Origin of the sequence: Gordonia sp. CPCC 205515 (genome assembly GCF_048537925.1) — a bacterium.
Classification (GTDB): Bacteria; Actinomycetota; Actinomycetes; order Mycobacteriales; family Mycobacteriaceae; genus Gordonia.
The window spans coordinates 1-115,343 of record NZ_JBCLVJ010000007.1 but is presented as its reverse complement, the minus strand read 5'-3'; the positions used below and the strand labels follow the sequence as shown (position 1 = coordinate 115,343).

At 66.5% G+C, this 115,343-nt stretch carries 96 protein-coding genes and 1 riboswitch (1 of these 97 running past the window's edge); of the genes, 55 read left to right on the top strand and 41 right to left on the bottom strand.

The genetic code is table 11. The annotated features are described in order from the left end of the window. On the bottom strand, nt 1–101 hold the 5' end (the start) of the coding sequence (locus tag AAFP30_RS09620; RefSeq protein ID WP_419229677.1) for a SelT/SelW/SelH family protein. The gene continues 190 nt to the left of window position 1, outside the view; 101 of the gene's 291 nt are visible here — the first part of the coding sequence; the start codon lies at nt 99–101; its stop codon lies off the left edge, out of view. 35 nt (nt 102–136) lie between these two features. Between AAFP30_RS09620 and AAFP30_RS09615 the strand changes: the two genes are divergently transcribed. Together AAFP30_RS09615 and AAFP30_RS09610 are read left to right on the top strand one after the other, a co-directional pair. Then, a complete protein-coding gene (locus AAFP30_RS09615) occupies nt 137–1,042 on the top strand; it encodes a phosphoribosylaminoimidazolesuccinocarboxamide synthase (protein ID WP_419229676.1) in 906 nt (301 codons plus the stop codon). Next, nucleotides 1,039–3,195 carry a S9 family peptidase gene (locus AAFP30_RS09610; protein WP_419229675.1) on the top strand — a complete coding sequence of 719 codons (2,157 nt, stop codon included), beginning with the start codon at nt 1,039–1,041 and terminating at the stop codon, nt 3,193–3,195. Before AAFP30_RS09615 ends, AAFP30_RS09610 begins: the two co-directional genes overlap by 4 nt. A 233-nt stretch (nt 3,196–3,428) precedes the next feature. Here AAFP30_RS09610 and AAFP30_RS09605 read toward each other — a convergent pair whose 3' ends face one another. The 3 genes from AAFP30_RS09605 to AAFP30_RS09595 all read right to left on the bottom strand — a co-directional run bounded on the left by AAFP30_RS09605 (nt 3,429) and on the right by AAFP30_RS09595 (nt 7,354). Then, nucleotides 3,429–4,970 carry a DHA2 family efflux MFS transporter permease subunit gene (locus AAFP30_RS09605; RefSeq protein WP_419229674.1) on the bottom strand — a complete coding sequence of 514 codons (1,542 nt, stop codon included), beginning with the start codon at nt 4,968–4,970 and terminating at the stop codon, nt 3,429–3,431. 23 nt (nt 4,971–4,993) lie between these two features. Next, nucleotides 4,994–5,527 carry a MarR family winged helix-turn-helix transcriptional regulator gene (locus AAFP30_RS09600; protein WP_419229673.1) on the bottom strand — a complete coding sequence of 178 codons (534 nt, stop codon included), beginning with the start codon at nt 5,525–5,527 and terminating at the stop codon, nt 4,994–4,996. 114 nt (nt 5,528–5,641) lie between these two features. Continuing rightward, nucleotides 5,642–7,354: a flavin-containing monooxygenase gene (locus AAFP30_RS09595; protein ID WP_419229672.1), complete on the bottom strand. Its 1,713-nt coding sequence runs from the start codon at nt 7,352–7,354 to the stop codon at nt 5,642–5,644. 118 nt (nt 7,355–7,472) lie between these two features. Between AAFP30_RS09595 and AAFP30_RS09590 the strand changes: the two genes are divergently transcribed. From AAFP30_RS09590 to AAFP30_RS09575, 4 genes are read left to right on the top strand one after another with little or no spacing between them, the layout of a single operon-like run. Further along, nucleotides 7,473–10,031 carry an AMP-binding protein gene (locus AAFP30_RS09590; protein ID WP_419229671.1) on the top strand — a complete coding sequence of 853 codons (2,559 nt, stop codon included), beginning with the start codon at nt 7,473–7,475 and terminating at the stop codon, nt 10,029–10,031. Further along, complete coding sequence (locus tag AAFP30_RS09585; RefSeq protein ID WP_419229670.1) at nt 10,028–10,987, top strand: glycosyltransferase; 960 nt, start codon at nt 10,028–10,030, stop codon at nt 10,985–10,987. Before AAFP30_RS09590 ends, AAFP30_RS09585 begins: the two co-directional genes overlap by 4 nt. Continuing rightward, nucleotides 10,974–11,903: a glycosyltransferase family 2 protein gene (locus AAFP30_RS09580; protein ID WP_419229669.1), complete on the top strand. Its 930-nt coding sequence runs from the start codon at nt 10,974–10,976 to the stop codon at nt 11,901–11,903. The genes AAFP30_RS09585 and AAFP30_RS09580 overlap by 14 nt, the downstream gene beginning before the upstream one ends. Next, nucleotides 11,900–12,799: a glycosyltransferase family 2 protein gene (locus AAFP30_RS09575; protein WP_419229668.1), complete on the top strand. Its 900-nt coding sequence runs from the start codon at nt 11,900–11,902 to the stop codon at nt 12,797–12,799. Before AAFP30_RS09580 ends, AAFP30_RS09575 begins: the two co-directional genes overlap by 4 nt. Nucleotides 12,800–12,829: 30 nt before the next feature. Here AAFP30_RS09575 and AAFP30_RS09570 read toward each other — a convergent pair whose 3' ends face one another. From AAFP30_RS09570 to AAFP30_RS09560, 3 genes are read right to left on the bottom strand one after another with little or no spacing between them, the layout of a single operon-like run. Further along, the gene (locus tag AAFP30_RS09570) at nt 12,830–13,690 is read right to left on the bottom strand and encodes an ABC transporter permease (protein WP_419229667.1); all 861 of its coding nucleotides are present in this window, start codon (nt 13,688–13,690) and stop codon (nt 12,830–12,832) included. Further along, the gene (locus AAFP30_RS09565; protein ID WP_419229666.1) at nt 13,687–14,535 is read right to left on the bottom strand and encodes an ABC transporter permease; all 849 of its coding nucleotides are present in this window, start codon (nt 14,533–14,535) and stop codon (nt 13,687–13,689) included. The genes AAFP30_RS09570 and AAFP30_RS09565 overlap by 4 nt, the downstream gene beginning before the upstream one ends. Then, nucleotides 14,532–15,527, bottom strand: coding sequence for an ATP-binding cassette domain-containing protein (locus AAFP30_RS09560; protein ID WP_419229665.1), 996 nt, complete (start codon nt 15,525–15,527; stop codon nt 14,532–14,534). The genes AAFP30_RS09565 and AAFP30_RS09560 overlap by 4 nt, the downstream gene beginning before the upstream one ends. 312 nt (nt 15,528–15,839) lie before the next feature. Here AAFP30_RS09560 and AAFP30_RS09555 point away from each other — a divergent pair, with 312 nt between their 5' ends. After that, the gene (locus tag AAFP30_RS09555; protein ID WP_419229664.1) at nt 15,840–30,134 is read left to right on the top strand and encodes an amino acid adenylation domain-containing protein; all 14,295 of its coding nucleotides are present in this window, start codon (nt 15,840–15,842) and stop codon (nt 30,132–30,134) included. Next, nucleotides 30,131–30,994: a glycosyltransferase family 2 protein gene (locus AAFP30_RS09550; protein ID WP_419229663.1), complete on the top strand. Its 864-nt coding sequence runs from the start codon at nt 30,131–30,133 to the stop codon at nt 30,992–30,994. The genes AAFP30_RS09555 and AAFP30_RS09550 overlap by 4 nt, the downstream gene beginning before the upstream one ends. Here AAFP30_RS09550 and AAFP30_RS09545 read toward each other — a convergent pair. Continuing rightward, nucleotides 30,985–32,538 (bottom strand): hypothetical protein, encoded by a 1,554-nt coding sequence (locus tag AAFP30_RS09545; RefSeq protein ID WP_419229662.1) that lies wholly within the window; start codon nt 32,536–32,538, stop codon nt 30,985–30,987. The genes AAFP30_RS09550 and AAFP30_RS09545 overlap by 10 nt on opposite strands. A gap of 143 nt (nt 32,539–32,681) precedes the next feature. Between AAFP30_RS09545 and AAFP30_RS09540 the strand changes: the two genes are divergently transcribed. The 5 genes from AAFP30_RS09540 (at nt 32,682) to AAFP30_RS09520 (ending at nt 36,232) form a co-directional block, all read left to right on the top strand. After that, the gene (locus AAFP30_RS09540) at nt 32,682–33,164 is read left to right on the top strand and encodes a glutathione peroxidase (RefSeq protein WP_419229661.1); all 483 of its coding nucleotides are present in this window, start codon (nt 32,682–32,684) and stop codon (nt 33,162–33,164) included. Between the two features lie 185 nt (nt 33,165–33,349). Then, the gene (gene purS, locus AAFP30_RS09535) at nt 33,350–33,589 is read left to right on the top strand and encodes a phosphoribosylformylglycinamidine synthase subunit PurS (protein WP_419229660.1); all 240 of its coding nucleotides are present in this window, start codon (nt 33,350–33,352) and stop codon (nt 33,587–33,589) included. A 10-nt stretch (nt 33,590–33,599) separates the two neighbouring features. After that, a complete protein-coding gene (gene purQ, locus AAFP30_RS09530) occupies nt 33,600–34,280 on the top strand; it encodes a phosphoribosylformylglycinamidine synthase subunit PurQ (RefSeq protein WP_419229659.1) in 681 nt (226 codons plus the stop codon). A 16-nt stretch (nt 34,281–34,296) separates the two neighbouring features. Continuing rightward, nucleotides 34,297–34,965 (top strand): hypothetical protein, encoded by a 669-nt coding sequence (locus AAFP30_RS09525; protein WP_419229658.1) that lies wholly within the window; start codon nt 34,297–34,299, stop codon nt 34,963–34,965. Between the two features lies 1 nt (nt 34,966). Continuing rightward, the gene (locus AAFP30_RS09520) at nt 34,967–36,232 is read left to right on the top strand and encodes a M18 family aminopeptidase (RefSeq protein WP_419229657.1); all 1,266 of its coding nucleotides are present in this window, start codon (nt 34,967–34,969) and stop codon (nt 36,230–36,232) included. 18 nt (nt 36,233–36,250) lie between these two features. On the opposite strand, the gene AAFP30_RS09515 is transcribed toward AAFP30_RS09520, so the two are convergent. Both AAFP30_RS09515 and AAFP30_RS09510 read right to left on the bottom strand, forming a co-directional pair. Then, nucleotides 36,251–37,561, bottom strand: a complete 1,311-nt coding sequence (locus AAFP30_RS09515) for a hypothetical protein (protein ID WP_419229656.1) — start codon at nt 37,559–37,561, stop codon at nt 36,251–36,253. 13 nt (nt 37,562–37,574) lie between these two features. Further along, complete coding sequence (locus tag AAFP30_RS09510) at nt 37,575–38,546, bottom strand: AraC family transcriptional regulator (RefSeq protein ID WP_419229655.1); 972 nt, start codon at nt 38,544–38,546, stop codon at nt 37,575–37,577. 92 nt (nt 38,547–38,638) lie between these two features. Between AAFP30_RS09510 and AAFP30_RS09505 the strand changes: the two genes are divergently transcribed. Together AAFP30_RS09505 and AAFP30_RS09500 are read left to right on the top strand one after the other, a co-directional pair. Beyond that, entirely contained in the window at nt 38,639–39,490 is an 852-nt protein-coding gene (locus AAFP30_RS09505) for an NmrA family transcriptional regulator (RefSeq protein WP_419229654.1), read from the top strand. Beyond that, on the top strand, nt 39,487–39,966 hold the full coding sequence (locus AAFP30_RS09500; RefSeq protein WP_419229653.1) for a DUF1772 domain-containing protein: 480 nt from the start codon (nt 39,487–39,489) through the stop codon (nt 39,964–39,966). The genes AAFP30_RS09505 and AAFP30_RS09500 overlap by 4 nt, the downstream gene beginning before the upstream one ends. Before the next feature lie 8 nt (nt 39,967–39,974). Here AAFP30_RS09500 and AAFP30_RS09495 read toward each other — a convergent pair whose 3' ends face one another. Further along, on the bottom strand, nt 39,975–40,838 hold the full coding sequence (locus AAFP30_RS09495; RefSeq protein ID WP_419229652.1) for an SDR family oxidoreductase: 864 nt from the start codon (nt 40,836–40,838) through the stop codon (nt 39,975–39,977). 110 nt (nt 40,839–40,948) lie between these two features. Between AAFP30_RS09495 and AAFP30_RS09490 the strand changes: the two genes are divergently transcribed. Beyond that, nucleotides 40,949–41,368: a winged helix-turn-helix transcriptional regulator gene (locus AAFP30_RS09490; RefSeq protein WP_419229651.1), complete on the top strand. Its 420-nt coding sequence runs from the start codon at nt 40,949–40,951 to the stop codon at nt 41,366–41,368. Between the two features lies 1 nt (nt 41,369). On the opposite strand, the gene AAFP30_RS09485 is transcribed toward AAFP30_RS09490, so the two are convergent. From AAFP30_RS09485 to AAFP30_RS09475, 3 genes are all read right to left on the bottom strand, one after another. Beyond that, complete coding sequence (locus AAFP30_RS09485; protein WP_419229650.1) at nt 41,370–42,707, bottom strand: VOC family protein; 1,338 nt, start codon at nt 42,705–42,707, stop codon at nt 41,370–41,372. After that, entirely contained in the window at nt 42,704–43,243 is a 540-nt protein-coding gene (locus tag AAFP30_RS09480) for an RNA polymerase sigma factor (protein WP_419229649.1), read from the bottom strand. Before AAFP30_RS09480 ends, AAFP30_RS09485 begins: the two co-directional genes overlap by 4 nt. A 62-nt stretch (nt 43,244–43,305) precedes the next feature. Next, nucleotides 43,306–44,184: an alpha/beta fold hydrolase gene (locus tag AAFP30_RS09475; protein WP_419229648.1), complete on the bottom strand. Its 879-nt coding sequence runs from the start codon at nt 44,182–44,184 to the stop codon at nt 43,306–43,308. Between the two features lie 115 nt (nt 44,185–44,299). After that, nucleotides 44,300–44,432, top strand: a riboswitch (cobalamin riboswitch). A 41-nt stretch (nt 44,433–44,473) separates the two neighbouring features. Between AAFP30_RS09475 and AAFP30_RS09470 the strand changes: the two genes are divergently transcribed. The 6 genes from AAFP30_RS09470 to AAFP30_RS09445 all read left to right on the top strand — a co-directional run bounded on the left by AAFP30_RS09470 (nt 44,474) and on the right by AAFP30_RS09445 (nt 52,259). Next, nucleotides 44,474–45,526: an ABC transporter substrate-binding protein gene (locus AAFP30_RS09470; RefSeq protein ID WP_419229647.1), complete on the top strand. Its 1,053-nt coding sequence runs from the start codon at nt 44,474–44,476 to the stop codon at nt 45,524–45,526. A gap of 41 nt (nt 45,527–45,567) precedes the next feature. Then, nucleotides 45,568–46,596, top strand: a complete 1,029-nt coding sequence (locus AAFP30_RS09465) for a FecCD family ABC transporter permease (protein WP_419229646.1) — start codon at nt 45,568–45,570, stop codon at nt 46,594–46,596. A 28-nt stretch (nt 46,597–46,624) separates the two neighbouring features. Further along, on the top strand, nt 46,625–47,437 hold the full coding sequence (locus AAFP30_RS09460; RefSeq protein ID WP_419229645.1) for an ABC transporter ATP-binding protein: 813 nt from the start codon (nt 46,625–46,627) through the stop codon (nt 47,435–47,437). A gap of 280 nt (nt 47,438–47,717) precedes the next feature. Next, entirely contained in the window at nt 47,718–50,258 is a 2,541-nt protein-coding gene (locus AAFP30_RS09455) for an ATP-dependent Clp protease ATP-binding subunit (protein WP_419229644.1), read from the top strand. 175 nt (nt 50,259–50,433) lie between these two features. Then, nucleotides 50,434–51,276, top strand: a complete 843-nt coding sequence (locus tag AAFP30_RS09450) for an enoyl-CoA hydratase-related protein (RefSeq protein ID WP_419229643.1) — start codon at nt 50,434–50,436, stop codon at nt 51,274–51,276. Between the two features lie 80 nt (nt 51,277–51,356). Beyond that, the gene (locus AAFP30_RS09445; RefSeq protein ID WP_419229642.1) at nt 51,357–52,259 is read left to right on the top strand and encodes an SGNH/GDSL hydrolase family protein; all 903 of its coding nucleotides are present in this window, start codon (nt 51,357–51,359) and stop codon (nt 52,257–52,259) included. Here the strand turns inward: AAFP30_RS09445 and AAFP30_RS09440 are convergent. From AAFP30_RS09440 to AAFP30_RS09430, 3 genes are read right to left on the bottom strand one after another with little or no spacing between them, the layout of a single operon-like run. After that, on the bottom strand, nt 52,242–52,739 hold the full coding sequence (locus AAFP30_RS09440; RefSeq protein WP_419229641.1) for a TspO/MBR family protein: 498 nt from the start codon (nt 52,737–52,739) through the stop codon (nt 52,242–52,244). The genes AAFP30_RS09445 and AAFP30_RS09440 overlap by 18 nt on opposite strands. Before the next feature lie 20 nt (nt 52,740–52,759). Next, nucleotides 52,760–53,545, bottom strand: coding sequence for an alpha/beta fold hydrolase (locus AAFP30_RS09435; protein ID WP_419229640.1), 786 nt, complete (start codon nt 53,543–53,545; stop codon nt 52,760–52,762). Nucleotides 53,546–53,567: 22 nt separating this feature from the next. Next, entirely contained in the window at nt 53,568–54,488 is a 921-nt protein-coding gene (locus tag AAFP30_RS09430; RefSeq protein WP_419229639.1) for a LysR substrate-binding domain-containing protein, read from the bottom strand. 109 nt (nt 54,489–54,597) lie between these two features. Here AAFP30_RS09430 and AAFP30_RS09425 point away from each other — a divergent pair, with 109 nt between their 5' ends. The 3 genes from AAFP30_RS09425 to AAFP30_RS09415 are packed head-to-tail and all read left to right on the top strand — an operon-like array spanning nt 54,598 to nt 57,292. Further along, complete coding sequence (locus tag AAFP30_RS09425; protein ID WP_419229638.1) at nt 54,598–55,134, top strand: phosphonopyruvate decarboxylase; 537 nt, start codon at nt 54,598–54,600, stop codon at nt 55,132–55,134. Between the two features lies 1 nt (nt 55,135). Further along, a complete protein-coding gene (locus tag AAFP30_RS09420) occupies nt 55,136–55,765 on the top strand; it encodes a thiamine pyrophosphate-dependent enzyme (RefSeq protein WP_419229637.1) in 630 nt (209 codons plus the stop codon). A 15-nt stretch (nt 55,766–55,780) separates the two neighbouring features. Continuing rightward, on the top strand, nt 55,781–57,292 hold the full coding sequence (locus AAFP30_RS09415) for an aldehyde dehydrogenase (RefSeq protein WP_419229636.1): 1,512 nt from the start codon (nt 55,781–55,783) through the stop codon (nt 57,290–57,292). Here AAFP30_RS09415 and AAFP30_RS09410 read toward each other — a convergent pair. Beyond that, nucleotides 57,285–58,613: an acyltransferase gene (locus tag AAFP30_RS09410; RefSeq protein ID WP_419229635.1), complete on the bottom strand. Its 1,329-nt coding sequence runs from the start codon at nt 58,611–58,613 to the stop codon at nt 57,285–57,287. The two genes, AAFP30_RS09415 and AAFP30_RS09410, sit on opposite strands and share 8 nt — an antisense overlap. A 273-nt stretch (nt 58,614–58,886) precedes the next feature. On the opposite strand from AAFP30_RS09410, the gene AAFP30_RS09405 reads away from it, so the two are divergent. Then, on the top strand, nt 58,887–59,753 hold the full coding sequence (locus AAFP30_RS09405) for an alpha/beta hydrolase (protein WP_419229633.1): 867 nt from the start codon (nt 58,887–58,889) through the stop codon (nt 59,751–59,753). Between the two features lie 9 nt (nt 59,754–59,762). On the opposite strand, the gene AAFP30_RS09400 is transcribed toward AAFP30_RS09405, so the two are convergent. Beyond that, on the bottom strand, nt 59,763–61,061 hold the full coding sequence (locus AAFP30_RS09400; RefSeq protein ID WP_419229632.1) for an MFS transporter: 1,299 nt from the start codon (nt 61,059–61,061) through the stop codon (nt 59,763–59,765). A gap of 243 nt (nt 61,062–61,304) precedes the next feature. Between AAFP30_RS09400 and AAFP30_RS09395 the strand changes: the two genes are divergently transcribed. Genes AAFP30_RS09395 through AAFP30_RS09385 form a run of 3 tightly spaced genes read left to right on the top strand, consistent with a single transcriptional unit; the run spans nt 61,305 to nt 65,060 of the window. Continuing rightward, nucleotides 61,305–62,672, top strand: coding sequence for an MFS transporter (locus AAFP30_RS09395; RefSeq protein ID WP_419229631.1), 1,368 nt, complete (start codon nt 61,305–61,307; stop codon nt 62,670–62,672). A gap of 58 nt (nt 62,673–62,730) precedes the next feature. After that, nucleotides 62,731–63,432: a response regulator transcription factor gene (locus AAFP30_RS09390; RefSeq protein ID WP_419229630.1), complete on the top strand. Its 702-nt coding sequence runs from the start codon at nt 62,731–62,733 to the stop codon at nt 63,430–63,432. After that, nucleotides 63,429–65,060 carry an ATP-binding protein gene (locus tag AAFP30_RS09385; protein ID WP_419229629.1) on the top strand — a complete coding sequence of 544 codons (1,632 nt, stop codon included), beginning with the start codon at nt 63,429–63,431 and terminating at the stop codon, nt 65,058–65,060. The genes AAFP30_RS09390 and AAFP30_RS09385 overlap by 4 nt, the downstream gene beginning before the upstream one ends. A 49-nt stretch (nt 65,061–65,109) precedes the next feature. Here the strand turns inward: AAFP30_RS09385 and AAFP30_RS09380 are convergent, their stop codons facing one another. Continuing rightward, nucleotides 65,110–67,065 (bottom strand): acetoacetate--CoA ligase, encoded by a 1,956-nt coding sequence (locus AAFP30_RS09380; RefSeq protein ID WP_419229628.1) that lies wholly within the window; start codon nt 67,063–67,065, stop codon nt 65,110–65,112. Nucleotides 67,066–67,229: 164 nt separating this feature from the next. Between AAFP30_RS09380 and AAFP30_RS09375 the strand changes: the two genes are divergently transcribed. Then, nucleotides 67,230–68,219 (top strand): LLM class flavin-dependent oxidoreductase, encoded by a 990-nt coding sequence (locus AAFP30_RS09375; RefSeq protein ID WP_419229627.1) that lies wholly within the window; start codon nt 67,230–67,232, stop codon nt 68,217–68,219. Here AAFP30_RS09375 and AAFP30_RS09370 read toward each other — a convergent pair. After that, nucleotides 68,206–68,802, bottom strand: a complete 597-nt coding sequence (locus AAFP30_RS09370; protein WP_419229626.1) for a TIGR03086 family metal-binding protein — start codon at nt 68,800–68,802, stop codon at nt 68,206–68,208. The two genes, AAFP30_RS09375 and AAFP30_RS09370, sit on opposite strands and share 14 nt — an antisense overlap. 93 nt (nt 68,803–68,895) lie before the next feature. On the opposite strand from AAFP30_RS09370, the gene AAFP30_RS09365 reads away from it, so the two are divergent. Next, nucleotides 68,896–69,840, top strand: a complete 945-nt coding sequence (locus AAFP30_RS09365) for a helix-turn-helix transcriptional regulator (RefSeq protein WP_419229625.1) — start codon at nt 68,896–68,898, stop codon at nt 69,838–69,840. 83 nt (nt 69,841–69,923) lie between these two features. Here AAFP30_RS09365 and AAFP30_RS09360 read toward each other — a convergent pair whose 3' ends face one another. Both AAFP30_RS09360 and AAFP30_RS09355 read right to left on the bottom strand, forming a co-directional pair. After that, on the bottom strand, nt 69,924–71,462 hold the full coding sequence (locus AAFP30_RS09360; RefSeq protein ID WP_419229624.1) for an amino acid permease: 1,539 nt from the start codon (nt 71,460–71,462) through the stop codon (nt 69,924–69,926). Nucleotides 71,463–71,722: 260 nt separating this feature from the next. Continuing rightward, on the bottom strand, nt 71,723–72,157 hold the full coding sequence (locus tag AAFP30_RS09355; RefSeq protein WP_419229623.1) for an Lrp/AsnC family transcriptional regulator: 435 nt from the start codon (nt 72,155–72,157) through the stop codon (nt 71,723–71,725). Between the two features lie 110 nt (nt 72,158–72,267). Here AAFP30_RS09355 and AAFP30_RS09350 point away from each other — a divergent pair, with 110 nt between their 5' ends. Then, nucleotides 72,268–73,329, top strand: a complete 1,062-nt coding sequence (locus AAFP30_RS09350) for a Glu/Leu/Phe/Val dehydrogenase dimerization domain-containing protein (protein ID WP_419229622.1) — start codon at nt 72,268–72,270, stop codon at nt 73,327–73,329. Between the two features lie 223 nt (nt 73,330–73,552). On the opposite strand, the gene AAFP30_RS09345 is transcribed toward AAFP30_RS09350, so the two are convergent. Then, nucleotides 73,553–74,800, bottom strand: coding sequence for an HNH endonuclease (locus AAFP30_RS09345; protein WP_419229621.1), 1,248 nt, complete (start codon nt 74,798–74,800; stop codon nt 73,553–73,555). Between the two features lie 397 nt (nt 74,801–75,197). On the opposite strand from AAFP30_RS09345, the gene AAFP30_RS09340 reads away from it, so the two are divergent. Then, a complete protein-coding gene (locus tag AAFP30_RS09340) occupies nt 75,198–75,410 on the top strand; it encodes a hypothetical protein (protein WP_419229620.1) in 213 nt (70 codons plus the stop codon). A 102-nt stretch (nt 75,411–75,512) separates the two neighbouring features. Here the strand turns inward: AAFP30_RS09340 and AAFP30_RS09335 are convergent, their stop codons facing one another. Together AAFP30_RS09335 and AAFP30_RS09330 are read right to left on the bottom strand one after the other, a co-directional pair. Then, on the bottom strand, nt 75,513–76,802 hold the full coding sequence (locus tag AAFP30_RS09335; RefSeq protein WP_419229619.1) for a threonine/serine exporter family protein: 1,290 nt from the start codon (nt 76,800–76,802) through the stop codon (nt 75,513–75,515). A 15-nt stretch (nt 76,803–76,817) separates the two neighbouring features. Further along, nucleotides 76,818–78,053, bottom strand: a complete 1,236-nt coding sequence (locus tag AAFP30_RS09330; RefSeq protein WP_419229618.1) for an NAD(P)/FAD-dependent oxidoreductase — start codon at nt 78,051–78,053, stop codon at nt 76,818–76,820. A 58-nt stretch (nt 78,054–78,111) separates the two neighbouring features. Between AAFP30_RS09330 and AAFP30_RS09325 the strand changes: the two genes are divergently transcribed. From AAFP30_RS09325 to AAFP30_RS09315, 3 genes are all read left to right on the top strand, one after another. Then, on the top strand, nt 78,112–78,540 hold the full coding sequence (locus AAFP30_RS09325; protein WP_419229617.1) for an HIT family protein: 429 nt from the start codon (nt 78,112–78,114) through the stop codon (nt 78,538–78,540). 183 nt (nt 78,541–78,723) lie between these two features. Beyond that, nucleotides 78,724–79,110: a DUF5313 domain-containing protein gene (locus tag AAFP30_RS09320; protein ID WP_419229616.1), complete on the top strand. Its 387-nt coding sequence runs from the start codon at nt 78,724–78,726 to the stop codon at nt 79,108–79,110. A 126-nt stretch (nt 79,111–79,236) separates the two neighbouring features. Next, a complete protein-coding gene (locus AAFP30_RS09315) occupies nt 79,237–80,712 on the top strand; it encodes an aldehyde dehydrogenase family protein (RefSeq protein WP_419229615.1) in 1,476 nt (491 codons plus the stop codon). A gap of 36 nt (nt 80,713–80,748) precedes the next feature. Here the strand turns inward: AAFP30_RS09315 and AAFP30_RS09310 are convergent, their stop codons facing one another. Continuing rightward, on the bottom strand, nt 80,749–81,825 hold the full coding sequence (locus AAFP30_RS09310; protein ID WP_419229614.1) for an NADH:flavin oxidoreductase: 1,077 nt from the start codon (nt 81,823–81,825) through the stop codon (nt 80,749–80,751). A 65-nt stretch (nt 81,826–81,890) separates the two neighbouring features. On the opposite strand from AAFP30_RS09310, the gene AAFP30_RS09305 reads away from it, so the two are divergent. From AAFP30_RS09305 to AAFP30_RS09295, 3 genes are all read left to right on the top strand, one after another. Next, nucleotides 81,891–82,358, top strand: a complete 468-nt coding sequence (locus tag AAFP30_RS09305) for a MaoC/PaaZ C-terminal domain-containing protein (RefSeq protein ID WP_419229613.1) — start codon at nt 81,891–81,893, stop codon at nt 82,356–82,358. A gap of 179 nt (nt 82,359–82,537) precedes the next feature. Further along, nucleotides 82,538–83,638 carry an enoyl-CoA hydratase/isomerase family protein gene (locus tag AAFP30_RS09300; RefSeq protein ID WP_419229612.1) on the top strand — a complete coding sequence of 367 codons (1,101 nt, stop codon included), beginning with the start codon at nt 82,538–82,540 and terminating at the stop codon, nt 83,636–83,638. Beyond that, entirely contained in the window at nt 83,631–84,407 is a 777-nt protein-coding gene (locus AAFP30_RS09295) for an enoyl-CoA hydratase (RefSeq protein WP_419229611.1), read from the top strand. The genes AAFP30_RS09300 and AAFP30_RS09295 overlap by 8 nt, the downstream gene beginning before the upstream one ends. Nucleotides 84,408–84,413: 6 nt before the next feature. Here the strand turns inward: AAFP30_RS09295 and AAFP30_RS09290 are convergent, their stop codons facing one another. From AAFP30_RS09290 to AAFP30_RS09275, 4 genes are all read right to left on the bottom strand, one after another. Next, nucleotides 84,414–85,343 carry a vWA domain-containing protein gene (locus tag AAFP30_RS09290; protein WP_419229610.1) on the bottom strand — a complete coding sequence of 310 codons (930 nt, stop codon included), beginning with the start codon at nt 85,341–85,343 and terminating at the stop codon, nt 84,414–84,416. 66 nt (nt 85,344–85,409) lie between these two features. Next, nucleotides 85,410–86,369, bottom strand: coding sequence for an AAA family ATPase (locus AAFP30_RS09285; protein ID WP_419229609.1), 960 nt, complete (start codon nt 86,367–86,369; stop codon nt 85,410–85,412). Beyond that, nucleotides 86,366–87,223 carry a mycofactocin-coupled SDR family oxidoreductase gene (locus AAFP30_RS09280; protein ID WP_419229608.1) on the bottom strand — a complete coding sequence of 286 codons (858 nt, stop codon included), beginning with the start codon at nt 87,221–87,223 and terminating at the stop codon, nt 86,366–86,368. Before AAFP30_RS09280 ends, AAFP30_RS09285 begins: the two co-directional genes overlap by 4 nt. 42 nt (nt 87,224–87,265) lie before the next feature. Beyond that, complete coding sequence (locus AAFP30_RS09275; RefSeq protein WP_419229607.1) at nt 87,266–88,093, bottom strand: mycofactocin-coupled SDR family oxidoreductase; 828 nt, start codon at nt 88,091–88,093, stop codon at nt 87,266–87,268. Nucleotides 88,094–88,220: 127 nt separating this feature from the next. Between AAFP30_RS09275 and AAFP30_RS09270 the strand changes: the two genes are divergently transcribed. Continuing rightward, the gene (locus AAFP30_RS09270) at nt 88,221–88,856 is read left to right on the top strand and encodes a TetR family transcriptional regulator (protein WP_419229606.1); all 636 of its coding nucleotides are present in this window, start codon (nt 88,221–88,223) and stop codon (nt 88,854–88,856) included. Here the strand turns inward: AAFP30_RS09270 and AAFP30_RS09265 are convergent. Continuing rightward, complete coding sequence (locus AAFP30_RS09265; protein ID WP_419229605.1) at nt 88,845–89,492, bottom strand: LysM peptidoglycan-binding domain-containing protein; 648 nt, start codon at nt 89,490–89,492, stop codon at nt 88,845–88,847. The two genes, AAFP30_RS09270 and AAFP30_RS09265, sit on opposite strands and share 12 nt — an antisense overlap. Before the next feature lie 213 nt (nt 89,493–89,705). Between AAFP30_RS09265 and AAFP30_RS09260 the strand changes: the two genes are divergently transcribed. Beyond that, nucleotides 89,706–90,764, top strand: coding sequence for an alpha/beta hydrolase (locus AAFP30_RS09260; protein ID WP_419230145.1), 1,059 nt, complete (start codon nt 89,706–89,708; stop codon nt 90,762–90,764). A gap of 14 nt (nt 90,765–90,778) precedes the next feature. Here AAFP30_RS09260 and kstR read toward each other — a convergent pair whose 3' ends face one another. After that, on the bottom strand, nt 90,779–91,432 hold the full coding sequence (kstR, locus tag AAFP30_RS09255; protein WP_419229604.1) for a cholesterol catabolism transcriptional regulator KstR: 654 nt from the start codon (nt 91,430–91,432) through the stop codon (nt 90,779–90,781). Between the two features lie 156 nt (nt 91,433–91,588). Between kstR and AAFP30_RS09250 the strand changes: the two genes are divergently transcribed. From AAFP30_RS09250 to AAFP30_RS09215, 8 genes are all read left to right on the top strand, one after another. Beyond that, nucleotides 91,589–92,404, top strand: a complete 816-nt coding sequence (locus AAFP30_RS09250; RefSeq protein ID WP_419229603.1) for a methyltransferase domain-containing protein — start codon at nt 91,589–91,591, stop codon at nt 92,402–92,404. Between the two features lie 110 nt (nt 92,405–92,514). After that, the gene (locus tag AAFP30_RS09245; RefSeq protein ID WP_419229602.1) at nt 92,515–94,773 is read left to right on the top strand and encodes an acyl-CoA dehydrogenase family protein; all 2,259 of its coding nucleotides are present in this window, start codon (nt 92,515–92,517) and stop codon (nt 94,771–94,773) included. A gap of 79 nt (nt 94,774–94,852) precedes the next feature. After that, nucleotides 94,853–95,947 carry an acyl-CoA dehydrogenase family protein gene (locus AAFP30_RS09240; protein WP_419230144.1) on the top strand — a complete coding sequence of 365 codons (1,095 nt, stop codon included), beginning with the start codon at nt 94,853–94,855 and terminating at the stop codon, nt 95,945–95,947. Nucleotides 95,948–95,954: 7 nt separating this feature from the next. Further along, on the top strand, nt 95,955–97,118 hold the full coding sequence (locus AAFP30_RS09235; RefSeq protein ID WP_419229601.1) for an acyl-CoA dehydrogenase family protein: 1,164 nt from the start codon (nt 95,955–95,957) through the stop codon (nt 97,116–97,118). 34 nt (nt 97,119–97,152) lie between these two features. Continuing rightward, the gene (locus tag AAFP30_RS09230) at nt 97,153–98,199 is read left to right on the top strand and encodes a bifunctional MaoC family dehydratase N-terminal/OB-fold nucleic acid binding domain-containing protein (protein WP_419229600.1); all 1,047 of its coding nucleotides are present in this window, start codon (nt 97,153–97,155) and stop codon (nt 98,197–98,199) included. Next, a complete protein-coding gene (locus AAFP30_RS09225) occupies nt 98,196–98,615 on the top strand; it encodes a MaoC family dehydratase (RefSeq protein WP_419229599.1) in 420 nt (139 codons plus the stop codon). Before AAFP30_RS09230 ends, AAFP30_RS09225 begins: the two co-directional genes overlap by 4 nt. After that, nucleotides 98,615–99,790: a lipid-transfer protein gene (locus AAFP30_RS09220; protein WP_419229598.1), complete on the top strand. Its 1,176-nt coding sequence runs from the start codon at nt 98,615–98,617 to the stop codon at nt 99,788–99,790. The genes AAFP30_RS09225 and AAFP30_RS09220 overlap by 1 nt, the downstream gene beginning before the upstream one ends. Before the next feature lie 22 nt (nt 99,791–99,812). Next, nucleotides 99,813–101,453, top strand: a complete 1,641-nt coding sequence (locus AAFP30_RS09215; RefSeq protein WP_419229597.1) for an AMP-binding protein — start codon at nt 99,813–99,815, stop codon at nt 101,451–101,453. Between the two features lie 173 nt (nt 101,454–101,626). Here AAFP30_RS09215 and AAFP30_RS09210 read toward each other — a convergent pair whose 3' ends face one another. Continuing rightward, on the bottom strand, nt 101,627–102,895 hold the full coding sequence (locus AAFP30_RS09210; protein ID WP_419229596.1) for an SLC13 family permease: 1,269 nt from the start codon (nt 102,893–102,895) through the stop codon (nt 101,627–101,629). Further along, nucleotides 102,895–104,598 (bottom strand): MFS transporter, encoded by a 1,704-nt coding sequence (locus AAFP30_RS09205; RefSeq protein ID WP_419229595.1) that lies wholly within the window; start codon nt 104,596–104,598, stop codon nt 102,895–102,897. The genes AAFP30_RS09210 and AAFP30_RS09205 overlap by 1 nt, the downstream gene beginning before the upstream one ends. Nucleotides 104,599–104,767: 169 nt before the next feature. On the opposite strand from AAFP30_RS09205, the gene AAFP30_RS09200 reads away from it, so the two are divergent. Next, nucleotides 104,768–104,908, top strand: coding sequence for a hypothetical protein (locus AAFP30_RS09200; protein ID WP_419229594.1), 141 nt, complete (start codon nt 104,768–104,770; stop codon nt 104,906–104,908). A 39-nt stretch (nt 104,909–104,947) separates the two neighbouring features. On the opposite strand, the gene AAFP30_RS09195 is transcribed toward AAFP30_RS09200, so the two are convergent. Beyond that, nucleotides 104,948–105,382 (bottom strand): DUF6918 family protein, encoded by a 435-nt coding sequence (locus AAFP30_RS09195; protein ID WP_419229593.1) that lies wholly within the window; start codon nt 105,380–105,382, stop codon nt 104,948–104,950. 138 nt (nt 105,383–105,520) lie between these two features. Further along, entirely contained in the window at nt 105,521–106,306 is a 786-nt protein-coding gene (locus tag AAFP30_RS09190) for an SDR family oxidoreductase (protein ID WP_419229592.1), read from the bottom strand. Between the two features lie 104 nt (nt 106,307–106,410). On the opposite strand from AAFP30_RS09190, the gene AAFP30_RS09185 reads away from it, so the two are divergent. Together AAFP30_RS09185 and AAFP30_RS09180 are read left to right on the top strand one after the other, a co-directional pair. Beyond that, nucleotides 106,411–106,977: a TetR/AcrR family transcriptional regulator gene (locus AAFP30_RS09185; RefSeq protein ID WP_419229591.1), complete on the top strand. Its 567-nt coding sequence runs from the start codon at nt 106,411–106,413 to the stop codon at nt 106,975–106,977. Nucleotides 106,978–107,074: 97 nt separating this feature from the next. Then, nucleotides 107,075–107,395 (top strand): CopG family transcriptional regulator, encoded by a 321-nt coding sequence (locus AAFP30_RS09180; RefSeq protein ID WP_419229590.1) that lies wholly within the window; start codon nt 107,075–107,077, stop codon nt 107,393–107,395. Between the two features lie 9 nt (nt 107,396–107,404). On the opposite strand, the gene AAFP30_RS09175 is transcribed toward AAFP30_RS09180, so the two are convergent. Genes AAFP30_RS09175 through kstD form a run of 3 tightly spaced genes read right to left on the bottom strand, consistent with a single transcriptional unit; the run spans nt 107,405 to nt 110,173 of the window. Next, complete coding sequence (locus tag AAFP30_RS09175; protein ID WP_419229589.1) at nt 107,405–107,557, bottom strand: DUF1059 domain-containing protein; 153 nt, start codon at nt 107,555–107,557, stop codon at nt 107,405–107,407. A gap of 5 nt (nt 107,558–107,562) precedes the next feature. Then, the gene (locus tag AAFP30_RS09170; RefSeq protein WP_419229588.1) at nt 107,563–108,429 is read right to left on the bottom strand and encodes a MaoC/PaaZ C-terminal domain-containing protein; all 867 of its coding nucleotides are present in this window, start codon (nt 108,427–108,429) and stop codon (nt 107,563–107,565) included. Nucleotides 108,430–108,433: 4 nt separating this feature from the next. After that, the gene (gene kstD / locus AAFP30_RS09165; protein ID WP_419229587.1) at nt 108,434–110,173 is read right to left on the bottom strand and encodes a 3-oxosteroid 1-dehydrogenase; all 1,740 of its coding nucleotides are present in this window, start codon (nt 110,171–110,173) and stop codon (nt 108,434–108,436) included. Nucleotides 110,174–110,524: 351 nt separating this feature from the next. Between kstD and AAFP30_RS09160 the strand changes: the two genes are divergently transcribed. From AAFP30_RS09160 to AAFP30_RS09150, 3 genes are all read left to right on the top strand, one after another. Next, on the top strand, nt 110,525–111,325 hold the full coding sequence (locus tag AAFP30_RS09160) for a mycofactocin-coupled SDR family oxidoreductase (RefSeq protein ID WP_419229586.1): 801 nt from the start codon (nt 110,525–110,527) through the stop codon (nt 111,323–111,325). Continuing rightward, complete coding sequence (locus AAFP30_RS09155) at nt 111,325–112,152, top strand: mycofactocin-coupled SDR family oxidoreductase (protein WP_419229585.1); 828 nt, start codon at nt 111,325–111,327, stop codon at nt 112,150–112,152. Before AAFP30_RS09160 ends, AAFP30_RS09155 begins: the two co-directional genes overlap by 1 nt. A gap of 211 nt (nt 112,153–112,363) precedes the next feature. Then, nucleotides 112,364–113,866 (top strand): MFS transporter, encoded by a 1,503-nt coding sequence (locus tag AAFP30_RS09150; RefSeq protein ID WP_419229584.1) that lies wholly within the window; start codon nt 112,364–112,366, stop codon nt 113,864–113,866. Between the two features lie 62 nt (nt 113,867–113,928). Here the strand turns inward: AAFP30_RS09150 and AAFP30_RS09145 are convergent. Continuing rightward, a partial coding sequence (locus tag AAFP30_RS09145; protein ID WP_419229583.1) for an FAD-dependent oxidoreductase occupies nt 113,929–115,343 on the bottom strand: 1,415 nt, incomplete at its 5' end.

Here is a 115,343-nt window from a genome sequence, read left to right as displayed (position 1 = left end):
TCGGTACCGAAGGTGTTGAGCAGCTCACCGGCCATCCAGGACGCCCGCAGCAGCCAGTTACATTGCGTGCAATAGGTGATGCTGATCTGCGGCCCGGTCATGCGATGCAGCCTGTCATATGTCTAGGCTCGATGCCATGCGTCCCGAACTGGCCACGTATCGGCATCTGACCTCCGGCAAGGTGCGCGAGATCTACGAAATCGACGACGACACCCTGCTGATGGTCGCGTCCGATCGCATCTCCGCGTACGACCACATCCTCACTCCGGAGATCCCCGACAAGGGGCGCATCCTCACGGCGATGAGCTTCTTCTGGTTCGACGTGCTCGGCGTGCCCAACCATCTCGCCGGCGGCCCGACCGACCACCGCATTCCTGCCGACTGTGTGGGACGCTCGATGGTCGTGCGACGCCTGCCGATGGTGCAGGTGGAATGCGTCGCCCGGGGGTACCTCACCGGCTCCGGCCTGATCGACTACCGCAAGACCGGTGCGGTGTGTGGCGTCGAGTTGCCCACCGGCCTCGATGAGGCGAGCAAACTCCCGCAGCCGATCTTCACCCCCGCGACCAAGGCGGAACTCGGTGATCATGACGAGAACATCAGCTTCGATGCCGTCGTCGACCTCGCCGGCGCCGATCTTGCGGAGAACCTGCGCTCGACCACCCTCGACATCTATGGGCGCGGCGCGCAGCTCGCCGCCGATCGCGGAATCATTCTGGCCGACACCAAGTTCGAGTTCGGTCTCGGTGAGGACGGCGAACTCGTGCTGGCCGACGAAGTACTCACCCCCGATTCGTCGCGCTACTGGGAATCGGCGACCTACCGCCCCGGGGAGGTGCAACCCAGCTTCGACAAGCAGATCGTCCGAAACTGGTTGACCGGCCCCGATTCCGGCTGGGACCGTGCCGTCGACAATCCACCCCCGTCGTTGCCCGACACCGTGGTTCAACGAACACGGCAACGTTATATCGAGGCTTACGAATGGATTTCGCAGTTGTCCTTCGCTGATTGGCCCACCGACGAGCAGGAGACCCACCAGTGAGTGACGACACCACGACCACTTCTGCGGTACCCGCAGCACCAGTCGCCAAGAAGGTCCCGACCGACCGAACGCATCATGGTGACACCTTCGTCGACGATTATGAATGGTTGCGGGACAAGGACGATCCCGAGGTCATCGCCTACCTCGAAGGTCAGAACGCCTTCACCGAAGCGCACACCGCGCAACTCGACGGGCTGCGCAAACAGATCTTCACCGAGATCAAGAACCGCACACAGGAAACCGACATGTCGGTGCCGAGTCGACGTGGGCAGTACTGGTATTACGCGCGCACCGTCGAGGGCAAGCAGTACGCCATCCGGTGCCGCTGCCCGATCCGCGCCGACGACGACTGGACTCCGCCTGAGGTGACCGACGACGCACTGCCCGGCGAGGAGATCCTCCTCGACGCCAACGCCGAAGCCGAAGGACACGACTTCTTCAGCCTCGGTGCCCTCACCGTCAGCGACAGCGGTGAGTGGCTGGCCTACAGCACCGACGTCGTCGGCAATGAGCGATACACGTTGCGGTTCAAGAACCTTCGCACCGGCGAGTTGCTGACCGAGGAGATCGCCGACACCGCGGGTGGGGCGGTGTGGTCGGCCGACGCGAAACACGTCTTCTACCAAACCGTCGACGAGGCGTGGCGCCCGGATACCGTGTGGCGCCACGACATCGGCGCCGGAACCGACGACATCAAGGTCTTCCACGAACCCGACGAACGGTACTGGGTGGGGATGGGTTCCACTCGCAGCGACAAATACCTGATGATCGGCGTCGGCTCGAAGATCACCTCCGAGTGCTACGTCCTGGCCGCCGACAACCCGACCGGCGAGTTCCGCAGCATCGCACCGCGGGTCGAAGGCGTCGAGTACAACGTCGAGCACGTGGTGATCGGCGGCGACGACTATTTCGTCATCGTGCACAACGACATTCGGGACGGAGCGAAGGCCGAGAACTTCGCCATCGACATCGCCCCCGTCGACGACCCCACCGCCCGTCGTGAACTCGTCGGTCACGACACCGCACGACGCATCGAGGATCTCGACGCGTTCCGTGACTATCTGGTGCTGTCCTATCGGCGCGATGCGCTCCCCAAGATCGCCATCGCCGACCTCCGCCAGATCGACGGAATGCCCACGCCCGCAGAGTTTCACGAGGTCACCTTCGACCAGGAGCTGTACTCGGCGGGGCTCGGCGGCAACCCTGAGTGGGTCACCCCGCGCCTGCGGATCGGGTACACCAGCTTTATCGAACCCACCGAGATCCTCGAACTCGACGTCGCAACCGGCGAGCGGGTTCTGCTCAAACGCCAACCGGTGCTCGGAGGCTACGACCCGGACGACTATGTGCAGACCCGCGAATGGGCGGTCGCCGGCGACGGCACCCGGATTCCGCTGTCCATCGTGCGCCGTAAGGGCGTCGACGACAGCAGGCCCGCCGCACTGCTGCTCTACGGATACGGCTCCTATGAGGCGAGCATCGATCCGTCGTTCTCGGTGTCGCGGTTGTCGATGCTCGACCGGGGAGTCGTGTTCGTGCTCGCCCACATCCGCGGCGGCGGGGAGATGGGCCGCTACTGGTACGAGAACGGCAAGACCCTCACCAAGAAGAACACCTTCACCGACTTCGTCGACGCCGCACGCTATCTCGTCGATGCCGGATGGACGACGCCGCAGCAGATGGTCGCCGAGGGCGGCTCGGCCGGTGGGCTGCTGATGGGTGCGGTGGCCAATCTGGCCCCGGAACTCTTCAACGGCATCCTCGCGTCGGTGCCGTTCGTCGACGCCCTCACCTCGATCCTCGATCCGTCGTTGCCGCTCACCGTCATCGAATGGGACGAGTGGGGTAACCCGCTGCACGACCCCGAGGTATACGCCTACATGAGGTCCTACTCGCCGTACGAGAACGTCGACGCCAAACCGTACCCACCGATCCTGGCCCAGACGTCCCTCAACGACACCCGAGTGCTGTTCACCGAGGCTGCCAAATGGGTTGCGCGACTCCAAGAGAAGAGCACCTCGGACCACCCGATCCTGCTCAAGACCGAGATGTCCGCCGGTCACGGCGGCGTCAGCGGCCGCTACAAGCAGTGGGAAGAGATAGCCTTCGAGTTGGCCTGGATCCTGCAGCAAACAGGCGCGTACGGGTCGTAACGTCCCCCACGTCGTAACGCACCCCACGTCGTAACGCACCCCCAAAACGTCACCAGCACTCACGTCGAGAGCAACTGAAAAACCGCCGACAGCAACCGGTTTAACGCCGACAGCAACCGGACATTTGGATGTCCGGTTGCTGTCGACGATTTTTCAATTGCTCTCGACGTTCGTGCTGGGCGCGTAAGTGCGAACGTTACGTTCGTGCTGGGCGCGTGAGAGGGGAACTTGCGTCAGTGCATGATGATCGGTGCTCGATCCATGTCTTCCTCGACCAGCGGCGAGGCGATCTTTTTGCGCGGCAGGAAGAGTGCCGGGATGAAGGTCACCGCGACCAGGATGGCGGCCACCACGAAGGTGTGACCGAAAGCCTCGGCGGCGTGTTCGAATGCGCTTGCCGGAACCGGCATGCCACCCAGTTTGGCGGGATCGGTGTTGGACACGATCGCCAGGCCGGCGTCGGGGGAGGACTTCAGGTTCGAAGCCAGGATGACCGCGATGATGGCGGTACCGATCGAGGATGCGGTCTGCTGGACCACGTTCATCATGGTCGAACCGTCCGGCACCTGCTTGTTGTTCAGCGTCGCGAGGGCGGCGGACATGATCGGCATCATCGTCATACCCATGCCGAGACCCTGGACGAACAGCGCACCGCAGAGCAGCCAGTACGAGGTGTCCGCACCGAGGAAGACGAAGGTGCCCATGCCCAGGAAGATCAGGATGATGCCGCCCAGCACGAACTTGCCGGGACCGATCTTGTCGGTCATTTTGCCGGCGATCGGCATGGTCAGCATCGCGCCGATACCCTGCGGCGCCAACAGCAGACCGGCCGAGAGGGTGGTCTCGCCGCGCACGCCGATGAAGTACTGCGGGTAGAGCAGCGACGCACCGAAGAACGCGATCATGAACAGCGTCATCGCGATCACCGCGATCGACAGCGTGCGGTTACGGAACAGCCGCAGGTCGAGCAGCGGGTTCTTGGCGCGCAGAGCGTGCCAGATGAAGGTGCCGATCAGCACGGCGCCGACGATGGCCGGGATGAGAACCTTGGCGGAGACGAACGTACCCGCCTCGGCGCTCGACGAGATGCCGTACAAGAACAGCGCCAGACCCGGTGAGAGCAACAACAATCCGATGATGTCGAACGATGGCCGGGTGGTTTCCTCGTCGTCGCGCAGCGCGAACCACGAGTAGATGATCGCGACGATGCCGATCGGCACGTTGATCAGGAACACCCAGTGCCACGACGCCTTTTCGATGAGCAGACCGCCGAGGATGGGGCCGCCGATGGGGCCGAGCAGCATCGGGATGCCGAGCACCGCCATGACCGAACCGACGCGCTCGGGACCGGCCGCCTTGGTCAGGATCATCATGCCGATGGGCATGAGCATGCCGCCGCCGAGACCCTGGATCACCCGGAACGCCACCAGTGAACCGATGTTCCAGGCCAGCGCGCACAGTGCCGAACCCAGGACGAACAGCACCAGGGAGGTCAGGTACACCTTCTTGGTGCCGAAACGTGCTGCGGCCCAGGAGGACAGCGGGATCACCGCGGCCAGCGCCAGGGTATAGCCGGTCATCGTCCACGCGGCGCCTGCCGCGTCGGTGCCGAACTCCTGCTGGAAGGTGTTCTGCGCCACCGAGACAACGGTGACGTCGAGGATCGACATGATGGCGCCGAGCACGACGACGCCGGCGACGATCAGCACATGCCGATCGAGTTTGGTGTCTGGTGGCCCCGCGTGAGCATGGGCCGGCGTTGACGAGGAGGTCATATCCGACTTTCTTGGTTGGAGAGTTATACGGCAGTGGTGGTTTCGGGGTGGCCGAGGCCGGCGAAATAGTCGACCGCGCTGTCGACGATGGGATCGAGCGCCGCACACAGCCGGGCGCGGACGTCTTCGGGGAGACCGCCGACGAAAGCGTGGATCAGGTCCTGCTTGACGGTGAGATGCGAGTCGACGATCGTCTGACCGTCCGCGGTCAGCGTGACCCGCTTGACCCGACGATCCGCGGTGTCCTCGCGCCGATCGACCAGTCCGGCACCGACGAGTTTGTCGACGGTGCGTCCGGCCGCGGCCAAGGACAGGTGGATCTGTTCGGCGATCTCATTCACCGACAGAGACTCGGAGCTCGACTCGTGGGCGGCGAGCGTGAACAGCACCCGCAATTGGGTGAAGGTCAGATCGGTGTTCGCCAGCGACTCCATCGTGTGCGGCTTGCCGAGGCAGGCGAGGCGATCCAGGAAGTCGATCAGTGTCGTGCAGGTTGCCTCGACCGACCCGGCGTCCACACCGGACGACGGCAGGGTTGATGGCTCGAGAACTGACACGCAGATAAAGCTAACGCATACGCAACTATTACGACGACGCAAGTAATGGTGAGATCGGACATACCGTTCCGTGGGTCGTGATCGTGGTCACCACCCACGGATGTCGAGCGAGCACTACATCATGTGCTTCGGATGCACCTTCGACGGCATCAACTGCAGCAACGCCATGTCGAACACCATGCGCTTGAGATTGACGACCGGCTCGGAATAGAGGTCCTCGAGTGCGGCCTCGCCGCGACTGTGCGGTCCGACGATGCGGTAACCGGCCTGGTTGAACGTGCCGAACCACAACTGGATGAACAGCTTGGGGTTGAGCAGCATCCTGCGCATCGGTACGAGGCAGCCGATCTCTTTGGCGAGCGAGTCGAGGTAGACGACCTGCGACGGGATGGATTCGGTGTGCCGCGGACTCAGCGCGGTCCAGTATTCCTCCCACTCCTTCTCCTGCGCGATCCGTTCGTCGACGTCTGCGGGAAGCCGCAACGTGCCGCTGCACAGCTGGGCGAAATAGCGGGCCTGCATTTCGGCACAGATCGGGATTCCGCCGGAGAACGGGCGGACGAAGCCGATGAAGGCGGCGGTGCCGTCATGTTCGGCCGGCAGGAAGTGTTTGTACAGATTGCGAACGTTGCCGTCCTTGACCCGCAGGTCGCCGACCGACAGCTCCGACTTCGAGAAGCCGGTGCAGAGGACGACGGTGTCGAACTCCGCGGACGTGGCGTCGGAGAAGAAGACCTTCTTGCCGTCGGTGCGTTCGATCCCCGCGTCGTTGAGCTGGACCTGTCCGGAGACCAGGCTCGGGATGAAGGTGACGTTCTTCGAGAAGATGGCCCGCTGGGTCCAGCTGCCGTCGGGATGTGATCGACGGTTCCACGTCCGCAGCATGTCCCAGTTCTCCGGCGAGTCAGCGGTTCCGATGTCCATCTTGAACGGATATACCGGCTCGCCCATCGGATTGGGATCCGGGAGTGGGGCCGCGCGCCCGGTGCGCCTGGCGAGCTCGCCGCGGAATCCCGAGGTGATCGACTTGCCGAAGCCGAGCGCCACCGACGTGGTCAGGAACGCCGCCTTGGAAATCGGGTTCTGGCCCCAGAAGGTCTGCAGCGGAAAGGGTTTGTCGGTGGCCCGGCGGAGCATCTCGTGGTGATGTGCGCGCACGGTGCCCCGGTCGGTGGTTTGGTTGCCGTTGAAGATGCGCGGCAGCAACCAGCTGTACGACCGGATCGACAGCGTGCACGCTTCGGCGACATCACCGATCTCACGGACGATGTCGGCGCCGGATTCGGCAAGTCCGACCACCAGGACCCGCTTGCCGCGGAACCGCTCATTGTTGCGGTAGTGGGCCGAGTGCACGATCTCGCCGGAGAAGTCCGCGAGTTCCGGGATGTCCATATTGGGGGTCTTGAACGGGCCGGAGCAGATGGCGACGGCCCCGAACTCCTCGGTCGTCTCGATGCCGTCGCGACGGACCGTCACCGTCCAGGTTCGTCCGCGGCGTCGAACATCGGTGACTTCGCTGCCGAAGCGGATGTGGTCGCGCAACCGAAAGCGTTCGGCATACTCCCGCAGGTAGCCGTAGTACTGCTGGCGAGAGACGAACATTCGGCCGCCGGTGAACGGATGGTCTGAGTAGGCCATCAGCTTCATCGAGATGGTCAGCATCAGGTTGTCGAATGCCTTCATCTCGGTGTCGTCGCCGTCGTGTCGCAACCAGATGCCGCCGACGTCGGGGTTCTTGTCGAAGCAGACGACCTCGTGGCCCTCGTCGCGCAACTGCTTGATGGTGGTGAGCCCACATGGACCGGCCCCGACGACGCACACCCGCATGACAACCATCCTTCGATTTCGACGCGGGGACGGGTGCCATCACCGGCCCGCGTAATTAGGTGAGGCTAACATGGCCGCAACATCTGCGGAGAGATAGCCAGTGTAGGCTACCCTAACGATGTCCAGTCTCTTCTCGCCCAGTCCTGCTCACACTCCTCCGCCGACCGCGCAGACGGCGGTGGCGCGCTGGCGTGCGGTGGCCGACATGCGGTCGGATGCGATCGCGGTGCGGACGCCCGAGGAGTCGATCACCTTCGGGCAGGCCGGCGAGCGCGTGGACGCGTGGTCGCGCGCGCTGGCTGCGACGATCACCGAACCGGGACGGCCGATCGCGGTCGACGTCGAATCCGACGTGGCGTCGGTGGTGTCGATCCTCGCCGTGCTCGGCTCGGGCCACCCGGTCATCCTGCTCGACCCCCTGCTGCCCGACGACCGGCGTGACCACATCCTCGGACTGTCCGGCGCTCATCGGCTCGACCCGGCGGCGATCGCAGCGCTGACGCCGTCGGACACTCCGGTGCCCGACCCGGACCCCGGCGACCCGGCGGTCATCATCTTCACCTCCGGCTCCACCGGCAAGCCCAAAGGTGTTGTGCACGCCCAACGAACCTGGGTGAACCAGGCGCTCGACGGCAACCTCTTCATGGGTCTCGGCCCCACCGACCGGGCCGCAGTGCTGTTGCCACTCAGCTTCGGCGCCGGCTTCGACTGTCTGGTCATGACTCTGCTCAACGGTGCAACCCTCACCCTGTGGGACGTGCGGCGCCGCACCACCACCGGGCTGCGGGAATGGCTGACCGGTGAACAGATCACCACCGCGCACTGCACGCCGTCGCTGGTGCGATCCTGGCTGCCCGAACTGGATTCGGCCGACGCCATACCCACCCTTCGGCTTCTCTCGACCTGCGGTGAACCGGTCCACAGCGCGGACGTCGCGCTGATTCGGTCGACGCTGATGCCGACCGGCGTCTTCTGTAGCTGGTCGGGCTCCTCGGAAATGGGCGACCTCGCGTTCAACGTGTTCGGCCCGGACCGTCCGCTCCCCGCCGGGGCGATCCCGGTCGGGACACCCGCCTCGGACAAACACGTCCGTATCCTCGACGACGACGGAACCGACCTCCCGGTCGGCGTCGCCGGCGAGATCGTCGTCGAATCGGCACATCTCGCGCTCGGGTATCACGGCGACCCGGAACAGACCGCACGCAAGTTCACCCCGCTCGCCGACGGACGGACGCGACTGCACACCGGAGACCTCGGCCGCTTCGATGAGGAGGGGCAACTCCACCTATTGGGACGGCGTGACGACGCGATCAAGGTACGTGGCTATCTCGTGGAACCCATCGAGGTGGAGGCCGCGCTCCGCGCGCAGCGCTGGACCGTCGACGCCGTGGTCACCGCTGATCGAGCCGCGGGCCAGCTGACCGCTCACGTCGCGGTGGACCCCGACAAATGGGCGCCGTCGGCCGCCGAGGTGCGCACCGCACTTGCCAAAACCCTTGCACCATGGATGATTCCGCGCGACGTGATCATCATGACCGAGTTACCACGCAACGAGCGTGGCAAGGTCGACCGGGCGGCGCTCCCGCCGCCGCCTCCGCGTCGCTCAGATCCGGTACGCGGCTCCACCGAGGTGGCCCTGATGCACATCTGGTGCGAGCTGCTCGGCCTCGAAACGATCGGCCGCACCGAGGATTTCATCTCCCTGGGCGGCGACTCGCTGGCCGCGGCACGCATGCTGGCCGCGATCAGCGAGCGCTGGCTGGTCGACATCTCCACGGCGGACTTCGCGCAGACACCCACCATCGGCGCGCTCGCCACGCAGGTGGACCGCGGTCATCGGCGCCGCGCGCGACACGTCGACGGCGATGCGCCATCCGAATTGCGTTCCGGCACTGGCAATCCACTGTTCATCGCGGCCGGTGCGGGTGGTCCCGCCGCGAGCCTGCTACCCCTTGCCCGCGCGCTCGACGGCGACTTCCCCGTCTACGGTCTGCAGGCGCACGGACTCGAGGGGCGGGGTCGAGCCGATCGCTCCATCCACGCCGCAGCACGCCGAGCGGTGAAACAGATCCGCGCGCTCGCGCCCGCCGGGCCGTATCGCCTGTGCGGCTACTCCTTCGGTGCCTTCGTGATGCTCGAGGCCGCATCGATCCTGCGGCGCCAGGGCGCCGACTGCGAGGCCGTGGTGCTGATCGACGCGCTCTTCGAGCCCGAACTGAGGCAGCGGGTGATGGTGGATCATTCGTCGCATCCGGACCTGCGCAGTGAACGGGCCGCCCTACCCCAACGAGGTAGCGAGGTGGTCGAAGTGCTACCGCCGCAACGACGTCTGCTGGTGTGGTGGAACCAGACCGCCATGCGCTTCCTGGTGGCCACCGCGGGGCTCTTCCGGTTGCCGACCACCCTGCAATGGACCGTGTTCTGGGATCTGGGTCGACAGCTGCTGCGCAACCATCGGCCGACCCCGTATGCCGGTGCTGCACGGATGATCCTGGCTGCGGAGAACCCCGACGACGCCGAGGTCTGGTCTCGACTGGTGGACGGCAGACTCGACGTCGTCCGTGTCCCCGGCGATCACCACTCGATGATGCGGGCACCGCTCGTCGCGGCCACCGCGGCCGAGATCGGCGTGGCCCTCGCCGGTCACGACGACTACCGCACAGGCGTGGACGCATGACCTCCGTGGTGGCCGTCATCGCCTCGTACGAGCCGGGCGACGAAATCGTCGACGTCGTGAAAAGGGTTTCCGAACAGGTCGATTCGGTGATCATCGTCGACGACGGATCATCGTCGCTGCTCGATGGCGCCACCGGCCCGGTGCGTCAAGCGCTGGACAACTGCGCAGCAATCGGGGCGACGATTCTCGAGAACCCGACCAACCTCGGTATCGCCCACGCACTGAACTGCGGCGTTCGGCTCGCCCTCGAGCGCGGGGCCGACGCGGTGCTGACGCTGGATCAGGACACCCATGTCGGCGACGACTTCATCGCGCGTACCCTCGACCACCTCGCGTTGGCATCGTCGCTCGGATTGACCCGAATCATGCTCTCGCCGAGCGTGATCAACGGTGAAGTCGCGCAATTCTGGTACGCCGAAAAGGGTTTGACGCTGGCGTATGAACCCATCCAGTCCGGGCTGGTCGTGACCCGCGAGGTCTTCGATACGGTGGGACTCTTCGACGAGGATCTGTTCATCGACTGCGTGGACACCGAGTTCTACCTACGTGTGCGGGCCGCCGGCGGGCACGCCCTGGTCGTGCCGGGCGCGCAGATCCGGCACAGCTTCGGTCGTCCGGCACGCTGGACGCCACCCGGCCTGCTGAAGCGGCTGTTCAGTGGAACCGGCGGTGCGGGTGTCGAATTCACCGAGGACGCGCCATTCCGCCACTACTACATCGCTCGCAACCGGCTGGCGCTCTACCTGCGGTACGCGCGGAGCGAGCCACTGTGGTGCGCGTCGTCGATCTACAAGGACACCACGACCCGGGGCCGCGCGATGATCATCGGGTCGCGCCGTCGGTCGCGCATCTATCTGACGAGTGCGGGAATCGGGGCGGCACTCCGCGGTGAGATGGGGCGCATTCCCGACCGCACACTGCGGCGGGCAGGGGCGTGGTCGCGTGCCGACCGGTGAGACCGGGGCCAAGCGGTACACCGACGTCGAACGTGGCGTGCCGGACCTGGTCTCGGTGGTGATCCCGGTGCACAACGGGGTGGCGCTCATCGACGATCAGCTCGAAGCGCTTGCAGTGCAATCCTATCCACGTCCGTTCGAGGTGATCATCGCGGACAACGGATCGACCGACGGCCTGTGCGAGCACCTCGACGGCCATCGGCTCGCCGACCGACTGCACCTGCGGTGGATCGACGCATCCGCCCGACTCGGCAGCGCATACGCCCGTAACGCGGGCGTGGCAGCGGCGAACGGTGACTTCATCGCCTTCTGCGACGGCGACGACCGCGTCTACCCGGACTGGCTCGCGGAGTTGACGGCGGCCGCGGTCCGCAGTTCGGCGGTGGGCGGAGCACTCGAGACCCACACCCTGAACTCGGCTGCCGTGCAGAGTTGGCGGCACATGGAGCCGCCCGAGAAACCCTATGAGATACACGGTTTCCTGCAGGTCTCGCCGAGCTGCAACCTCGGTATCTGGACGGATGTGTTTCACGACGTGGGCGGTTTCGACGTCACCTACGATCGCGGCGGCGAGGATTCGGACCTGACCATGCGTGTCCAGCTGGCAGGCGGCGTCCTCGGCTACGCCCCGAAGGCACTCGTCGCATATCGGTTGCGCGACACCCTGTCCGGTATCTGGGCGCAGTCGGTGATGTGCGGGGAAGGCGATGCCCGGCTCTACTCCGATTACCGGCGCTACGGCATGCCGCAGCGTCCGCGAGGCGTGCTGGTCGCCGTGACCCTGTATCTCATCTTCCGTAATCCGTTGTTGCCGAAGAGATTGACACGTGTGCCCACGGGGCTGTGGCTGTTCCAGGCCGGCAACCTCTTGGGGCGGTTCACCGGAAGTGTCCGACACCGATGCTTCTACCTGTGAACGCCGCCGAACGGAGAGTGCCCGACCTGGTCTCGGTGGTGATCCCGGTCCGCAACTGTCTGGGCACCCTCGACAACCAGCTCGAAGCGCTTGCCGCACAGACCTATCCGCGTCCATTCGAAGTCATCATCGCCGACAACGGGTCGACCGACGGCCTGCGAGAGCACCTCGACGGGCATCCACTCACCGACCGGTTACGCCTGCGATGCGTCGACGCCTCGGCTCGCGTCGGTGCCTCGCATGCGCGCAACACCGGGATCGCCGCCGCGCGAGGCGACTTCATCGCGCTCTGCGACGGCGACGATCGCGTCTATCCCGACTGGCTGACGGCGATGACCGCTGCGGCGCAACGGTGCGCACTGGTCAGCGGCGCGGTCGAGACGCATTCACTGAACTCCGTGGAGGTGCAGGCGTGGCGTCCGATGCAGCCCGCCGAGACGCCCTATGAGTTCCCGGGTTTCCTGCCCTTTGCGATCAGCTGCAACGCCGGATTCTGGCGCGACGTGTTCGACCGGGTCGGTGGCTACGACGAGGAGTACGACCGGGGAGCTGAAGACGTGGACTTCTCCTTCCGGGTGCAGCTCGCCGGCGGCGTCCATGCTCACGTCCCGGAAAGTCTTGTCGCCTACCGGCTTCGTGACACCCGACGCGGCGTCTGGGACCAGGCACTGGTGTACGGCACCGGCGATGCCCGGATCTACTCCGACTACCGCCAATACGGGATGTCGCGTATGCCGTGGTATCTCGCCGTCGATCAGGCGCTCTATCTGCTGCTGCGCAATCCGATGGTGCCGGTGAAGTGGACCGGTATCCCGGCCGGCGAGTGGCTCTTCCGAATGGGCAACATCATCGGACGCGCGAAAGGCAGTCTGCGCTATCGCTGTTTCTACCTATGACACGGTCGCGCCGGCCAACTCTTCCGGGTATCAGCGTTCCATCGCGGCGAGCCGATAACCGCGCAGCGTAGGGCGCGTGAAGGCCACGAGGAGTGCCGCCGACCATCCGGCCGTGAGTAGCAACGGCACCAGCAGCGGACCCGCGTCGGCGATCGCGCGGATCGCGTCGACGGCACAGCTGAGCGGCTGATAGCGCACGATGGGCTGCAGCCACGCCGGATAGGCGTCGGCCGGGACGAAACCGGTGTTGAAGAACATCGCGAGATTCGTTCCGATGGCCACCCATTCGACGATGTGCGAATCGCGGCTACGTAACGCCAATGCCGTCACCATCATCGAGAACGACAATCCGAACATGAGGGTGACCCCGAGGATTGCGAGATAGCCGACGATGCCGGTGTGGATACGGAATCCGATCACCGTACCCATCAGCAGCACGGCGGTGACCGTCGCGCCGATGCGAATCGCCTCGGCCGTCAGTCGTCCCGTCATCGCCGTCGCGCGGTGGGCGGGCAGCGTCCACATCTTGCTCAGCAAGCCGCTCGTTCGTTCCCGGCGCAACCCCACGCCACTGATCGACGCACCCGACATCGCCCCGACCAACGCCAGCATCGGCACCATGCCGAACACGCTCGACGACCCGGAATGGGCACTCACCGAGCGATCGAGCACGAGCCAGAACAGCAGCAACATCAGGGCGGGGAACAACAGTGACTGCAGCAACGTCGCCGGATCCTTGACCCAACGGGTCACGATCCGTTCGGCCTGCAGTGCCGTGCCCCGCAGCAGCGCGTAGCCGCCGGTCTCGGGGGTGAACGCATCGCGGTCCGGGAAGTGGAGGTGGCCGTCGGCCGGCGTCGCCACCGACGACGACGCGTGCTCGGATGTCATGGATACAACCGCCGATGGGTCTGGGTGTGATGCGCGAACGCGATGAACAGCACCGTCAGGGCACCGAGCCAGATCAGCGCGGGCAGTGCCGTCTGCATGGTTGGATTCCCGGCGGCCAGTTCACGCATCGTGCCGGCGAAATGTGAGATCGGCTGATTACGGGCGAACGGTTGCGCCCACTCGGGAAACCCGGACTCGGGGACGAACCCGGTCGAGAGCAAACCCAACACCAGCTGGGGGAGGACGAGCAGCTGTGAGGTGGCTTCCACACCCTTGGTGATCAGGCCCAGCGAGTCCGCGCCCATCGACAGCACGAAGCTCACCGCCAACGCGAAACCCAGGAATCCGAGAGTGTCGAGCAGGCCTCCGCCGAAGGAGAATCCGAGGAGTGTGCCGACGATGAGGGCGGCGACCAGCGAGATCACCGACCGGATCATCGACGCACTCATCCGGGCGAACAACGGGACGAGCGGACGGACCGGCATGGACGCCAGCCGTCGACTCATCCCGCGCAGCTTGTCGAGGGTGGCTCGCTGGGCGGCGGCGATCGCGGTGAAGGCCATCGACTGCAGCACGATGATCGGCATGAGGAACTGCGCGTAGTCGATGCCCTGGTCGGCCATGACCAGCCGCAGCGGGAGGTAGAAACCGAGCGCGAAGACGATCGGCATGACGATGGCGATGACGAACTCGTTCTGCCGGTGCGCCGAACGCGCCGCCCGGCCGGTCATGATCAGCCACTGACGCAGGAACGTCGCACCGTGCGCGCCGACGGACGGGTCGGCGAGGTCGGGCCAGTCGATGGATTGCCCGGATCGCTCGGCGGGTTCTACCGACGCGGTCACGGCGCGCTGTTCGTCGTCGCGGGGTCGCCGGTCAGGGTCATGAACACGTCGTCGAGGGACGGACTCCGCAAGCCGACATCGGTGAGTGCGATCCCGGCGTCCTGCGCGATGGCGATCACCGCCGCCATCGTGTCCACGCCGTCGAGTGCCTGCAGGGTCACCACCGAATCCAGGCCGACCGCCACCCGATGGTCGGGACCCATTCCCTCGCGCAGCCGAGAGCACAGGGCGGTGGCCTGCGCGGGGTCGGCGAGGGTCGCCGCACAATACGTGCCGCCCACCCGCTGCTTGAGTTCCTCGGCGCTGCCCTCCGCGACGATCCGGCCCCGATCCAGCACGATGATGTTGTCGCTGAGCCGGTCGGCCTCTTCCAGATATTGGGTGGTCAGCAGCGTGGTGATGCCGTCGGCCTTGAGGGACTCCACCAGATTCCAGACGGCTTGCCTGCTGCGCGGATCCAGGCCGGTGGTGGGTTCGTCGAGGAACACGATCGAAGGTGCCACCACCAGGCCGCAGGCGATGTCCAAGCGCCGACGCATTCCGCCGGAATAGGCGTACACCGGTCGATTACCCGCGTGGGTGAGATCGAAACGCTCGAGCAGCTGCTCGGCCCGGCGAACCGCGGATTTGCGGCGCAGGCCCTGCATGCGGCCGAAGAAGATGAGGTTGTCGCGGCCGCAGAGGGTCTCGTCGAGTGCGGCATACTGCCCGGTCATCGAGATGGCGGAGCGTACCGCGGCGCCGTCGGTCACCACGTCGTGGCCGGCGACCTCGGCGGTGCCGCCGTCGGGTGGGAGCAGGGTGCAGAGGATGTCGATCAGGGTCGTCTTCCCGGCGCCGTTCGGGCCGAGGATGCCCAGCACGGTACCGCTCGGGACGGAGAACGAGACACCGCCGAGCGCGTGCACATCGTCGAAGGTCTTGGTGACGTCCCGGACGCGGACTGCGAGGTCGACGCGGTTGACCGACGACACGAGGGTGTCAGTGTTCATCGGTGTCATCGGCTCTCCGTCGTGCTGATCTGGTGCGGTCTCGTCCTGCGAGGACCCTACTCACCTGTACCCCATCGGGGCTCCGGGAACCAGGTTAGCCTGTGCTAACTTAGCGTAGCCAATCCAACTCCTTGGAGCGGCGTGCTCACTGTAGTCGACAGCCTCCGCACTGAGCGAGTCGCAGCGACCCGGCTGCGCTCGGATCGGCGGTGTCGATACTCGCGAGCGCACACGGTTCGGTCGTCGGGGTCCGAAGGCGGGCGACACGTTCGCTTCGGTGCTTCCACGACCAGTGAGAAGAGTTGAAGCACTGTGACGGTCAACGAAGTTGGTATCGCGCGAGGCAGCGCGGCGACGGATGAAGTCGAGGTCGACGATCTCGTCGTACCGCTGTCGGCCGCCCAACGCAGCATCTGGTTTGCCCAGCAACTCACCCCGGACACGCCGTTCTCCATCGCGCAGTACGTGGACCTTCATGGTGACCTCGACATCGAACTGTTGACCGACGTCGGCCGACAGACCGCGCGGGAGTTCGGTACCGCGATGGTGCGCCTCATCCCGGGAACCGACCCCTCGGCTGCCCCGGCGCAGTTCTTCGACGACTCGCTGCGCGACGAGATGATGTACCTCGACTTCCGCAGCTACCCCGACCCGGAAGCCGCGGCCCGGCAATGGATGGACGAGGAGTTCCGGCGGCCGCTGGACATGTTCGCCGACCGACTCATGGAGTCGGCCACGCTACGCATCGCCGATCAGCGCTACTTCGCCTATACCCGCGCACATCACATCCTTCTCGACGGTTACGGCGCGGCGGCGTTCGCCGAACGAATCGTCGAGGTCTACAACGCTCGCGCCGCCGGCGAGACCGTGCCGACATGCCGCGCCGGAACCCTGGGCGACATGCACGCCGACGACGCGGCCTACCGCGCCTCGACACGGTTCGAACGGGACCGCGCGCACTGGGCGGAACGTCTGCGAAGCCTGCCCGAACCGGTCCGTCTCGCCGATCCGGTCCGCGACGAGGGCGTGTACACGCAGACCGTGGGAGCCGAACTCGACCCGCAACTCGCCGCGGACATCGACGCGTTCTGCACACAGCACCGCGTGCTGGTGGCCCCGCTCATCAGTGCGGCCGCGGCGCTCTACGTCGCCCGCATGAGCGGCGTCGACGACGTGGTGCTGAGCCTGCCCGTGTCCGCACGCACCAACGCGCTGCTGCGCCGCTCCGGCGGCATGGTGTCCAACGTGGTGCCGATCCGCGGCCGCATCACCCCGGATACGACCACCTCCGACCTGATCGGTCAGCTGACCACGGAACTGAGCGGTGCCCTGCGCCACCAGCGCTATCGCTTCGAGGACATGCGCGGCCTCGTCGAGAACTCCGGCGAACTCATGGGTGCCGGGCGGGGCTTCTTCGGCCCGGCGATCAACGTGATGATGTTCCGCGACGAGGTCCGGTTCGGCGACTGCATCGGGCACAACTACATCCTGAGCACGGGCCCGACCGAGGACCTGGCGTTCACCATCTACACCGGCACCGGCACCCTGCGTATCGATCTCGAGGGCAACGCGGCGGCCTATTCCGTGAACGAACTCCGTGCGCATCACCGTCGATTCCGGACCGTCCTGGGCGCCCTGGTGCGATCCGGGTCGGACGCGAGAGTCGCCGAACTCGACGTGCTGGAGGACGCTGACCGCGCGCGCTTCGTGCCGGCCCGCGGCGAGGCGGCCGCCGCCGCCGAACCGCTTCCGGATCTATTGGCCCGGGTGGCCTGCGCACATGCGAGCGCCACCGCACTGGTCGCCGGCGACGACGACCTGCGCTACGACGAACTCTGGCATCGGGTCAATCGCATCGCGCGCGTCCTGATCGCCCACGGCGTGGGTCCCGGCGTCGCGGTGGCGACACTGCTGCCGCGCGGCGCAGCGTCGGTGCTCACCGAGTTGGCCGTGCTCCTGGCCGGCGGCGCGTTCGTCCCGATCGACCCCGCCCTGCCCGACGAACGCATCGCCTATCTGCTCGACGACAGTGCCGTGCGCTTCGGTGTCACCGGACCGGGCGGTCGGCACCGTCTGGACGCGGCAGCGGCCGCAGACTCCGATCGCTGGTTGCTCATCGACGATCCCGCGGTGCTCGCCGACTACCGCGCTGCGTCGCCCGAGCCTGTCGGTGACCGTGACCGCATCCGGCCGCTGCGAGTCGACGACCCCGCCTATGTGATCTACACCTCGGGATCCACGGGCACCCCGAAGGGTGTCGTGATCTCTCACCGCGGATTGACATCGTTTGTGGCCGAACAGAATCGGCGCTACGGAGTCGGTCCGGGCGCGCGCACTCTGCATTTCGCCTCGCCGAGTTTCGATGCGGCGGTGCTCGAACTGCTGCTGGCGTTCGCGTCCGGCGCAGCGCTCGTCGTGGTGCCCCCGGATGTCTACGGTGGCGCGGAGCTGGCACGGATTCTCCGCTCGGAGAGGATCACTCACGCATTCCTGACGCCCGCCGCGCTGGCGTCGGTGCCGCTCGCCGAACTCGACGACCTCGGCACGGTCATCGTCGGTGGGGAGGCATGCCCGACCGAACTCGTCGCCCGGTGGGGCGTCGGTCGACGGATGTTCAACGCCTACGGCCCGACCGAGGCCACGGTGATGGCGACGCTCGCGGGACCGTTGCGGCCGGACGACGAGGTCCCGATCGGCACACCCATCACCGGCAGCACCGCCATCGTGCTGGACCACCGACTGCAGCCGGTTCCGGCCGGCGCGACCGGCGAACTCTACATCGGCGGCGCCGGCGTGGGCATCGGCTACCACCGGCGGCCGGCGCTGACCGCGACCCGGTTCATCCCGGATCCCTTCGGCGCCTCCGGAACCCGCCTGTATCGCACTGGAGATCTGGTGCGGTGGAACGATTCCGGCGCTCTGATGTATCGGGGGCGCGTCGACCGGCAGGTCAAGATCCGGGGCTTCCGGATCGAACTGGGCGAAATCGACTCGATCATGGCGGCGGTACCCGGCGTCGACTTCGCGATCACCGAGCCGCAGACGACCTCGGTCGGGCAGCGAATCCTGGTCGGCTACTTCACCGGCACCGCCGATGCCGATGCGGTGCGCACCCGGTTGCGTGCCGAACTCCCGGCGCACATGGTCCCCGGCGCGATCCGGCACCTCGACACGGTGCCGATGACCACGTCGGGGAAGCTGGACCGCGCCGCGTTGCCGGTGCCCGAGATGCTGGCCGCCGCGGCCTATGTCGAACCGTTGGCCGGCCCGGAGTCCACGGTGGCCCAGGCATTTTCCGATGCCACCGGAGTCGACCGCGTGGGACGCGACGATGACTTCTTCGCGCTCGGCGGCAACTCGCTGATGGCGACGCAATTGGTGGCCGCCCTCAATCAAGAACTCGGCGTGGATATTCCGGTGCGGTGGGTGTTCGAATCGCCGACGGTCCGGACGCTCGCCTGTCGACTCGGCGAGGCGCGGGACGGAAACCTGCCGGAATTGCGCCACGTCGGTGACGACATGCTGCCCGTCGGGGGCGTGCCGGTGTCCCCGCAGCAGAAGCGGATGTGGATCATCAACCAGTTCGACGCGTCGTCGGCGATGTTTAACATCCCGTTGGCACTGCGGATTGGGGGAGAACGGGCGGTGCCGGCCCTAGCGGCGCCTGTCGCGGATGTGATCGACCGACACGAGACCCTCCGGACCGTCTATCCCGACGGTCCGGAGGGGCCGACGCAGCAGGTGCTGCCCGCCGATGCGGTGGATCTGTCCGGTGTCGCCGAGCCGGAGACGATCGATCTCGAGAATCTCCGATCGCACGTGATATCCCTCGCCACAACAGGTTTTGACGTCGCGAGTGCAGTGCCACTGGTCGTCCGGTCCTACCGGCTCGCCACCGACGACCACATCGTCGTATGCGTGGCGCACCACATCGCGGCGGACGGGTCGTCGACGCTGCCGCTGGCGCGCGACCTCGCCGTCGCCTACCACGCCCGACGCCGCGACAGCACCCCGAACTGGCCGCCGCTGCCGGTCACCTACCGCGACTACACGCTCTGGCATCACCAGGTGATGGGCAGCGAGAGCGACGCGCAGTCGGTGTCGTCGGTGCAGTTGGCGTACTGGCGGCACCGGCTGCAAGGACTTCCCGAACTCCTGCCGTTGCCCACCGATCGACCCCGGCCGGCGCAGGCCCGGCATCGCGGCGGCGAGCTGCGCACCACGCTGGATACCGATCAGGTCGCGCGTCTGCGCGGGCTGGCCGCCGCGTCGGGTACCACGCCGTTCATGGTGGCGCACAGCGTGTTGGCGCTGACGCTGGCCCGCCTCGCCGGCACCGGCGACATCGTCGTCGGTACCCCGGTCGCCGGTCGCGGACACCGTGATCTCGCCGACCTCGTCGGCATGTTCGTGGGTACCGTGGTCCTGCGTACCGACGTGCGCCTTGATCAACCGTTCAGCGATCTCCTCGCGTCGGTGCGCACCACCGATCTCGAGGCGTTCGAGAACGCGGACATCCCCTTCGACCGCCTCGTCGATCTGATGCGGCCGCGCCGATCAACCGCCTACCATCCGCTGTTCCAGGTCGGTTTCTCCTACCAGAACCTCCCGCAGACCGACTTCACCCTCGACGGCGCGGACATCGAGATCCTCGAGCCGCCACTGGGTGTCGCCAAATCAGATCTGCACCTGACCCTGGTCGAGTCGGGTTCGGCGACCGCCGGCGACGGCGCGACGATGCGGGTGCAGTGGGACTACGATCGCGACCTGTTCGACCACGACACCATCGAACGCTGGCACCGGATCTGGCTCCGACTGCTGTCGCTGGTCTCGGCGACCGACGACACACCGGTCGGCGACCTGCCGGTCGGGTCGGCCACCAGTGCGCTCGTCGGTCCGGTGAGCTGCCGGTCCGACGCCACCCTGACCGAACTGCTCGCGGCGTCCTACCGGCGGCACGCCGAGGAGATCGCCGTCGCGGTCGACGACCCTGTCACGGGTCTGACCGGTCCCGGGTTGACCTACGCCGACCTCGCCGATCGGGTACATCGGTTGGCGCGCACCCTCATTGCGTCCGGCGTCGGGCCCGAGGTGCGGGTGGCGATCGCCATCGAGCGGTCCGCGCATCTGCTCGAGGCGATTCTCGCGGTGCTGCACGCCGGTGGCGCCTACGTGCCCATCGACCCCGGCGCCCCCGCCGAGCGCAACCAGCGAGTGTTGTCCTCGTGTTCGCCCGCGGTGGTGCTCGTCGCCGGCAATCCGGCAGCGGTCAATCAGGCAGCGGTCACCCAGGCAGCGGTGACCGGCGCTGAGGCTGTCGGCGCCCGGGTGATCGATGTGACCACCCTGGACACCACCTCGGTCGTCGAACCGATCACCGACCCGCAGCGCAGCAGCCCGCTGCGCCCGCACCACACCGCCTACGTCATCTACACCTCCGGTTCCACCGGAGCACCGAAAGGTGTTGCGGTGTCGCACCGCGCCATCGCTGCCCAATTCGGTTGGAAGTCGACGACATTCCCGGTCGGACCGGGGGACACCCTGCTGCTCAAGACGCCGGTGACGTTCGACCTGTCGGTGTGGGAACTGTTCTGGCCGTTGCTCAATGGTGCCCGGCTGGTGCTCGCCACCCCCGACGGGCATCTCGACCCGCGGTACCTGGCCGACCTGCTGCCCCGTGCCAAGGCGACCGCCGCGCACTTCGTGCCCTCCCTGCTCGATGCCCATCTCGACGCCGTCGAGGACAGCGGGCTGCCGCCGCACCCGTTGACGCGCGTCCTGTGCATCGGCGAGGCACTCACCCCGACCACCGCGGAACGCGCAGCAAAGATGTTGGGCGCGCAGGTGTTCAACCTGTACGGACCCACCGAGGCGGCGGTCGGCATCACCGCGCACGAGTGGACCGCCGACGCACCGCCCACCGCGACCGTGCCGATCGGCGTGCCGGCCGACGACTCCGCGACGGTCATCCTGGACGCACGGTTGCATCAGGTTCCCGCCGGAGTCGTGGGCGAGCTCTATCTGCAGGGCATTCAATTGGCCACGGCGTACGAGGCACGTGCCGATCTGACCGCCGACCGCTTCATCGCTGACCCGGCCGGGGGCGGTGGACGCCTGTACCGGACCGGGGATCTCGCCCGCATCGATTCCCACGGAACGCTGGAATATCTGGGACGCAATGACTTCCAGGTGAAGATCCGCGGGCAACGGATCGAACTCGGCGAGATCGAGGCGGCCGTCACCCGGGATCCGAGGATCGCCGCGGCAGCCGTTGCCGCACACGGTGAAACCCTCACTCTCTACCTGGTGCCGATGAAATCGCAGGCCGCCGTGCTCGACACCGACGCGGTGAACCGCGATCTCCGCGATCGCATACCCGGATACATGGTGCCCACGTCCGTGGTCGTACTCGACGAACTCCCGCGCGGCATCCACGGCAAGATCGATCGCGGGGCGCTCCCGGAACCGCCACGCGCGCACCGCACGTACGTTGCCCCGCAGACGCCGACCGAGAAAGCTCTGGTCGCACTGCTCGACGATCTGATCGGTCACCACAACGGTCTGCAGTCTGCGGACGGGCCGATCGGTCTGACCGACGACTTCTTCGACCTCGGTGGGAATTCGCTACTGGCCGCACGACTCTCGGCCCGGATCGCCGACACGCTGGGCGTCGCGGTACCGGTGCGCATCGTGTTCGACGCGCCCGTCGTCGGCGAACTCGCCCGACGCGTCGACGAGGCCGCGGCCACCGACCGACCACCACTGGTCGCCGGTGCACGGCCCGACCTCCTCCCGTTGTCCCGCCCGCAACGCCGCATGTGGCTGCTCGACCAGATCACCCCGGGCACCGGACTCTACAATCTGCCCTTCGTCCTGCGGGTCGAAGGGAAACTGGATGCGGGACAACTCACCTCGGCCGTGCGCGATGTCCTTGCACGGCACGAGGTACTCCGCACCACCTACGCCGCCGTCGACGGTCTGCCCCGACAGATCATCCACTCCACCGACGACGCCATGGCCACCGCCGACGTCAACCTGACCGCCCTCGACGGCGCCGAGGCGGTGGCCGAGGGCGACCTGCCGAGCCTCGTCGCCGACGTGGCGAACCGCGGGTTCGACCTCTCGGCGCAGATCCCGCTGCGGCTCAGAATCTTCCGGGTGGCCGACGATGTGCACGTGGTGGTCGTCGTGGTGCATCACATCGCGGCCGACGGCTGGTCCATCCGTGTACTGATCGCCGATCTCTTCGCGGCCTACAGCGGTATGTCGGTGTCGGACGCTTCGTCGCTGCAGTATGCCGACTTCGCGATCTGGCAGACCGCGCTGCTCGGTGGGGACGGGGTGCCGCGGCATCCGAGCCTCACCCGGCAGTCCGAGTACTGGCGGGAGACACTGACGGAACTGCCCGGACCGCTCGCCCTCCCGGTGGACCGCACGCGGTCCGCGCACCCGACACTGCACGGCAATACCCTCGAATTCGGTATCGAACCAGACCTTTTCGCGGTCATCGATGCGGTCGCCCGCGCCCGTCGCGCATCGGTCTTCCATGTGGTCCACGCGGCGCTCGCTGTCGTGTTGTCGCGACTGTCCGGCTCCTCCGACATCGTCGTCGGCACACCGGTGTCGGGTCGACCGAGCGGACAGCTCGACGCGGTCGTCGGCATGTTCGTCGAGACCGTCGTGCTGCGCACAAAGATCGACGACGACCGGAGCGTCGGCGAGTTCATCGATGCGGTGCGGGAGATCGACCTTGCCGCCCAGGCCAACTCGGAGATCCCGTTCGACGAGATCGCCGACGAGTTCGAGCCCGACCCCGGTGCCGGGCACCACCCGGTCTTCCAGGTGATGCTCGCCTTCGGTGACCCGACTCCCGCACCCGCGCGCGTCGGTGACCTGACTGCCACGCCGATGGCCCTCGACATCCCGATGGCCCGCTTCGACCTGCACGTCACCGTGGACGCACCGACCGACGCCGACACTCTGGACGCGCCGGTGCGGGTGCGCTGGACCTACGCCACGGACCTGTTCGACCAGGCGACGGTCGCCGGATTCGGTGACATGCTGCTGCACGTCTTGCACGCATTCGTCGACGCGCCGGCATCATCCGTCGGCGACGTGGATGTGATCACGCAGGAAACCGCCCGCGTCGTCGAGGGATGGAGTACCGGGACACCGGAGCCGGCCGGGCACGGTGCCGAGACGCTACCGGCTCTCCTCGCTGCCGGGGCAGCAGGTCAGGTCGTGGTGGACGCCTCGGGCGAGCTGGACGCGACCGAGTTCTGGAGCCGGGTCGCGCGCACCGCGCGCATCCTGATCGCTGCCGGCGTGGGTCCCGAACGCAGTGTGGCCGTGGCCGTCCCCCGATCCACCGACATGCTGGTGGCCATCCATGCCGTGATCGCGGCGGGCGGCGCGTACGTGCCGATCGACCCCACCCAACCACCGACGCGGACCGCCACGATGCTGGCCGCCACCGACCCCGTCGTCGTCTTGGGCGACGCCGATTTCGCGGCCACCATCCCGCCGGTCTTCGCCGCGCGGATGATCGATCCCCGCGACCGGCACCTCGACCAGAGCGGCGCCGCGATCTCCGACGCCGACCGGTGTGGTGCGCTGTTGCCGTCGCACGCGGCGTACGTCATCTTCACCTCCGGATCCACCGGTGTGCCCAAGGCGGTCACCGTATCCCACGAGGCGGTCGTCAACCGGCTGCGATGGATGCAGTCCCGCCGGCCCATCGGTCCCGGCGACACCGTGCTGCACAAGACGCCGATCACCTTCGACGTGTCCGTACCGGAATTGTTCGGGCCAATGGCATTCGGAGCGCGACTGGTCCTCGCCTCGCCCGACGCGCACCGTGACCCGACGGCTCTGGCCAACCTGATCGTGCAGCACCACATCTCGGTGGTCCACTTCGTGCCGGCCATGCTCGACGCGTTCCTGACGACCGTCGACGACGACACAGATCTGAGTTCGTTGCGGGTGGTCTTCACCAGCGGCGAGGCGCTCGGCGCGACCGCAGCCCGAGAGCTGTTGGCCCGCACCGATGCCGTACTCGACAACCTGTACGGACCCACCGAAGCGGCCGTGGAGGTGACGGCCGCCGAGGTCGGTGCCGAGGACCTCGAAGGTCGCCCGATTCCGATCGGGCGGCCGACCGCGGGTAACCGGACCTTCGTCCTCGACCGACGCCTGCGGCCCGTCCCGCCCGGCGTCACCGGCGAACTCTATCTCGGTGGGGTGCAACTGGCGCGTGGCTACCACGGCCGGACCGACCTCACCGCCGCCCGATTCGTCGCATCCCCGTGGGGTGGGGGTGAACGGCTCTATCGCACCGGTGATCTGGTGCGGTGGCGCGGCACAGAAACCAGTCCGGTGCTGGAGTACCTGGGACGCATCGACTTTCAGGTCAAGATCCGTGGTCAGCGGGTCGAACTCGGCGAGATCGAGGCCAGCCTGCTGACCCATCCGGCGGTGGCAGCCGCGGTCGTGGTGGTGCACGAGGACCCGCACGCGGGTGCGCATCTGGTCGCCCACGTGGTGCCGGCGGATCCGGCCGCAACACCGAGTTCGGCGCGGCTGCGTGCTCACGTGGGCGAGCGGCTGCCCAATCACATGGTGCCGACCCACGTGATGGTGCTCGACGCGTTGCCGGTCACCAGCAGCGGCAAGGTCGATCACCGCGCGTTGCCCGCACCGACCTTTGACCTCGCCGCCTACCTCGCGCCGACGTCCATCACCGAGGTGCAGGTCACCGACGTTCTCGCCGAGGTGCTACATCGCCCCCGAATGGGGTTGGCCGACAACTTCTTCGATGCCGGCGGCAACTCCCTGTCGGCAGCACAGGCGGTGGCGCGCATCCGTTCCCGGACCGGGCGTGAGCTCTCGGTCCGCGACCTGTTCGACGCGCCGACCGCTGCCGAGCTCGTTGGTCGTCTCCGTGACTCGTCGGCGGTGCGCGGTCCGATCCTCGGCGAACTGCCACGACCGGAACGGATTCCGCTGTCACCCGCGCAACAGCGGATGTGGTTCCTCAACCGTTTTGACTCCAGCGCACTCACCGAGAACATCCCGGTCATCGTCCGGCTCACCGGCTCCCTCGACGTCGAGGCCTTCGCGTCGGCGCTCGAGCATCTCGTCGTGCGGCACGAGGCGTTGCGCACCGTGTATCCCGACTCGGCCGACGGTCCGCACCAGATCGTGCTGCCCGCCGCCGAGTTCCCGGTGCGTCCCGAGATCACCCCGGTGTCGCGCGACCGTGTGTCCGAGGCAGTACGGACCATCACCCACGCACCCTTCGACGTCACGGCCGAACCGCCGATCCGGGCTTCGCTGCTCCGCGTGACCGACTCGCCGGAGGACCGCCGTGAGTATGTGTTTGCGCTTGTTCTGCACCACATCTGCGCCGACGGACTCTCGATCGTGACGCTCGGTGCGGAACTGGCGGCCGCCTACTCGGCGCTGACCGCCGGCGATCACCTCGATACGACACCGCCGCCGGTGCAGTACGCGGACTTCGCGATCTGGCAGCGAGCGCTGCTCGACGGACCGGACTCGACATCGTCTGCGGAACTGGATGACTGGCGTGCACGCCTGACCGACGCACCACGAGTGATCGACCTCCCCACCGACCATCCGCGACCGGCGCGGCCCAGCGGACAGGGAGCGCGTGTCGACTTCCGAATCACCCCGGAACTACAGGAACGCATGGCGGCGTTCGCCGCGCGGCGTGGCGCCACACCATTCATGGTGGCCCACACCGCCCTTGCCGTGCTGCTCGGACGCCTCGGCACCAACACCGACGTGGTGATCGGCACCCCGGTCGCCGGACGCGGCGAACAGCACCTCGACGGTGTGGTTGGCATGTTCGTCAACATGCTGGCCCTGCGCACCGCGATCGATCCAGGAGCGACCGGGGATGAGGCACTGGCCGTGGCCAGGGCCGCCGCCATGCACGGCTTCGCCCACTCGACGGTTCCGTTCGACCGCGTCGTCGAGGCACTCGACCTGCCACGCTCGGTGGCGCATCACCCGGTATTCCAGGTGGCGTTGTCTTTTCAGAATCTGGGACGCATGGAGATGTCCCTGCCTGGCCTCGACATCAAGGTGGTCGACGACGAGCAACGCAGCGCCGAATTCGATCTGCACCTGACGCTGTCGGACACGTGGACTCCGGACGGTTCGCCCGACGGACTCGCCGGCCATCTGGTCTATGCCACCGATCTTTTCGAGGACGCGACCGCCGACGAGTTCGTCGCCCGCTACGTACGTATCCTGACCGCACTGATCGACGAGCCGACCCGCGCGGTCGGGGATCTCCCATTGCTCGCCGCCGACGAATACGCTCGGCTCACCGAGACCGGGACCCCACCCGCACAGCGGTCCCCCGGACTCGCGGTCGGCTTTGCCGCACAGGCAGATCGGACACCCGATGCCGACGCGGTCGTATGCGGCGACCAGGTGCTGAGCTACCGACAGTTCGCCGACCACGTCCGCGCCGTGGCAACGCTCCTGGCTGGTCGCGGGGTCACCCCCGAGGACCGGGTGGCGATCACCGCGCCCCGCGGGCTGACCCAACTGACTGCGATGTACGCGGTCGCCACCATCGGCGCCGCCTACGTGCCGGTGGATCCGAGTGCGCCACACCGCGCAACGATGATCCTGGACGCGGCCGAGCCGGTGCTGGTGCTCGGCGAGGGAGCGGCGCCGGGAGGCGCGGCACTCGCGCATCGACAGTACTTGGATCTGGCAGCGGTGGACCTCGACGAGGCCGTTCGAAATGCCGCCCCCGCAGCGGAATTCGCCGGACCACATCCCGACAATCCGGCCTACGTGCTCTTCACGTCGGGCTCCACCGGAGTTCCCAAGGGCGTCAGCATCTCGCATGCGGCGGTCGGGGAGCAGCTGCGATGGATGCAGGAACGCTACCCGATGGGACCCGCGGACTCGGTCCTGGTCAAGACCTCCGCCGGATTCGACCTCTCGGTGTGGGAATACTGGTGGGCGTTGTCGGTCGGTGCGCGAATCATCCTCGCCGACAACGGCGTCGAACGAGACGGCAGCGAGATGTCGCGGGTGCTGGCGCGCCACCGGATCACCGCGCTGCCCACGGTGCCGTCCGCATTGTCGATGCTGCTCGACGTCGGCGGCCTGCCGGAGTCGATGCGCACCATCCTGTGCATCGGCGAGGAACTGCCGCCCGAGTTGGTGAAACGGTTGCGGGACAGCGGCTCCGATGCGGCATTGCACAACCTGTACGGACCGACGGAGGCCGCGGTCAGCGCCACCGGTCACGAGGTCACCACCGTCGACGACGGCCGCGTACCGATCGGCGGTCCCCAACCGTCGGTGACCACGCGCGTGCTCGACGCCCGGTTGCAGCCGGTCCCGGCGGGCGTGGCCGGCGAACTGTATCTCGGTGGCGTGCAACTCGCCCGGGGCTATCACGCGGATCCGCGCCGTACCGCGGCGGCGTTCGTCGCCGATCCGATGGACGGATCGCGCATGTATCGCACCGGAGACCTGGTGCGATACAACCGAGATGGCAACCTGGTGTACCTGGGCCGGACCGACCATCAACTCAAGGTGCGCGGCTTCAGGATCGAGCCCGGTGAGATCGAGGCCGCGTTACGACGGTGCCCCGACGTCACCGATGCCGTGGTCACCGCGATCCCCGGACCCGACGGCGAGAGCCGCCTGGTCGGGTTCATCACCGGGGACGAGGCATCCGCCGACACCACCGCGCGTGCGATGAGCGAGATGCTGCCCGCCTACCTGCGACCGGAACTGCACGTACTCGAGGCGTTGCCCTACAACGACAATGGCAAGGTCGACCGCGCCCGGCTCCCGCGACCGGCGCCCATCAAGCGGGCCTACCACGCACCCGAGACCGACCTGGAACGGCGGATCGTCTCCGTCATCGCCGATGTCACCGGGGCGCCCCGGGTCGGGATGGCCGACGGATTCTTCGCCATCGGCGGCAACTCGCTGTCGGCGACACGGGTCACGGCACGACTGGAAGCCGAACTTCAGCAACGGATTCCGGTCCGGCTGCTGTTCGAGAGCATCGACATCGGCGACTTCGCCCGCCGCGTCGCGGATGCGACGGATACCGACACCGTCGGTCCGGCGTTGACGCGGGGTGCCGACGACGCGGCCGACCACGATCCCCTGCTCCCGCTGCCGGCGGCCGCTGCGCTCGCGCCCGCCCAGCGGCGGATCTGGGAGGCGGTTCGCACCCGCCGCGGACGCGACTGGAATGTGCCCACCGCGGTGCGATTCACCGGCGACCTCGACGTCGAGGTCGTGGCGCTGTCGATCCTCGACGTACTCGACCGGCACGAGGCCCTCCGCACGTGTCATCGACTCGGCGACGCCGGACCCGAATTGGTGGTGCTGCCGACCGATGCGCTCACCGAGACGGTGCATCGCGGGCTCGAACCGATCATCGTCGACGAATCGGATGTCGCGCACACCGCTGCGACGCTGGCCTGGGCCCCGCTCGACATCGAGCACTGGGCACCGATCAGAATCCATCTGTTGCAGGTGGATCCGGTCACCCACGTGCTGCTCCTGGTGAGTCATCACCTGAGCGTCGATGGCGCGTCGATGGCGATCCTGGCCCGGGACATGGTGATGGCGTTCGCCGCTCGGAGTGCCGGCGTCGTCCCGGAACTGCCGGTGCCGGAGGTGCGGTATCGCGACTACGCGATGTGGCGCACCGACATCCTGGGGGCCGCGCACTCGCGGACCGAGGAACACCGCCGGCAGTTGGACTACTGGACGCAGCGCTTCGGGCCCGCCCCGGATGCAACGAAATCCGACACTCCGCCGGTGACCGCCGGTTCGCGGCCACGGATCGACAATCCACGCCCACCGGCCTGGGATTCACGCGGTGGTGCAGTCGAATTCGAGATCGACGAAGATCTACATGCGGCGGTGGACGCGGTGGCGCGTGCCGCGTCGGTGGGGGTGTTCGCCGTGCTACAGGCGGCATTCTCGGTGCTGTTGGCCGACCGCGCCGGCGATCCGGACGTCCGGGTGGCGACCGCCAACGCGAACCGAACGCATCCGGCACTCGACGGCGTCATCGGCAACTTCGCCGAGGACCTGCCGATGCGGTTGAATGTTACCGACACCCGTGCCTTCGCCGATCTCGTCCGCGACGTGGCCGACCAGTTGATCGGGGGGCTTGCCCATCCTGACATCTCGGGTCCGGAACTGAGCGCCGCGCTCGGGCTGGTCGCCGATCCCGCAGGCCCCGTGGGGCATCCGATCTTCGGTGCCACTCTGATCCTGCAGCAGACCACACCGGGAGCCACCACCCCCGCGGCACTCGATCTCGGCGGTGTCACGATCAGCAGCGAACCGCTCGCCGCGACCGTGGCCAAGCACGAACTCGAGTTCAGTCTTCTCGAGATGCGGCACCAGGTGGACGGAAACGGTGAACGCCCCGGCGGTATCCGGGGCACGCTGCTCTATCCGACGGCGCTGTTCTCGCGTGCGACGGCCGAGGACATCGCGCGCGGACTGGTGACCGTGCTGCGTGCAGTGGCTACCGCTGACGGCGCGTCGCGCACCGTCGCCGAACTCCGGAGGCAGCTGTGACCGCATCGGTCGTGATCGCCTATCACCGCGGCCTGCCGGGGCTGGAAACCCAGCTCGATGCCCTGGCGCGGCAGGACTATCCGGGCGAGTTCGAGGTGATCGTCAGCGACAACGAAGGCAGCGAGGTGCTGCGTCGGTTCGTGGATTCCCACCCGGCGCGGCACCGGCTGGGGCTGCGATGGGTGGATTCCTCCGGGGTGGCCGGCACCTCACATGCGCGTAATGTCGGAACCCGCAGTGCAGTGCACGATTTCATCGTGTACTGCGATCAGGACGACGCGGTCCATCCCGGCTGGCTCTCCGCCATGGTCGCCGCCGGCGCAGACTACGATCTGGTCGGCGGGCCGCTGGAGGCCGAGTCACTCAACGATCCGGTGGTCGCCGCCTGGCGTCCGTTGACCGACCCGGCCGAGGCCGTGGTGCTCGCCCGATTCCTGCCCATCACGTTCGGCTGCAACCTCGGTGTGCGCCGCGCGGTGTTCGATGCCGTGGATGGCTGGGATGAGACCTATCCGACCGCGGGCAGCGACGTCGAATTCTGTTGGCGGGTACAGACTGCGGGATACACCTTCGGCCACGTCCCGGAGGCGATGGTCGCCTACCGATACCGGACGGGTTTGCGCGAGAGCTTCGACCAGGTCGTCGACTACGCCGTCGCCGAGGCGCGGGTGGCCAAACAGTATGGTGCACCCGGCCGGCAGTGGTGGTGGTTACCGATCCACGCAGCAGTCGTCGTCGGGCTCTGCCCCGTCTGGCCTTGGGCATGGTCTCGACGGCAACGCGGTAAATGGGTGTGGCTCACCGGTAATCTCATCGGCCGGCTGCGGGGGAGCGTCCGATACCGGGTCGTCTACCTCTGAGGTGTCACCCGGGTCGGGCGGGAAGATGTTGTGCTGTCGGACTTGTCGACACTGACGGGCGCCTTCTTGCCTTGCGCACCTACCCCGGATCCGGTCGTGTCGTCCTCGCGTAGGCACATGCTGCGCAGCACGTGGTGGTAGGTGACCAGACCGAAGGTCAGCGGTAATCCGAGTAGTGCCGACGCGATACCGACCGGACTGAACTTCGTCTCGATGCCCGCAGCCGAGAGGATCTGACCTTGGGCCAACCCGCCGATGGTGCTGAACAGATACTGCGACAGGTGGTAGGCGTAGTAGGCGGCGGTCAACGATTTGGTCACCGTCAGATCGGCCAGTGGCACTGTTGCGGCGAGGTTATCGCCCTGGGTGATGTTGTGTGACAGGCCGATCGCGATGTTCAGCGGTGCGCCACCGAGGTAGTAGGGGATCTGACCGCCGATCAACGCCGCCCAGCTCTCCGCGGAGGTGAGATCCGACGGGTCGGCGGGAATCAGATTGAGCGGGATGGCAACCGACCGCATGCCGGCCAGCAGCCGCCCTGTTTCGGCCCGAATGCGGGACTTGGTCGCGGCGTCGTTGACGGTGCTCTGCGCATAGTCGGACGTCCGTTGCACGATGCGCTGCAACGACAATGACCCGACCGGCGTACAGGACTTGCCGTCCGCCAAGGCGAGTTGCCCGGCGATGTCGGCGATGATCGGCGCGATGGGGATGTGCAGTGCCGCGTTGGCGTCGGCTTTCCCCGCCTGATCGCGCTGTGCGTCGGAAACCTGTGCGACGCACCGGTTGAGCAGCGCGCCGGCGGTCTGACTGTAGAGCTGTTGCAGACCGAGATTCGACAGCAACAGGAAGATCTGCAGGATGCTGTTGTAGGTCACGTACCCGGACAGCGAGGACAACGTGGTGTCGTCAAAGGGGCTGCCCAGGGCCGGCGTCATGCCGAGTCCGACCTGTAGCGGCGCCAGCACGCCCGCGAAAATGTAGAGCCACGCGGTCTCGACCGCCTGCACGAGGGTGAGATTCCCGACCGGGATCGCCTCGTCCTGCTTGCCGTCGCGGATCTTGAGGAGTTGCACGACCAGCCACTGCGAGATCGGTGTCCGATACTTCACGGCCGGGTCGTCGGCGTCGGCCCCCAACGCGAAGGGGCTGTCGCTGACGGCGAGCGTGGAGACGTTCAGTCGGCTCATATCTCGATGCGCCGCGGCCCGCTGCTGCTCGGCGGCGGGGCGCAGCGAGGCAGGGATCGACGGCAGAAGCGACTCGAAGATCGAGTCGTAGACCACCGTCAGAGTGACGAATTCGCCGCTGACACAAGTGATCTGTTTGCCACGGTTCTCGTCGAGCGGGCGCAGCAGCGGTCGCTTCGACTTGGCGATCCGGTCCTGCCGTTCGGTATAGCTCTCGGGCCCGGATTTCTTCGAGGAGGTGGTGCTCGTGGCCGGCCGGTCGGGCGCGGCCGTGGCCGCGGGGGTGCCGATCGTGGCGAAACCGACGATGCACAGGGTGATCACGGTCAGCGTGCGCAGCGACCGCGGGGCCATTCGACGTGACGTATGGGGTTGTCCGGGTCGCACCAGTGATGCCTGCACTCTCGATCGATTCGTCCGGACGAAAGGTAGCATAGCCTTACTTAACTTCCGGGCGCGGTGTCGCGATGGTCGAATCACCACTAACGTCGTGTGGCATGAGCAACGTCAAGGACATCCCCGTCAACGCACTCGACGGCAGCGCACTCAACCTCGCCGACTTCACCGGCCCACTGCTGGTGGTCAACGTCGCCAGCAAATGCGGGCTCACCCCGCAGTACACGGGTCTCGAAGAACTCGCGAAGACCTACGGCGACCGCGGCCTCACCGTCGTCGGCATGCCCTGCAACCAGTTCATGGGTCAGGAGCCCGGCACCGCCGAGGAGATCGCCACCTTCTGCTCGACCAGCTACGGCGTCACCTTCCCGCTGTTGGAGAAGGCCGACGTCAACGGCTCCGACCAGCATCCGCTCTACACCGAGCTGACCGCGGCCACCGATGCCGACGGCGAGGCCGGCGACGTGCAGTGGAACTTCGAGAAGTTCCTGGTCAACGCCGACGGCACCGTCGTCAACCGGTTCCGTCCCCGCACCGAGCCCACCGATCCCGCGGTCATCTCCGCCATCGAGGCGATCCTCTGACGCTTCCGGTCCATCGATCCCTGAGGTGCGAGGCGCTGGCCGAGCCACGAAGGGCCGTCACCTCGCTCGTCGCTCCTCAGCCGGCGAGAAGGAGCCGGTGCACCACGTGGGTCGCGAGAGCGGAGACGCGCCACCCGGTAAGGTGGGCGTGCAACAGCGCACCAGTGAGAACGGAGCATGTGCCCATGGCGCGAGTGGTGGTCGAAGTGATGCCCAAGGCCGAGATCCTCGACCCGCAAGGGCAGGCGATCGTCGGCGCGTTGGGCCGACTCGGGTTCTCCGGGATCGGCGACGTCCGGCAGGGCAAGCGCTTCGAACTCGAGGTCGACGACTCCGTCGACGATGTCACGCTCGAGCGCATCGCGGAGGAACTCCTCACCAACACGGTGATCGAGAACTTCAACGTCTCCCGCGTCGCCGAGTAGGACGACGCAGATGACAGCACGCATCGGGGTCATCACCTTCCCCGGCACCCTCGACGACGTCGACGCCTCCCGCGCGGTCCGCATCGCCGGTGCCGAAGCCGTCGAACTCTGGCACGGCGACGCCGACCTCAAGGGCGTCGACGCGGTGATCGTGCCCGGCGGTTTCTCCTACGGTGACTACCTCCGCGCCGGCGCGATCGCCAAGTTCGCGCCCGTCATGGAATCGGTCGTGGACGCCGCAGGCAAGGGCATGCCGGTCCTGGGTATCTGCAACGGCTTTCAGATCCTCTGCGAAGCCGGACTCCTGCCCGGCGCGCTGACCCGCAACGAGGGACTGCATTTCGTCTGCCGCGACGAATGGCTGAAGGTGGAGAGCAACACCACCGCCTGGACCACCCGGTTCGAGCGGGGTGCGGAGATCCTCATCCCGCTGAAGTCCGGTGAAGGCCGTTACGTTGCCCCGCAACGCAAACTCGAAGAACTCGAGGGCGAAGGCCTGATCGTGTTCACCTACGCCGGCGGCAACCCCAACGGCTCGGCCCTCGACATCGCCGGCATCTCCAGCCCCGACGGCCGCGTCGTCGGACTGATGCCGCACCCCGAGCACGCCACCGAAGCACTCACCGGCCCCAGCGACGACGGACTCGGATTGTTCTACTCGGCCATCGATTCCGTGCTGGCCAACGCCTGATCCCAGAGGAACTCCGATGACCTCGATCCTCGCGGCGCTCATCGGTATCGCGCTGCTCGTGGTGGCCGCGTGGGCGGTCCGACTGCAATGGCGCGTCGGTCCCATCGCACTGGCGGCCGCCGCATTGTGCGTCGCTTTCGCCTACGACAGCCTTGTCCTCGGAGCTGGTCGGCTGATCGGTTACGGGTCCACCCTGGAGGCACTCAGTGTGCCGCGCTTCTGGATTCACGCGATAGCAATCCCACTGCTGATCCCGGTTGTCGGAGTGCTGGTCGCGCGCCTGGGTGTCGAGCAGGCGCGGAGCCGGAACCTGGCGCTCGGGTTGGCCGCACTCGTCGCGATGCTGATCCTCATCGGTGTCATCGTCGACGGGGTGCGCCTGGACCTCGCCCCCAAGGACGCCGGCGACATGGAGCGGTACATCAACGCTGCGGCCGACGGGGTTTCGCTGCCGGTGATCATCACGGTGCTGGCCCTGATCGTCCTCGGCATGGCCGCTCTGCGATACGCCCAGTTCTACCTGCTGATGCCCGCGGCGATTCTGTTCCTGGCGACCTCGGCCACCGCAAGCCTCATCCCGTGGGTGGGCTGCGCCGGCTTCCTGGTGATGATGGCGGCGATCGTCTACGCCATGAAGACCGTCGCCGACCGGGAGGCCAGAGATCTCGAGAGACAGGAGACCTAGCGTGCCGGTCACCACCACGGCCACCGCGTCCGGACTCGGCGAGTTCATCGACGCATCACCCTCCCCGTTCCACGTCTGCGCCACCGTGGCAGGCGAACTCGAGGCCGCAGGCTATACGCGCCGGCACGAGGACCAGGAATGGGTGGAGGCCACCGGACGCAACTACGTGATCCGCGGTGGATCGATCATCGCCTGGGATGCCGGTGACGGCAACGCCTTCCGCATCGTCGGCGGGCACACCGACAGCCCCAACCTGCGGTTCAAGCAACATCCGGATCGCACCTCGGCCGGTGTCGGCATGGTGGCCTTGGAACCCTACGGCGGGGCGTGGCTGAACTCCTGGCTCGACCGCGACCTCGGGCTGTCCGGCAGACTCGCGTTCCGCGTCGGCACCGGTGTCGACCACGTCCTCGTGCACGTCACCGAACCGGTTGTCCGGGTGCCGCAGTTGGCGATCCACCTGTCCGAGGACCGCAAGGGGGTGTCACCGGATCCGCAACGGCACGTCGACGCCATCTGGTCCCTCGATCCCACCGCCCCCGCGGTGCTCGATTGGGTCGCGGAATACGCCGGGATCGATCCGACGATGCTGCTCGGCTGGGAACTGATGACCCACGACGTGGCGCCGTGCCGACTCATCGGGCCGGAGAATGAACTCCTCAGTGCCCCACGGCTGGACAACCAGGGCACCTGCTACGCCGGCCTGCGCGCACTCCTTGACGGCGCACCCTCGATCCACACCCGAGTGCTGGCGCTGTTCGACCACGAGGAGGTCGGCAGCGGCTCCGAACGCGGCGCCGCCTCGGATTTCCTCGCGGCGATCATCGAACGAATCGTGCTGGCGCGCGGTGGTTCCCGCGCTGACTATCTGCAAGCGATGGCCGCCAGCGTCTGCGTGTCCGGCGACATGGCACATGCCACGCACCCCAACTATCCCGAGCGCCACGAACCGTCGCACCGCATCACCATCAACGGCGGCCCGGTGCTCAAGGTCAACCAGAACCTGCGCTACGCCTCAGATGCGGTGGGCGAAGCCATCTTCGCCGTCGCCTGCGACACCGCCGGCGTCCCGATGCAGCGCTACACCCATCGCGCGGACCTGCCCTGCGGGTCGACGATCGGACCGATCACCGCCGCCCGCACCGGACTGACGACGATCGATGTCGGTGCTCCGCAACTGGCGATGCACAGTGCACGGGAGATGATGGGCGCCGCCGACGTGGGCATGTATTCGGCTGCGCTGCAGGCGTTCCTCTCCGCCGACTGACTCAGACCGCGGCCGGGGTCAATTCGGCGCGAGAACGGTCATCGATGTGCCCTCGTGGACGACGATGAAACCGTCGGTCACCGTGGTGGGGCCGATCACCGAGCGACTCCACGCGATGTCTCCGTGGGTCGTGTCGTAGGCGGTGATCTGGTTGTTGTTGGCGAAGACCAGCGTCGACTCCGACGATCCCACGCACGACAATTGGTCGATGTTGGCGTCCGGATTGTCGAGTGCCGGCGGGCCCAGAGTACCGAGACGCTTGCCGTCGGCGAGGCGATAGAAGACGCGTGATCGGTCCTTGAGCGCCAGGGCCACCTGTTCGCCGCACGGTCGGGTGTTCGCCTTGGAGAGCTCGGAATCGGTGATCTGCCACAGTGCGCCGGACTGCGCGGGATCACGGATCTCGTAGCGCCCCTGGGTCGCATCGATCTGCCCGACACCCGTGCCGGTCAGCACCGGGAGAGTCGACGGCCCGGCCAGCACCCGCAGGCTCGGCGACTGCGACGTCGGACGTTCGTCGACGGCGCCATTCTCGATCGCGTGCGTGGCGACCCGCTCCCGGCCGGACTCGTTGTACTGCACCGTGATTCCGGTAGCGAACACGGTGATGGTGCACTGTGTACAGGCCAGCCGATCCCGCCCGGTGGTGGGGTTGACGATGAATCGGGCGCCGTCCACGGTCTGGATCGTGAGCACGCCCTCATGCCGCCAGGACGCCTTGGCCGCCGCCGCGAAGGTGCGCGACCAGATCTCCCGCCCGCCGGCGTCGTGCATCGCCACCCGATACCCGGCCTGATCGATCCGCAGGAAGTCGCGGCCCACACCGACGACCTGCGCGGTGTCGTCCAGGCTGCTCGCGTCGGTGGGGGTGCCGTCGTCGTCGATGAGATAGAAGCCGTCGGGCACCCCACCCAGCTTGATCGCACAGCCCACCCGGCCGTCGTCGGTGATCGCACACCCGCCGAGACCGACGACCACCGGCTGCGACCAGAGGTGCTCGCCGGATGTGCGTTTGACCAGCAGGAAAGCGCGGCCGAGGCCGGACGGATAGGAGAGCAGCCATCGGTCCTGCCACGAGTCGACGACATCGATGCCCGCATCCGAGCGGTAACCGGGCAGGTTGTCACTCGACACCGACCAGGCGACGGCCGGCTCGCCGGGGTACGGCCGCAGCCGGCCGTTGTCGAAGGTGGCCGGTTCATCGGAGCCGCCGAACGCCAACACCGCGCCCACCGATCCGACCATGACGGCGATCAGGATGATGGTCACGGTGCCGATGCCGAAGGGCAGTCGCCGCAGGTGGCCGGCCGGCGAGGTACGAGCGGACATGGCACTCAGTGAATCATGCGCGCCGCTTGGTCGATTCGAGGGCGTCGCCGGACGCGGCCGCCCGATAGGCGGCCGGGCTGACCCCGCGTTGGCGTTTGAACGCGGCACTGAACGCGAACGGGGTCGCGTATCCGACCTGATGGGCGATGGCGCCGAGTGAGTGAGTCCGATCCGACAGCAGGTCGGCGGCCACCGACATCCGCCAGGCGGTGAGGTAGGTCATGGGCGGCTCGCCGACCAGCTCGGTGAACCGGCGCGCCAGCACCGCCCGCGACACCCCGGTGGCGGTGGCCAGCGAGGCGACGGTCCAGGCGCGTGCCGTGTCGTTGTGGAGCAGCCGAAGTGCTTGGCCGACAACCGGGTCCGAATGGGCCCGGTACCAGTCAGCGGCGCGTACCGCCCCAGACTCCATCGATCGGCGCAGCCCGGTGATCAGCAGCAGATCCAGCAGGCGGTTCAGCACCGCCTCCTGCCCGGGTGCGTCGCGGACGATCTCGGTCTCCATCACCCCGACCAACGGGTCGTCGCGCATGGGTACCACGACGATGCGGTCGAGCGCATCGAGCAGTCGGGCACTGACCTCACCGCTGGAGTAGGTGCCGACGAGGAGGATTGCGTCGGCGGTGCTGTCGTCGGGACAGTTTCCCCAGGAACGCACCCCGAAGCACATGTCCTCGGCGACACTGTGCGTACCGGTCGGATCGAAACAGCCGCCGTCGGCATCGATACGCGCCACCCAGTCGTGCGCCGGATCGTCGGCGACGGTGTAGGGATGGGTGCCGCGAATGATCGCCACATCACCCGGCCGCAGTGTGTGGCAGGTGCCGTCGTCGTAGGTCAGGGTCGAGATGCCTCGGGTCACCGTCACCACCGTGATCGGCGCGGTGTCCTCGATCCGCACCGACCACGGGGAGCGCATGACCATGCGCAACAACAGCGGGGTGCGGGCACGGGGACCGTCGAGCAGGCTGCCGAGAGCGTCCATACGCCGAGCCTACCCCCGATCGAGACGATTGCGTATGAAATCAAGTGATCTACTCATGGATCGTCTCTTGAGAGTCGTGTGAACTGAACTGCATGACCACACACAGAGATCCCCGCCCCGTCCTCATCATCGGCGCGACCGGCAAGACGGGCCGCCGCGTCGCCGACCTCCTCGCGCCGGCCGACGTTCCAGTCCGCCGCGCAAGTCGCACGAGCGCAACACCTTTCGACTGGACCGACCGATCCACCTGGGCTCCCGCCCTCGACGGCACCGCCGCGGCCTACATCACCTACCAACCCGACCTCATCGTGCCGGGTGCCCTCGACGACATCACCGAACTGGTGACCCACGCCGATCGGGCCGGCGTCGAACGGCTGGTCCTGCTCGCCGGCCGCGGCGAACCCGAAGCCGTCGAAGCCGGCCGAATTCTGCATACGGCACAAGCGGATTCGACGGTGCTCGACTGCGCCTGGTTCAACCAGAACTTCTCCGAGGGCGGCTTCGCCGACGAGATCGCGGCCGGGGTGCTCACCTTGCCGGTGGGGGAGGTCGGCGAGCCCTTCCTCGACGTGCACGACATCGCGGCCGTCGCCGCCGCAGCGTTGTGCGAGACGGCTGCGGATGGCCGAAACCCGCACGCCGGCCGGACCTATGAACTCACCGGACCCCGACTGCTGACCTTCGCCGACGTCGTTCGCGAACTCGCTGCGGCCCGCGGCACGGCGGTGACACTCACTTCGGTGGGCTCGCAGGAATACCGCGAGTATCTCGGTGCGTTCGGCACGCCCAACGAGGAGGTCGACATGGTGAGCAACCTGTTCGGCACCCTGTTCGACGGCCGCAACGCGCACGTCACCGACGATGTCGAGCGCGTTTTGGGCCGTCCGCCCATCGATTTCGCCGACTTCGCGGCGTCCGTCTTCGGCGTCGGAGCCACCCGATGACCGCCGTACGTGACACCGTGTTGCTGGTCGCCCTGACCACGGTCGGACTCATCGCCGGCCTGCTCTCGGCGTTCGCCTATTCGGTGATGCCGGGCCTGAATCGGGCCGGTGCCCAGGTCGCGGTACCGGCGATGCAGCGCATCAACGTCGCGATCCAGAACCCACTCTTCGGCCTCATCCTGTTCTGCAGCATCGTCTTCAGCATCCTGGCCGTCCTGCTCTGGTGGCGCGAGCCGGTCCGCTGGTGGCTGCTGGCCGGACTGGTTCTCTACCTGGTCGCCGTGCTGATCACCGGGCTCATCAACGTCCCGCTCAACGACCGGCTCGACGCTGCCGGCGCGGTGACGCCGTCCAACGCACCCACGGTGTGGACGGACTTCGTCGAACCGTGGGTGCGTTGGAACATCATTCGGGCCGTCGCCGCGGTGGCGGCGTTCGTCACGATGATCGCCGGCCTACTGCAACTGCTGCGATGAGCCGGGGATCAGTTGGCGGCCAGTCCGGCGCGCACGACCTCGGCGACCGGCGTCGCCGGCCGTCCGAGGAGGTCGGCGAGATCGGTCGTGTCTGCGTCGAGCGCGCCGACGGCGACGCCCGCATCGGAATCGGCGAGGATCTCGGCCATCGGCCCGGGGATGCCGGTCTGGGCGAGTGCCGAAGCGTAGTCGGCCTCCGGAAGATCCTGGTAGCGAACGGGTTTCCTGCTGATCTCGGCGATCACGCCCGCGAGTTCGGCATAGGTCAGATGCTCGGCACCCGCGAGCTCGAAGACGCCACTCGTCTGGCCCGAGATCAGTGCGGCGGCAGCAGCTTCGGCGTAGTCGGCACGCGCGGCAGGCGCGATCTTGCCGTCCTTCGCAGCGCCGTAGAGCACGCCACTCGCGATCGCGGCGGGCGCCGACGCCAGGTAGTTCTCGGTGTACCACCCGTTGCGCAGCAACAGAAACGGAATGCCGCTGTCGGCGAGCAACTTCTCGGTGGCGACGTGTTCGGTGGCCAGCGCCAGCGGCGACGAGTCGGCGCGCAGCAGACTGGTGTACGCGATGAGGCCGACTCCGGCCGTTGCGGCGGCCTCGATCACGTTGGTGTGCTGCGGAACTCGCTGGCCGACCGTCGGGCTCGACACCAGCAGGAGCCGATCGACACCGGCGAAGGCCTCGGCAAGTGCGGTGCGATCGCCGTAATCGGCCACCCGGACCGATACGCCGGCAGCGCTGAGATCCCGCGCCTTCTCCTGGTCCCGGACAACGGCGACGATGTCGCCGGCCGCGACACCCCGCTTGATCAGCGCGTGCACTGCGCTGCCCCCGAGTCCGCCGGTGGCGCCGGTTACCGCATAGGTGATCATGTCTGCTCCTTCGTGTCAGCGAAACGGTTCCCCGACAGCATGCACTTACTTTTAGTACAGTGCAACTCTCTCGGTAAGTACCATCGTCGACGTTCGCCTAGAATGGCTGCATGCCTGCTGCACGTTCCGCCCCGACGCCCCCCGGTGAGACCGCTGACCCCGGACTCGAGGCCGACGTCTTCGCCCGCGATTGCCAGTCTCGGGACGTGCTACAGAACGTCACCAGTCGCTGGGGTCTGCTCGCGCTGGTCGCGCTGGGGGAGGGGGATAAGCGATTCAACGCCCTGCGGCGCAGGGTTGATGGCGTCAGCGAACGGATGCTGTCGGTCACGCTGCAGCAGCTGGAGCGGGATGGTTTCGTCAATCGAACTGTGTTACAGGCAATTCCGCCTAGAGTGGAGTACTCTCTCACCGATCTCGGGGCCACGGTGGCCCGGCGTCTGACGGAGGTCATCGAGCTCGTCGAGGCCAGCGTGCCCGACGTCGCGCAGGCGCGCGCCGCCTACGACGACACGCACCCCGCCAAGTAGCTCAGAACAACTGCCCCAGGTAGAACTCCGCACCCTGATCATCTGCGCACAGCGCCATGATCCCGTAGGCCTGCGAATCCGGCTCGGTGATGACCCGACCCCCCGCCGCCCGAACCCGCTCGACGGCGCCGTCCATGTCCGCGACATTCCACATCGGCACGGCCACCGGCGTTTCCGCGCCCCCGGCGACACCGACCTGCGGTCGCACATCGTCGACCTCCCACCCGTCGTCGATACGGCCGGCGCGGAATGTCCAGCCCAGTGCCGTCCCGTAGAACGCACGGAAGCGGGCGCTGTCCGCGGTGTGCACGGTCAGATACGACATCTCGCCGACTCCCCGGGCATGCTGATCCGGTCGGGGCGTCCCGGGCTCGGGGACATGCACCGAGAACTTCACTCCCTGATCATCGACACAGTCCAGCACCTGCACGGCATCGCGCGCCACCGAACTCACTTCTCCCGCTTCGCCTCCCGCGGCGATCACCGCGTCGCGGGCGGTCACGAAATCGTCGACGGCGTACACGCAGTAGATGGTGCCGGATTCGCCGTAGCCGGGGATCTCCGAGAGACCCATGCGGTGACCGAGATTGGTGACCTGCCGGGTCTCCCGGTCGACCTCCCAGCCGAGGACCGCGCCGTAAAAGCGTGCTGCGCGTTCGATGCTCGGTGTCTGCAGCGACATATAGGCGACGTCGCCACGCTGGATGAGATTCGCGACGCTCGCGCCGGTCTTCGATGGCCCGGTCAGCATCCACCGATGGCCGAACGGATCGACGATGGTGCCGGTGCGATTCCCGTAGCCCTCAAAGGGTTCGCGCGTCACCGCGGCTCCGCCCCGTTCGGCGGCCGCGACCGCGCGATCGGTGTCGTCGACCGGCAGCATCAGGCTCACCGACACGCGTCCCGGCGCCGGCGCTGTCAGGCCGAGGTCGGGGAACTCGTCGGCGAGATAGATGACTCCGCTGCCCATCTCGAGTTCGGCGTGACCGATGCGCCCGTCGTCCATGAGGATCGGTTCGCCACGCAAGGTGGCATCGAGATGTTCGACGTACCAGTCGATGGCCTCGCGCGCTCCGGCGATCGCGAGATAGGGGAGCGCTCCGGGACGTTCCACCGTGGGTGTGTCGGTCTCGGGTGCGCTGGCAATTGTGGTGTCGCTCATGACAACTCCTTGAGGTAGGGTCGCGCCGCGCTCGAGTCGATCACGCAGCGCGCGGGCGAACTCGGGTTCCGGGGCGACCGGATCGGACCAGCCGGGCATGTCGACGGCCCGCAGGGCAGTGAACGGATCGGGCGGCGTTGTGCCGCTCCCGAACTCGGTTGCGTTGTGCTCGCTCATGCGTGACCTCCCTTCCCGGCGGGCTGGCTTTCGGTTTCCGGGTAGGCGGCACGAAAGGCCCGCTTGGCCCGGGTGAGTAGCGCCTCGGTGGCGCCGACGGTGCGGTCCAGGATCGCCGCGCAGTCGCCGACCGGAAGGTCGTCGACGTAGCGCAACGTCAACACCGCGCGATGCGTCGGCGACAGCTGGGCCAGCGTGTAATGGGCCACCATGCGATCCAGGTGCTTGTCCCAGTCGTCGTCGACCGACTCCGGTACGTCCTCGACCGGCTCGGGAGTCCGTTGCATCGAACGCCAATGGTCGGCCAACTTGTGTCGTGCCACCCCGATCAGCCACGGCGTCGTCGGCCGCGCTTCCTCGTCGCGACGCACGGTGTCCATCGCGGCCAGGAACGTCTCCGACGTCACATCCTCGGCGACCCGACGATCGGCACATCTGCGCAGCACATAGCCGTACACCGCGGGCAGTGCATCGTCGTACACCGCCAGCAAGGCCGCTGGTCCGCCACCGGGCGGAGAGGACTGGTCGCCACTCACACCTACATCGTCGTTCGGCAACCCGGTTTTCCGACGCCCCTTCGCGAGATTCTTTTCGGCGGTCAGCCGACCTGCACCGGACGTCGGCTGATGTCGACGATCGCGTCGGCCAGCGCGCGCGGTTGATCCATGGCGACAAAGGTCCGCGAATCCGGTACTTCGGTGAATGTGGCCTGCTCGAAGACCGCCGCCAGCCGTCGACCCAGCTTCGGCCGGAACGCCCGATCGGACATGCCCCACACCACCGAGATCGGTGCGGGCACCGTCGACAATCGCGGCGTGATGGCCGCCAGCTCGGCGGGATCGACGGCACGCAAGAACGCCGCGAGGTCGTCGCGGACGGCGGGATCGCTGCGCAACGGCTCGAAGATCGACTCGGTCAGCTCTGGGTCCGGGTCGCTGACCAGCAGACCGACCCCCAGCGGTGAATGCCGGAGGGCGCGGATACGCATCGGTCCGGCCATGAGTGCGTGCGTCAGCCACGGATACTTCAGCAACGTGAAGACGACCGGAAAGGGTTGCGGCGGAAACTGATCGAAGCAGTCGCAGTTGGTGAACACGACCCGGGAGGCGAACGTCGGGTCCTGGTCGAGGGCGAACTGGCAGAGCGCACCGCCGGTGTCGCAGCCCACCAGCGTGACCTGTTCGAGGCCCAGTTCGGCCACGAACTCGCGGATCGCCCGCGCCACACCGCCCGGCGATCGGTCGCCTGCGCCGCCCCACGGGATGCGATGCGCGCCGAGCGGCAGCGTGGGCGCATAGCTGCGGTATCCGGCGTCGGCGAGGAGATCCGCGACGTCGGCCCACATGCGGTTGTCGACGCCGACGCCATGGATGAAGACGACTGGCGGCTGCGACGACTCCTGCGGCCCACGCACCGTGTATTCGACGGTTCCGGAACGCAGCGCGACAGTGGTGGAGAGCGAATCGGACGAAGCCATGATCGTGTCCTCGGGTCGACGGTCATTGTGAACTTCTGAAACTGACGACCACTCTAATGACCGCAACATCACCCACCCGGGGCACCCAATCAGACATTCCGGACGCGGGATACGATGCCGACGGCCGCACTGCGGCACCGATCGGTCGAGGGAATCCGGTGTGAATCCGGAACTGACGCGCAACGGTAAGTGACCTGCCATCAGGTGGGGCACGAGTCCGATCGCTTGCCCGATCGGGTCAGGTCCACCCCTGGCCCCGCGAGCGGGCCATGACCCGAAAGAACGTCATATGCGCATGTCAGCGATCCGCTGCGCCTCCATCCTCGCCGCCGCGACCCTCGTGGTCGCCGGTTGCGGCAGCGCCGAATCCGAGAACGCCGATACGGGTACTTCAGCCGGCGGCTACCCGATGACCATCGAGAACTGCGGCCGCACCGTCACCGTGGCCGCACCACCCGAGCGCGTGGTCTCCCTCAACCAGGCCTCCACCGAGATCCTGCTCTCCCTCGGCCTGGCCGACCGGATGGTCGGCACCGCGACCTGGACCGACCCGGTCCGCGCGAACCTTGCCGCCGCCAACGAAACGGTACCGCGACTGGCCGACAACAAGCCGTCGCTCGAGACCGTGCTGAACGCCGAACCCGACTTCGTGACCGCGTCCTTTGGCTCGTCGATCGGCGACGGCGCCGCCGCCGGCCGCGATCAGTACGAAAAGCTCGGCGTGCCAACATATCTCTCGCCCACCGACAACGGATGTGCCGGTGAGGTGTCGTCGGCGTCGAACGCCGACGGAGCGCGCACCACCCCGTTCACCCTCGACAGCGTTTATCAGGAGATCCGGGAACTCGCCGCGATCTTCGGCGTCACCGACCGCGGCGACGAGTTCATCGCCGAACTGCAGGAACGCTACCGGGCGGCGTCGGAGTCGGTGCAGGCGAAGGATGCGTCGCTGGCCTTCTGGTTCGCCGACACCAACACCCCGTACCTGGCGGGGTGCTGTGGTTCCTCCGGCGTGATCACGAAATCCGTTGGCGCTACCAATGTTTTCGCCGATACCACCGACGAGTGGCCGCAGGTCTCGTGGGAGACGGTCGCCGACCGCAACCCCACCGCTCTGGTCCTGGCGGATCTGAGCCGACGCAGCATCGACGGTGATGCGCTGGAGAGCAAGATCGCGTTCCTCGAGTCCAACCCGGTGACCGCACGGATGCAAGCGGTGCGCGACAAGCGCTACATCACCGTGAACGGCGCCGACATGAACCCGACCATCCGCACCATCGACGGGGTGGAGAAAGTTGCTGCGGCACTGCAACAGTGGAATCTCGCGACGCCCGCATCGTGAACGCGCCCACGACAACGGCACCCGCCGCCACCGGAGCGCGGGTGCCACGAACCGAATCGAGGCCGGTGTTCGCCGGACTGCTCGTCGGCGGTGCGGTGCTGCTGGTGGTGTCGATCGCGGTGACGGTCACGATCGGGCCGGCCGATCTGTCGGTGCGCGACGTGTACGCATCGATCCTCGACCACTGGGGGATCGGATCGTCGGGCCTCACCCCGCTGCGCGACGGCATCGTCTGGGAACTGCGACTGCCACGCACCCTGCTCGCCGCAGTGTGCGGCGCGGGTCTCGCGTTGTGCGGCGCGATCATGCAATCCCTGCTGCGCAATCCGCTCGCGGACCCATTCGTCCTCGGCATCTCCTCCGGCGCGTCGACCGGTGCCGTGCTCGTCGCGGTCCTCGGCTTCGGCGGCGGGCTGCTGTCATTGTCCACCGGTGCGTTCCTCGGGGCGGTCATCGCCTTCGTTTCCGTGCTCGCCCTGGCCGCCGGGGCCGGCGGCGGCACCGCCAAGGTCATCCTCGCCGGAGTTGCCGCCACGCAAATGTTTTCCGCGCTGACCTCGTTCATCGTCATGTCATCGGCCGACGCCGAGCAGACCCGCGGGGTGCTGTTCTGGTTGTTGGGATCCCTCAGCGGCGCCGACTGGACCGACGTCATGCTCTGTGGTGCAGTCACCCTGCTCGGCATCGTCGTCTGCCTGACGGTGTCGTCGTCGCTCGACGCCTTCACCTTCGGCAACGCGGCGGCATCGTCGTTGGGGGTGTCCGTGCGCCGCACCCGTTTCCTGCTGCTGACGGTGACCGCGCTGATCACCGCGTCGCTGGTCAGTGCTGCGGGCGCCATCGGTTTCGTCGGCCTCGTATTGCCGCACGCCGCCCGGTTCCTCGTCGGCCCACGCCATGGACGGCTGCTGCCCGCCACCGCGCTGATCGGCGCCATCTTCCTGGTCTGGGTGGACGCGATCGCCCGCACCCTGTTCGCCCCGCAGGAGATTCCGGTGGGCGTCGTCACCGCGCTGATCGGCGTGCCGGCCTTCGCCGTCATCCTCTTCCGGATGCGAGGTACGACGTGACCGCGACCAACCGCCGGGAGGTCCGCTGATGCCGCTGCACGCCAAACACCTCGGCTGGAGTCGCGGCGGACGCCTCGTCCTCGACGGCGTGACCATCGAGCCCATGCCGGGTGAAACCATCGGACTGCTCGGCCCCAACGGCTCGGGAAAATCGTCACTGCTCGGCGTGCTGGCCGGCGTCCACCGGCCCGACACCGGGCAGGTATTGCTCGACGACACCGACGTCCGCTCGCTGCGGCGCCGGCAGATCGCCCGTCGCGTCGCCACCGTCGAACAACACGCGGAGACCGAAGTCGACATCACCGTCATCGACGTCGTGCGACTCGGCCGCATCCCGCATCGCGGCACCTTTGGGGGTGACGACGCCGCCGACAACACCGCGATCGACGGCGCACTGCGCCACACCGGCATGCTCGAACACCGGCACCGCCGGTGGCACACGCTCTCCGGCGGTGAGCGTCAGCGCGTCCAGATCGCCCGGGCACTCGCCCAGGAACCCGATGAGCTCCTCCTCGACGAACCGACCAACCATCTCGACATCGCGCACCAACTCGACCTGCTCACCCTGGTAACCGAGCTCCCGATGACCAGCTACGTCGCGCTGCACGACCTGAACCTGGCCGCGATCTTCTGCGATCGGGTCGTCGTGCTCGCCCGCGGCTCGATCATCGCGGCGGGCACACCGGCGGACGTGATCACCCGAGAACTCGTCGAGCGCGTCTACCAGGTGCGCGCCGAGGTCATCGTCGAGGACGGCATCCCGCAGGTCAGCTACCGGCGCGCGGCCCAGACCCGCGCCCCGTCGCGGACCGCCCACCCCGGACAAACGCTATCGCCGTAGATCCGAGCCACTATTTGGCTCGGATCTACGGCGATAATGTCACCCAATCGGCCGTCGGGCCCTCGTTCGCTCTCGGCGTAGCAATGCCGGAACACCGCGCCGACGTGCGCGGTTGTACCCCGCAGACCCCCACCGTCGTCGCCGGAGAATTCGATTCGGGCGACTATTAACTGCAGGTGCACAGACGGCGACCACTACAGTGGAAGCAAGGCTGGTCGTCACATCCGACACCGCTGCAGCTGTCTCGACGGCCGGGGCGCTAGCAATGTGAGGGAGAACAATGTTCGAACGGTTCACCGACCGCGCACGCCGGGTTGTCGTCCTGGCGCAAGAAGAAGCGCGGATGCTCAATCACAACTACATCGGCACCGAGCACATCCTCCTGGGTCTGATCCACGAGGGTGAGGGTGTCGCCGCCAAGGCGCTCGAGTCACTGGGAATCTCGCTCGAGGGTGTCCGCAGCCAGGTCGAGGAGATCATCGGCCAAGGCCAGCAGGCCCCGTCGGGACACATCCCGTTCACCCCGCGCGCCAAGAAGGTCCTCGAGCTGTCGCTGCGTGAGGCGCTGCAGCTCGGCCACAACTACATCGGCACCGAGCACATCCTGCTCGGCCTCATCCGCGAGGGTGAGGGTGTCGCGGCGCAGGTGCTGGTCAAGCTCGGCGCCGACCTCAACCGGGTCCGTCAGCAGGTCATCCAGCTGCTGAGCGGCTACCAGGGCAAGGAGCCGCAGGAAGCCGGCACCGGCGGACGCAGCACCGAGGCCGGTACCCCGTCGACCTCGCTGGTGCTCGACCAGTTCGGCAGAAACCTGACCGCTGCGGCCGGCGAGGGCAAACTCGACCCGGTCATCGGCCGGGAAAAGGAAATCGAGCGGGTCATGCAGGTGCTGAGCCGTCGCACCAAGAACAACCCGGTTCTGATCGGCGAGCCCGGCGTCGGCAAGACCGCCGTCGTCGAGGGCCTCGCGCAGGCCATCGTCAACGGTCAGGTGCCCGAGACGCTCAAGGACAAGCAGCTCTACACCCTCGACCTCGGTTCGCTGGTCGCCGGCAGCCGCTACCGCGGTGACTTCGAGGAACGCCTCAAGAAGGTGCTCAAGGAGATCAACACCCGCGGTGACATCATCCTGTTCATCGACGAGCTGCACACCCTCGTCGGCGCGGGTGCCGCCGAGGGCGCGATCGACGCCGCCAGCATCCTCAAGCCGAAGCTGGCCCGCGGTGAGCTGCAGACCATCGGTGCCACCACCCTCGACGAGTACCGCAAGTACATCGAGAAGGACGCCGCCCTCGAGCGCCGCTTCCAGCCGGTGCAGGTCGGGGAGCCGTCGGTGGAGCACACCATCGAGATCCTCAAGGGCCTGCGCGACCGCTACGAGAGCCACCACCGGGTGTCCATCACCGACGGTGCCCTCGTCGCCGCCGCGACGCTGGCCGACCGCTACATCAACGACCGGTTCCTGCCGGACAAGGCGATCGACCTCATCGACGAGGCGGGCGCGCGCATGCGCATCCGCCGGATGACCGCGCCGCCAGACCTGCGGGAGTTCGACGAGCGCATCGCCGACGCCCGCAAGGAGAAGGAAAGCGCGATCGACGCGCAGGACTTCGAGAAGGCCGCCAGCCTCCGCGACAAGGAGAAGACCCTCGTCGCCGAGCGTGCTGAGCGCGAAAAGCAGTGGCGCAGTGGCGATATGGACGTCGTGGCCGAGGTCGACGACGAGCAGATCGCCGAGGTGCTGGGCAACTGGACCGGTATCCCCGTCTTCAAGCTCACCGAGGAGGAGACCACCCGTCTGCTCCGCATGGAGGACGAGCTGCACAAGCGGATCATCGGCCAGGAGGATGCGGTCAAGGCCGTCTCCAAGGCGATCCGTCGTACCCGCGCCGGCCTGAAGGATCCGAAGCGTCCGTCGGGCTCGTTCATCTTCGCCGGTCCGTCCGGTGTCGGTAAGACCGAGCTCTCCAAGGCCCTCGCCAACTTCCTGTTCGGCGAGGACGACGCGCTCATCCAGATCGACATGGGAGAGTTCCACGACCGCTTCACCGCGTCGCGGCTGTTCGGTGCCCCTCCCGGTTACGTCGGCTACGAAGAGGGCGGCCAGCTCACCGAGAAGGTGCGCCGCAAGCCGTTCTCCGTCGTCCTGTTCGACGAGATCGAGAAGGCGCACTCGGAGATCTACAACACGCTGCTGCAGGTCCTCGAGGACGGGCGTCTCACCGACGGCCAGGGACGCACGGTCGACTTCAAGAACACCGTGCTGATCTTCACCTCGAACCTCGGTACGTCTGACATCTCCAAGGCGGTCGGCCTCGGCTTCACCAAGGGCGACGACTCGAAGTCGAACTACGAGCGGATGAAGCTCAAGGTCAACGACGAGCTCAAGAAGCACTTCCGTCCCGAGTTCCTCAACCGTATCGACGACGTCATCGTGTTCCACCAGCTGACGCAGCAGGAGATCATCGAGATGGTCGATCTCATGATCAACCGCGTCGAAACCCAGCTGCGGAACAAGGACATGGCTCTCGAGCTGACCGACCGGGCGAAGAAACTGCTCGCCCGCCGTGGCTTCGATCCCGTTCTCGGTGCCCGCCCGCTGCGTCGCACCATCCAGCGCGAGATCGAGGACCAGCTCTCGGAGAAGATCCTCTTCAACGAGATCACCGCAGGTCAGATCGTGCTGGTCGACGTCGAGGGCTGGGACGGCGAAGGCGACGGCGAGGACGCCAAGTTCACCTTCAAGGGCGAAGAAAAGCCGCGTGCGCTGCCGGACAGCCCGGTCGTGCTCAGCAAGGCCGGAGAGGCCGACGCCGGCTGATCCCGGATAGCTCTACCGACAACGGCGGCGCCACCCTCGGGTGGTGCCGCCGTTGCTGTGCTCACCTCCGCCGGTTGAGCGCGACGAGCGAACGAAGTGAGCCCGACGCTGGTCGAAACCCGTACACATCCCACCTTTCGCGAGCGTTCGCTCGGTCATCGGGTAGGTTCAACCCATGCCATCGCTCGACGAGACCACCACCGACGCGACCATCGTCATCGACCGCGACGACGAGATCGCCATCCTGCGGCTCAACCGCCCCGACCGGCTCAACGCCTTCACCTTCGAGATGGGCGAGGCGCTCAAGGCGGCACTCGACGCCACCGACGCCGACGACACGGTACGAGCAGTGGTGATCACCGGCACCGGGCGCGCGTACTGCGCGGGCGCGGATCTCGGCAGCGGCGCCGACACCTTCGTGCTCGAGGAATCCGAACCCGGCCAGGTGCCGCCGGATTCGGGCGGTCAGCTCGCGTTGCGCATCTTCGAGTCGCTCAAACCGGTCGTCATCGCCGTCAACGGCCCGTCGGCCGGCGTCGGCGTCACCATGACGCTGCCCGCCGACGCCCGCATCGCCTCCGACGACGCCAAGTTCGGGTTCGTGTTCACCAAACGCGGCCTGGTGCCCGAGGCCTGCTCGACGTGGTTCCTGCCGCGTCTGGTCGGACTGCCGACCGCCCTGCGGTGGACATTGGGCGCCAAGATGGTCAGCGCCACCGAGGCGCTCGAGGCCGGACTCGTCCAGCAGGTGGTGCCCAAGGCTGCTGTCGTCGACACCGCCATCGCGGTCGCCCGCGAGATGACGGAGGGCGCGCCGGTATCGGTGGCGCTGACCCGACAACTGTTGTGGCAGATGGCCGGGGCGCCCAGTCCGCGCGTCGCACACGAAGCGGATTCCAAGGCCATCTACCACCGCGGCACCATGCCCGACGTCGCCGAGGGCGTCACCGCGTTCCTGGAGAAGCGGCAGCCGGTCTTCACCGACACCGTGTCGGCTGATCTGCCGGAGATCTTCTGATCGCACCCCGCACACCGGGGGTGGGCCACACGACACCGTCCGCTACGACGATGTGCCACTGAGTATGTGAGACTTGCTGGGTGACTCGCGCCTTGTGGACCCGTGCCGCCACTCTGGTGGCGTCTCTGGTGGCGGTTGCCGCGATCGTCGGTCCGGGTGTGGCGGTGACCGAGGTCGTCACCCCGCCGGTCAAGGCCGCCGCCGCCAAACCCTCGATCAAGTATGTGGCGCTGGGCAGTTCGTACGCGGCCGGCCCGGACACCGAAGATGTGGACAATCTCCGCTGTCTGCGCACCTCGGACAATTACCCACATCAGGTGGCCGCCGCCCGCGGTTACGCGTTGACCGATGTGTCGTGCTCGAGTTCCACCACCGCCAACATCCTGCGGGTCGCGCAACGCCCCTTCGCCGACCGCCCGCAGATCGACGCCGTCACCCCGGACACCCGACTGGTCACCGTCACCACCGGCGGCAACGACATCGACTACATCGGCCGGTTGATCGCCGAGAGTTGTACCAATGTCATTCCGGAGGCGGTGCGCGCCATCGGTATTCGTGGCTGCCACGCCGGCCGTACACCTCGGCCGGAACCTGGTCCGGACCGCTACGTCGCGGTGGAGCGGTCGATGATCGAGGTGGCGCACGCCGTGCACGCCCGCGCTCCGCACGCGAAGGTCGTCTTCGTCGACTACCCGCCGGTCCTCGGCGCGGACGGAGCGACCTGCCCGCTGGTTCCACTCAACCCGGAGCAGGCCGCTGAAACCGTCCGCATCTTCAACGGACTCGCGGCGGCCACCGCACGCGCCGCGCACGCGACCGGTTCGATCCTGGTGACGGCGTCGAAAGCCGGTGCGGCACACACTGCCTGCTCGGTCTCGCCGTGGCTGCTCGGATTCGAGTTGCCGGTGCCATATCATCCCACCGAACTCGGCAAAACCGGTGTGGCGCAGCTTGTTCTGGAGAAGCTACCGCACCAGGCGTGACCCGCGGTTGAGGCGCCAGAACTCGGTCGACAGCGCGGTCGCGAATGCGCACCACAGCGGATAGGGCGCGAGGGCGGCACCGGCCGGAGCGTTCGCCTGCGCGGTACGACGGGTCAGGTCGGCACTGCTGACCGCGAGAGCGCCCGCGGTGACCGCGGCGGCACCGAGTCGATGCGCCCCGAAGAACAACCAGCTCCACCCGGCATTCAGCACGAGATTCGCGGCGAGTGCGGCGGCGTAGGCGGCCGCCTCGTCGTCGCGTCCCTGCTCACGCAGGTCATCGATGGCGACCGCGGAGGTGACGGCGATGTCGGCGTACAACGTCGTCCACACGATCGGGATCACCGGGGTCGGTGGGGTGAATCCCGGCTTGCGGAGTCGCGGATACCAGGTTTCGAGAGAGGATCGGGTGGTGACGGTGCCCGCAACGGAGGCGGCCGCGGTGGCCAGGCCGGTGGCGATCAGGGTTGTCGGTCGCATACCTGCCAACGTACGCGTGTTCAGCTCTTGAGGAATTCGAGGACGAGCGGGCTTGCTGCCTCCCGGCATTCGTCGAAGTACGCATGTCGGGCACCGCCGAAGATGTGGGTGCGGCTGTCCGGGACGGCGTCGGCGATGATCTCGGCGTTGACGGCCGGGGCGAACTGGTCGTCGGAGCCGTGCAGGATCAGCGTCGGCGCGGAGATGGTCGGCAGTTCCGCCCAGGCGTCGTGGGAGTTGCTCGCGATCAGATGCTGCCGTCGGGCCCGGTCGGAGATCTTCGGATCGCCGAGCACCTGATACGGCCCCGGATGCGTCGACTGCCATTCCGGCGTGTACATGAGGTCGATGATCGTGCGGGTCGACTGCGGACCGGCCAGTGCCTTGCGGATCTCCGAACTCCGCTCCACCGCATGCGATCCGCCCGGTGTCGTGCAGCCGAGCACCAATCGCCGCACCCGCTGCGGCGCCCGGATCGCCACCCACTGCGCGGTGCGCCCGCCCATGGACGCGCCGTACACGTCGAACTGCTCGATGGACAGCGAATCCATCACGGCCAGAGCATCATCGGCGAACAGCTGGGTGCTGTAGGTGCCGTCGGGGGAGCCGCTGCCGCCGGTGCCGCGATAGTCGAAGGTGATGGTGGTGTACTCACGGTCGAAGTCCGGGCGGACGTAGTCCCACCAATGGTGATTGTTGGCCTGCCCCGGCAGGAGCAGCAGCGCCGGGCCGGTGCCGCGCACCTGCACGGCCAGCCGGGTGCGGTCGGCCGTCCGGGCGATCTCGTGATACTCGTGAATAGGCATGAGAACTCTATCTTTTCATCGGCTACAGGAGGCGGGCCGACGGCCATCGACCAGAGGTGACGGCGTGGGCAACCGTCTCGCGGAGTAGCTGGGTCACGGCGATAGAAGCACGCGACGATTCCGGTTGCCGAGCTGTGGCGGTGCCGATCGAGCGGGTCAGTGACGGATTCGCGACGGGCGCACTGGACAACGCCGGGCCGACCGCGCACGCGAGGACGGACGGCAGCACCGTCCAGCCGTAGCCTTCCTCAACCAGACGCAGCTGCACCGCGGAGTCGTTGGTCTCCACCGGGATCGACAGCGCTTGCCCGACGGAGGCGGCGGCCGCGTCGACGATGGACCGCAGACCATGCGGCGCATTGGGCAGGATCATCGGATGCGACAGCGCATCGGTCAGCGAGATGGGTTCGCCCGCAGTCAGTTCCGCCGATGCGGGACCTACTACCCAGAGATCCTCCAGCAGCAACGCACGTACCTCGAAGGCGGCCGCGATCGGTTGCTCGAACAATAGCGCGACGTCGACGTCCCCTGCTTCCAGCCACTGCGCCAGATGCCCCGCGTAGCCGACCGACAACCGTAACCGGATGCCGGGATGCGCGTCGGCCACCGCACTGACGAGCAGGGGAGCGAGCAGCGTCGCCGCCGACGGCAACAGTCCCACGGTGACCAGGCCGACGATATCGCCGCCGGCCGAGCGCACATCTTCGGCGGCGCGATCGAGTTCGGCCAGTGCGCGGCGGGCACGTTCGAGAACCTGGCGTCCAGAGGCGTTGAGCCGCATGCCGGATCGGCTGCGTTCGAACAGATCAACGCCCAACTCGGTTTCCAGCATGCGGATCTGTTTGGTGACCGCCGGTTGCACGACATGTAGGTGCGCCGCGGCCTTGGTGACGCTGCCGGTGTCGGCCACGGCGACCAAGGCACGCAGTTGCCGGATCTCCATCGCCCACCTCCATTCCCTGTTGTGATGCCTGGCATGCCGATAAGCTATTAACAGTTAGTTGTCATCACGATACAGAATGAAAGGCGTTCCGAGCAACGAAAGGTCCCCCATGACGAGCTCCATCGCGCAGGCCCCTTCCTGGCAGCGCGACGTCTACGACGTCCTCAAATCCGGTGGTATTCAACAGATCGCCTACGTGCCCGACGCCGGCCACTCCTTCACGATCAACGCCGCCATCGCCGACCCCGACATCACCGACGTCGTCCTCACCACCGAGGAAGAAGGCGTCGGGGTGGTCGCGGGCGCCTGGCTCGGCGGACAGCGCGCCGCCCTGCTCATGCAGAGCAGCGGAGTAGGCAACTGCGTCAACATGTTCTCGCTGCTCGAGATGTGCCGCTTCCCGTTCCTCACCCTCGTGACCATGCGCGGCGAGTACGCCGAGTTCAACCCGTGGCAGATCCCGATGGGATCGAAAACCCAAGCAGCGCTGGAACTGATGGGTATCACCGTGCTGCGCGCCGACAAACCCGAGGACGTCAAAGAAGTCGTCGAAGCCGCCTTTGACGCCACGTTCCTGGCCGGGGAACGCACCGCGGTGCTGCTCGGCCAAAGCCTCATCGGACGTAAGAAGTGGGAGCGCAACTGATATGAGCACCATCCTCGAGAACACTCCAGCAGCGAATACTCAAGAAGCCCTGCGGCGCACCGTCGACCGCCGCGAGTTCGTCAGCGCACTGTTGGCCCGCGTCCCCGACGCGCTGGTGGTCACCGGCCTCGGCTCCGCGTCCTACGACGTCTACGCTGCCGGCGAGCGGGACCGCACCTTCTACCTCTGGGGCGCGATGGGCGGCGCCGTCCCGGTCGCCCTCGGCCTCGCGCTCGCGCGCCCCGACGACCCGGTCGTCGTCATCACCGGCGACGGCGAAATGCTCATGGGTATCGGCACATTGGGGTCGGTCGCGGTGCAGGCGCCACCGAACCTGACCATCGTCGTCCTCGACAACCAGCACTTCGGCGAAACCGGCATGCAGCGCAGTCACTCCGGGCTCGGCGCACGCCTGTCCGGGGTGGCCGCCGGATTCGGCATCCAGCAGGTCCGTGAGGTCGACGACCTCGCCGACGTCGAGGACATCGCCGCCATCGTGAACGGTCGCGCCGCCACCACCTTCGTGCAGGTACACATCGACACCGGCGAACCCCCGCGCGCCCTGCCACCCCGCGACGGCGTCGCGGTGAAGAACAAGGTCCGCGCCGCCCTCGGATTCGATACGTTCTAGATGACGCCGCGTTCGATGACCACCACACTCGATCAGGAAGGCGAGATGATGCATCGCTACCACCTGCGCATCAACGGCAAGGACGTCGACCCGGCGGGCGGCGACTGGTTCGACTCCTACGACCCGTTCCGCGGACAACCCTGGGCGCAGATCCCGCGCGGTACCGCCGACGACGTCGACGCGGCGGTGCAGGCGGCGCACACCGCGTTCACCACCGGCGACTGGGCCGAACTCACTCCGAGCGCCCGGGGAAAACTGTTGCACGACATCGGTTCCCATCTCGCCTCCCACAGCGAGGAGCTGGCCCGCACCGAGGTCCGGGACAACGGAAAACTGTTCGCCGAGATGTCGGCGCAAACCGCGTACATCCCGCAGTGGTTCTACTACTACGGCGGTCTGACGGACAAGCTCGAGGGCACCGTGATCCCCATCGACAAGAAGGGCTACTTCACCTTCACCCGCACCTCACCGGTGGGCGTCGTCGGCATCATCACCCCGTGGAACTCGCCGCTGCTGCTGCTGACCTGGAAGCTCGCCGCCGCCCTGGCCGCAGGCTGCACCGTCGTCATCAAACCGTCCGAACACACCAGCGCCTCGACCCTCGAGTTCGTCGCGCTGCTGGAAGAGGCGGGGCTGCCGGCCGGCGTGGTCAACGTCGTCACCGGCTTCGGTGCCGACGTCGGATCACCGCTCGTCGACCATCCGCTGGTCCGCAAGATCAGTTTCACCGGCTCCGACAACACCGGTCGTCGCATCAACGAGCAGGCCGCAGGCCAGTTCAAGCACGTCGGACTCGAACTCGGCGGTAAATCCCCGAACATCATCTTCGCCGACGCCGACCTCGACGCCGCGGTCAACGGCGCCATCTCCGGCATCTTCGCCGCCACCGGACAGACCTGCATCGCCGGGTCCCGGCTGCTGGTCCAGCGATCCGTGCACGACGACGTCGTTCAGCGGGTCGTCGAGTTGGCTCAGACCGCCCGGATGGGCGACCCTGCCGACCCGAACACCCAGGTCGGTCCGGTCACCACCCGCGATCAGTACGAGAAGGTGTTGTCCTACATCGACATCGCGGCCGGCGAGGGCGCGCAACTCCGACTCGGCGGACGCCCCGCCGACCGTCCGGAATGCGGTGACGGCTGGTTCGTCGAACCGACCATCTTCACCGGCGTCGACAATTCGTCGCGTCTCGCGCAGGAGGAGGTCTTCGGTCCGGTGCTCGCGGTCATCCCGTTCGACGACGAGGCCGACGCGATCGCCATCGCCAATGACTCCCGCTACGGCCTCGGCGCCGGCGTGTGGACCTCCGACATCGGCCGGGCGTTCCGCATGTCGGAGGCGATCCAGTCGGGCACGGTGTGGGTCAACACCTATCGTGCGGTCAGCTACATGGTGCCGTTCGGTGGGGTGAAGGACTCCGGCATCGGTCGCGAGAACGGAATCGGTGCGGTCGGGGAGTACCTCGACACCAAGAGCGTGTGGATCAACACCGGCGCACCCACCGGCAATCCGTTCGTGATCAGGTAGCCGGCGTCAGCCGCCGCGCGCGCTGCTGCTTCGACGCGACGATCGCCGCGGAGATGATCAGCAGCACACCGAGCGCGGTGACGAGGTCACCGACCACCACACCGAATGCCAGCCGCAGCACGACGCCGAGAACGACGGCCGCTGCGCCGACGATCGCCGAGCGCATCGCGTTCTGTTCGTGGAAGTCGATGGTGCTGCGGCCCGTCGTGATCAGGCTGATCGGGCTGCGCCGCAACACCTCGACGATGAACACGGTCAGCAGGCAGGTCGCGATGTAGGCGCACAGGATCACCAGCCACGACGCATGGTTGAGGTGTCGGTCGATGATCTGTTGCAGCTCCGAGAGCGCCAGCGCGTGTGCGAGGTAGATGCCGAAGGAACGGTCGGCGGCGGTGCGCATGAAGCGGTCGGGGATCGAGCCCTTGGTCCGCCGGTTCTGCCAGATGGTGCCGAGGCAGTAGAGGATCACGATGATCGCGATGTAGGCGAACACGTTGTGCAGCATGAAGACGTTGCTCGCCCGGACGATGGTGGTGCCGCGGTCCACGTCCCACGTGTAGTACCAGAGCGTGCCCGCGATCGTGATGAGTCCCACCACGATCAGCGGCCATCGCCAGCGAATCATGAACGCCTGGAACGCCTCGTAGTGCATGGCCGCGACACAGCCGGCGAGAATGAAGAACACGTACGGGAAGATCGTCACCACCAGGTGGGTGGCGAGCACATGCTGCGGGCCGTGCGAGAAGAACGCCAGCGGCGGCCGCACCATGATGTACATGACCGCGCCCTGGAACACCGCGGCCGATGCCAGCAGGTAGCGGTGATAGCCCCAGGTGCGACGCAGCACCCAGAGCACGCCCGGGAACACGGCGTAGATCTGCATGCTCACCGACAGGAAGTACAGGTGATACCAGGCCGACCCGGTGATGAGGTCGTAGGTGATGGACTTGAGCGCCAGCTCCACCGACGACCACGAACTGACGATGTTCTCCAACGCCGTGAACCCGCCGGCGCGGTAGCGGCCGTAGACCCAATAGAACAGGCTCCACGCCACGAACGGCAGGCCGATCAGCTTGTAGCGGCGACGCCAGAACTGCACCGCGTGGAGTTCGCGGTTGCGGTACTGGTAGGTGAGGACGAACCCGGTGAGCGCGAAGAACGAGTACCGCGTGTAGCGCAGCAGCAGCCCGAGACCACCGGCGGCGACCGCGGTGGTGGCGGCGATGCCGAGGATGACGTGATCGAGGATGACGCCGGCGAAGGTGACCAGCCGGACGAAGTCGATCTGATACAGATGCTTGTCGCGCTTCGGGGCGGGCACCGGAGTCGTGTCGGGTTCGTCCGGTTCCGTCGACGGGGGGCTCGGAGTGCGCTCAGTGGTGATGGTGATGACCTCCCGTTCGCATCCGATCGTCGACCGATTCTCTGCTGGTGGACGACGTGCGCGGGAGAGGCTACTCCATGAATCTGTGAGGATCCTGCCCGGCGTGTCGGGTGCGGGGGTCGACCACCAGCCCAGAAGCAGTATCCCCTGTCACCCGCACCCGATACGTTCGTATCCGACGACACCCGCCGAACCAAGGGAGCACCCACCATGTCCGACACCTTCACCGTCACCTCCCCGGACGGCGCGCAACTCGCCGGACTTCGGTGGCTGCCGTCCGGTGACCCGAAGGCGGTCATCGTGATCGTCCACGGCATGGGGGAACACTCCAAGCGATACGCCGAATCCGCGGAGGTGTTCACCGACGCCGGGTACGCGGTGTACGCCTACGACCATCGCGGCCACGGCGGCTCGGTGCTCCCCGACCGTGAACCCGGCGACCTCGGCGACGACGGCTGGCAGCGACTCGTCGGCGACATCGGCTCCGTGGTGGACCACGCCCGCAGCGAACACCCGGGTCTCAAGGTTGCACTGATCGCGCACAGCATGGGCTCGTTCGCGGCCCAACAGTTCATCCTGGACAACAGTGACCGGGTGGACGCCGTCGTCCTGTCCGGCACCGCTGCCCTCGACGGTCTCGAAGCCGCACTCGACCTCGACGCCGAGATCGACCTCTCCGCATTCAACGCCCCGTTCGAGCCGGCCCGCACCGAGTACGACTGGCTGACCCGCGACGAAGCCATCGTCGACCTCTATGTCGCCGACGAACTGTGCGGGTTCGGTCTCGACGCGGCGTCGGGCAAGGATATGTTCGTGCAGGCCCGCCCGGTCGCCGATCCGGCGCGGATCAAAGCCATGACCTCCACGCTGCCGATCCTGATCGCGGTCGGCGACCAGGACCCGGTCAACGGTGGTCTGGCATTGGCCAATCTGCTGCTCGACCACTACATCGCCGGCGACCTGAAGGACGTCGAGTTCAAGGCTTACGAGGGTGCGCGGCACGAGATCCTCAACGAGACCAACCGCGACGAGGTGCGCGCCGATCTGATCGCGTGGATCGACTCCAAGGTGAGCTGAGCCGCAGCCCTAGGGGGTTTCCAGTCGCGGCGGATGCGGGCGTCGTCGACGCCACGCGACGACGCCCAGCGCCGCGGCCACGAAACACGCGACGGCACCTACCGCCAGGCCGACGCGCGCGCCGTGCTGCTCGGAGATCCAGCCGATGATCGGGCCGCCGATCGGCGTCGACCCCATGAATGCCACCGACCACAGTGACATCACGCGGCCCCGCATCTGCGGTTCGGAATTGAGCTGCAATGTCGCGTTGCCGGTGGACATGAAGGTCACCGACAGCCAGCCGACGAAGAACAGCGCGCCGATCGCCACCGGCAGGGAGGGCGCAATCGCGGTGATCGCGATCGTCACGCCGAAGCCGGCGGCCGCGATCGTCAACGGTCGCAGACCGGTGGTGCCGCGGGCCGCAACGATCAACCCGCCGACCACCGCACCCACGCCCATCGCCGAGGTCATGAACCCCAACGCCTCGGGACCACCGACGAAGGTTTCCTTGGCCGCAGCCGGCAGCGACACCTGGAACTCGTAGGCGAGTGTGCCCACGAGTGCCATCATCACCAGCGGAAGCCACAGGGTCGGGATGCCCGCGACGTAGCGGAGTCCTTCGCGCAGTTGGCCTTTGGCGCGGCGGACGGGCTCCTCGTAGTGGATTGCCGCGGTGTTCATGAACACCAGCGACGCCACCACCGCGGCGAAACTCGCGGCGTTGATGGCAAAACACCAGCCGGCGCCCACCGCGGCGAGCACCAGGCCGGCGACCGCCGGGCCGACCGCCCGCGCGGCGTTGACCATCACCGAGTTCAGGGTGACGGCATTGCGGATCAGTCCCTCGCCGACGATCTGGTGGATGAACGCCTGCCGGGCCGGATTCTCGAACGCGTTGTTGAGGCCGAGCAGCACCGCCAGCACCCCGACCTGCCATACCTGCACCCAGCCGCCGAGGGCCAGTACCGCGAGTACCGCCGCCAGTACGCCCATCACCGACTGCAGGATGATCATCAGCTTGCGGCGATCCACCCGGTCGGCGATCACCCCGGCATACGGACCGAGCAGCAGGATCGGCAGCGCCTGCAACGCGACGATGATGCCCAGCACCGACGCCGAACCGCTCAGCGTCAGCACCAGCCAGGCCTGCGCCGTCGCCTGCATCCAGGTGCCGGTCAACGACAGCGCCTGCCCGCAGAAGTAGAGGCGGTAGTTCGGATTCGACAGCGACGCGAACGCGCCGGACGGCGGTGCCGGAGCGGGTTCGGGTTCAGAGATATGCACGCGCCCCGAGTCGCACACTTCGGGCATTCGGTCTTCGGTCATCGACTATCCACTCTAGGCCGGGCTTCCGACGACCCGGCCGTGCGAACGGGGTGGAATGCGAGAAAAGCCCAGTTTGTCCGCGTTGCTGTCAGCTACTTCACATGGCTAACGTGTCGCGGAGTCGCGACCGAACGTCCGGTCGGGATCGCTGACCGACGAGAAGCGCTTACCCCTCGATCCCTGAGGTGCGAGGCGCTAGCCGAGCCACGAAGGGCCCCTTCCCGCAGAAGGAGAACCACACCGATGACCACCATGGCCGGATACTCGATCGCCGCACGCATGGATCGACTGCCGATCACCCCATTGCACCGGCGGGCCACCGTCGTCATCGGATTCGGTCTGTTCTTCGACCTCTACGAGGTGTTCCTCGCCGGCACCCTCAGCAGCGTGCTCAAGAAGCAGTTCGACCTCAGCGGCACCGGTCTCACCCTGCTGCTGGCATCGGCCTTCGTCGGCATGTTCCTCGGCGCGATCACCCTCGGCCGGATGGCCGACCGACTCGGTCGTCGTCGTGCATTCCTGCTGAGCATGAGCATCTACTCGGTGTTCACCCTGCTGGCCGCGTTCAGTCCGAACGCGACGATGCTGGTGATCTGCCGGTTCTTCGCGGGCATCGGCATCGGCGCGGAGCTGCCGGTCAGCGACACCTACCTCGGCGACATCCTGCCGCCCAAAGATCGTGGGCGGTTCACGGCGTGGGCCTACACCCTGTCGTTCCTCGGCGTCCCACTCGCCGGACTGCTCGGGCACTGGCTGGTGCCGCTGCAACCGCTCGGTCTCGACGGCTGGCGGTGGCTGTTCATCATCGGCGCGCTGGGTGCGGTGATCATCTTCGCGCTTCGTCGCGGGTTGCCGGAATCGCCGCGATGGCTCTCCGCGGTGGGACGCGACGACGAGGCAGACGCCATCGTCGACCGATTCGAGACGCAGGCCCGCGAGCGGAATCTGCCGCTACCCGAGCCGGCCGCGTCCACCCCGACCACACAGCAGGGCGGCAAGGTCTCGGATCTGTTCGGACCCGGCGTGCGGTCGCGCACGCTGATGATGGCGGTCTTCCAGTTCTTCCAGACGTGGGGCTACTACGGATTCGGCACCCTCGCACCAATCATCCTGGCCGCCAAGGGGTACGACATCGTCGAGAGCCTCGGCTTCCTCACCATGACCTACCTCGGGTATCCGATCGGCTCGTTGCTGTCGATCCCCCTCATCGAACGATTCGAGCGCAAGTACCTGATCATCGCCGCAGCCGGCGCCATGGCGGTATTCGGCATCCTGTTCGGCGTCTCGAGCGGTTCGACGATGATCGTGGTGTTCGGCTTCCTCTACACCGCGGTCAGCAACATCTTCTCGAACAGCTATCACGTGTATCAGGCAGAGATCTTCCCGACGCGACTGCGCGGCACCGCGACGAGCTGGACGTACTCGCTGTCACGATTGTCGAGCGCACTGATGCCGTTCGTGCTGCTCCCGCTGTTCCATCACACCAACACGGCGGTGCTGTTCCTGGTCGTCGCGGCCGCAATGTTGTTGGTGGCCACGGTGATCCTGATCTTCGGTCCGCGAACCACCGGACGCACCCTCACCGATGTGAACCTGGTGTCCGCGAACTGACCCTCCTGGTCATGGCCGCCACTAGACTTGCGACACCGCACCGACGCGGAGGAGCACCATGGCTACCGGCACCGCACTCGAGACGACCACGCCGTCATTGCTGGTCGTCGACGACGACAGCCGCGTCCGCACAGTGGTGTCCTGGCAGCTCGAATCCGAGGGCTACCAGGTGTTCGAGGCGGGCGACGGTAACGCCGCCTGGCAGCGCATTCTCGACCTGCGACCCGATCTGGTGGTCCTCGATATCTCCCTGCCCGGTGTGTCGGGACTTGATCTGTTGCGGCGACTCCGCGAGGCCGGTGACTCCACACCCGTGGTGATCCTGTCCGGGCGCAGCGGCGAGGGGGATCGGATACTCGGTCTGGATCTGGGTGCCGACGACTATCTGGTCAAGCCCTTCTCGCCCGGTGAACTCGCGGCCCGGGTCCGGTCGGTGCTGCGCCGCAGCGGTGGCCAGGCCATGTCGCCGCCGGCGACCGCGGATCAGCCCGGGCTACACCTCGACCCCGCGACCCGCGACGTGACGCTCGACGGTCAACCCGTGCCGCTCACCGCCCGCGAGTTCGACCTGCTGGCATTCCTGGCCGGCCACCCGCAACAAGTCTTCACCCGCGCTCAGCTCCTCGAACAGGTCTGGGTCAGCTCGTCGGGATGGCAGAGCGAAGCGACGGTCACCGAACACGTCCACCGCCTGCGCGCCAAACTCGGTGCCCGCTACCTGGTCACGGTCCGCGGCGTCGGCTACCGGTGGAAGCCGTGACCTCCGTCGATCGCGGAGTCGACCACGCAGACTCGGTCGTCTTGGTGCAGCGCCAAACCGAACTCCTCGAGCAGATCGCAACCGGCACCCCGCTGCCGCAGGTACTGACCGGGATCGCCACCACGTTGGAGGAACTGCTGCCCGGCTCGAGCTGTTCGGTGCTGCTGCTCGACCCCGACACCGCGACCCTGCGCCACGGTGCCGCCCCCTCGTTGCCGACCGCGTACTCCGCAGGCATCGACGGTCTGCCCATCGGCGTCGGCGCGGGATCCTGCGGGACCGCCGCATACTGCGGTGAATCGGTGGTGGCCGCCGACATTCACCTCGACCCGCGATGGGACCGATATCGCAACCTCGCCGACCGCTTCGGTCTGCGGGCCTGTTGGTCGACGCCGATCCGCGGTCGCGACCGCATCACCGGCACCTTCGCGGTGTATCACCTTGTACCCCATGAACCCACGTCTCGCGAAGAACATCTCGTCGAGCGGCTCACCCACCTCGCCTCGATCGCCATCGACCACGACGGCCTGCTCGGTGCGCTGTCGGAGAGTGAGGAGCGCTTCCGGCGCGCGTTCGAGGACAACGCCGTCGGGATGGCACTGGCCACCGTGTCGGGTGTGCTGACCCGGGTCAATCGTCCGCTGCGGACCCTCCTCGGCCGATCCGAGGTGGAGTTGCTCGGCAGCAGCCTCGACGACCTGTTCGCCGACCGAATCCCCCGAACACGCGACGCCGGCCACGAAGAGTACGAGGCGACCACCCGCACCGCCGATGGCCTTGTCCTCGACGTCGTCGTGACCGTGTCGCAGATCCAGGACGCCGGGGGAGACGCGCGGGCGTTGTCGGTGAACGTCCTCGACGTGACCGGGCGGCGGGCAGCCGAGGAGGAACGACGACGACGCGTCGACGCCGAACTCGCCCAACACGCCGCCGAAGCCGCCAACCGAGCCAAGACCGACTTCGTGTCCGCCCTCGCCCACGAGCTGCGCACGCCGCTACAGGCGATCACCGGATTCGCCGAACTGCTCGGCACCCTCGACCTCGACGGCGAACGACGAACGGCCGCACTCGATCACATCACTGCGGCGGCTGGGCACATCCTTTCCATGGTCGACGACATACTCGACGTCGCCCGCATCGAGGTGAACGCCCTACCGCTCACCCTCGCCGATGTTCCGCTCGCGCAGACGGTCACCGAGGTGCTCGAGATGCTCGACCCGCTCGCCGTCGCCGAGCGTGTCTCTCTGAAAGCCGCGACCGACACCCCACTCAGTGTGTACGCCAACGACCGTCGCGTGCGGCAGGTCCTGCTGAACCTGGTGGCCAACGCGATCCGCTACAACCAACCCGGCGGGACCGTCACCGTCGACTGGGTCGCCGACGGACCGGACGTGCGAATCACCGTGCACGACAACGGTTCCGGCATCCCAACCGAACTCCTCGATCGACTCTTCACCCCCTTCGACCGCCTCGGCGCCGACCGTGAGGAAGGCGTCGGTCTGGGCCTCCCGCTCGCCCGCGGCCTCACCGAAGCGATGGGCGGCACCCTTGCCGTGCGCAGCGTGGTCGACACCGGCACCACAGTGACCGTCCTTCTGCCGCAGTCGCCCATTTCGCTGGTCGAGTAAGGGAGGAGCTCGCGACGACCGCATCGAGACCGACGCGCACATTCCCAAATCAGCGCACAGTCCGCTCCTCGGCAAACCGCGCATACCAACGCAATACGTCCGGATCGTCGACGGACGCCAGGTTGGCGGCCTGCTCGAGTGGCCGACCGAGCAGGAGCTTCTTGACCGGAACCTCGAGTCGCTTGCCGTTCAACGTATGCGGTACGGCCGGTGCCGCGACGATGTCGTCGGGCACATGGCGTGGCGTCAGTCGGCTCCGAAGCGTCTCCACGATCTTCCGTTCGAGGTCCTCGTCGACCGTGTGCCCGGGCGACGGAACGACGAAGAGTCCCAACCAGTATCCGTCGTCGGGCTGCTCCACTCCGATCACCAGCGTCTCGGCGATCTCCGGCATACCGTCGAGCACATCGTAGAAGTCGCTGCTACCCAAGCGAACACCCTGACGGTTCAGCGTCGAGTCCGAGCGACCGTGAATCGTGACACTCCCGTCGGAATGCAGTGTCACCCAGTCACCGTGCCGCCACACACCGGGCCAGGTGTCGAAGTATGAACTGGTGTAGCGTGCGTGATCCGGGTCGTTCCAGAGGAACACCGGCATTGACGGCATCGGTTGAGTGACAACGAGATCGCCCACCTCGTCGACGACCGGGTTACCGTCATCGCTCCAGGCGGCGCAGTCGACGCCGGCGAGACGGCCGCCGATCCGCCCGACCTGGACGGGCGCGTATTCGTTGCCCCCGACAAATGACCCGGAGATGTCGGTGCCGCCACTGGTCGAATCGACACGGAGATCAGGATTGACGTGCTCCATCAGCCAGCGGTAGCCGGCCGACGGCAGCGCGGACCCGCTGACCATGACATGCCGCAGCCGACTCAGGTCGTACCGCTCGCGAGGCGAAAACCCCAGGCCGGCAGAGGCGGTCACGACGGCGGCACCGAGCAGCAGCGCGTCGGCCTGGGTGCGCGCCGCGACCTCCCATACCGCGCCGGGCGGATGGCCTGGACTGCCTTCGTACAACACGATGCTCGCACCCTGGGTCAGCGCGCCGAGTTCGATGTTCCACAGCGCCCACCCGGTCGAGGTGTAGGTGAACAGCCGTGTGCCCGGCCGGAAACCGCCATACAGCCCCGACCATTTCAGTCCTTCCAGGGTGATCCCGCCGTGACCGTGCACCAGTCCCTTGGGCACGCCGGTGGTGCCGGAGGTGAACAACACCCACAGCGGATGGGAGAACTCGACCTGTTCGAACTCCAACGGCGTGTCCTGTGTCAGCAACTCCTCCCACGGCGTCGAGCCGTCGGGAGCAGGTCTGTCGAACACATAGCCCACATGCACGAAATGCTCTACTGTCGGCAGATTCTCGCGCAGCTGCGCGACGACGTCGCTGCGATCGACCTCCTTTCCGTTCCAGTGGTAGCCGTCGGTGGCGATCAGAACGGTCGGCTCGAGTTGCGCCAGGCGGCCGATGGTGCCTGCGGGCCCGAAATCCGGTGAGCAGCAGGCCCACACCGCGCCGACCGCGGCACACGCAAGCACACCGATCACGGCATGCTCGGTGTTGGGCAGATAGGTGGTCACGCGGTCGCCGGGGCGCACGCCCGCTCGCCGCAGCCATCCCGCGGCGGCCCCGACGGATCGACGCAGCTCGCCGAACGTCATCTCCCGGGCGGGCACGCCGCCCTCCTGCACACAGAGCAGCGCCGGTGCATCGTCGCTGCCCCGACGCAACACGTGCTGCGCCCAGTTCAGTCGCCCGTCGACGAACCAGCGTGCGTGCGGCATCGGTTCGTCGGTGAGTACCTGGGTCCAAGGCGTCGAGAACTCGACACCGAAGTAGTCGACGATCGATGTCCAGAACCGGGCGACATCGGCCACCGACCATTCCCACAGTGCATCGTGATCCGGAAACGCTTGTCCTTCACGTTGTTCCAACCAGTCCAGGTATGCGCGCAGGCCGGACTTCGCGATCCGGTCCGACGACGGTCTCCACAACACGTCATCCATCACTCGACCATAGAGTCGTCGACGGCGTGACGTGCGCAGTTGATGAACTGTTGAGATGCGGTTGAGCACGTATTGAGAAGCGGTGCCTACCGTCGGTGGCAGTGTCCGCGTGTGGCCACCCGGACATGACCGGAATCTGCTGGAACCACCGAGGAGCCCGACCGATGAAGCTCGCCCTCTACCTCCCCAACTTCCGCGACCATGTGACCATCGCCGAACTCGAGGATCTCACCGCACTCGCCGAGGACCTCGACTTCGACTCCGTGTGGACCCTGGACCGGATTGTCGTGCCCGAGGCCTCCGACCACGAACAACTCGAGTATCCCTTCGGCATGATGACCGACCTCCCCAAAGCGCTGCCGGTCGTCTCGCGCGGCAAGTGGTTCCAGGGCATGCCGCTGATCCCATGGCTGGCCGCGAAGACCGAGAAGCTCCGCATCGGTATGAGCATCATCGACACCCCGTACCGCTCGCCCGGCGTGCTCGCCGCTGAACTCGCCACTCAGGACCACCTGTCCAACGGCCGACTCAATGTCGGCGTCGGATCCGGTTGGATGCCCGAGGAGTTCGCTGCCGCCAGCGTCACAAACCTGTTTCCGCGGCGACACGGCCACGTGCGCGAGACGATCGAGATCATGCAGGGCATCTGGTCCAACGAACTCTTCGAATACCACGGCGAGTTCGCCGATTTCCCGCTCTGCGGATTCGGTCACCAGCCTCTCCAGAAGCCCGGGCCGCCCATCTACTTCTCCGGCCTCAAAGATCCGAAGCGGTCGGCCAGGCGCATCGCGAAGTACGGCCTGCAGGGCTGGATCGGCATCCAGGACTCGCCCGAGGACATCAAGCGCTGGAAGGGCGAGATGGAGCGCGAACTCGGTGAACTCGGCCGCGGCTTCCCCGACGGCTTCGACATGTGCAGCATGATCTGGTTCGTCATCACCGACGAACCCATGGATCAGACCCCGGCCGGTAAGGCGTCGAACCTGTTGGCCGGCAACGCCCAGCAGATCGAGGACATCCTCAAGCGGTACAAGGAAGCGGGTATGACGATGCCGCTGCTGTGGCCGCCGTTCCGCGATGTGCCCACGTCGAAGACCATCGACGACCTCAAGCGTCTGACCGAGGAGATCATGCCGAAGGTCAACGCGAGCTGACCCACTGCTCGGAGGACCGACCGCTCCAATTCGCCAGGCGCTCAGTCGCTCCCGCACCAGGTCGAGGTTCGACGACAGGGGAGAAGGGCACGGCGTCGTCGGCGCGGATCTCGGCCGGGATGAATTGCTTCGCGATCACCAGGGTGGCCTCGGCGAGAGCAGCGTCGGGCTCACTGTCCTGGCCGGTCGCCACGGCCAGATCCCAGCCGTGTACCAGGGTTTCGTTCACATAACCCCACAATGCGCCGGCTCCGGGTACCTCGCCCCACGGAACACGCACCGGCGCAGAAAGTTTCGCATCATCGGACCACAGTTCGATGGCACGGTCGGTGAGTTTCTCATAGGTAGTGGCATCGTAACGGTCATCGCGGCTGGACACTGCCAGCACGTCGCCGGCTTCGCCGAGTGCGACGGCACGTCCGGCAGTGCCGATCAGATGTCCGGCCAGGGCGCGGACGTCGAACTCGTCGCAGGGCGTGAGGGAGTCGAGTTGGTCCTCGCGGACATTCGTGAGGAGATCGGTGACCCATCGGGTCGCGGCAGAGTAGACGGGGCGCGGATCGGCGGGCTGGGTGGTGGTCATTTCGTGGCCTTCTTCGGTGGGTTTGGCTGACAACATCCAGTGAACACTCGATACCTGACACCTTCTGTCATGATTTCGTGACACGCTTGGACGATGCGCGCGGAACGGTTGTTGTCTGTACTGATGATGCTGCGGTCCCGTGGACAGATGACCGCGGCCGCCCTGGCGGCTGAGTTGGAAGTGTCGGAACGGACGGTGCTGCGCGATATCGAAGCGCTTTCGCTATCAGGCGTACCGGTCTATGCCGAGCGCGGCCGCAACGGTGGCTTCGCGTTGGTTGAGGGCTACCGCACCGATCTGACCGGCTTGACCCTCGACGAAGCGATCGCGCTGTTGTCGGGCAACGGGCGCATCGACTCGCCGGCCGCGGCGAGTGCGTTCCGTAAGCTCGAGGCCGCCCTCCCGGAAGTTCATCGCGGCCGGGTCGCCGAGGCCAGTCAGCGGATCCTGGTGCGTCCGGAAGGCTTTGTGCGCTCGGCACAGACGATGGATGCGTTGGCGCCGGTGCAGCAAGCAGTGTTCGAGGGTCGGCGGATTCGGGTGATGTATCAGGCTCGTGGCCGTGAACCCCGCGAGCGGGTGCTCGATCCGATCGGTCTGATCGTCGCCGGTGACACGTGGTACCTCGTGGCCAACTCGTCTGGGCAGGAACGGATGTACCGGGTGTCGCGGATCTCGGAGATCACGGTTCTCGACGAGCCGGCGGATCGTTCCGACCAGGTGGATCTCGATGATGTGTGGGAGCGGAGTCGCGTCGCCTTTCGCTCCCAGTTCACTCCGCTGGATGTGGTGATCGACTGCAGGAGAGACGATGTCCCACGAATCGATGGACCGATCACGACGCTGTCCGTCGTCGAGATAGGGACCGATGGCGATCGTGTGCGCGCGACGTTGCGATTCGGTGACGGGGGAAGAGCGGTTGGCATCCTGTGGGCGGTATCGTTTCAGCTCGATCTCGAGGTCGTCGAACCGGCGTGGGTGGCCGACGAACTGATCGCCCGGGCATCATCGATGCTCGAACGACAGCGACGCGGGTGAGGTCACGACACCATCGTGCCGGTGCGACCTCACCCGCTCCGTAGCTTGCGCTGAACATCCAGTGCCAAAACAGATTTCGACGATCAGCCGTCGGCGCCGACCTCGATCAGTTTCGTGCTCTCCGTGCCGTCGTCACCGGTGTTCGCGCGTGCCCGCAACCCCACCACCGAGTGTCGCCGTCCGTAGACCAAGTAGACGACGATGCCGATCGCCATCCACACCAGGAACCGAATCCAGGTCTCCACCGACAGATTGATCATCAGCCAGCCACAGGCGAGGATCGCGAGCACCGGCACGACCGGGCTGCCCGGGACACGGAAGCCGCGCTTGAGATCGGGTCGGGTCTTGCGCAACACGATCACCCCGGCGCAGACCAGGACGAAGGCGAACAGGGTGCCGATGTTGACCATCTCCTCGAGGGTGCCCATCGGGAAGACCGCGGCGATGACTGCGACGATGATGCCCACCATCAGGGTGATCCGCACCGGATTGCCGGACCTATTGGTGCTACCCCAGCTACGTGGGACGAGTCCGTCGCGCGACATCGCGAAGAGTACTCGGGTCTGTCCGAGGAGCATGACCATGATCACCGTGGTGAGGCCCGCCAGGGCGCCGACGTTGATCACCGTCTGTGCCCACGTGATGCCATGAGCCTTGAATGCCGTTGCCAACGTCGCACTTCCGTCACCCACCAGTGGGCTACCGGTGCTCAACTGTTGGTAGCTGACCATGCCGGTCAGCACCACGGTAACGGCGACGTACAAGACGGTGACAATGGCGAGTGACCCGAGAATGCCACGGGGGAGCGATTTCTGGGGGTTCTTGGTCTCCTCGGCGGTGGTCGCCACGACGTCGAAGCCGATGAAGGCGAAGAACAACATGCTCGCCGCGGCCAGCATGCCGTACCAGCCGAAGCTGCTGCCCGTCGCGCCGGTCATCGCCGAGAACAGGGTCTGGTGCAGGCCCGCGGCCGCATCGGTGTTGGGCACGGACTCGGGAATGAACGGCCGGTAGTTGTCGGTGTTGATATAGAACGCACCCACCACGATCACCAGGAGCACCACCGCCACCTTGATCGCGGTGATGACCGCCGAGACCCGCGAGGACAGCTTCACGCCGAACGCCAGGGTGAGTGTCAGCGCACCGACGACAAGTACTGCGCCCCAGTCGAATTGGATACCCCCGAGATGGACCGTTGTCGAAGCGCCGATGAAGTCGGCCAGGTACAGCGACCAGCCTTTCGCGACAACCGAACCGGCCAAGGCGAACTCGAGGATGAGGTCCCAGCCGATGATCCAGGCGATGAACTCACCGAACGTCGCGTAGGAGAAGGTGTACGCGCTACCGGCCACCGGGACCGTCGACGCGAACTCGGCGTAGCAGAGCGCCGCCAAGCCGCAGGCCACCGCAGCGATCACGAACGCCAGTGAGACCGACGGCCCGGCCATATCGCCGGCGGTGCGGGCGGTCAGCGTGAAGATGCCGGCGCCGATCACCACCGCCACACCGAAGGTCGTCAGGTCTTTGGTCGTCAAATCTTTGCGCAGCTTGCTGCGCGGTTCATCGGTCTCGGCGATGGATTGCTCGACCGACTTCGTCCGCCATATGCCTGTTCCGGGCATAGATGTATCTCCTCAGTCTGCCGTTCAGGTAGAACAGCGAGTTCGCAACGCGCAGAGCGCATCTGGCTACCGCACTCGAAACCTTGTGGGCGCTGTCGCAATTACTAGGACAGACGAGTAACGGCAGTACTGCTATGCAAGCAGTGTGACCTGGAACACGCCAGGGGGAACGTCAAACTCGGTCGCGATACGCAAAGTTCGTATCGATGTCGCCGGTTTTGGTTAGAAACTTTGCGTGCCGCCGACGTTCTCGAGCGCCGTCACCGATGCCACGAACCGAGAACGATCATCGTCTTCGTCCCAGTGGCCTTGCCGCCCCGGCGGAGGTGATTGATGACGCTCTGCAGATGGGCGTGGTCGCGGGCGCGGACCCGAACCAGCATGTCGGGATCGCCCGCGATGGTGTAGACGGACTCGACTTCGGGGATCTGCGTCATCTCCTGGATCATCTCGTCTGGTTGCGAGGTCCCGACATAACGCACCTCGGTAAAGGCTTCGACGGGCCGGCCGAGCGCCGCCTGGTCGACCGTCGCGGTGAACCCGGTGATGACCCGCTGCGCGCGCAGGCGATCGACGCGCCGTTTGGTGGCCGCCACTGACAGGTTCACGTGGGTGGCCAGTTCGGAGAACGTTGCACGCCCATCGGTTGCGAGCAGGGAAAGCAACGCAAGATCAGTGTCATCAAGCTCGACCATGCGCAATAATCTATCGTGAAGTACCCGCTGGCGACAAAGAATTGCGTCGTTGATGCGATCTCTCCGTAAGACCTTGTGCGCGGCATCACACCCCAATAACGTCCTGCGGCATGACGACAGCAAGCTCCACCATCGACTTCCTCGCCGACGTCCACGACCGCGACTTCGAACAGATCGTGTTGTGCCGTGATCCCGAAGTGGGTCTCGAATCGGTTATTGCCGTGCATGATACGACGCTCGGCCCGTCGCTTGGCGGGGTGCGAATGCGGCAGTATCAGTCTTCGGTAGCGGCGTTGGCGGACGCGATGAATCTTGCGCAGGCAATGACCTACAAGGCTGCGCTTGCGGGCGTTTCGCTCGGCGGCGGAAAGAGTGTGATCAACGCCGATCCCCGGGTGGCCAACCGCGACGAAGTCCTGGTTGCCCACGCTAAATACATTGCATCCCTCGGCGGCCGATACATCCCGGGCGTCGACATGGGCACGTCGGTCCGTGACCTCGAACTCATCGGTCGGCACGTCGAGGTGGTGTCGAGTCAACGCGGCGACCCCTCGTACTTCACCGCACGGGGAGTGGTGCGCAGCATCGAGGTTGCCCTCGACGCCTGTGGCCGGAGCGTCGACGGATCCAGGGTGGCAATCCAGGGCCTGGGTAACGTTGGGCTGCACGTGGCGCGGATGCTGACCGATGCCGGTGCCGACGTGTTCGGTGCCGACATCGATGAGGCTCGAGTGCACCGTGCTGTCAACGAGATCGGCGTTATCGCCATGGATCTCGACGACATTCTGCTCGCCGACGTCGACGTCGTCGCCCCGTGCGCCGGCGGCGGGGTGGTCGACGAGCAGGTGGTCGCCGGCCTGCGGGCGTCGGTTCTCGTCGGCGCCGCCAACAACATGCTCAGCCACAACGCGCTCGCGCAGGACCTCCGCGAGCGTGGCATCGTGCACGTCCCCGACTTCGTCGCCAACGCGGGCGGGCTGCTCGCCGTGGACGCCGAGGTGCGCGATGACGATAGCGAACTCGAGGCCCGGGTCGACGCCATCGCCGACACCGCCCGCGACATTCTGCACCGATCGGAGTCGGGTGGGCAAGACTCGGTCAGCGTGGCATTGACGATGGCGCAGGAGCTCGTGGCGGTCAATCGCAAGTACCGGCCATACTTCCGGTCCTGACTGCCGCCTGGTTGCCTGCCGGACCGCCCCTGGTCCGGCAGGCAACCCGCATGCGCGCCGGTTGTTCACACTATGGAGTTGTCAAAGATCGTGCGCGGTCCCGACTTTCGACGGGTGCGCGGGAAATGTGCTGAGCTCTCCGCTGGTTGAGCCGTCCCGTGGGCGTGCCCCTACCGCTGGTTGAGCCGTCCCGAGCCGATAGGCGAGGGGCGTGTCGAAACCATCACGCGGCACTCCGGTCGTCGAGGGTCATGGTGCGGCGGTTGTAGGCGGGGATGGGTTGTCGGCGTGGATCTCTTGAGGCGGGCGGGATCAACCAGGGGTGCCCATCAGCACCCATGATGATGTCCCACCCGAGGTGATGCACGTCGGCGTGACACGACGGGCAGAGGAGGCATCCGTTGTCGAGGTCGGTCGGACCTCCCTCACTCCAGAACAGCCGATGATGCGCGTGGCCCCAGCGGGCGGGTGCCCCGCACTTGATGCAGCACTGGTCGCGGATGATGATCGCCTTGCGGATGTGGGCAGGGAAGTAGCGGGTTTCCTTGCCCATCTTCAGCGGCACGGTCTGGTCGTCGATGATCAGCGCGGTGATCCCGGCATCACACGCCAGTAAGGCGGCGGTGGCGGCGGTGACCGGCCCGTTGGATTGCAGGTAGGACATGGTCGGGTCGGCGGCAGGCAGCATCAGATTCACATGATTGTTCGGGCGGGTGACGAACGGACTCGTGGTGGCCGCAGCCGCATCCACGATCAGGTCGAGCGCATCGCTCTGACGCCGGGCGGTCGACCGTGAATCCTCCGACCCGTCGGGCTCGGGCCGTTTCTTCGACAGCGAGCTGATGGCGCCCATCAACTTCTCCCCGGTCACGATGTCGACGTCCCCCCGAATGTGCACCCGCCCGTCGACCTTGATCAACGTGAGTTCGTTGAGGGTGTGGTCCTCGGCCGCGGGCAGCCCACCGGTCTCGGTGGCGTACTCGTTGCCCAGCGCCCGTGCCTTGTCGGTGATCTCGGTCGGCGTGGCCCCGGAGGCCGCTTGGGCGATCAGCGCCGATTCCACCTCGCGCTTCTCCTCGTCGCACAATCCGTCCAGCGCACGGCGCTCGACGTGGCCCAGTCCGGCGACGATGGCATCGAGGTGCTCGATCGGGAACACCCCGTCCTCGGCATACCCGGGTAGCAACTGCATGGCCGGCAGTCCGCGGCCGATGCGGAGGACTCGGTCGGCCACCGAGGGTGCCAGCCCCATCTCGATGAGCAAGGGTTTGATCTTGCCGCCGGATTGGGTGGCCACCCCGAGGCGGTCCATCTCCGCGGCACACACACTCAGCAGGTGTCCGAGGGTGTTGGACAGGTCGATGATCGTGCGGGTGGTGTCGAAGGCTTGACGTCGGGTCAGTCCGGTGACGGTGAGGTCTCGGGCAGCGGCGAGCAGGTCTGCGGGCGTGGGAGCGGTGGTGGAGGGCATACCTCAATCGTACTCGCACAAACGTTCGAGTCAAGGGTTCGACATCGACAGAATCAACTGTGCACCAGTGGGTTTCGATTCGATGAGTTACTCGCAAGCGTCCAGTGTATCGCGGGCCTCCGACAAGTTCGGGTGGCTCCGATCGGGCCGTCTGAGCGCGATCAGAATTGTCGGTGGCGGGGGTTATGGTGTGTTCGGGTCAAGAAGGAAAGCCAGACAGAGAGATAGTCCTACTCAGCACATTTCTCGCGCAACCGACGAAAGTCGGTACCGCGCAAGATCTTTGAGAACTCCACAGTGAGACAGCCGGAAGAGGGGCTGCCTGTCCCGACCGGGGTGACGGTCGGGACAGGCAACCCCCGTGGGATCGGGCTACCTACTCGGGGGTGCGGCGCCGATGCCCACGAGCACGGTGCGGCAGCCGACGACGGTGTCATCGTCGAGTTCCACGCCGGTGACATCTGCGCCGTCGGCGACCAGTCGGCGCACGGCTGCGAACAACGCTTTTGCCGAGGCGCTGCGGTTTTCGTCGCCGGACTGCGAGCAGGTCGCGGCGATGGTGCTACATCGTGAGCAAGCACCTCGCCGGTTCAACCCGACTGCCGCATAACGGGATTTGATTGCAACGTCGCCGAAGTGGTTGAGTCACTGGCCAAATCACCGGCCATCAACGGTCACGTGGCCCAACGTGCTGGTGCGACGGAACCATAGCTCACCGTCGGGCGAACGTCCCCAACGGTCGAAGGCACATCTCCGCGATGAGCGCGCCGACCTTGATGCCGATGCACAGGCTGGCGAAGATCGCCGGCGTGGTCTGCAGTGAATTCGTGTCGAGCGCCGCCAACGCCACCAAACCGACGGTGCCTGGCACCAGCAGGAGGTAGGCGGGCTGGAACGACACGGTGGCCGGGACCGCGACCGTGAGCCCCTCGATGACCCGGGCCCCGATGAAGAGCACCGCTGCGGTCACGCCGGTCGCGACAATGCTGCCGACCAGCACGGTCGACACGGTGAGCACACCGTAGGTGCACAACATCACGATGACGGTGAGGATGGTCAATCGCGGCCCGGACCCGAAAGCGAGGCCCAGCCCGACCGCGATGACGATCACCCCGACCCACGACATCCACACCGGGGGCAACGCCTGCCAGCCGGCGCTACCGGCAACGGATCGGATCTGACCGACGAGTGCGGCCGAGGAGGGATCAATCCGCAGACCGGTCACCGCCGCCCCGGCACTGATGCCGGCGGCCATGAACCCGAGCATGATCACGCCGTAGAGCAGTCGCGACGCACCCGTCACGATGTCGGTGGAAGTCAGCTCGAGCAGCGCGTTGGTGATGACGAGACCGGGCACCAGGATCGCTACCGGTGCACACACCCCGAACAACGGCACCGAACCGAAATCACCGGCACCGGCGACGGCACCGACGATCAGCGTCGAGGTGAAAGCGGCAACGAACGGGGTGATCGCGGTGCCCTCCCGAACCCGACCCAACAACAGCATCAGCACTCCGACGAGGGTGCCGACGGCCGCCGCGACCAGAATCGACCACCACGGACACCGGAAGACGATGGCCAGCCCGCCTGCGATGAGCGCGTTACCCACCGTCGCCGACACGACGGGGTGTGGACGGGTTTGCGCCCGGATCTGCGCGATTCGTCGAGAGATCTCGGCCGCCGGGACTGTCGCCGAGATCGCTTGCTGAGCAAGGCGCGTCGCTGCCGCGGCCTGTCGGAAGGAGAGCTCGGTCCGACCGCCGTAGACCATGATCGACTCGCCAGAGTTGTCCCGGGTGACCCACACGGCCTCCGGCAGCACAGCAAACGACACCGGTTGCGCGGCGATCACGGTGCCGGACACCGCTTCCAGCGAGGTACGTACATCGGTCACCGACATACCGGCATCGAGCAGCAGTGCGCCCAACTCGCCGAGATCTTGTTCGATGGTCGGTTCGTCGCGCCCGAAATACGGCGATGGATCTGGGCTACGTCCGGTCACGATGTTGCCGTACCGTCATCCGGCCTGTGCCACGATGTCCCTGAGCTTGATCGTCGGATCGGCCAGCGCCTCGACGTCGACGCGAGATCCGTTGCTGATCAACTTCTTTCCGGTGGAGAAGTCCGACGGGGCGCTGACCGCCTCGACGGCGACGACATTGCCCGCGGGCTGCACGTGGTAGAACGCCACCGCGTTCTTGCCCGGCGTGCGGCGGGTGATGATTCGGGCGTCCGGTGTCGTGAGGCCGGCGATCTTGAGCTTGAGGTCGAACTGGTCCGACCAGAACCACGGCACCTCGTGGTCGTCGGGTTCTTGACCCAGAATCGCCGCCGCGGCGCGCTTGGCGTGTTCGGTTGCGGCGGGGATGGATTCGAGTCGACGCAGGCCGTGGTGGTTCTTGACGGGTCGTCGGGCGACGTCGCCGATGGCGAAGATGTGCGGATCGCTGGTGCGGCCGTCCTCGTCGGTGATGACGCCGTCGTCGTACTCGAGCTCGGCGCTGCGGGGGAGTTGCTCGTCGGGTGCGGCGCCGATGCCCACGAGGACGGTGCGGCAGCCGACGACGGTGCCGTCGTCGAGTTCCACGCCGGTGACATCCGCGCCGTCGGCGACCAGGCGAGCCACCGATCTGCCGGTCAGCACTGTCGTGCCGCGCTCGCGGTGATAGTCGGTGAGCATCGTCGAGAGCTCGGGGCTGGCGACGCGGGCCAGGATGCGGTCTTCGCGCTCGATGACGGTCACCCGGATGTCGCGGCTGCGGGCGACGGCGGCGACCTCCATGCCGACGTATCCGCCGCCGACGATCGCGAGGTCTCCGCCACGGCCCAGCGACTGGTTGAGCGCATCGGCGTCGTCGATCGTCCGAAGTGTCACGACCGACGAGGTGCCCTCAGGGGTCCCGGGGAGTGGGCGCGGAGTGGAACCGGTGGCCAACACGAGGGTGTCGTAGGCGATCTCGGTGCCGTCGGCGAGCACCACCGTCGTGTCCGCGGTCCGGATCGCGACCGCCCGCGACTGCGTCCGCAGATCGATCCGATTGTCGGCGTAGAACTCTGCCGGGCGCAGTGGCTGCTGCACCGTCGGGCCGTCGAACTTCTTCGACAGTGGAGGTCGGTGGTACGGCAGGTGCTGCTCATCGCCCACCATGGTGAGGTGGCCGGTGTGCCCGGACTGCCGTAGTAGTGCAGCGACGCTGGACCCGGCATGGCCGGCGCCGATGATGACCACGGACTGATCGGTATTTGGTGTCACGTTCCTACGGTAGGCCGTCGATGGTCAGCGCCGACAGTGGTGGGTAGCGTCACGCACCATGAGTGATCAGTGTGTGTTCTGCGGAATCGTCAACGGAGTCGTCCCCAACACGAAGGTCGCCGAGGACGACGCCACCTACGCGTTCATGGACATCAACCCGGCCTCCGACGGGCATCTCCTGGTGATCCCCAAGCGGCACAGCACCGACCTGCTCGAGATCCCGGCCGACGACCTGACCGCGGTCACCCTGTCGGCGCAGCGCATTGCGAAAGCCGTCGTCGAGGAGCTCGGCGCCGACGGTGTCAACCTGCTCAACTGCTGCGGAGCCGACGCATGGCAGACGGTGTTCCACTTCCACATCCACGTGATCCCGCGCTACCGCGACAAGACCAAGGACCGGCTCGGTCTGCCGTGGAAGCCCGGTGTGCCCGGGGACGCGGAGACGATTTCCACGATCGGTGGTCGATTGTCGTCCGTGTTGTCCTGACCGCAGGCAAAGCCGGTCCGTCCGGCACCGTCGCACTCCGCGATTGACGGATTCGCCAAATCCGCTGATCAGTCGGCGCGATTGACGGTGAGTGACTCCCCACACTTCGCTATCCCACGATTTGATCGTGTGCTACTAATATGGGGGAGGTCGCCGACGGACCCGAGACGAATCAGGTGAGACATGAGCAAGGACGATTCCCGCCCGCACGGGTGGCAGTACGTCAAGTACGCCTACGGCGCGAAGATGCCGGCGTCGATGATCGACTGGGTCCGCAACGATCTCGCCGGTCCCGGCGCTACGGTCCGGATGGTGCTCCGCTGGTCGATCCCTTGCATCATTCTGCTGATTCCGATGCTGTTCACCCCGGCGGATTGGCTGATCCGCGCCAACATGACCATCCCGATCCTGCTGCCGTATCTGTTCTTCTCGATCGCACTCAACAAGGTGTACCGCCGCTACCGACTGACCCAGCACGGACTCGATCCGAACCTCGTCAATCAGCAGGAACGGGTGAAGAACGCCGACATGTATGAGGAGTACAACCGCAAATACCGCGGGCGTGCCTGACATTCGGAAACCACACCCTAACGAGCGTTCGAGCGGTTAGTCTGCGGGTGGCCGTGGACGAACTCGGGGTGCATTCCCAGGTTCGGGTTCGTGACATGGTCTCGACGAACCCACGAAGGGAACTTGATGACCACCCTCACCCCCACTGACAACGCCATCGCTCCGGTGTCGCGCGACGATCTGATGGGCCTGCTCGAACGTCAGCGGAAGGCCTACCTCGCCGAGGGGGTCGCCTCGGCCGAGACGCGCATCAGCAGAATCGACCGGTTGTTGTTGGCCGTGGTCGAAGCGGCGGACGCGCTTGCGGAGAGCCTGGGCGGCGAATACGGGAGTCGCCCACCCGCACTCACCAAGGCGCTGGACATCCTGGGGTGTGTCGGCGCAGCGCAGGAACTGCGCGACAACATCTCCAAGTGGATGGAGCCGGAAGTCCTGGCGGGCGGCTTCATCCAGCGCAAGCCGCTCGGCGTGGTCGGCATCATCGGAGCGTGGAACTTCCCGATCGAGCTGACCATCCATCCGGCGATCAACGCCCTCGCGGCGGGCAATCGGGTGATGATCAAGTTCCCCGATTTCCATCCCAAGACCGGAGCGATCCTTGCGGCCGCCGTCGCCGAACATCTGTCGCCCGAGGAAGTGACCGTCGTCATCGGCGATCTCGAGACCGCACAGGCGTTTTCGGATCTGCCGTTCGATCACATCGTGTTCACCGGATCTCCGGCCATCGGCCGGCGGGTCGCGGAGGCCGCCGGCCGAAACCTGGTGCCCACCACACTGGAACTCGGTGGCAAGAATCCCGTCGTGGTCGCCGAGGATGCAGACATCGACCTCGCCGCACACCGCATCGCGGGAACCCGAATGCTCAACGGCGGCCAGGTCTGTCTGTGCCCTGACTACGTTTTCGTGCCCCGATCGCAGCGGGAAGGGTTCGTCGACAAACTCGTCGGCGAATTGCAGACGCTGTATCCCGACTACGCCACTGACGGCGGCGTGGTGTCGATCGTCAACGACCGAAACTTCGACCGGGTGAGCGCTCTGGTCGAGGATGCGGTGGGCAAGGGAGCCCAGAAGGTCACGGTGACAACCTCACAGGAGCCCAACGACGGCGAGCGCCGGATCGTGCCGACCGTCCTGGTTGACGTACCGGAAGACGCCACCATCGCCGAGGAGGAAGTCTTCGGTCCGGTCGTCTCGATTCACGTCTACGACGAACTCGACGAGGTCATCGGATACATCAATTCGCGGCCATCTCCGCTCGCCGCCTATTGGTTCGGTGGGCAGGGTGACGAGTTCCAACGTTTCCTGGCGCATGCGACGAGCGGGGGTGTTACGGCGAACGACATCATGACCCATCAGATGCTCGGTGGCGCACCATTCGGCGGGGTGGGCAACTCCGGAACCGGTGCCTACCACGGAAAGTCGGGCTTCGACCGCTTCACGCACATGCGAACCGTCGCCATCGCCGAAGGAGACGCCGGGGTTTCGGACGGGCTTGTCGGGCCCGTTCTCGAGACCGACGAATTCAGCGCAGTCATCGATGCCACCGTGGCCGGTGCGCGCGACGATCTACGGGCCCGGGTGGCCGGCGGCGGCGGTTCCTGACCGAGTCCACTGTCGACGAGGCTGGGCGACAAGCGGTTACGTCACGAAGTCGTCCCAGTTCGTCGAGAGGTAATCGATGAACTTGGGTCCCACGGACTCGCCGACGAGGTGCTCGGCGGGCACGGGTTGCGGTGTCGACACGTAGCCCGGGTCCGCCAGCACGCTGCGGGCGAAGTCGTGGTGAATGATCCCGGCGGTGCCGATGAGCACGAAATCCGCACCGCGGTCTAAGCATTCGTGGATGCCTGCACCGTCGAGGATCTTTCCCGCGACACCCAGACGGGTGTCACCGCGTGGCAGGTCGGTGAAGAACTCGATCAGCCGCTGACCCTGATGCTGTTCCTCGTGGGGCTCCTTGAACGCATCCCACAGCGACATGTCGAGATAGTCGAGAGTGCCCTCGGCCAGCACCTGGCGGGCCAGTTCGCGTCCCTCGTCGAGGGCGATGCCGTACCGCTCCGGTGACAACCGCAGTCCCACTTGGAAATTCGACGACGTCGCCGCACGCACGCCGGCGATGATCTCGTGGATGAAGCGGAACCGGTTGTCGGCGGAGCCGCCGTAGCGGTCGGTACGGTCGTTATGGCGGGCATCGAGGAACTGGGCAAGTAGATAGCCGTGCGCCCCATGGATTTCCGCGCCGTCGAAGCCGGCCCGCTCGGCGCGGGCGGCGGCATCGACGAAGTCCTGCACCACCTGCTCGACGGCCTCGGTCGTGAGTGCGGAGGCACCCTTGGCCGGGTCGTCCCACACGCCGACGACGGATTCGCCCGACAGTTGCGCACTCGCTCGTCGACCGCCGTGCTGGAGTTGCACCGTCGCGACGCTGCCCGCGGCATGGAGGCCGTCGGCGAGGCGCGTGAGACCGGACAGATGCTTGTCGTCACTGATGCCGAGTTGACCGGGGAAGGAGAGTCCGGCCTGGCTGACGAACGCCGCGCAGGTCATGACCATCGCGAATCCGCCTTCGGCGCGCCGCACCAGCCAGTGGTACTCGTCGTCGTGCAGGGTGCCGTCGGGATTGCTCTGCAGATTGGTCAGCGGGGCGAGCGCCAGACGGTTGGCCCACGCGGGACCGTGAGTGAAGGTCAGCGGCGACGACAGCTCGGTCATGAACAGTTCCTCCTGCGGATCGACCCCTCGTTGTATACCAGCCGAGCGGGGCTACCCTCACGTCCGTGGATACCCAGCCCGCCGTGGCCTACGCCGACGATCTCGTCGTTGGTCACCGCTATCAACTCGACTCGTACACCCTCGACGAGGCCGAACTCGTCGAGTTCGCCCGGCAGTGGGATCCGCAGGGATTCCATATCGACGCGGCCGTCGCCGACGCCGGTGCGTACGGCGGGCTGATCGCCAGCGGCATCCACACCATCGCCATCTACCAGCGGCTGTCGGTCACCGGGGTGTTCGACCACTGGAGTGTGATCGCCGGGCGGACCCTGAACGACGTGCGGTTTCTGCGGCCCGTGCGCCCCGGCGACACCCTGACCGGAACCGTCTTGATCGACGCCATCGAGTTCGACGACCGCGGCCGCGCCCTGGTCACCACCTCCGCCGAGATCGTCAACCAGGACGGTTCGGCAGTGTTGACTCTGGTCGTCGACGCGTATGTGCGGGCGCGACCTGCCGCTGCCGGCAGCTGATCGGGTTTCGACCAGCGTCGGACTCGCTACGCTCGTTCGTCGCGCTCAACCAGCGAGGCTGGTTTCGACCAGCGTCGGACTCGCTACGCTCGTTCGTCGCGCTCAACCAGCGAGGCTGCCTGGACTCCGATACTAGGATATGCAACTATTCTTGGTGACGTCGAACGCAAGGAGTGGTCATGGTGGATGAGCCGTCGGTGCTCTCGGAGGTTGTCGGGTCGGTGGCGACCCTGACGCTCAACCGGCCGAAGTCGATCAACGCGCTGGACCATCCGATGGTCACCGCCATGGACGAACTGCTGCGCGCGTGGGCGATCGATGACGCCATCTCGGCGGTGGTCGTGCGTGGCGCGGGGGAGCGTGGCTTGTGCGCCGGGGGCGACATCGTCGCGATCCACCGCGACGCCGCTTCGCTGAGCGGCAATCCGGCGGCCGGGGACGCTGAAGCCGTGGCCTGCCCGTCGGCCGCGTTCTGGCGTGACGAGTACCAACTCAACGCCGACATCGCCCGTTACCCGAAGCCCTACGTCGCGATCATGGACGGCATCGTCATGGGCGGCGGGGTCGGTATCTCCGCGCACGCCAACACGCGCATCGTCACCGACCGCACGCGCCTCGCGATGCCCGAGGTGGGCATCGGCTTCGTGCCCGACGTCGGCGGCACCCACATTCTGGCCCGCGTCCCCGACAACCTCGGCATCTACGCCGGCCTCACCGCGAACTCGCTGTTCGGGGCGGACGCCATCGAACTCGGCCTTGCCGACCACTTCGTCCCCGCCGACACGCTCGACGACTTCATCGCCGCCATCGCGACAACGTCCCTGGACGACGCCCTCACCAGGTACGCGCAAGACCCGCCTGAGTCCCGGATCGCCGCACAACGCAACTGGATTCGCGATGCCTTCGCCGCGCCCACGGTGCCCGAGATCATTGACCGCTGCCGCGCCGTCGGCACCGAGGATGCGACGAAGGTCGCTGACGCCATCGCCGCGAAAAGCCCCACCACACTCGCGGTGACGCTGCGCGCCCTGCGTGAAGAGTTACCGACCCTCGAGGCCACACTGCACCGCGAATACCGCGTCTCGATGCGCAGCCTGCTGCACCCCGATATGGCCGAGGGCATTCGGGCGCAGGTCATCGACAAGGACCGTAACCCGTCCTGGCAGCCACCCACCTTCGACGACGTCACCGCCCCGTCGGTCGACGCCTACTTCGCGCCGCTACCCGACGCGCTCGAACTGACCATCACCGAAGTCGCACAGGAGGATTCGAGTGTCTGATCTGCAGACCATCACCGTTGCCCGCGAAGGCCGAGTCGGCGTCATCACGCTGAACCGCCCGAAGGCGCTGAACGCGCTCAACACCGAGCTCATGCGGGAAGTCGTCACGGCGGCAACCGAATTCGACACCGATCCAGAGATCGGCGCCATCGTCCTCACCGGCTCCGAGCGGGCCTTCGCGGCCGGCGCGGACATCAAGGAGATGTCGTCGAAGTCCTACAGCGACGTCATCGGCGAGCAGTTCTTCGGCGCCTGGGATGACCTGTCCCGCCTGCGCACCCCGATCATCGCCGCGGTCACCGGCTACGCACTCGGCGGTGGTTGCGAACTCGCGATGCTCTGCGACTTCATCATCGCCGGCGAGAACGCCGTCTTCGGGCAGCCCGAGATCAACCTCGGTGTCATCCCGGGAATCGGTGGCTCCCAGCGACTTACCCGCGCCGTCGGTAAGTCCAAGGCCATGGACATGATCCTCACCGGCCGCCAGATGAAGGTCGACGAGGCCGAACGAATCGGACTTGTGTCCCGCGTGGTGCCCACCGACGAGTGCCTGACCGTTGCGAAAGAGGCTGCGGCCACGATCGCCTCGAAGTCGTTCATCGCCGCCTCGCTCGCCAAGGACGCGGTCAATCGGGCCTTCGAATCCAGCCTCGTCGAGGGTGTGCGCGCCGAACGGGCGCTGTTCTACTCGACATTCGCCACCGACGACCAGACCGAGGGCATGGCAGCGTTCGTGGAGAAGCGGGAACCAGAGTTCAAGCACCGCTGAAGACGCTCACGTCGTGAACATTTTCCGCAACGCCGCGGCGACCCCGTGGTGATCCCGGATAGGCACACAGTGCCCGTGCCCGAGGAGCGCGAGATCGCGGCCGAGGTCGGTGTCGTGTTCACCCGAAACATCCAGCAGCACATCGAGACGCGGTAGATCTGCGACGACGGTCCGCGGGTCGGGGCCGGCGTTGTGGACGCAGTCGCTGAGCAGGAGCACACGGGCGTCGGCGCGCGGGACGCCGCGGAGTTGGTCGGCGGCGGTCTCGAGTGCAAACGTCACATTGGTCAACCCCTGGGTGGGGAGGGTGAGCAACTGGTCGATGATCCGATCCGGTTCCATCGGATCGCCGAGTCGCGAGATGAGTGCGGCGTCGGACCAGAACGCGACAACCGCCACCGCATCCCGACTCAGCTCACCCACCAGCGCACCGACAGTGGCCGCGGCGGTCCGAACCTGTTCGCCGCGTGCCGAACCCGAGATGTCGGCGACGAGCACGACAGAACGGCGTCGTCGAATCCGTTGCCGCACCAGGATGTCGTCGTCGGTCGGTAGGGGATTGGCGGCGATCGCCTCCAATGTCGCATCGAGGTCGATCTCGTCGGAATCCCCGCGCCACCGTCGGGTGACGAGCGTTCCGGTCGCTGACCGCGGTGCTCGAGGTGTCCGAAGGACCTGTGCGAGAGCGAGTTTGCGAGCTATCTGCCGGGCCCGCAGCCGCGCGGCCTCGTCGGGCACGAGTGCTTGATCGGTGTCGCCGAGCTCACCGGACTCGTCGGTTTCGCCCGGCTGTGTCGAGCCCGGCGGCGCCCCCGGCGGTTTGCCGTCGGGACCACGCTTGCCCGCGATGATCAACCCACCGCCACCCGAGGACGGCACGAGCAGGTCCGGCGACGTCTCGAGCTGCTTGGGCTTGCGGCGCAACGGCTTGAGCATCTGCCGTCCGCCGGGCCGCGGCGACTCCGCCCGCCGAGTGAGCGGGGAGTCGGCCGCGATCGCTCTTCAACCCGGTTCGGCAGCAGCGGGTTTGAGCACGAAGTGGTCCTGCCAGATCTCGGTCAGCACACCCTCGGCGGTCGTGAATGCGGTGTCGTCGAGGTGGATTCGACCCGACAGCGCCACGAACATCGCATCCAGGAACGCGCCCGTGTAGTCGGTCGGCAGGTTACGGGGCGGATCGATCGCGTCGTCGATGGGCACGTCGATGCCGCGCATGGCGCACAACTGCGTCGCCACCAACGCCAGATCGATGGCGCCGCGCACACTGCTGCCCTGACGGATATCGTCGCGCTCCCGGGTCGCCCGGGTGACCGCCACGGCGTCGGCGGCAATCCGCAACGCCGGGAATTCGGCACGGCGCGAGACAATTTCGCGTTCGGCATCCGCATCCTGATAGTCGACGACGAGCCGGCACATCCGGTCGTGGACCGACGTCGAGAGCCGAGTGGTGCCGATGTTGTCGTACGGATTCATCGACGCGACGATCCGGAAACTCGGTGCCGCGGTGACCGATCCGACGCGCGGGACGGTGACGACGCGTTCGGCCATCGCAGTGAGCAATGTGTCGATGGTGTCCTCGGGGGCGCGGTTGAACTCCTCGACATAGAGGAAGCCGCCCACCCGCATCGCCTCCAGCAGTGGACCGTCGACGAAGTTGTCGGCGCTGTAGTCCTCTTTCAGTACCCGCGACGGATTATGGTGTCCGACAAGTCGGCTCGGGGTGAGGTCGGCGTTGCCCTCGACCAGGATGAGCGGGATACCCCATTCCGCGGTGATCGCACGCAGCAGGGTGCTCTTCGACGTGCCGGGTGGACCTTCGAGGATCAGGTCGCGTCCGGCGGCCACCGCGGCGAGAACCAGATCGAGCTCTCGGTCGCGGCCGACGATCCGACCGGCTATCGCGGCGCGGACCGCGGCCAGGTCGCGGCCGCGGTCCGTCGTCGGAGTTGGTGCAGACGTCACTTCACGGGTTCCGGGTTTGAGCCGGTGAGCAGCATGTGTCCGGCGTCGACAGGAATGGTCACACCCGTCACCGTAGCCGCCAGCCCAGAGTTCAGGTAGAGCGCGGTGTTCGCGATGACCTCCGGCGGCATGAACGTGGTGCCCTTGAGCGCGTGGAAGCTGTAACCGCCTTCGATGAGATCCTCCTTGGTGCCGCCCTCGTGACCGGCGAACATGTCCCACGCACCTTGCTGGTTGGTCATCGGCGTCAGGATGGCACCCGGATTGATGGAGTTGCAGCGGATTCCGTGCGGCGCCAGCTCCAGCGCGATGTTCTTCATCAACCCGATGACGCCGTGCTTGGTGGCGACGTAGTGCGCGTAGTTCATGCCCGGTTCCAGGCCGTTCACCGACGACGTGATGACGATCGAGCCGGTCTGCCGCTCGATCATGTGCGGCGCAACCGCTTTCGCCGACTTCCAGACCCCGGTGAGGTTGACGTCCATCATGTCGGCCCACGACTGTTCGGTCATCTCCCAGAAGGGCGCACGTGTCCAGATGCCGGCGTTGGCGATCAGGATGTCGATCTTGCCGAACTCGGCAATGCCGCCGGCGACCGCCGCATCGAGTTGCTCCTGGTTACGGACGTCGGCGTCGAAGGTCAGCGCGCGGCGGTCGAGCGCTTCAACCTGGCGGACCGTCTCGGCCATGTCCTCGGCGGTCGCGAGGGGATAGTCGACGCTGTCGAGGACCTGCGAGGTGATGTCGAGCAGGATGACGTCGGCACCTTCGCGCGCCGAGGTGACCGCGTGCGCGCGTCCCTGCCCGCGGGCGCCGCCGGTGATGAGCGCGGTCTTGCCGTCCAATAGACCCATGATGAGACTCCTTTGTCGAGGGCTACAGCGAAAGAGGTTGTGTTACAGACGCCCACCGGCGTCGATGACATGGGTGGTACCGGTGACGTACCGGCCGTCGTCGGACACGAGGTAGAGGATGGCGTTGGAGATGTCGATCGGCTCGACCATCGGCACCGGCAACTTGTTCATCTCTCGAGCCGCCTCTTCGAAGTCGGCCAGTGTCGGGTTCTCCAGGTCGGGACGGAACAGGCGATAGGTCGGTTCGTTGAGGATCATGTCCGTCGCGACGGTCGTCGGATGCACGGTGTTGACCCGAATGCTCTGCGGACCGAGCTCTTTCGCCAGCACCCGCATCAGGCCGACCAGGCCGTGTTTGGCCGCGGTGTAGTGCGCGATGTTCTCGTTGACCGTGATCGCGGCCAGCGAGCTGGTCAGCACCACCGAACCACCTCGCCCTCCGGCGACGATGTGCGGAACCGCGGCTCGCACGGTCTTCCACACACCGCTGAGGTTGATCTCGATCATGGTGTCCCACATCTCCTCATCCATCTCGAGAGTGGGTGCCATCGTGCTGATGCCCGCATTGCCGAGGACGATGTCGAGTCGGCCCAGTGCGGCCACCCCGTCGTCGGCGGCTTTGGTCAGGGCGGCGAGATCGCGAACATCGACCTCCGAGGCGATGATCCGGCGATCGAGCGCCTCCACCTGCCGGACGGTTTCCTCCATGTCGCCGGGACGGGCCGTCGCGTAGGGGACCGTCTCCACCTGCTCGGTGACGTCGACCGCGATGATGTCGGCACCCTCCTTGGCCAGCGTGATCGCATGACTGCGGCCCTGTCCTCGCGCTGCGCCGGTGATGAAGGCGACCTTCCCGTCGAGTTTGCCCACGATGCATGACTCCCTTCCGCCCACGTCGATGTGAGCTGCGTCTCATGACCGAGGATATGTCACACGATGCCATAACGCTAGGGCGGTTTGTCTGCGATCTGTGGTTGGTAGATGAGACGATGGGCGCATGCGTCAGCAGTCCGAACGTGTCGACAACTCAGCTGACCGTGTCGATGTGGTGGATCGGGGTGGCCGTCCGGCGAGTACCAGCGCGCACGAACTGGCTGCCGCGGCGCAGCGACTGTTCCTGCGCAACGGATTCGAGCAGACCAGTGTGGAGGACATCGCCGCGGAGGTCGGGGTGAGCCGTCGGACCTTCTTCCGGTACTTCCCGACGAAGGCGGACGTCGTCTGGGTGGAGTCGGATGCGGAACTCGAGGTTTTTCGTGAACGCCTCTATGCCTCGGACCCGGCCGATGACCCCGCGGATTGTATTGCCGCGGCGTTCATCTCGGCCCTCGATCACGGTCGGAACGAGGACGAGTGGGCACGCCACCGGGCGCAGCTGATCCTGGAGGTGCCGGCTGTGCAGGCGCACGCCAGCATGGTCTACCGGCAGTGGCGCACGGTGGTCGCGGAATTCGTTGCCGAGCGTACTGATTCGGCTGCGGACGCGGAGTATCCGATCGCCGTCGCGCATTCGACGATCGCGGCGTCGGCGGCAGGTCACGAGCGATGGACCGCTGATCCCGATGCCGTGTTCGCCGACTGTCTGCGGTCGATGTTCGGGCTCATGCTCCCGCGACTGGAATCAGGACGGTAGCAGTAGTAACTGCCCGGAGGTGAGCAACGACGGCTCGGGAATCCGATTGGCGGCGGCCACGATTCCCGCCCACAAGTCGACTTCGCCGGGGCCATATTCCTCGAGGCAGATCTCGCGGAGCGTGTTGCCGGTGATGAACCGCCGGCGGTTGAACCCGGGGACCTGGAGGATCTGCCCGACGGTGATGTTCTCGTCGGGTAGCTGATTGGCGGCAACCACCATGGTCGCCAGATGCTCATCGCCGTACCAGCGTTCGGCAAGGATGCGGAGGGTCTCGTTGTCGACGACGGTGTGGTGGCCGGCGTGGGTGCCGACGTCCGGAATTCGGAGCCACGCTCCGGTGACGATCTCTCGCTGGGCAACGCCGTTGGCGACCTCCCACATCAACTGCGTTGTGCTGTTGGTGGTTCCGTAGAAGGTCTGGGTGAGCTGCTTGCGCATCGTGCCGGTATCGGCGGTGACGACGTGGTGACGGAAGGTCACGTACGGGACCAGCAGTTCCTGCCCCGCCTGGATGAAATCGGGATTGACGAGATGATTGGCGGCGGCGATGACGGTGAACAGGCTCCCGTCGCCATACTCGCGCAGAGCGAGGCCCCAGAGGGTGTCGCCCTGGGCGACCGTGTACTTCTTCATATCTGTCTCCTCGCTGGTCAACCGGTACCGGTGGCTGTCATCGTGTGTCCGATCCGCGCTGAAGGCGCGAGTAGTGCACTACCCGGATCTGCGTGTGAGGAGCGAGGTTGCGAGTCACAACTGCCTAACAACCCAGCGCCACGACTTGGGGAGCGGAGAACCGGCCGCTAGCATCTGTTACGTCTGTGATAGATGTGGCTAAAGGGGCTAATGGTGCGCGAATCGTGGAAGCGTCGATCGGTGATGGCTGCCGGGGCGGCGGTTGCGGCGGCGGTCACGCTTACGGCGGGGGCCTCGATGGCGTCGGCCGCACCGACGCCGAATCCCGCGGTTTCGCGGATCGATACGGTGATCCATGAAGCGAATCAGCACATGACGGCGGTCGTCTGGTCGGCGTCGATGCAACGGATGATCCCGGTTTCGATCCTGCGACCGCGTGACACCAGCAAGCCGCGCCCGACGCTGTATCTGCTCAACGGTGCCGGCGGCGGCGAGGACTCGGCCACCTGGTCGGCGAAGACCGACTACGACAAGTACTTCGCCGACAAGAACGTCAACGTGGTGACGCCCATCGGCGGCGCGTTCTCGTACTACACCGATTGGCAGCACGACGACCCGATGCTCGGCCGCAACAAGTGGACGACCTTCTTCACCAAGGAACTGCCGCCGCTCATCGACAAGGAACTCAAGACCACCAAAGTCAATGCCATCGCGGGCATTTCGATGGCCGGTACCTCGGTGCTCAACCTCGCGATCGCCGCGCCGAAGCTGTACCGTGCGGTCGCGGCCTACAGTGGCTGCGCCCGGACCAGCGATCCGTTGGGGCAGGCCTACATTCGGATGGTCGTCGCCGACCGCGGGCAGGGCAACGTCAACAACATGTGGGGACCGCCGGGCAGTCCCGGCTGGGCAGCCAACGATCCGTACCTCAACGCCGCCAAACTCCGCGGCACCAAGGTGTATATGACCAGCGGCACCGGCCTGCCCGGCCCCTATGACCGGATCGACTCACCGTTGATCGCCGGCAATCCGTTGACGCTGGCGAATCAGGTTGTGCTGGGCGGTCTCATCGAGGCTGCGGTCAACCAGTGCACTCAGGACATGGCCAGCCGTTTGCGGCACCTGCGCATCCCGCTGACGATGGTGTCGCGGCCGACGGGCACCCACTCGTGGAGCTACTGGGAGAGCGACTTGCACCGCACCTGGCCGATGATCAGCAAGGACCTGAATCCCGCGCCGGCACCCAAACCCAAATCGCGCGCCGGCAACTGACGGAGTGCGTAGGTCTAGCTGAGGCGATCCTTCAGCAGCAGACGCACAGTCAGCTCGAGGCGGTTGGTGACGTCGGTGGCCGAGGCGCGTCGCGTCAGCCATTGCACCAGATTCGACATCCACACGTCCGAGATCACGCGTGCGATGGCGAGATCCTCTTCGCTCGGCTCACCGGTGTTGCCGACGATGGCGCCGGCGAGCAGTCGGTCGATGATGCCGGCGACCTGATCGACCTCGGCGGTCGCGGACGCGTCGGCGAACATGAACGCACGGGTCATGGCCTCGGTGAGCAGCGGATCGCGCTGCATCGCATAGGTGATCATGTCGAGGACGTGTCGGAGCCGTTCGACGCCGTTCTCGCCGCGCAGCTGCGACCGATCGACGCGCGACTCCACGCGTTCGAACTCGCGGGCCAGCGCGGTGACCAGTAGGTGGACCTTCGACGGGAAGTAGCGGTAGAGCGTGCCGACGGCGACGTCGGCCTTGTCGGCGACGGTCCGCATCTGGACGGCGTCGTATCCGCCCTTGGAGGCGAGGGCGAGTGTGGCGTCGAGGATGCGACGGCGGCGCTCGCGCTGTGCAGTTGATCCGGTTTCGGCCCCCGCCGACGACGACGCAGAGTCCCCGGTCGACTCGACCGAGGCATTTGCCGGTGCGGAACGTGCCATTTTTGCTCGGACATCCTCACGTTGTCGTCTACGTTGGGTAGTGGCTACCGGTTGGCAACCTCCCATCGCATATTAGAACAGGTTCTAATTGTCCGTCACAACTCAACATTCAGAACAATTACGTGACAATCAACACGAATTCGGACACGGAACGCCATGACTCACCACGACGAAACCCGTAAGGACGTCTACACCCACGGTCACGCCGGCGTGGTCGTTCGCAGTCACGCCGCCCGCACCGCCGAGAACTCCGCGGCATATCTCTTGCCGCTGCTGGAGCCGGGACTGACCCTGCTCGACGTCGGGTGCGGGCCGGGGAGCATCACCATTGACCTCGCGGCCCTCGTCGCACCCGGGCGGGTGCGCGGCATCGAGATCACCGACGCACCGCTGGCTGCGGCGCGGGAGAGTGCCGCCAAGCGCGGGGTCTCGGTCGAGTTCGCCGTCGACGACGCCTATGGGTTGTCCGACGCCGACGACACCTACGACGTCACCCATGCCCACCAGGTGCTGCAGCATCTGTCGGACCCGGTCGCGGCGCTGCGGGAGATGCGACGAGTGACGCGGCCCGGTGGCGCTGTCGCCGTCCGCGACGCCGACTACGCCGCCTTCACCTGGTGGCCGCACGACGAACGACTTGACCGCTGGCTCGAGATCTATCGCGCGGTCGCGCAGGGCAACGATGCCGAACCCGACGCCGGTCGACGACTCCTCGCGTGGGCGCACGCGGCCGGGTTCACCGAGGTCACGCCGTCGGCGTCGGTGTGGTGCTACGCGACGCCGGAGGATCGCGCGGCGTGGGGCGGGATGTGGGCCGAACGGATCTACTCGGCGATGGGACAGATGGCGCTCGAACGTGGACTCGCCACAGAAGCCGAACTCGACGACATCTCGGCGGCCTGGCGGGCGTGGGCCGAGCATCCGGACGGATGGATCGTGATCCCGCACGGCGAACTACTGGCTCGGGCCTGACCCAAAGGCGTGTCCCGACGTTCGGGACCTCTGCCTACCGGACAACCCTTCGGCGTGGCATATTAGAACACGTTCTAGTTAGCCCGGTCACACGACAGCAGAGGAATCACGTGCCCATCGCCACGTCCGGAGAACAAGTCGCGGTTTGCGACGCGATCGCCTCGTGGGCGCGCGGCGTCCACACCACCGACCTTGTCCGCGCCGACATCGACAAACCAGCCGATCAGTGGACCGGCCTCTTCGGCCAGCTCGCGGAGTTCGGCGTCTTCGCCGGCGCAGTCCCCGAAGAGTGCGGCGGACTGGGTGCGACCTTCATCGACGTCGCCGCGATGGTCGAGCAGTGCGGCACCAGTCTCGTCCCCGGACCGCTTGGCGCGACCATCGCCGCCGCGGTCGCCCTCTCCCGCTGCGACGACGGCCGGTCCACCGACCTGCTCGCCGCCATCGTCGCAGGCGACCTGCCGGTGGCGGTCCCCGCATCCGCCTACACACGGCAGAATGTCCCACAACTCCGCGACGGTGGCATCGACTTGGGACTGGTGCCCGGATACGTCGAGGCCGGCGCACTGCTGGTGTTCCTCGGGGAGGGAACCCCTCCGGTCCCTGAGGTGCGAGGCGCTGGCCGAGATGTGCCTCCGGTCCCTGAGGTGCGAGGCGCTAGCCGAGCCACGAAGGGCCACTGGCACCTTATCCCCCCAACAACGGGCATCGTCGACGCCACCCCGCACGCCCCGATCAGCGGCACCGAATCGGTCCTGCGGGTACAGATTTCCGGCCTCGACCCCGAGGCTCTCATCCCCCTCGACGACGACGCACTGATCGCCGGAGTCCTCTCGGCCACACTGGCCGCCTACCAAAGTGGCGTTGCGCGTTGGGCACTCGACACCGCCGTCGACTACGCCAAGGTGCGCACGCAATTCGGGTCGCCGATCGGATCATTCCAGGCGATCAAACACATCTGTGCCGACATGCTCTGCCGGAGCGAGGAACTCGCCGCCGTCGCGTGGGATGCCGCGCGGGCCATCGACGAACTGCTCCACGGCGCCGAACCCGACCGGGCCCGAACACAACTCGAGATCGCGCGTCTCGCTGCCGAAGTCGTGACCGCCGACGCCGCCGTCGCCAACGCCAAGGATTGTGTCCAGGTGCTCGGTGGGATCGGCTTCACCTTCGAGCATGACGCCCACCTCTATCTGCGGTCAGCGACGACCGCCCGCGCCCTCCTCGCACAGTCGACCGGTTCCCGTCGAGATCTCGCCAAGCTCGGATCAGACGGTGCGCGAAGGGACTTCGAGCTCGACCTGTCCGCGGTGGAAGATCGTCGCTCGGCGGTTCGGGACGCCATCGCGGCGATCGCCGCGACCGACCCCGATCATCGACGCCAGGCGATGGCCGACTCCGGATACCTGATGCCGCACTGGCCCGCCCCGCACGGCCTCGACGCCGAACCCGCGCTGCAACTCCTCATCGACAGCGAGTTCGACCGCGCCGGCATCATTCGGCCCGATCTGGTGATCGGCGCCTGGGCGATCCCCACCATCCTCGAGCACGGTACCGACGCACAGCGCGAGCGGTTCGTGGCACCGACACTGACCGGTGACCTCGTCTGGTGCCAGCTGTTCAGTGAACCCGAAGCCGGCTCCGACTTGGCGGCCCTGCGTACCAAGGCAACCCGCATCGACGGCGGCTGGAAACTCCAGGGCCAGAAGATCTGGACGTCCCAGGCGCACAACGCCACGTGGGGCATCTGCCTCGCCCGCACCGACCCGGACGCGCCGAAACACAAAGGCATCACCTACTTCCTGGTCGACATGTCATCGGACGGCATCGACATCCGGCCGCTGCGCGAACTGACCGGTCGCGCCAACTTCAACGAGGTGTTCCTCGACGGTGTGTTCGTGCCAGACGATTGCGTCGTCGGCGAGGTCGACGGCGGCTGGCGGCTGGCCCGCACCACGCTGTCCAATGAACGCGTCGCCATGGGCGGATCCGGGCTCGGCAAGGAGATGGAGGCGTTGCTGCGAGAGGTCGAGACGCTGGGCCGCAGCCTCGATCCGGCCGAATCGGCGACGCTCGGCAGCTTGGTTGCCGAAGCGCACGTCGGCCGCGTCATCGACGCGCGCACGGTGACCCAGCGTCTTGCCGGCCACGATCCGGGTGCGCTCTCCAGTGTCCGAAAACTCATCGGCGTCCGACACCGCCAAGCCGTGCCGGAGTTCGCGATGGACATCCTCGGCATCGACGGCGTGGCAGCCACCGAGGCGTCGGATCTGTTCTTACAGAACCGATGCCTTTCCATCGCCGGCGGCACCACGCAGATACTGCGGACCGCCGCGGCGGAACGCATTCTCGGATTGCCCCGCGGCTGATGCCGCCGAGACGTGCTGTCTGATACAACTAGAACAGGTTCTAAAAATGAGTAGTGACGGAACGCAGGGAGGCAGTGGGGTGGATTTCGCCCTCGACGACACAGCGGTCGCCGTCCGCGACGCCGCCGCGGAGGTCTTCGCGCGGCACGACGCCGACTGGGAGACCAAATTCGGGTGGCGCGGCTTCGGTGCCGCCACACCGGGGGCGTTCGACGACACCCTGTGGCGAGCGCTGGTCGACGCAGGCCTCATGGCGTTGCCGCTACCCGCCGCTCTCGACGGCGACGACATCGATGTGCTCGGACTCCAACCCCTGCTACGGAAGCTCGGTGAGACCGCCGCGGTGGTCCCGGCGATCGGCACCCTCACCTCGGCCCTCACCCTGCGGCAGGCACCGGCCGATGTCGCCGACAAGTGGGGGCGGACACTGACCGGCGGGGCGTGGCACGCGGTCGCGCTCGGCGAACTCGGCGACACCCTCACCTCGACACCGCACACCAGCATCCGCGGGGGGCGACTCACCGGAACCAAAACCGGTGTGCTGCATGCCGAGGGTGCGGCCGCGTTGGTGGTCGCGACCGATGGCGGTACGGTGGTGGTCGCCACCGACGCACCCGGCGTCACAATCGACCGGACCCCCGCGTCCAGCGGTTGGGGCGAATACACCGTGCGGTTCGACGACGTCCGGGTCGACGACGCCGACATCGTCGGCACCGACATCTCAGTACTTCGCGATCACTATCGACTTGCCTTGTGCGCCTACGCCGATGGGCTCGTCGCCGGTGCGACGCGACTCACCGCCGACCATGTCACCCATCGCGAGCAGTTCGGCAAACCCATCGCGCTGTTCCAGGCCGTGGGTCAGCAACTCGCCGACATCTACGTCGTCGGCCGCTCGATGAACCTGGCGACCACCGCAGCCGCGTGGCGCACCTCCGAAAATCTGGACGCCACACAGGATCTCGACATCGCCACCTACTGGCTCGCGGCGGAGATCCCGGCCACCATGCGCACCATGACCCACCTGCACGGCGGCATCGGTGTCGACGTGACCTATCCGCTGCACCGCTACTTCTCCATCACCAAAGACCTGGCCCGGCTCGTCGGCGGATCGGACGCGCGCCTCGACGAGATCGCCGACGGCACCGAGACCCGGCTCGAAGCGAAAGCGTAGGCGGCACATGTTCATCGACTTCACACCCGAACAGAAAGCACTGCGCGCCGAACTGCGCGAGTACTTCGCCGACCTCATCAGTCCCGGCGACGCGGAGACCATGCTCACCGAACGGCACGGCGAAACCTATCGCAAGGTCATCCGGCAGATGGGCACCGACGGATGGCTCGGCGTCGGATGGCCGAAAGAGTATGGCGGCAAAGGTTTCGGCGAGATCGAACAGCAGATCTTCACCAACGAGGCGGTCCGCGCCGACGTCCCGCTACCGGCTGTCACGCTGCAGACCGTCGGCCCGACGCTGCAGGTGCACGGCACCGACGAACAGAAACGACAGTTCCTGCCCGCAATCCTCGCCGGCGAGGTGCACTTCGCGATCGGCTATACCGAACCGGAGGCCGGCACCGATCTGGCGTCGTTGACCACCAGTGCAGTGCTCGACGGCGACCACTACGTGGTCAACGGGCAGAAGATCTTCACCACTGGTGGCCACGACGCCGACTACATCTGGCTCGCGGTCCGCACCGACAAGGATGCCCCGAAACACAAAGGCATCTCGATCCTCATCGTCGACACCACCGACCCGGGATTCAGCTGGACCCCGATCATCACCGCCGACGGCGCCCATCACGTCAACGCGACCTACTACAACGACGTCCGGGTACCGGTATCGATGCGCGTCGGCAACGAGGGTGACGGCTGGAAACTGATCACCACCCAGCTCAACCACGAACGCGTCATGCTCGGCCCGGCCGGCCGCATCGACGGACTCGCCTCTCGCATCCGCGACTGGGCGCAGCGCCCCGGACCCGACGGCACGGTGATTGCCAAGCACCCCGATGTGCGACGCGCCCTCGCCGAGATCGACGCGCACACCCGCATCAACGAACTCCTCAACTGGCAGGTCGCCTCCACCGGCGAGGCCATCTCCATGGCCGATGCCGCTGCCACCAAGGTGTTCGCCACCGAACGGCTGCAACACATCTGCCTGCTCATCAACGACATCGTCGGCCGCTACGGCGACTTCACCGACCCCGACACCGCAGCGCTCGTCGACTGGCTCGACGTCCAGCAGAAGCGTCATGTCGTCATCACCTTCGGCGGCGGTGTCAACGAGGTGATGCGCGACATGATCGCCACCGCCGGACTGGGATTGCCGAGGGCCAAGCGATGACGACCACCCCGCAGGTCGACTCAAGGAGCGAGCGATGACTGTTTCCGCTGGTCGAGTAGCCCCGAGGAACGAGGGGCGTATCGAGACCACCATCCGCACCGCCGCCGACGCGATCAAAGCCGACGGACTCAGCGCCCCCAAAGCCGGTCGCGACCCCATCAACCAGCCCATGATCAACAACTGGGTCGAGGCGATGGGCGACGAAAACCCCATCTATGTCGACGAATCCGCCGCCCGCGCGGCCGGTCACCCGGGCATCGTCGCGCCGCCGGCGATGGCCCAGGTCTGGACCATGCGCGGGCTCCATGGCCAACGCACCGACGACGACCCACTCGGCCGAGCCACCGAGATGTTCGACGACGCCGGCTACACCTCCGTCGTCGCGACCAACTGCGACACCGTCTATCACCGCTACACCCAACCCGGTGAAGAGGTCGCGCTCCGCGCCGAACTCCTCGACATCGTCGGACCCAAGACCACCGCACTCGGAGAGGGCTGGTTCTTCACCACCCGCAACGTATGGTCGGTCGGCGACGAGGTCGTCGCCGAAATGTCCTTCCGCATCCTGAAATTCCGCCCACCTGGCGACACCGAGGCAGCGCAGGCGCCGACTGCCGAGGTGCCCGACGACCTCGACCCAACCCGCATGCTCAAGCCGAGCGTCTCCCGCGATACCGCATTCTTCTGGGACGGCATCGCCGCCCACGAACTCCGCATCCAGCAGGTCGCCGACGGTTCGCTGCGCCATCCGCCCATCCCGGCGACATGGAAACCACGAACCGCAGACGGTGTTGTGCCGCAGACGGATTACGTCGTCTCCACGGGACACGGCACGGTGTTCAGCTATGTCGTGCACCACGCACCCAAAGTGCCCGGACGCCAATTGCCGTTCGTCGTCGCGCTCGTCGAAATCGACGAGGGCGTACGGCTATTGGGCGAACTCCGCGACATCGATCCGGCCGAGGTCCGGATCGGTCTGCCCGTCGAGGTGACCTATCTCGACTTCCCGGCCGACCCCGACACCGGTGCCGACGCATGGACGCTCTATGCCTGGACCCCGCGACAGGAGGCGCAACAGTGACAAGCCTTGCACCGCAACCGGTTCAGGTCACCGACACGCTACCGCCGTTGACCATCGACGCCAGCCCGACCTTCGTCGTGGCCACCGCGCTCGCCACCCGCGACTTCCAGGACGTCCACCACGACCGGGACCTGGCACAGGCCAAGGGCTCCAAGGACATCTTCGTCAACATCCTCACCGACACCGGCCTCGTCGAGCGTTTTGTCACCGACTGGGCTGGGCCGTCCGCCCGGATCCGCTCCATCAACCTCAAACTCGGCGTGCCGTGGTACGCCTACGACTCGGTGACCTTCACCGGCGAGGTCACCGACATCACCGACGGCGTCATCACCGTGGCGGTCACCGGCACCAACTCACTCGGAAAGCACGTGATCTCCACGGTCACACTGGAACTCGACGCAGCAGGGGAGGCGTGATGGGCAAGCTGTCCGGACAGGCGGCGATCGCCGGCATCGGCGCCACCGAGTTCTCCAAGGACTCCGGTCGCAGCGAACTAAGGCTGGCCGCCGAAGCCGTCAACGCCGCGATTGCCGACGCCGGCCTGACACCCGCCGACGTCGACGGCCTGGTCTCGTTCACCATGGACACCAACGCCGAGATCGCGGTCGCCCGTGCGGTCGGGATCAAGGAGATGACCTACTTCTCCCGCATTCACTACGGTGGCGGCGCCGCATGTGCGACGGTGCAGCAGGCAGCGATGGCCGTGGCCACCGGGGTGGCCGACGTCGTTGTCGCCTACCGCGCCTTCAACGAGCGATCCGGGTTGCGCTTCGGCCAGGTCAACAGCGCGGTGGCCAACCAGGAGAACTCGTCGGGCACCGACAATGCGTTCTCCTACCCACACGGCTTGTCGACCCCTGCGGCGTTCGTCGCGATGGTCGCCCAACGCTATATGCACGAATACGGCGTCACCAGTGAAGATTTCGGCCGGATTGCGGTCGTTGACCGCAAACATGCGGCGGTCAATCCAAACGCCTTCTTCTACGGCAAGCCGATCACCCTGGACGACCACCAGGCGTCTCGGTACATCGCCGAGCCGCTGCATCTGCTCGACTGCTGCCAGGAATCCGACGGCGGTGTGGCGATTGTTGTCGTATCCGCCGAGCGGGCAAAGGATCTGTTGCACACCCCAGCTGTCATCGCCGCCGCGGCCGCGGGCAGCGCCGACGACCAGTTCATCATGTCCAGCTACTACCGCGAGGACCTCGCCGGACTACCCGAGATGGGCCTCGTCGGCCGTCAGCTCTGGCAGCAGTCAGGGTTGGGGCCCTCAGACATGGACATGGCGATCCTCTACGACCACTTCACCCCGTACACCCTCATGCAACTCGAAGAGCTCGGATTCTGCGGTCGGGGAGAAGCGAAAGAATTTGTGCGCCAACCAGGTGCACTGGAAGTCGGGGGTCAGCTTCCGCTGAACACCCATGGGGGACAACTCGGCGAGGCCTACATCCACGGGATGAACGGCATCGCGGAGGCAGTCCGGCAGATTCGCGGCGACTCGGTGAATCAGGTCACCGATGCCGAGAAAATCGTGGTCACCGCGGGTACCGGCGTACCCACCAGCGGCCTGGTCCTGACACGTTCCTAGTTGCAGCACAAGGGGAGTAGACATGAAGTTCAATCTGGCCGACGTGTTCGAGACGGTCGCCGACGCGGTACCCGAGCGCATCGCGCTGAGCTATGAGGGTCGGCAGATCAGCTACCCCGAACTCGACGGGCTGGCCAACCAGGTCGCACATCTGCTGGCCGAGCACGGGATCGGTGCCTTCGACAACGTATCGCTGTTCCTCAAGAACAGCGTCGAACACGTCACCAGCCTGCTCGGTTTGCTGAAGATCCGCGCGGTGCCGGTCAACGTGAACTACCGCTACACCAACACGGAACTGCAGTACATCTTCGACAACTCCGACTCGCGCGCGATCATCGTCGAGATGCCGGAGCACCAGCGCAGTGTCGCCACTCTGCTGGCGGAAACACCCACGGTGCGAACCGTCTTCGTGATCGGTGAGGTCGTCGATGAGCTCACCGGGGCGGCAGCCAACCTCCCGGATGGGCGGACCGTCGAGATCGTGTCGTTCGGCGACTCCGAGTCCAAGCCCACGAACCGTGACTTCGAGCCGCGCACCGGAGAAGAGCTGTACCTGCTCTACACCGGCGGCACCACCGGGTACCCCAAGGGCGTCATGTGGCAGCACGACGACTTCTTCCGCAAGCCACTCTCCGGCGGCAACCCGTACGGCGAAGCCCGCAAAGATCTGGACGAGATCTCCACCGCGGTCAAGGATTTCCCGTCGATCGCCTTCCTGCTCGCGGCACCTCTGATGCACGGTGCCGCGTCGTACTCCCTGTTCACCTTCTTCACCCTCGGCGGGCGTCTGGTCATCCAGCGCGACTTCGATCCGGCGAAGATCGTGTCAGGTGTCGAGTCCGATCAGGTCAACATCATTCTCATCGTCGGCGACGCGATGGGTATGCCGCTCGTCGAAGAGTTTGAACGACGCGCCGGCACAGCCGATCTCACCTCACTGTTCTCGGTGACCTCGGGCGGTGCGATTTGGTCGCACCACAACCGTGAACGCTTCCTCAAGGTCAAGCCGGAACTCGTGCTCCGCGACAACTTCGGCGCCTCGGAGTCGGGCAACGACGGCGAGATCATGATGGACGACAACGGCAACCTCAGGGTGCCGCCGACCGACAAGATGATGGTCGTCGACGACCGACTCAACAAGATCGAACCGGGCTCCGGCGACGTCGGCTACATCGCGCGGATCGGCAACGTTCCGCTCGGCTATTACAAGGATGAAGAGAAGTCCGCCAAGACCTTTCCGACCTTGCCCGACGGCACCCGGATCTCCATCCTGGGTGACATGGGCACGGTGGAGGCCGACGGCACCATCGTCTTCCTCGGCCGTGGCTCCCAATGCATCAACAGCGGAGGCGAGAAGGTCTACGCCGAAGAAGTGGAAGCGACGCTGCACGCGCATCAGGCCGTCGGCGACGCCCTGGTGGTGCCGGTGCCCGACGAGAAGTACGGGCAGCGGGTCGCTGCGGTGGTCTCCGTCGCCGACGGTGCGGCCGAGCCGACGCTCGAAGAATTGCAGGAACACTGCCGTGCCTCACTCGCCGGTTACAAAGTCCCGCGCACAGTCGTTTTCGTGGACGAGGTCAAACGGACCCCGGCCGGCAAGGCCGACTACCGCTGGGCCAAGAACACCGCCGCCTCCGCATCCAGTGAGCCGGCACCGGCCTGACCCTACTCACTGTTGGTTGAGCAGCCTCCGGGCGCTAGCCGAGGCGGCGTCCGTCGAAACCAGCACCACTGCTTGGCAACTCGTTTCGACCAGCGTCGGGCTCGCTACGCTCGCTCGTCGCGCTCAACGAGCGGTAGGCGGGTGCTCGCTGTACCGCTGGTTGAGCACGGAACTCAACTGACCTGCAACGCCACCCATAACGCCACCACAGCGGCGACGAGGGTGGGCGGCACCGTCACCAACCCGAGCAGCACGTAGCGCCGCGATGGCGTGGCCACGGACTGTCGGTGCATCACGTCGCGCCACAACAGGTTTGCCAGCGACCCGAACCAGGCGAGGTTCGGTCCGATGTTGACGCCCAACAGCACCGCGAGAATCAGCGCGGGCTGATGGGCAACCAGCGGCACCAGCAACAGGGTGGCGGGCAGGTTGTTGAGCAGGTTCGCGACCACCGCGGCCAGCGCGGCCACCGCCAGCAAGCCCAAAAGTCCGGTACCGGAGGGAATCAGCCGACCGACAGCGTCACCGAGCGGCCCCTCACGCACCGGCAGGATGATGACCCCCAACGCCGCAACGAACGCGAGAAACGGGACGTTGATCGCGTGCACCGTGCTACGGACAGTCTCCGCGGGAGCACGAAAGAGGCCGGGCAGCACCATGATCACTGCACCCGCGGTCGCGACCACCACCAGTGGAACACCGAGCGGCTCGGCCACCACGAAGGCGACCAACAACACGGCCAAACACACGAGAATCGCGACCGGCGCTGGCTGCCGGTCCCCGGTATCGGACTGGACTGCAGGGGAAGGTCGTGTCGTCGCCAGATCCCGCGCAAAGAACAGGCGAAAGATCACATACTCCACCACGATTGCCGCCACCCACGGCCCCACCATGTAGCCGGTGAACCCGAGGAAGCTGAGCCCGGTGGCGCTGAACGCCAACAGGTTGGTCAGGTTCGACACCGGAAACAATGTCGACGCACTGTTGGCCAGATGGTTACTCGCATAACCCACCGGTGCAATGCGTGCTCCCACCCGTCGTGCGGTGGCGATCGCGACCGGCGTCAGCAACACGATGGTGGTGTCGATGGACAGAACGGCGGTGGTCAGTGCCGCCACCACGAACACGATGCGCAACAACCGATTCGGTGACCCACGACTCCACTGGGCGAGCACCGATCCGACCCACTCGAATACCCCCGTGCGCGCACACACGTCCGCGACCACCAACATCGCCGCGAGAAAACCGATGGTCGGCGCCATGAATCTGATCTCGTCGGCTGCGTCCGTCCAGTCGGTGAGCCCGAGAACGATCATCAACAGCGCGGCCGGCAGTGCGACCACCGCTGGTGGCCATCGACGAAGACCGATCGTCGCTGCGATCACCACCACGAGAATCGCGACGGCGACCACGGTCCCGACGCCGCTGTCCGGCGAGAGCATCACTCCGAGCGCGGCACGTCAGGAGAAGTGCCCACACCGGCATCCACATCGTCGGCGGCTGCGGGCCACTGGTTCTCGTCGAACGACTCACTGACGCGTCGCGGAGCGATCCACAGCAGGACGAACGCACTGCCCATCAGAATGGCACCAAGGATGATGTACGCGAGATTGGCCGGTGCCTGGAAGGCGTCCTGCGCACCGTGCAGAATCTGTTGCGCGAGTTGCGGTGCCTGGCCGGCCAACCGGTCGGCAACCGCCGACGCCTCGGCAAGCGACCGCGAAATATGGTCGGCGACGACGTCGGCCTGACCGATCATCATCTGTCCACCGGCTTGATCACCCGCAGCCGCTCGCTGCTGACCCGCCTCGGTCAGCGCTGTGCGCGCAGAGTCGGCGACCGGCGCAATCCGCGACGAATATCCGGCAGCCGCAATACTTCCGGCGAGCGCGATACCGATCGCGGCACCCAGTTCACGGGCGGTGTCGTTGACCGCCGAGCCGATGCCCTGGTTGTCGAGCGGGGTGTTGGCCATGATCGCCGTCGTCGATGGAGCGGTCGCCAGGCCGACGCCGGCCGCCGACAGACTGATCCACCACACCAGGGACCAATAGTTGTCATGATGAATCGCGCCGAGCAGCACAATCCCCAGTCCGGCGAACAGGATTCCGCCGGCAAGGACGAATCGCAAGGAATGGAAACGCACGGCGACCCAGTTGCCGAGTAACGCGAAGATCGCGGTGCAGGCCACCATCGGCATCAACGCAAACGCCGACTGCAGCGGTGAATACCCGAACACCAACTGAAACTGCTGCAGTAGAAGGTAGAACGTGCCGAACGTAGCGAAGAACTGCATCGTCACCGACAATGCGCCGGCACCGAACGCGCGGTTGCGGAACAGTCGGACGTCCAACAGCGGCGAACCGATGCGCAGTTCCAGAACGCAGAACGCCGCCGCGAGCACCACGCCACCGATGAGCGTGCCCAGTACGAGCGCATCGGACCAACCGCGGTGCGGCGCCTCGAGCAACCCGAAAACGATGCCGACGACCGCAAGGATCGACAATGCCGAGCCGACTACGTCGAAGCGCCCGGGGTTGCGGTCCTTGGAACTGCCGATGGTGAAACACAACAACGTCGTCAGCACCGCCGACGCGGCGAAGGTGATGAACAGCGAGTGCCAACTGAAGAACTCGAGCAGCAGACCGGACACCAGGAAGCCCGCTATGGCTCCCGCTCCGGCGACCGCCGCCCACACGCTCACCCCGATCGCCCGTTTGTCCTCGGGGACACCCGAGGTGATCAGCGACAGCGTCGTCGGCATGATCAGCGCTGCCGCCGCACCGGCCAGCACCCGTGTGGCGATCAGCTGGGTCGGGTCGCTGATCCAGATGGCCACCAGCGAGGCGATGGCGAACACGATGAGCCCCACGATGAGGACCCCGCGTCGGCCCAACCGGTCACCGATGGCGCCCGCGGGCAGCAGCAGGGCAGCGAGAGCGAGGGTGTACCCGTCGACGATCCAGGTCATCTGGCCGGAGTCGGCGCCGGTGTCCTTGGCGATGTCGGGCAGCGCGGTGTTGAGCGCGGCCATCGCGGCGACGACCATGCTCACCGCCGCGCAGGCGATCAGGATCAGCCACGCCGAGCGGAGGTCCAGTCCTCCGATGGTTCGACCACGTGCTTCAGTCGGTACTTCGGTCATGGATCCCTCCCTGCCTCGACACGATGTTTCCTCTTCGTGATCGCGACACGCCCGTGTTGTGATCCACATTACTTCGCAACATGTGGAACATTAGTCACAGCAGTAACACCCCCCGGTGATCGTGCATTTCGCGATCGACACTGCACCGGACAACCGAAAGTGAGAGATCATGGCCTCACCCCAGGTCGCGTCTTCACAAGGTACCGAGTATTCACCCGCCCGCGTGCATGTTTGGCGCGTGCTGTCGATGCTGGCCGCACTGATCGCGGTCGTCGTCGTCCTGCTGCTGATAGTCACCTCCGCGGCGTAGGAGCGGCCGACAACCCCGTCTCGCAGACGAGACGTCAGATCAGCTTGCGTGCTTCTCGAACACTGCCCCCACCTGCGGCAGTGCGTCGACCACGTAGCCCTTGGCCTTCTTCCGCAACGAGTGGTAGACCTTCGCCAGAGCCGGATTGGCCGTGGCCGCCTGGTCGTCGGTGACGGTCAGCAAGGCCTCGGCGGCCGCGTCGGAGTTCGCGGTCAGATGATCGGCGAACGAGGCCTCCGCGGGCTTGCTGTCCCACAGCGGCTGCAGTGTCGAGACGAAGTCGGGCAGCATCGAGTTGGTCGCCGAGGACACGACGCCCGGTTTGACCTTCTGAGCTGCTGCGTAGCCGGTCTTGATGGCGGCGCCGCCGAGTCCCTTCTGTCCCGACACCTCGTTGTCGATCACCTCGGCCAGGTCGGCGACGACGGCCGGTCGGCGGTCGGACTCGAGCAGGGACTGCAGGGAATCGCTCATCTAACGTCTCCTCGTTCCAGGTTCTTCCATGGTGGGAGCGTGGATCCGTGTCCCGCCCCGCCGAAAAGATTACGTGGCGGATTCGGACATGGCGAGGCCGGGCACACCGCGGTATGCCCGGCCGGGATCAGATATGTGTCAGTACTTTTCGGACTGACCGCCGTCGATCGGGATGGTCGTGGCGTTGATGAACGACGACTCGTCGGACAGCAGGAAGGCGACGAGGTTGCCGACCTCTTCGGGCCGCCCGAAACGCTTCATCGGGTTGACGCTGACGAACTCGCGGCCCGCTTCCTCCCAGTTGACCGGATCGATCTGCTTGAGCGAGGCCTCGACCATCGGGGTCATGATGGCGCCGGGTGCGATTGCCTTGATGGAGATGCCGTACTGGCCGTATTCGATGCCGGAGTTGCGGGTGAGTCCGACGACGCCGTGCTTGGCGGCGGCGTATCCGGACTGGTTGCCGACGCCGCGGATACCGCCGACCGAAGCGGTGTTGACCACGGTGCCCGAACCCTGCTTGCGCATCTGGGCGAGAACGTACTTGAGTCCGAGGAACACGCCGCGCAGGTTGATGGAGACGACCTTGTCGAACTCGTCGGCCCCGAAGTCCTCGGTGAGGTTCTGCTTGCCCTCGATGCCGGCGTTGTTGAAGAAGCCGTCGATGTGGCCGAAGGTCTGCACGGTTTGTGCGACGTAGTCCGCCACGGCGGTCTCGTTGCTGACATCGGCGACGATCTGCAGCACCTTGGCATCAGAGGCCACGTCGGTGATGGCGGCCGCCGTGTCGGCGAGGCCGTTGGCGTTGACGTCGACGAGCGCGAGGGAAGCGCCCTCGGCAGCGACCCGAGTGGCGGCAGCGCGGCCGAGTCCGGATCCTGCGCCGGTGATGAGGACTACTTTGTCGGTGAATCGAGCAGTCATGGTTGGTCGCGACCTTCCTGTGTTGGAGCTGGCCCGTCACGACGGCGGGTCATACAATAGTAATAACAGAACGTAGCGTCTCGATATTCCGGAAGGGTGGTCCCATGGGTGACGCAGTGCGTGGTCGGGGCCGTCCGCGCGATCCAGAACTCGACGATCGCATCCTCGCGGCCACGCGGGAACTCGTCGACGAGGTGGGCTACCACCAGGTGGGGATGGAGTCGATCGCGGCGCGCGCCGGCGTGGGCAAGGCGACCCTGTATCGGCGATGGCCCACCAAGGCGGCGGTGATCACCGATGCTTTTGCCGAGGACCTGTCCGCTCCACCCGTGCCGGATACCGGTTCGGTGCGCGACGACGCACTCGCCTACCTGCGGGAACTCGTCCACACGCTGACGCTGCTGGGGGACCCGTCGGTGGTCGCCGGGGCGTTGGCCGAGCGCGGCGAGGCGGGGCAGATCGAGCTGCGCGACATCGTGGCGTCGCGGGCGGATGGGGGTGAAGAACTGCTGCAGCGGGGGATCGATCGCGGCGAACTTGCCACGGGACTAGCTGTCTCGACGATCGTCGAGAGCTGGGGTGGTTTCTTGCTGTATCGAATTGTGTTCGCGCAGAACGTTCCCGGCGACGACGAACTGGCGGGGCTGGTGGATCTGCTGCCTCATCGGTGATCGATGATCATTGGGTAGTGGTTGTATTACATGAGTAATACACTGTTTGCGCGGAATGCAGTGGGTTGGAGGCCGCAAGGCGTATCGAGGTGGCGAAATGGGTGAGAAACTACGACAGGCATTGGCCGAGTCGGAGGAGATCGAACGGAATCCGGACGCGGTGGTCCGCACCGACACCGTCATCACCCGTGGTCACAATCGCACCCGCACGCTGCAGGTGCGATTGAACGACGCGGAGTTGCAGGCGCTGGAGTCGGTTGCTGCGCACCGGAATCTGCCCGTATCGACGGTGGCGCGTGAGGCGCTGCTGCGGTTCCTGGCCGCGCAGTCCGAGACGCCGTCGCCGGAAGCGATGCTCAATCAAATCGATGCGTTGGTCGTAGCGCTGCGCAGCGCCTTGTCGACTCCGTCGATCTGACCGGACAAATTACCCGAACGCCGCCATCGTCAGGATTTCGTCGCGGGTGTAGTCGCGGCCGGGGTGCTCGGCCGCGAGATGCGCCTGGGTCTTCTCCACGAGTTCGTCGTCGTCGACGCCTTCGATGCGTTCGCCGCACGGGCAGCGCAGGGTGCTTGCCATGTCGATTACCTTCCAGTGGTTGCCAGGACGACATTACCCAGTGCGGGGGCGTTGTCGCGGTCGGCGACGGTCGCCGTGATCAGCAGCTGTCCGCCGTCGTCCCACACGTTGACGTTCAGGGTCTCGCCGGGGAAGACGATGCCGGCGAAACTGGCCGAGTAGTCGGCCACCGCGGTCACGTCGCCGTCGAGCACGCTGTCGGTGACCGCCCGGCACACCGAGCCATAGGTGCAGAGTCCGTGCAGGATCGGACGCGGAAAGCCTGCGGCCGCAGCGAATTCCGGGTTCGAGTGCAGCGGGTTGCGGTCGCCGCAGAGGCGGTAGAGCATTGCTTGGTTGGGCAGGGTCGGGACGACGAGCCGATGGTCGGGTTCGCGATCGGGGTAGGCCACCTTCGACGACGATCCCCGCTCACCGCCGAAACCGCCCTCGCCCTTGGCGAAGATGGAGGAGCGTGCGGTCCACAACGGGGCGCCGGTGTCGTCGGTGGTCACCGACTCCTGAATGACGACGGCGGCCGAACCCTTGTCCTGCACTTCGGCGATCCGCGTCCGTGTGGTGGCATTCCCGCTCGCCGGCAGTGGCCGGTGTGCGGTGACCTGCTGGCTGCCGTGCACCACCTTCGCCAGGTCGATGTCGATGCCGGGGAAGGAGACCTTCGGTGCCTCGGTGGCATGGAACGATGCCGCGACCGTTGCGAACGACGGAAGCACTTTGGGGGCACGGTCGTCGAGGTAGGCCAGGCCGGCTGCGTCCATCGGGTCGGCGGCTGCCCCCACCGCGAGGTGATAGAGCGCGACATCCGACGCCGACCACTCAAAGCTGATCTCGGGGAGTTCGGCACCTACGGCGACAGCGGGATCGATCGGCATCTGTTCAGGCTCCTGTGCTGGTGGTGAACGGCGTCGGACGCTTGGCGTGGCTGGCAGCGTCGAGCGCGGCGAGATAGCCGAACACCATGGCCGGGCCGATCGTCGCGCCGGGGCCGGCATACGTGTGACCCATGACAGGAGCGCTGGTGTTTCCCGCTGCGTAGAGTCCGTCGATGACCGACCCGTCCGCGCGCAGTGCGCGACCCGCGGCGTCGGTGTCGATGCCGCCCTTGGTGCCGAGGTCGCCGGGCACCATCTTGACCGCGTAGTACGGCGCCTTGGTCAGTGGGCCGAGGCTCGGGTTGGGCTTGTTGGTGATGTCGCCGTAGTAGTGGTCGTAACCGCTCTCGCCGCGATGGAAGTCGGCGTCGATGCCGCTACGGGAGAAGCCGTTGAATCGTTCGGTGGTGGCGGCGAGGTTGTCGGCGGGCACACCGATCTTCTCGGCGAGTTCGCGGATCGAGTCGGCCTTCACGACCACCCCGGACTCGAACCACTTCTTCGGAAGCGGTTGTCGCGCATTGATTCCCGCAAACAGGTAGCGGTTGCGGCAGGCCTGGTCCATGATCAGCCACGACGGCACGTTCTCGCCCGGACCCTCACCCTGACCGAAGTCGCCGCCGTACATCTGATGCACCGCCTCCACGTAGGGCAGCGATTCGTTCATGAACCGCTCGCCCCGGAGGTTGACGATGAAGGTGCCGGGCACCGACCGCTCGGAGAGCGCGAACCACGGACCGCGCGGCAGTGGGATCGTCGGGCCCCACCACGCGTCGTCCATCAGCGACACCGCCGCACCGATCTTCAGTCCGGCGTTGATGCCGTCGCCGGTGTTCGACGGTGCGCCGGTCGTCCACTCGGAGCCGATGGGGTCGCGCTGGTACTTGCGGCGCATCTCGGCGTTGTTCTCGAAGCCGCCGCAGGCGAGTATGACGCCACGGGTGGCGTGGATCTCGATCGGTGTGCCCTCCGACTCGGCGATGACGCCGATGACCCGGCCGTCCTCCGTGAGCAGATCGGTGAGGCCGGTGTTCAAGCGCAGGGGGACACCTAGTTTGCGGACGCCCAGCAGAAGTTCGGCGGCCAAGGCCGCGCCCATGGCGATCAACTTCTTGCCGCGGGAACGTGCCCAGAAGAACCGTGCACCGACCTTGCCCATGCGTACCGGGCCGCGCCAATGCCGCAGACCCGTGTTGAGCCACCGGTAATCCGATTGCAGCACAACCATGTTCAATGGCGCCTTGGTGTACTGCGGATGCAGCGTCTTGAGATCGTCGCCGAGTGCGCGCGCGTCGAACGGACGCGGTTCCACCGAGCGTCCACCCAGGCGGCCGCCGGGTGCCTCGGGGTAGTAGTCGGAGTAGTTCTTCACCCACTCCAGATCGAGGGGGGCATGCTTCATCAGGAAGTCGAGCGCCTCCGGGCCGCGGTCGATGTAGGCGTCGATGCGCTCGGGCGAGGCGTGCTCACCGATGATGGCGTGTACGTACTCGCGGGCCTTGTCGGGGGTGTCGCTGACGCCGTCGCGCTTGAGGACCGAGTTGTTCGGAATCCACACCCCGCCCCCGGACCGCGACGTCGACCCACCCCAGTACGGCGACTTCTCGATGATGACCGTCTTCAGACCACTGGCTGCGGCGGTGATCGCCGCGGACAGGCCCGCCGCACCGGCGCCCACGACGATGACGTCGTAGGTTTCCGCAGGAGGGCCCTGCTGTGGTGTTGCTTCGGTCGCGTCGGCCATGGATGCCCCTTCGTACGCCACGGGTGGAACGTGTTCTCTCTACAAATTAGAACACGTTTCAGAAATGGATCAAACGAGTCCGTTCGTACCCACCGCTGGTTGAGCGCGACGAGCGAGCGAAAGCGAGCCCGACGCTGGTCGAAACCCGCCAACCGCGTGCCCCGAGTACAGCAGCCTCATCGCGGGTTGACCAGCCGCGATCTCACTGAACGGTCAGCATCCCGCACAACGCTGGGGCCGGTGGGTGGGCGGTGGTGGTGATTCGTTCCCGCTCACCGGACGACGCGCAGGTTGCCGACACTCGGAGCCACTACGGTGGCCGTCCATGCCCACACTCGACGAGAGGCGACGATGAATCGAATGCTGGACCGGGTTGTGCTGGTCACCGGTGCCGGTCGCGGAATGGGGCGCAGTCACTGCGTGCGATTGGCGGAGGAGGGCGCGTCGATCATCGCCGTTGATCTCGCGTCGTCATCGGACGACCTCGCCACGACGGCCGACGAAATCGCCTGGGTCGGCGGTGCCTGCATCACCGCGCACGCCGACGTCCGTGACCTCGAGGCGCTCCGCAGCGCGGTGTCGACCGGGATCGAGCGTTTCGGCCGACTCGACGCGGTGGTCGCCAATGCCGGTATCTATCCGGCGGCGGGCCGCTCGTGGGAACTCGACGACGATGACTGGCAACGCGCACTCGACGTCAACCTGACCGGGGCGTGGCATACCGTCAAAGCCACCGTGCCGCAGATGGTTTCCGGTGGCGCGGTGGTGATCATCGGCTCGACCAATGCCATCAAGGGAACCGCCGGTACCTCGCACTATTGCGCCAGCAAGCACGGCGTCGTCGGACTTGCTCAGACACTGGCCAATGAGCTTGGTGCGCAGGGAATTCGGGTCAACGCGGTGCACCCCGGGTCGGTCGGCACACCCATGATCCTCAACGACACCGTGTTCGCGAAGCTGCGTCCGGACCTGGCCTCGCCGGGTGCAGAGGATGCGGCTGTGGCCTTGGCGTCGCGTAATCTGCTGGGGGTGCCCTGGGTCGATCCCGTTGATGTGAGCAACGCCGTCCTGTTCCTGCTGTCCGACGAGGCGCGGTACGTCACCGGGATCAACGTCGCCGTCGACGCCGGACTGCTGGCGAAGGTGTCGTGATGGGGCGCGTAGCGGGCAAGGTCGCGCTGGTCACCGGCGCTGCACGGGGGATCGGCCGCGCGCAGGTGCTGCGATTCGCCGAAGAAGGCGCCGACGTGATCGCCCTCGACATCTGCCGCCAGGTGGAGACCACGGTGACCCCGCCGTCGACCTCCGACGACCTGGCCGAGGTTGCGTTGCTGGCCGAGAAGGAAGGGGTGCGGGTGGTCACCGGCGTCGTCGACGTTCGCGACGGGGGAGCGTTGACGGAGATCGTCGCCGACGCCGTCGCCGACCTTGGTGGTCTCGATATCGTCTGCGCCACAGCCGGAATCACTTCCAAGGGAGCGGCCGTGGAGTTGTCGGAGGAGGCGTGGGAGACCATGCTCGACGTCAACCTGACCGGGGTGTGGCGTACCTGCAAGGCCACCATCCCGCACCTCATCGACCGCGGCGGTGGTGCCATGGTGCTGACGAGTTCCTTGGCCGGGTTGCGCGGATTGCGGACCGTCGCACACTACACGGCGGCCAAACATGGTGTCGTCGGGCTGATGCGGTCCCTGGCCCATGAGGTGGCGCCGTACGGCATCCGGGTCAACACCGTACATCCGACCAACGTGGACACGCCGATGATCCAAAACCCGGCCGTGCGAGCAGCTTTCCGGCCCGACCTGGACGGTCCCACCCGGGAGGACTTCGCCGAGGCGGCCCGCACGATGAACATGCTGCCCATCCCGTGGGTCGAACCTCGCGACATCGCCAACGCCACACTGTTTCTGGCGTCGGAGGAAGCGCGCTACATCACGGCGGTGGCGCTCCCGGTGGATGCCGGCGCAACCCAACTCTGAGTACTCGCTGACCGAACGCACCTCCCGGCACTTGCCGGGAGGTGCGTTTCTTGTCTGGGGCTGTCGCACAAACGATCCCGATGACCGGGACGCCCTCCTGGTACGGCGGACACGGTACGACTGAGATGTGACTGGCACCACAGTCGTTGGTGTTTCATCACCCACAGCCGGTCCGAACTCTGCGCTGCCGGCTGCCCACGGAAGGTATTCGATGCCTGCTCACCCCATGCCTGGCGAGAGTGTCAACCCGCTCTCGTCGACATCCGACGTCGACGACAACCGCACCTGGACACCACGATTGGTGCTCGGACTCATCTCCATCGTGCTGCTGCTCGAAGTGCTCGCCATCAGCTATCTGATGATCTCGACGGCCCTGCCGTTCGTCGTCGCGCACTACCAGACCACGCAGGGCGCGTGGCTGTTGACCGCGTTCCTGTTGACGGGTGCCGTGACCGCACCAGTGATCGGGCGGCTCTCGGACCTGTACGGCAAGCGCAGGCTTCTGCTGTGCTGTGTTGCGCTGGCGGCGTTGGGTTTTCTGCTGTCGGCGGTGGCACCGTCGTATGGCGTGATGGTCGCGGGACGGGCGTTGGCCGGCTTCCTGGTGCCCTGTCTGTTTCTGGGCTACTCGCTGATCCGTGACGTGTTTCCGCCACGCGCCGTGGCACTTTCGGTCAGTATCGCGACCACCGGCATGGGCCTGGTCGCGGTCCCCGCGCCGTTCCTCACCGGCTGGTTAATCGACGACTTCGGTTTCCGGGCGGTGTTCTGGTTCCTGTGCGCCTGCGTGATCGCCATCGGATTCCTGATCCTGGTCACCGTTGATGAATCACCTTTGCGTGTGAACACTTCCGTCGACTTCATCGGTGCGGTCCTGCTCGGGGCCGGTTTGGCGGGCATCCTGATCGCCGTCAGCTTCGGTCCGACGTGGGGTTGGGGATCGTCGAAGACCTTGGCGTTCTTGATCGGTGGTGCGGCGCTGTTGGCGGCGTGGCTGGTGTCGGCTCGGGTCGTTCGTGATCCGGTGGTCGACCTCTCGGTGCTCGGCCGTCGGTCGGTGTATTTGACGACGGTGAGTGCCGGTGTCGCCTATGGTATTTCCGGTCTGTTCGCGATCCTGGTGCCGATGATGGTGATGGTCCCCGGCATGATGGGACTCGGCTACGGCTGGGGACTGACCGCCGAGCAGTACGCGGTCTTCCAGCTGCCGATGGTGGTGGCCATCGTCGCCGGCGGTCTGCTGGTCGGCGTGCTTGCCGGACGTGGTGTCGCACCGCGCGTGCTGATGCTGGCCGGTCTGGTACTGATGACCATCGGTCTGGTGGTTGTGGCATTGGCGCATTCGGAGAAGTCGACGATCATTCTCGCCGCCGTCATCCTCGGGCTGGGGCAGGGCATGTCCTACGCTGCGGTGCCGAACCTGGTGATCGCTGCGGTCTCACCGCAATTGCAGGCATCCACCGCAAGCATCGTCGCGGTCAGTCAGAGCGCATTTCCGGCGGTCTTGTCGGTGGTCGCGTTCACTGTGCTGAACAACTCGCATGTCGCGATGGTGGCGCAGGGCGTGGCGTTCTACGACACCGACGGCTTCACGGTGATCTTCCTGATCGGGGCGGCGGTCGCCTTCGTCGGTGCACTGGTGACACTGGCGATGCCGCGACGCAGTGTGGTGCCCGAGGCGTCGAGCACCGAAGAGACGTTGGAAACCGCGTAGCAGCTGGATAATAACGCAACGGCCGACCACTTCGATGAGTGGCCGGCCGTTGGGCTGTGTCCCTACCGCGCTGCCGCGGCTCCGGCGCGCCGACCGAAGAAGGTGCCGTCACCCAGCGAGGTGCCGCTGATGTACCCCCAGGAATGCAGACCCGACGTCGCGCGACCGGCAGCGTAGAGACCCGCCATGGGGTGGCCGTCGAGATCGAGAACCTCACCGTCGGGAGTCGTGCACAGCCCACCGAGCGTGAAGACCTCGGCGCCACCGGAACCCGCAGCGCCGTACTCCGGTGGTGCAATGCCGCGCCGCACGTCTACGGCCGCGAACGGTGCGCGAAGCGGCCGAACCCAGCGAGAACTCTTGTGGAAATACGGATCACGACCCTCGGCGGCATGCCGGTTGTATTCGCCGACGGTGGTCTGCAGCGCACCGTCCGGCATACCGATCTCCTGCTCGAGCTCGGCGAGGGTCTCGGCGACGAAATGTGGTACGACGCCCCATCGTTCGTTCTCCGGGACTTCCTCGTACGCCTGTTCGTCGAGGATCACCCAGACCCGCAGGCCGTGCCCGAACAGGGCTGCCTGCCCGACCAGGCCGGGGTAAACGTCCTCGTTGATGAATCGCTGGCCGCGGTCGTTGACGATCATGCCGCGCACCATCATCCCGGGAATGAGAGAGATACCGACCTGGCCGGCGGACATGTGCCGCACCGACGCACCGGCGGCCTGGGCCATCTGGATGCCGCGGCCGTCGTCGCCGCCGTCGCTGTTGACACCGAGGTTCACCAACTGTGGTGCATGTTCGGCCACCATGGCGGCATTGTCGGCGAAACCACCGGTGGTCAGGATGACGCCGCGACGTGCGCGGTAGGAAACGGTCGTGTCGAAATGCCGTGCAAGAACACCGACAATGCGATCGCCGTCGACGATCAGGCGATTCACGGATCGGTCGGTGTGCACCTCGACATCGGAGGCGGCAACGGCGTCGCCGAGCACCGCCATGAGGACCTTCCCGCCGAAACCGTCGGAGGTGACGCGGTGACCGCGCGGCGCGGGAGTCGCGAAATCGCGGAACGGGAATACGTTCTCGCCCATCCACATCAGGCCGTCATCGGTGGGCGGCACCCAGGTCGGCGAATCCCACAGTGACGGCTTGAACGGGACACCGTGGTCGACGAGCCACTGATAGTGGTCGACGCTGTCGCGGCAATAGAGCGCGACCTTGGCAGCATCGGCGTCGGGTCCGAGAGCTGCGAGCAGAAACTGTTCCATGGCTTCGGGCGTGTCGTCGAAACCGCATGCCCGCTGGATGTCGGTGCCGCCACCAAGATAGATCTCGCCACCGGACAGTGCTGCGGAACCACCTCCACCACTTTGCCGTTCAAGCAGAATGGTCTGTGCACCAACGGCCGCCGCCTCGAGGGCGGCGGCCGCTCCGGGACATCCGTAACCGGCCACCACAACATCGGGTTCGTAGG

Excerpts from the sequence above, each read along its gene's own strand:
- AAFP30_RS09615 (WP_419229676.1), top strand. The coding sequence starts at position 137 with ATGCGTCCCGAACTGGCCACGTATCGGCATCTGACCTCCGGCAAGGTG.
- AAFP30_RS09605 (WP_419229674.1), bottom strand. The coding sequence starts at position 4,970 with ATGACCTCCTCGTCAACGCCGGCCCATGCTCACGCGGGGCCACCAGAC.
- AAFP30_RS09595 (WP_419229672.1), bottom strand. The coding sequence starts at position 7,354 with ATGCGGGTGTGCGTCGTCGGGGCCGGTCCATGTGGGCTCACCACCATC.
- AAFP30_RS09590 (WP_419229671.1), top strand. The coding sequence starts at position 7,473 with ATGTCCAGTCTCTTCTCGCCCAGTCCTGCTCACACTCCTCCGCCGACC.
- AAFP30_RS09585 (WP_419229670.1), top strand. The coding sequence starts at position 10,028 with ATGACCTCCGTGGTGGCCGTCATCGCCTCGTACGAGCCGGGCGACGAA.
- AAFP30_RS09570 (WP_419229667.1), bottom strand. The coding sequence starts at position 13,690 with ATGACATCCGAGCACGCGTCGTCGTCGGTGGCGACGCCGGCCGACGGC.
- AAFP30_RS09560 (WP_419229665.1), bottom strand. The coding sequence starts at position 15,527 with ATGAACACTGACACCCTCGTGTCGTCGGTCAACCGCGTCGACCTCGCA.
- AAFP30_RS09545 (WP_419229662.1), bottom strand. The coding sequence starts at position 32,538 with ATGGCCCCGCGGTCGCTGCGCACGCTGACCGTGATCACCCTGTGCATC.
- AAFP30_RS09540 (WP_419229661.1), top strand. The coding sequence starts at position 32,682 with ATGAGCAACGTCAAGGACATCCCCGTCAACGCACTCGACGGCAGCGCA.
- purS (WP_419229660.1), top strand. The coding sequence starts at position 33,350 with ATGGCGCGAGTGGTGGTCGAAGTGATGCCCAAGGCCGAGATCCTCGAC.
- purQ (WP_419229659.1), top strand. The coding sequence starts at position 33,600 with ATGACAGCACGCATCGGGGTCATCACCTTCCCCGGCACCCTCGACGAC.
- AAFP30_RS09525 (WP_419229658.1), top strand. The coding sequence starts at position 34,297 with ATGACCTCGATCCTCGCGGCGCTCATCGGTATCGCGCTGCTCGTGGTG.
- AAFP30_RS09515 (WP_419229656.1), bottom strand. The coding sequence starts at position 37,561 with ATGTCCGCTCGTACCTCGCCGGCCGGCCACCTGCGGCGACTGCCCTTC.
- AAFP30_RS09510 (WP_419229655.1), bottom strand. The coding sequence starts at position 38,546 with ATGGACGCTCTCGGCAGCCTGCTCGACGGTCCCCGTGCCCGCACCCCG.
- AAFP30_RS09505 (WP_419229654.1), top strand. The coding sequence starts at position 38,639 with ATGACCACACACAGAGATCCCCGCCCCGTCCTCATCATCGGCGCGACC.
- AAFP30_RS09500 (WP_419229653.1), top strand. The coding sequence starts at position 39,487 with ATGACCGCCGTACGTGACACCGTGTTGCTGGTCGCCCTGACCACGGTC.
- AAFP30_RS09495 (WP_419229652.1), bottom strand. The coding sequence starts at position 40,838 with ATGATCACCTATGCGGTAACCGGCGCCACCGGCGGACTCGGGGGCAGC.
- AAFP30_RS09490 (WP_419229651.1), top strand. The coding sequence starts at position 40,949 with ATGCCTGCTGCACGTTCCGCCCCGACGCCCCCCGGTGAGACCGCTGAC.
- AAFP30_RS09485 (WP_419229650.1), bottom strand. The coding sequence starts at position 42,707 with ATGAGCGAGCACAACGCAACCGAGTTCGGGAGCGGCACAACGCCGCCC.
- AAFP30_RS09475 (WP_419229648.1), bottom strand. The coding sequence starts at position 44,184 with ATGGCTTCGTCCGATTCGCTCTCCACCACTGTCGCGCTGCGTTCCGGA.
- AAFP30_RS09470 (WP_419229647.1), top strand. The coding sequence starts at position 44,474 with ATGCGCATGTCAGCGATCCGCTGCGCCTCCATCCTCGCCGCCGCGACC.
- AAFP30_RS09460 (WP_419229645.1), top strand. The coding sequence starts at position 46,625 with ATGCCGCTGCACGCCAAACACCTCGGCTGGAGTCGCGGCGGACGCCTC.
- AAFP30_RS09455 (WP_419229644.1), top strand. The coding sequence starts at position 47,718 with ATGTTCGAACGGTTCACCGACCGCGCACGCCGGGTTGTCGTCCTGGCG.
- AAFP30_RS09450 (WP_419229643.1), top strand. The coding sequence starts at position 50,434 with ATGCCATCGCTCGACGAGACCACCACCGACGCGACCATCGTCATCGAC.
- AAFP30_RS09440 (WP_419229641.1), bottom strand. The coding sequence starts at position 52,739 with ATGCGACCGACAACCCTGATCGCCACCGGCCTGGCCACCGCGGCCGCC.
- AAFP30_RS09435 (WP_419229640.1), bottom strand. The coding sequence starts at position 53,545 with ATGCCTATTCACGAGTATCACGAGATCGCCCGGACGGCCGACCGCACC.
- AAFP30_RS09430 (WP_419229639.1), bottom strand. The coding sequence starts at position 54,488 with ATGGAGATCCGGCAACTGCGTGCCTTGGTCGCCGTGGCCGACACCGGC.
- AAFP30_RS09425 (WP_419229638.1), top strand. The coding sequence starts at position 54,598 with ATGACGAGCTCCATCGCGCAGGCCCCTTCCTGGCAGCGCGACGTCTAC.
- AAFP30_RS09420 (WP_419229637.1), top strand. The coding sequence starts at position 55,136 with ATGAGCACCATCCTCGAGAACACTCCAGCAGCGAATACTCAAGAAGCC.
- AAFP30_RS09415 (WP_419229636.1), top strand. The coding sequence starts at position 55,781 with ATGACCACCACACTCGATCAGGAAGGCGAGATGATGCATCGCTACCAC.
- AAFP30_RS09405 (WP_419229633.1), top strand. The coding sequence starts at position 58,887 with ATGTCCGACACCTTCACCGTCACCTCCCCGGACGGCGCGCAACTCGCC.
- AAFP30_RS09400 (WP_419229632.1), bottom strand. The coding sequence starts at position 61,061 with ATGACCGAAGACCGAATGCCCGAAGTGTGCGACTCGGGGCGCGTGCAT.
- AAFP30_RS09395 (WP_419229631.1), top strand. The coding sequence starts at position 61,305 with ATGACCACCATGGCCGGATACTCGATCGCCGCACGCATGGATCGACTG.
- AAFP30_RS09390 (WP_419229630.1), top strand. The coding sequence starts at position 62,731 with ATGGCTACCGGCACCGCACTCGAGACGACCACGCCGTCATTGCTGGTC.
- AAFP30_RS09380 (WP_419229628.1), bottom strand. The coding sequence starts at position 67,065 with ATGGATGACGTGTTGTGGAGACCGTCGTCGGACCGGATCGCGAAGTCC.
- AAFP30_RS09375 (WP_419229627.1), top strand. The coding sequence starts at position 67,230 with ATGAAGCTCGCCCTCTACCTCCCCAACTTCCGCGACCATGTGACCATC.
- AAFP30_RS09370 (WP_419229626.1), bottom strand. The coding sequence starts at position 68,802 with ATGACCACCACCCAGCCCGCCGATCCGCGCCCCGTCTACTCTGCCGCG.
- AAFP30_RS09365 (WP_419229625.1), top strand. The coding sequence starts at position 68,896 with ATGCGCGCGGAACGGTTGTTGTCTGTACTGATGATGCTGCGGTCCCGT.
- AAFP30_RS09360 (WP_419229624.1), bottom strand. The coding sequence starts at position 71,462 with ATGCCCGGAACAGGCATATGGCGGACGAAGTCGGTCGAGCAATCCATC.
- AAFP30_RS09355 (WP_419229623.1), bottom strand. The coding sequence starts at position 72,157 with ATGGTCGAGCTTGATGACACTGATCTTGCGTTGCTTTCCCTGCTCGCA.
- AAFP30_RS09350 (WP_419229622.1), top strand. The coding sequence starts at position 72,268 with ATGACGACAGCAAGCTCCACCATCGACTTCCTCGCCGACGTCCACGAC.
- AAFP30_RS09345 (WP_419229621.1), bottom strand. The coding sequence starts at position 74,800 with ATGCCCTCCACCACCGCTCCCACGCCCGCAGACCTGCTCGCCGCTGCC.
- AAFP30_RS09340 (WP_419229620.1), top strand. The coding sequence starts at position 75,198 with ATGCCCACGAGCACGGTGCGGCAGCCGACGACGGTGTCATCGTCGAGT.
- AAFP30_RS09325 (WP_419229617.1), top strand. The coding sequence starts at position 78,112 with ATGAGTGATCAGTGTGTGTTCTGCGGAATCGTCAACGGAGTCGTCCCC.
- AAFP30_RS09320 (WP_419229616.1), top strand. The coding sequence starts at position 78,724 with ATGAGCAAGGACGATTCCCGCCCGCACGGGTGGCAGTACGTCAAGTAC.
- AAFP30_RS09315 (WP_419229615.1), top strand. The coding sequence starts at position 79,237 with ATGACCACCCTCACCCCCACTGACAACGCCATCGCTCCGGTGTCGCGC.
- AAFP30_RS09310 (WP_419229614.1), bottom strand. The coding sequence starts at position 81,825 with ATGACCGAGCTGTCGTCGCCGCTGACCTTCACTCACGGTCCCGCGTGG.
- AAFP30_RS09300 (WP_419229612.1), top strand. The coding sequence starts at position 82,538 with ATGGTGGATGAGCCGTCGGTGCTCTCGGAGGTTGTCGGGTCGGTGGCG.
- AAFP30_RS09290 (WP_419229610.1), bottom strand. The coding sequence starts at position 85,343 with ATGCTCAAGCCGTTGCGCCGCAAGCCCAAGCAGCTCGAGACGTCGCCG.
- AAFP30_RS09280 (WP_419229608.1), bottom strand. The coding sequence starts at position 87,223 with ATGGGTCTATTGGACGGCAAGACCGCGCTCATCACCGGCGGCGCCCGC.
- AAFP30_RS09270 (WP_419229606.1), top strand. The coding sequence starts at position 88,221 with ATGCGTCAGCAGTCCGAACGTGTCGACAACTCAGCTGACCGTGTCGAT.
- AAFP30_RS09265 (WP_419229605.1), bottom strand. The coding sequence starts at position 89,492 with ATGAAGAAGTACACGGTCGCCCAGGGCGACACCCTCTGGGGCCTCGCT.
- kstR (WP_419229604.1), bottom strand. The coding sequence starts at position 91,432 with ATGGCACGTTCCGCACCGGCAAATGCCTCGGTCGAGTCGACCGGGGAC.
- AAFP30_RS09250 (WP_419229603.1), top strand. The coding sequence starts at position 91,589 with ATGACTCACCACGACGAAACCCGTAAGGACGTCTACACCCACGGTCAC.
- AAFP30_RS09235 (WP_419229601.1), top strand. The coding sequence starts at position 95,955 with ATGTTCATCGACTTCACACCCGAACAGAAAGCACTGCGCGCCGAACTG.
- AAFP30_RS09230 (WP_419229600.1), top strand. The coding sequence starts at position 97,153 with ATGACTGTTTCCGCTGGTCGAGTAGCCCCGAGGAACGAGGGGCGTATC.
- AAFP30_RS09220 (WP_419229598.1), top strand. The coding sequence starts at position 98,615 with ATGGGCAAGCTGTCCGGACAGGCGGCGATCGCCGGCATCGGCGCCACC.
- AAFP30_RS09215 (WP_419229597.1), top strand. The coding sequence starts at position 99,813 with ATGAAGTTCAATCTGGCCGACGTGTTCGAGACGGTCGCCGACGCGGTA.
- AAFP30_RS09210 (WP_419229596.1), bottom strand. The coding sequence starts at position 102,895 with ATGCTCTCGCCGGACAGCGGCGTCGGGACCGTGGTCGCCGTCGCGATT.
- AAFP30_RS09205 (WP_419229595.1), bottom strand. The coding sequence starts at position 104,598 with ATGACCGAAGTACCGACTGAAGCACGTGGTCGAACCATCGGAGGACTG.
- AAFP30_RS09200 (WP_419229594.1), top strand. The coding sequence starts at position 104,768 with ATGGCCTCACCCCAGGTCGCGTCTTCACAAGGTACCGAGTATTCACCC.
- AAFP30_RS09195 (WP_419229593.1), bottom strand. The coding sequence starts at position 105,382 with ATGAGCGATTCCCTGCAGTCCCTGCTCGAGTCCGACCGCCGACCGGCC.
- AAFP30_RS09190 (WP_419229592.1), bottom strand. The coding sequence starts at position 106,306 with ATGACTGCTCGATTCACCGACAAAGTAGTCCTCATCACCGGCGCAGGA.
- AAFP30_RS09185 (WP_419229591.1), top strand. The coding sequence starts at position 106,411 with ATGGGTGACGCAGTGCGTGGTCGGGGCCGTCCGCGCGATCCAGAACTC.
- AAFP30_RS09180 (WP_419229590.1), top strand. The coding sequence starts at position 107,075 with ATGGGTGAGAAACTACGACAGGCATTGGCCGAGTCGGAGGAGATCGAA.
- AAFP30_RS09175 (WP_419229589.1), bottom strand. The coding sequence starts at position 107,557 with ATGGCAAGCACCCTGCGCTGCCCGTGCGGCGAACGCATCGAAGGCGTC.
- AAFP30_RS09170 (WP_419229588.1), bottom strand. The coding sequence starts at position 108,429 with ATGCCGATCGATCCCGCTGTCGCCGTAGGTGCCGAACTCCCCGAGATC.
- kstD (WP_419229587.1), bottom strand. The coding sequence starts at position 110,173 with ATGGCCGACGCGACCGAAGCAACACCACAGCAGGGCCCTCCTGCGGAA.
- AAFP30_RS09160 (WP_419229586.1), top strand. The coding sequence starts at position 110,525 with ATGAATCGAATGCTGGACCGGGTTGTGCTGGTCACCGGTGCCGGTCGC.
- AAFP30_RS09155 (WP_419229585.1), top strand. The coding sequence starts at position 111,325 with ATGGGGCGCGTAGCGGGCAAGGTCGCGCTGGTCACCGGCGCTGCACGG.
- AAFP30_RS09150 (WP_419229584.1), top strand. The coding sequence starts at position 112,364 with ATGCCTGCTCACCCCATGCCTGGCGAGAGTGTCAACCCGCTCTCGTCG.